The sequence below is a fragment of the Eisenbergiella tayi genome (genome assembly GCF_001881565.1).
In the GTDB taxonomy this organism is placed as follows: domain Bacteria; phylum Bacillota; class Clostridia; order Lachnospirales; family Lachnospiraceae; genus Eisenbergiella; species Eisenbergiella tayi.
On record NZ_MPDJ01000002.1, the window covers coordinates 322,260 to 420,577 of the forward strand.

Annotated in this window: 68 protein-coding genes, 1 tRNA gene and 5 CRISPR repeat arrays; of the genes, 13 read left to right on the forward strand and 56 right to left on the reverse strand. The window is 44.1% G+C overall.

Annotated features, from left to right (window positions below):
- Positions 1-68 precede the first annotated feature (68 nt).
- From BLA28_RS09995 to BLA28_RS10020, 6 genes are all read right to left on the reverse strand, one after another.
- Entirely contained in the window at positions 69-926 is an 858-nt protein-coding gene (locus BLA28_RS09995; RefSeq protein ID WP_169897228.1) for a hypothetical protein, read from the reverse strand.
- 439 nt (positions 927-1,365) lie between these two features.
- Positions 1,366-1,438: transfer RNA gene (locus BLA28_RS10000), tRNA-Thr, on the reverse strand.
- A 163-nt stretch (positions 1,439-1,601) separates the two neighbouring features.
- Positions 1,602-3,248, reverse strand: coding sequence for a glycosyltransferase family 39 protein (locus tag BLA28_RS10005; protein WP_141702996.1), 1,647 nt, complete (start codon positions 3,246-3,248; stop codon positions 1,602-1,604).
- A 218-nt stretch (positions 3,249-3,466) separates the two neighbouring features.
- Positions 3,467-5,326, reverse strand: a complete 1,860-nt coding sequence (locus BLA28_RS10010; RefSeq protein WP_044969195.1) for an ABC transporter ATP-binding protein — start codon at positions 5,324-5,326, stop codon at positions 3,467-3,469.
- Complete coding sequence (locus BLA28_RS10015; protein ID WP_069159333.1) at positions 5,323-7,059, reverse strand: ABC transporter ATP-binding protein; 1,737 nt, start codon at positions 7,057-7,059, stop codon at positions 5,323-5,325. The genes BLA28_RS10010 and BLA28_RS10015 overlap by 4 nt, the downstream gene beginning before the upstream one ends.
- Complete coding sequence (locus BLA28_RS10020; protein ID WP_025483397.1) at positions 7,056-7,520, reverse strand: MarR family winged helix-turn-helix transcriptional regulator; 465 nt, start codon at positions 7,518-7,520, stop codon at positions 7,056-7,058. Before BLA28_RS10020 ends, BLA28_RS10015 begins: the two co-directional genes overlap by 4 nt.
- A gap of 648 nt (positions 7,521-8,168) precedes the next feature.
- On the opposite strand from BLA28_RS10020, the gene BLA28_RS10025 reads away from it, so the two are divergent.
- Both BLA28_RS10025 and BLA28_RS10030 read left to right on the forward strand, forming a co-directional pair.
- Positions 8,169-10,685, forward strand: a complete 2,517-nt coding sequence (locus tag BLA28_RS10025; RefSeq protein ID WP_069159334.1) for a ribonucleoside-diphosphate reductase subunit alpha — start codon at positions 8,169-8,171, stop codon at positions 10,683-10,685.
- Between the two features lie 44 nt (positions 10,686-10,729).
- Positions 10,730-11,773, forward strand: coding sequence for a ribonucleotide-diphosphate reductase subunit beta (locus tag BLA28_RS10030; protein ID WP_069154125.1), 1,044 nt, complete (start codon positions 10,730-10,732; stop codon positions 11,771-11,773).
- Positions 11,774-11,849: 76 nt separating this feature from the next.
- On the opposite strand, the gene BLA28_RS10035 is transcribed toward BLA28_RS10030, so the two are convergent.
- From BLA28_RS10035 to BLA28_RS10055, 5 genes are read right to left on the reverse strand one after another with little or no spacing between them, the layout of a single operon-like run.
- Positions 11,850-13,955, reverse strand: a complete 2,106-nt coding sequence (locus tag BLA28_RS10035) for a beta-galactosidase (RefSeq protein WP_408607638.1) — start codon at positions 13,953-13,955, stop codon at positions 11,850-11,852.
- Between the two features lie 11 nt (positions 13,956-13,966).
- Positions 13,967-15,646 carry an extracellular solute-binding protein gene (locus BLA28_RS10040; RefSeq protein WP_069159336.1) on the reverse strand — a complete coding sequence of 560 codons (1,680 nt, stop codon included), beginning with the start codon at positions 15,644-15,646 and terminating at the stop codon, positions 13,967-13,969.
- Between the two features lie 30 nt (positions 15,647-15,676).
- A complete protein-coding gene (locus BLA28_RS10045) occupies positions 15,677-16,576 on the reverse strand; it encodes a carbohydrate ABC transporter permease (RefSeq protein WP_207647384.1) in 900 nt (299 codons plus the stop codon).
- Between the two features lie 13 nt (positions 16,577-16,589).
- Positions 16,590-17,549: an ABC transporter permease gene (locus BLA28_RS10050; RefSeq protein ID WP_069159337.1), complete on the reverse strand. Its 960-nt coding sequence runs from the start codon at positions 17,547-17,549 to the stop codon at positions 16,590-16,592.
- Entirely contained in the window at positions 17,540-17,770 is a 231-nt protein-coding gene (locus tag BLA28_RS10055) for a hypothetical protein (RefSeq protein ID WP_141702997.1), read from the reverse strand. The genes BLA28_RS10050 and BLA28_RS10055 overlap by 10 nt, the downstream gene beginning before the upstream one ends.
- Before the next feature lie 185 nt (positions 17,771-17,955).
- Here BLA28_RS10055 and BLA28_RS10060 point away from each other — a divergent pair, with 185 nt between their 5' ends.
- Complete coding sequence (locus BLA28_RS10060; RefSeq protein WP_009255631.1) at positions 17,956-18,288, forward strand: helix-turn-helix transcriptional regulator; 333 nt, start codon at positions 17,956-17,958, stop codon at positions 18,286-18,288.
- Between the two features lie 21 nt (positions 18,289-18,309).
- On the opposite strand, the gene BLA28_RS10065 is transcribed toward BLA28_RS10060, so the two are convergent.
- Positions 18,310-19,038 (reverse strand): metallophosphoesterase family protein, encoded by a 729-nt coding sequence (locus tag BLA28_RS10065; RefSeq protein ID WP_009255632.1) that lies wholly within the window; start codon positions 19,036-19,038, stop codon positions 18,310-18,312.
- Positions 19,039-19,079: 41 nt separating this feature from the next.
- The gene (locus BLA28_RS10070) at positions 19,080-20,018 is read right to left on the reverse strand and encodes a hypothetical protein (RefSeq protein ID WP_069159338.1); all 939 of its coding nucleotides are present in this window, start codon (positions 20,016-20,018) and stop codon (positions 19,080-19,082) included.
- A 258-nt stretch (positions 20,019-20,276) separates the two neighbouring features.
- On the opposite strand from BLA28_RS10070, the gene pdxS reads away from it, so the two are divergent.
- From pdxS to BLA28_RS10095, 5 genes are all read left to right on the forward strand, one after another.
- Positions 20,277-21,152 carry a pyridoxal 5'-phosphate synthase lyase subunit PdxS gene (gene pdxS / locus BLA28_RS10075; protein ID WP_069154119.1) on the forward strand — a complete coding sequence of 292 codons (876 nt, stop codon included), beginning with the start codon at positions 20,277-20,279 and terminating at the stop codon, positions 21,150-21,152.
- A 31-nt stretch (positions 21,153-21,183) separates the two neighbouring features.
- Complete coding sequence (gene pdxT, locus BLA28_RS10080; protein WP_069159339.1) at positions 21,184-21,813, forward strand: pyridoxal 5'-phosphate synthase glutaminase subunit PdxT; 630 nt, start codon at positions 21,184-21,186, stop codon at positions 21,811-21,813.
- A 32-nt stretch (positions 21,814-21,845) separates the two neighbouring features.
- Complete coding sequence (locus BLA28_RS10085) at positions 21,846-22,445, forward strand: ECF transporter S component (protein WP_069159340.1); 600 nt, start codon at positions 21,846-21,848, stop codon at positions 22,443-22,445.
- Between the two features lie 193 nt (positions 22,446-22,638).
- Entirely contained in the window at positions 22,639-23,592 is a 954-nt protein-coding gene (locus tag BLA28_RS10090; RefSeq protein ID WP_069159341.1) for a pyridoxamine kinase, read from the forward strand.
- Between the two features lie 95 nt (positions 23,593-23,687).
- A complete protein-coding gene (locus tag BLA28_RS10095) occupies positions 23,688-24,986 on the forward strand; it encodes a DUF4317 domain-containing protein (protein ID WP_069159342.1) in 1,299 nt (432 codons plus the stop codon).
- Here BLA28_RS10095 and BLA28_RS10100 read toward each other — a convergent pair.
- From BLA28_RS10100 to BLA28_RS10170, 15 genes are all read right to left on the reverse strand, one after another.
- Positions 24,971-25,684, reverse strand: coding sequence for a response regulator (locus BLA28_RS10100; RefSeq protein ID WP_009255639.1), 714 nt, complete (start codon positions 25,682-25,684; stop codon positions 24,971-24,973). The two genes, BLA28_RS10095 and BLA28_RS10100, sit on opposite strands and share 16 nt — an antisense overlap.
- 16 nt (positions 25,685-25,700) lie before the next feature.
- Positions 25,701-26,825 (reverse strand): sensor histidine kinase, encoded by a 1,125-nt coding sequence (locus BLA28_RS10105; protein WP_069159343.1) that lies wholly within the window; start codon positions 26,823-26,825, stop codon positions 25,701-25,703.
- A 213-nt stretch (positions 26,826-27,038) separates the two neighbouring features.
- On the reverse strand, positions 27,039-27,542 hold the full coding sequence (locus tag BLA28_RS10110) for a flavin reductase family protein (RefSeq protein ID WP_069159344.1): 504 nt from the start codon (positions 27,540-27,542) through the stop codon (positions 27,039-27,041).
- 22 nt (positions 27,543-27,564) lie between these two features.
- Positions 27,565-28,014, reverse strand: a complete 450-nt coding sequence (locus tag BLA28_RS34770; protein ID WP_044969222.1) for a PspC domain-containing protein — start codon at positions 28,012-28,014, stop codon at positions 27,565-27,567.
- 60 nt (positions 28,015-28,074) lie between these two features.
- Positions 28,075-29,007 (reverse strand): DUF4097 family beta strand repeat-containing protein, encoded by a 933-nt coding sequence (locus BLA28_RS10120; RefSeq protein WP_169897229.1) that lies wholly within the window; start codon positions 29,005-29,007, stop codon positions 28,075-28,077.
- A 16-nt stretch (positions 29,008-29,023) separates the two neighbouring features.
- Positions 29,024-30,388: an HAAS signaling domain-containing protein gene (locus BLA28_RS34530; RefSeq protein ID WP_069159346.1), complete on the reverse strand. Its 1,365-nt coding sequence runs from the start codon at positions 30,386-30,388 to the stop codon at positions 29,024-29,026.
- The gene (locus BLA28_RS10130; RefSeq protein WP_009255645.1) at positions 30,388-30,708 is read right to left on the reverse strand and encodes a PadR family transcriptional regulator; all 321 of its coding nucleotides are present in this window, start codon (positions 30,706-30,708) and stop codon (positions 30,388-30,390) included. The genes BLA28_RS34530 and BLA28_RS10130 overlap by 1 nt, the downstream gene beginning before the upstream one ends.
- 281 nt (positions 30,709-30,989) lie before the next feature.
- The gene (locus tag BLA28_RS34130) at positions 30,990-31,460 is read right to left on the reverse strand and encodes a hypothetical protein (RefSeq protein ID WP_242879962.1); all 471 of its coding nucleotides are present in this window, start codon (positions 31,458-31,460) and stop codon (positions 30,990-30,992) included.
- A gap of 230 nt (positions 31,461-31,690) precedes the next feature.
- On the reverse strand, positions 31,691-35,101 hold the full coding sequence (locus tag BLA28_RS10140; RefSeq protein ID WP_069159347.1) for a hypothetical protein: 3,411 nt from the start codon (positions 35,099-35,101) through the stop codon (positions 31,691-31,693).
- 53 nt (positions 35,102-35,154) lie between these two features.
- Complete coding sequence (locus BLA28_RS10145) at positions 35,155-35,364, reverse strand: hypothetical protein (RefSeq protein WP_081330219.1); 210 nt, start codon at positions 35,362-35,364, stop codon at positions 35,155-35,157.
- Positions 35,365-35,617: 253 nt separating this feature from the next.
- Positions 35,618-42,694 carry a Cna B-type domain-containing protein gene (locus BLA28_RS10150; RefSeq protein WP_169897230.1) on the reverse strand — a complete coding sequence of 2,359 codons (7,077 nt, stop codon included), beginning with the start codon at positions 42,692-42,694 and terminating at the stop codon, positions 35,618-35,620.
- Positions 42,695-43,198: 504 nt separating this feature from the next.
- On the reverse strand, positions 43,199-48,760 hold the full coding sequence (locus BLA28_RS10155) for an InlB B-repeat-containing protein (protein ID WP_071699088.1): 5,562 nt from the start codon (positions 48,758-48,760) through the stop codon (positions 43,199-43,201).
- Positions 48,736-50,883 (reverse strand): Ig-like domain-containing protein, encoded by a 2,148-nt coding sequence (locus BLA28_RS10160; protein WP_081365600.1) that lies wholly within the window; start codon positions 50,881-50,883, stop codon positions 48,736-48,738. The genes BLA28_RS10155 and BLA28_RS10160 overlap by 25 nt, the downstream gene beginning before the upstream one ends.
- Positions 50,858-51,058 (reverse strand): hypothetical protein, encoded by a 201-nt coding sequence (locus BLA28_RS10165; RefSeq protein WP_009255651.1) that lies wholly within the window; start codon positions 51,056-51,058, stop codon positions 50,858-50,860. The genes BLA28_RS10160 and BLA28_RS10165 overlap by 26 nt, the downstream gene beginning before the upstream one ends.
- Before the next feature lie 296 nt (positions 51,059-51,354).
- A complete protein-coding gene (locus BLA28_RS10170) occupies positions 51,355-52,605 on the reverse strand; it encodes an AfsR/SARP family transcriptional regulator (RefSeq protein WP_069159350.1) in 1,251 nt (416 codons plus the stop codon).
- Between the two features lie 274 nt (positions 52,606-52,879).
- On the opposite strand from BLA28_RS10170, the gene gloA2 reads away from it, so the two are divergent.
- Complete coding sequence (gene gloA2, locus BLA28_RS10175; protein WP_069154104.1) at positions 52,880-53,260, forward strand: SMU1112c/YaeR family gloxylase I-like metalloprotein; 381 nt, start codon at positions 52,880-52,882, stop codon at positions 53,258-53,260.
- 13 nt (positions 53,261-53,273) lie between these two features.
- On the opposite strand, the gene BLA28_RS10180 is transcribed toward gloA2, so the two are convergent.
- The 9 genes from BLA28_RS10180 to ilvD form a co-directional block, all read right to left on the reverse strand.
- Positions 53,274-53,975 carry a DUF5680 domain-containing protein gene (locus tag BLA28_RS10180; protein ID WP_069159351.1) on the reverse strand — a complete coding sequence of 234 codons (702 nt, stop codon included), beginning with the start codon at positions 53,973-53,975 and terminating at the stop codon, positions 53,274-53,276.
- Positions 53,976-54,106: 131 nt separating this feature from the next.
- Positions 54,107-54,409, reverse strand: a complete 303-nt coding sequence (locus BLA28_RS10185) for a hypothetical protein (protein ID WP_141702998.1) — start codon at positions 54,407-54,409, stop codon at positions 54,107-54,109.
- A complete protein-coding gene (locus BLA28_RS10190; protein ID WP_069159352.1) occupies positions 54,379-56,391 on the reverse strand; it encodes a beta-galactosidase in 2,013 nt (670 codons plus the stop codon). The genes BLA28_RS10185 and BLA28_RS10190 overlap by 31 nt, the downstream gene beginning before the upstream one ends.
- A 220-nt stretch (positions 56,392-56,611) precedes the next feature.
- Complete coding sequence (locus BLA28_RS10195) at positions 56,612-58,003, reverse strand: SAVED domain-containing protein (protein WP_069159429.1); 1,392 nt, start codon at positions 58,001-58,003, stop codon at positions 56,612-56,614.
- 249 nt (positions 58,004-58,252) lie between these two features.
- Positions 58,253-58,613: direct repeats of the CRISPR family, unit length 32 nt; unit sequence ATTTCAATCCACGAGGCTACGTAAGCCTCGAC.
- Positions 58,614-58,844: 231 nt separating this feature from the next.
- A CRISPR array of direct repeats spans positions 58,845-60,259; the repeat unit is 32 nt; unit sequence ATTTCAATCCACGAGGCTACGTAAGCCTCGAC.
- A 722-nt stretch (positions 60,260-60,981) separates the two neighbouring features.
- Positions 60,982-62,226, reverse strand: coding sequence for an ATP-binding protein (locus BLA28_RS10200; RefSeq protein ID WP_242880661.1), 1,245 nt, complete (start codon positions 62,224-62,226; stop codon positions 60,982-60,984).
- A gap of 146 nt (positions 62,227-62,372) precedes the next feature.
- On the reverse strand, positions 62,373-62,696 hold the full coding sequence (locus BLA28_RS10205; RefSeq protein ID WP_044971442.1) for a hypothetical protein: 324 nt from the start codon (positions 62,694-62,696) through the stop codon (positions 62,373-62,375).
- A gap of 339 nt (positions 62,697-63,035) precedes the next feature.
- Positions 63,036-64,316: a CRISPR direct-repeat array (repeat unit 32 nt; unit sequence ATTTCAATCCACGAGGCTACGTAAGCCTCGAC).
- A gap of 292 nt (positions 64,317-64,608) precedes the next feature.
- On the reverse strand, positions 64,609-65,304 hold the full coding sequence (locus BLA28_RS10210) for a FadR/GntR family transcriptional regulator (protein ID WP_071699090.1): 696 nt from the start codon (positions 65,302-65,304) through the stop codon (positions 64,609-64,611).
- A 24-nt stretch (positions 65,305-65,328) separates the two neighbouring features.
- The gene (locus tag BLA28_RS10215; RefSeq protein ID WP_081330221.1) at positions 65,329-66,225 is read right to left on the reverse strand and encodes a dihydrodipicolinate synthase family protein; all 897 of its coding nucleotides are present in this window, start codon (positions 66,223-66,225) and stop codon (positions 65,329-65,331) included.
- Positions 66,226-66,259: 34 nt separating this feature from the next.
- A complete protein-coding gene (ilvD, locus tag BLA28_RS10220; protein ID WP_069159354.1) occupies positions 66,260-67,975 on the reverse strand; it encodes a dihydroxy-acid dehydratase in 1,716 nt (571 codons plus the stop codon).
- Positions 67,976-68,160: 185 nt separating this feature from the next.
- Here ilvD and BLA28_RS10225 point away from each other — a divergent pair, with 185 nt between their 5' ends.
- Positions 68,161-68,634 carry a GNAT family N-acetyltransferase gene (locus tag BLA28_RS10225; protein WP_069159355.1) on the forward strand — a complete coding sequence of 158 codons (474 nt, stop codon included), beginning with the start codon at positions 68,161-68,163 and terminating at the stop codon, positions 68,632-68,634.
- A 174-nt stretch (positions 68,635-68,808) separates the two neighbouring features.
- On the opposite strand, the gene BLA28_RS10230 is transcribed toward BLA28_RS10225, so the two are convergent.
- From BLA28_RS10230 to BLA28_RS10290, 14 genes are all read right to left on the reverse strand, one after another.
- On the reverse strand, positions 68,809-69,558 hold the full coding sequence (locus tag BLA28_RS10230; RefSeq protein WP_069159356.1) for a hypothetical protein: 750 nt from the start codon (positions 69,556-69,558) through the stop codon (positions 68,809-68,811).
- A gap of 6 nt (positions 69,559-69,564) precedes the next feature.
- Positions 69,565-70,545 (reverse strand): hypothetical protein, encoded by a 981-nt coding sequence (locus BLA28_RS10235; RefSeq protein ID WP_069159357.1) that lies wholly within the window; start codon positions 70,543-70,545, stop codon positions 69,565-69,567.
- A gap of 24 nt (positions 70,546-70,569) precedes the next feature.
- The gene (locus BLA28_RS10240) at positions 70,570-71,256 is read right to left on the reverse strand and encodes an RAMP superfamily CRISPR-associated protein (RefSeq protein WP_069159358.1); all 687 of its coding nucleotides are present in this window, start codon (positions 71,254-71,256) and stop codon (positions 70,570-70,572) included.
- 20 nt (positions 71,257-71,276) lie between these two features.
- Positions 71,277-73,304 carry a Cas10/Cmr2 second palm domain-containing protein gene (locus BLA28_RS10245; RefSeq protein ID WP_069159359.1) on the reverse strand — a complete coding sequence of 676 codons (2,028 nt, stop codon included), beginning with the start codon at positions 73,302-73,304 and terminating at the stop codon, positions 71,277-71,279.
- Positions 73,297-74,214: a DUF6602 domain-containing protein gene (locus tag BLA28_RS10250; RefSeq protein ID WP_069159360.1), complete on the reverse strand. Its 918-nt coding sequence runs from the start codon at positions 74,212-74,214 to the stop codon at positions 73,297-73,299. Before BLA28_RS10250 ends, BLA28_RS10245 begins: the two co-directional genes overlap by 8 nt.
- Positions 74,215-74,250: 36 nt before the next feature.
- Positions 74,251-75,132: a CRISPR system precrRNA processing endoribonuclease RAMP protein Cas6 gene (gene cas6, locus BLA28_RS10255; protein ID WP_069159361.1), complete on the reverse strand. Its 882-nt coding sequence runs from the start codon at positions 75,130-75,132 to the stop codon at positions 74,251-74,253.
- A 215-nt stretch (positions 75,133-75,347) separates the two neighbouring features.
- Positions 75,348-76,503: a CRISPR direct-repeat array (repeat unit 32 nt; unit sequence ATTTCAATCCACGAAGCCGTATAGGCTTCGAC).
- Positions 76,504-78,033: 1,530 nt separating this feature from the next.
- The gene (locus tag BLA28_RS34775) at positions 78,034-78,237 is read right to left on the reverse strand and encodes a hypothetical protein (RefSeq protein ID WP_408607639.1); all 204 of its coding nucleotides are present in this window, start codon (positions 78,235-78,237) and stop codon (positions 78,034-78,036) included.
- 398 nt (positions 78,238-78,635) lie between these two features.
- Positions 78,636-78,926 (reverse strand): CRISPR-associated endonuclease Cas2, encoded by a 291-nt coding sequence (gene cas2 / locus BLA28_RS10260; protein ID WP_069154093.1) that lies wholly within the window; start codon positions 78,924-78,926, stop codon positions 78,636-78,638.
- Between the two features lie 9 nt (positions 78,927-78,935).
- Positions 78,936-79,967: a type I-C CRISPR-associated endonuclease Cas1c gene (gene cas1c, locus BLA28_RS10265; RefSeq protein WP_069159362.1), complete on the reverse strand. Its 1,032-nt coding sequence runs from the start codon at positions 79,965-79,967 to the stop codon at positions 78,936-78,938.
- Positions 79,964-80,629 carry a CRISPR-associated protein Cas4 gene (gene cas4, locus BLA28_RS10270; protein ID WP_069159431.1) on the reverse strand — a complete coding sequence of 222 codons (666 nt, stop codon included), beginning with the start codon at positions 80,627-80,629 and terminating at the stop codon, positions 79,964-79,966. Before cas4 ends, cas1c begins: the two co-directional genes overlap by 4 nt.
- Complete coding sequence (gene cas7c, locus BLA28_RS10275; protein ID WP_009255681.1) at positions 80,629-81,519, reverse strand: type I-C CRISPR-associated protein Cas7/Csd2; 891 nt, start codon at positions 81,517-81,519, stop codon at positions 80,629-80,631. Before cas7c ends, cas4 begins: the two co-directional genes overlap by 1 nt.
- Position 81,520: 1 nt before the next feature.
- Positions 81,521-83,299 (reverse strand): type I-C CRISPR-associated protein Cas8c/Csd1, encoded by a 1,779-nt coding sequence (gene cas8c, locus BLA28_RS10280; protein ID WP_069159363.1) that lies wholly within the window; start codon positions 83,297-83,299, stop codon positions 81,521-81,523.
- Positions 83,296-83,955 carry a type I-C CRISPR-associated protein Cas5c gene (gene cas5c, locus BLA28_RS10285; RefSeq protein ID WP_069159364.1) on the reverse strand — a complete coding sequence of 220 codons (660 nt, stop codon included), beginning with the start codon at positions 83,953-83,955 and terminating at the stop codon, positions 83,296-83,298. Before cas5c ends, cas8c begins: the two co-directional genes overlap by 4 nt.
- A gap of 36 nt (positions 83,956-83,991) precedes the next feature.
- Entirely contained in the window at positions 83,992-86,133 is a 2,142-nt protein-coding gene (locus tag BLA28_RS10290; protein WP_069159365.1) for a CRISPR-associated helicase/endonuclease Cas3, read from the reverse strand.
- A 235-nt stretch (positions 86,134-86,368) separates the two neighbouring features.
- Positions 86,369-87,394: direct repeats of the CRISPR family, unit length 32 nt; unit sequence ATTTCAATCCACGAAGCCGCAAAGGCTTCGAC.
- 531 nt (positions 87,395-87,925) lie between these two features.
- Between BLA28_RS10290 and BLA28_RS10295 the strand changes: the two genes are divergently transcribed.
- Entirely contained in the window at positions 87,926-90,337 is a 2,412-nt protein-coding gene (locus BLA28_RS10295) for an ATP-binding protein (protein ID WP_069159366.1), read from the forward strand.
- Between the two features lie 81 nt (positions 90,338-90,418).
- Here the strand turns inward: BLA28_RS10295 and BLA28_RS10300 are convergent, their stop codons facing one another.
- From BLA28_RS10300 to BLA28_RS10315, 4 genes are all read right to left on the reverse strand, one after another.
- Positions 90,419-92,854 (reverse strand): PAS domain-containing hybrid sensor histidine kinase/response regulator, encoded by a 2,436-nt coding sequence (locus tag BLA28_RS10300; protein ID WP_071699091.1) that lies wholly within the window; start codon positions 92,852-92,854, stop codon positions 90,419-90,421.
- A gap of 127 nt (positions 92,855-92,981) precedes the next feature.
- Positions 92,982-93,839 carry an AAA family ATPase gene (locus tag BLA28_RS10305; protein ID WP_044965061.1) on the reverse strand — a complete coding sequence of 286 codons (858 nt, stop codon included), beginning with the start codon at positions 93,837-93,839 and terminating at the stop codon, positions 92,982-92,984.
- Between the two features lie 158 nt (positions 93,840-93,997).
- On the reverse strand, positions 93,998-94,249 hold the full coding sequence (locus tag BLA28_RS10310; RefSeq protein WP_044965059.1) for a CD3324 family protein: 252 nt from the start codon (positions 94,247-94,249) through the stop codon (positions 93,998-94,000).
- The gene (locus BLA28_RS10315; protein ID WP_069159367.1) at positions 94,239-95,261 is read right to left on the reverse strand and encodes a hypothetical protein; all 1,023 of its coding nucleotides are present in this window, start codon (positions 95,259-95,261) and stop codon (positions 94,239-94,241) included. Before BLA28_RS10315 ends, BLA28_RS10310 begins: the two co-directional genes overlap by 11 nt.
- Before the next feature lie 192 nt (positions 95,262-95,453).
- Here BLA28_RS10315 and BLA28_RS10320 point away from each other — a divergent pair, with 192 nt between their 5' ends.
- Positions 95,454-96,644 (forward strand): MFS transporter, encoded by a 1,191-nt coding sequence (locus BLA28_RS10320; RefSeq protein WP_044965051.1) that lies wholly within the window; start codon positions 95,454-95,456, stop codon positions 96,642-96,644.
- Positions 96,645-96,707: 63 nt separating this feature from the next.
- Here BLA28_RS10320 and BLA28_RS10325 read toward each other — a convergent pair whose 3' ends face one another.
- A complete protein-coding gene (locus BLA28_RS10325; protein ID WP_069159368.1) occupies positions 96,708-97,463 on the reverse strand; it encodes an rRNA adenine N-6-methyltransferase family protein in 756 nt (251 codons plus the stop codon).
- Between the two features lie 220 nt (positions 97,464-97,683).
- On the opposite strand from BLA28_RS10325, the gene BLA28_RS10330 reads away from it, so the two are divergent.
- Positions 97,684-98,178, forward strand: a complete 495-nt coding sequence (locus tag BLA28_RS10330) for a GNAT family N-acetyltransferase (protein WP_069159369.1) — start codon at positions 97,684-97,686, stop codon at positions 98,176-98,178.
- Positions 98,179-98,318 lie beyond the last annotated feature (140 nt).

Here is a 98,318-nt window from a genome sequence, read left to right on the forward strand (position 1 = left end):
GAGATAAAGAACCCCCTTTTCAATCTGTCCACTTTGGAGGGGACATCCCTTCTTCATAGTGTCCATTTTCAAGGAACCCTTCTTCTTAATGTGTCCACATCTATGGGTACATTATAGGACTCGCCTTCTGCTTTTCCTTCTACTTTTCCTTCTGCCTTTCCATCCGCTAATCCACGTTCCATTCCATCCTTAAGCAGCATTTCCCCAAGCTTCGTCATAGCAATCATCTCCTTTACCCTGTCCAATTCTTGTTCCTGCAAAAACTTATCCGCCAAAGCATATAGTACCGCCTGCATTTTTTCCAATTCCATTTCCGTTACGGAACTGGAGGCTTCCCGGAGGATATGCAGACTTTTAATAATGCGGTCCACAATCTCCAGCTTTCCTGACATGAGAGGGGTTAAAAGCAGCGGCACCAAATCTGCTTTATCCAGTGTTTTTCCCCGTTTTTGTTTTTCCTCCAGCAGTGCAATTACCCGATCCGCATCCTTGTTTTTCAGACGGATAACCTTCACCTGATAACTATTAATCCCTTCCGTCAGTTTACTTAAAAGCTGCTTTACTCCGGATGTACAGATTACATAAGTAACCACCGCAACGTTAAAGCTCCGGCTGGTAGCTGCTTCGTATTCCCGGAAGCGTCTCAGATCTTCCTTCGTAACAGAATCGCTTTCGAACTCCAAATGAATCCAGCTCCCGGACCCCGAAATATAATTGAAATCCTGATACATCTGCCTTGCCTGCAGTTTTACATTTTCAGTCGGCGCGATGTACTTTACCCTGCCGGGTATGCCAAGTATCGGCAGTAATTCATCCCCAAAGTACTGTGCTGCTGTTTTCAGCGCCAGATCCTCATGGTTCAGTCCCGTCCTTTCCTTTTGTTCCCGGTTCTGCCCCGCGGAATCTTTTTCTTTGCGTTTTTTCACATAGCCTCCTATTCCGTAAGCCATGTGTAAAATTCTATCTTCCACATAATTATAACTGATAATCCGACACCGGACAACCGCTTCTTACTCTTACATTCTTTACTTTTTATGCTTCACTGACGGGAAGCATCCCTATTAACAAAGCTTCTTTGAAATCATTGTCCGACATGGACAGAATAAATGAATGGATCTTTGAAGTGTTATTGTAATTTGGCTGCGGCAGATAGTCTTTTACACATATTTCCGGCCGCCGGTGTTTATTTATCATATCATATAATTGTTATTGATGACAACAAAAAAACAGTAATCCATATATATCCGGACAAACTAACCGTAAAAAATGTTAGTCAAATATTAGTCATCATAAAAAGTCATATATGACAATTCGTCTCTATTATCTTCGGACATGAAAAAAGCCCGTATATACGGGCTTCCTACAAGCTGCTGACGGGAATCGGACCCGTGACCTCCGCACTACCAATGCGACGCTCTACCGACTGAGCCACAGCAGCATTTTCCGGCGACTCTCGCTGTCACCGAAAGCTAGTATAGCATAGTAAAATCTGTTTTGTCAACAATAAAATTCATTTTTTTCACGAGTTTTCACGAGTCCAGGAATCTGCTGTTTTCCTTCAAATTCTTTTCCTACAGCAGCCCCCTATCTTACACCGCTGATTATTCCACTACCTGATAAGCAATATAAGCATCGTCTTCAAACACGACTTCCATATGCCCTTCTATCCACTCCCACGGGAAATTCTGCGTATTCATTTCATAAGGCCATACCAGTTCTTCCCCCTCCGGGCCGGTCTGTATCTTATCCATCAGCACATAATCCGGATGCTCATAATCCATAACCAGCTCCTTGCCTCTGCAGCGCAGAATATGGAAATACAGGTTCTGCCGTGCATATACGTCACCTGTCAGGACCGTATCCACTTCCTTTTCATCAAGCTGTTTAAGCGCGGCATAAATATGATTATCCCTGCTGTCATAGCCTGCATTATATTCAGGCAGCCTGCAGTATACAACGGCCAGAAGTATAGCCGCTGCGGCTGCGAGCAGTGAGCCGTAAGCCGCGGAGCCTGCCGGAAGGGAAAAGCTTTTTCTCTGTGCCAGTCTGTCTGCCGCAGGTTTAACAATGGCCCACAGCGCATACGGCATCAGCACAAACATCATGGACAGAACGCTTCCCATATATGTGAATACCCGCAGATAAGGAAACACACACTGTATGACGAGGAACACAGGAACCATTACCGTAAGCACAAATACGTACAGAGATAAAAAGAACATGCTTTTTTCTTTTCTCCGGCAGCTGATAATAATGAGCGCAAGCATCAGAAGCAATCCGAAAAGAATAAGAACAGGCAGGATATGGCTTCCGTTTGGATATACCTGATTGAGCACACGTCCCAGGTACAGGGTAAATTCATTATTGAAACGGCTTCTGTCAATACTCTGGATATTGGGATCCGAAAGCATTGCCCCCATCCCTCTGGAAAAAGCCGCAAACGGTGCGGTTTTCAATACCTGGAAATGGCTCATGCCATAAAAAGCACCGGTCTCCTCTTTCACAAGGAAATTGGAACCAATGGCCAGCCAGATAATCGTATAAAGTCCGAAAGTCACAATCGCTGCCGCCGCGGAAGCGATTACAAGCCGGAAAAGTTTTTTATATTCCCCGGTAAACAGCAGATACAATCCTCCTGCCATACACACAGGCACCACCCAGTACAGATTGCTGGGAATGGTATATAGTCCTCCCGTCAGGCAGACGGCAAAGCCGGCATAATACCAGAACCTCCTTTTCCCCTTCCCTTCTTCCGTTTTTTCCGGTATACAGATTTCGTACAGGCAGTTAACCGCCGCCAGAAGGAAAAAGCCAGAAAGAGCATATCCTCTACCCTGGGCGGCCTGCTGCACTACATTGTACATGGCGGCAAAAAGGGCGGTACCCGCCGCTGCCATCCGGGGAGAAATCCCTTTTTTCAGAATCCGGTACAGAAGCAGCAGACTTCCCATGGATGCAAGAAAGGAAACTCCGCGCAGCCCGATATACGGATTCCCCAGCTTATTCAGAACAGCCGACAATGCCGAATAAAACACATGATTATTGGGCAGCGGCCAATGTATCATGGAATATATCATGCCTCTGTCAATAAAGTTTTCATAGGTATACAGTTCATCATACCAGGGCGGGAGGGAAAACATACGCCATATATAATAAATTCCCATTCCCAGAAACAGGCACCAGAACAGGCCGTGATCCCGTATCAGCGCCGCTGCATCCTTCTTTTTTTCTATTGCTGTATTTTTCACAGTATTTATTCCCACTTCGTTATCCTTTTTCTTATTTTACCCTTATTCGCAAAAAAACTGCCGAAACAACGGAGGCCGCTCTCTGCGGATCCCTCTTATATTCATTCAAAAATCCGGCGGCCGTCTTACTGCCTCAGACGGCGCCGGATCTCAATATCCTTAATGGCCGCGCCGGGCATTTCCTGCCGTACGGCGCAATTATATCATATCTTCTGTTATTAATCCAGTTCCCGCTTGCCGGTGTAAAGCTCATAATATCTGCCTTTCATGGCAAGGAGATCCTCATGGGTGCCTCTCTCGATGATTTCACCCTGCTCCAGCACCATAATGGCGTCGGCATCGCGGACGGTGGAAAGGCGATGGGCAATCACAAGGGTAGTACGTTCCGTCATCAGACGGTCCATTCCTTTTTCGATATGTTTTTCAGTCCTGGTATCCACAGAGCTGGTAGCTTCGTCCAAAATCAGGACAGGGGCCTTGGAAATGGCAGCCCTGGCAATATTGAGCAGCTGTCTCTGGCCCTGGCTCAGGTTCGCACCGTCCCCCTCTATCATGGTGTCATAGCCTTTATCCAGGCGCATGATAAAAGAATGGGCGCTCGCCGTCCTGGCGGCCTGCTCCACCTCCCCGTCGGTGGCATCCAGTCTTCCGTACCGGATATTTTCCCGGACTGTGCCGGTAAAGAGATGGGTGTCCTGAAGCACCATGGCGATATTGCGGCGCAGGTCATCTCTGGCAATATCCCGGATATTCACACCGTCTATGGTGATCTTTCCTTCATTAATGTCATAAAAACGGTTTATCAGATTGGTTATTGTGGTTTTGCCGGCCCCTGTGGAGCCCACAAAAGCGATTTTCTGTCCCGGTTTTGCGTACAGGGAAATGTGCTTTAAAATGATTTTGTCGGGATTATAGCCAAAGGTTACATCCTCCAGGCGTACATTTCCCCTGCAGTCAGTCAGCCGCACCGCGTCCGGGCCATCCTCCGGCTCAGGCTCTTCATCCATAATGGCAAACACACGCTCCGCTCCTGCCAGTGCGGAAAAAATGGTATTCATCTGCATGGAAAGCTCGTTAATAGGACGGCTGAACTGTCTGGAATAGTTCACGAATACGGTAAGCCCTCCGATATCAAAGCCTCTGAGCACACAGAGGATTCCGCCCACGCAGGCAGTGACAGAATAGCCCACCTGGCTCAGATTGCCGACTACGGGCCCCATAATTCCTCCGAAAAACTGGGCCATGATCTGCTTATCCCGCAGATCATAATTAAGATAGGAAAACTCCTCTTCCGCAATTTCCTCATGACAGAATACCTTCACCACCTTCTGTCCGCTCACAGTCTCTTCAATATATCCGTTCAGCGTCCCCAGCGCCGCCTGCTGGGCCTTATAAAATCTGCGGCTCCGCATGGTGACAAACCGGGCGGCCTGCATCATAACAGGAACCATAAGAACGGTAATCAGGGTCAGCCAGATATTGGTATATACCATCAGGCAGAAGGTTCCTATGACATTGATCACGCTGGAAATAATCTGAACCACGGTATTATTGAGCATTTCACCCACCGCATCCACATCGTTGGTAAAGCGGCTCATGATATCTCCGTGGTTATTGGTATCATAAAAACGCACCGGCAGCCTCTGGATTTTGGCAAAAAGCTCATTCCTTATTTTAAAAATAGCCTGCTGGGATATACCGATCATAATGCGGGCCTGGAGATACTGGGCCACAATGCCGAACAGATAAATACAGGCCATGATCAGCAGGGAACGGAGCAGCTTCTGTGCGCTGCCATCCACGGAGGTCAGTCCGTTTATAATAGGGCGCAGCATATAGGAGCCGGCAAGCATGGATACCGTATTGATGATAACACAGGCAAAAACCAGCACCAGCTTATATTTCTCCTCCTGTATGTAGGAAAGCAGCCTTTTCACTGTCTTCCCGGTGTTTTGGGGCTTTCCCCCGGGCATACGGCCTCTTCCGGGGCCGCCCGGCCCTTTTGCCGCCTTTGCCTGGTTCTGCTGGGCTGCATAGGAATATTTCCGGATCAGCGCTTCTTTTCTATCTTCCTTCATGACGCCCCCACCTGCCTTTCCATCTGGGAATAATAGATTTCCTGGTAGGCGCTGCAGTCTGCAAGCAGCTCCTGATGTCTTCCCAATCCCACAATTTTCCCTTCATCCATTACGACAATCTGATCCGCCTCCATAACGGAGGTGATCCTCTGCGCTATGATCAGTTTTGTAGTTTCCTTTAAGGTACCGGTAAAGCTTTCCCGGATTTTGGCTTCCGTAGCGGTATCCACGGCGCTGGTGCTGTCGTCCAGGATGAGTATCCGGGGCTTTTTCAGGAGCGCCCTTGCGATACAGAGACGCTGTTTCTGTCCGCCCGATACGTTGACTCCGCCCTGTCCCAGCTGGGTCTGCCAGCCGTCCGGGAAGGTCTGCAGGAAAGCGGCGGCCTGGGCGGCCTCTGAGGCCTTGATGACCTCTTCCTCTGAAGCGTCTTCATCTCCCCACATCAGGTTTTCTTCGATTGTCCCTGAAAAAAGCACATTTTTCTGAAGCACCATGCCGACGCCGTTTCTCAGGTTTTTCAGGGAATAATCCCTCACGTCCACACCATCCACCAGCACGCTTCCCTCGTCCGCATCATAAAGCCGGGGTATCATGGAAACAAGCGTCGTTTTTCCGCAGCCGGTGGAACCGATAATTCCCACCGTCTGTCCGGGCTCTATCGTCAGATTAATATCATCCAGCACTTTTTCCTGACTTTCCTTATAATACCGGAAGGAAACACCCCGGAATTCAATCCTGCCCTTTTGTACCAGGGCGTCTTTCTTTCCTGCCCGGTCATCCGTCAAATCAATCTCCGTATCCAGAACCTCATTGATACGTTTTGCACTGGCGATGGCACGGGAGCTCTGCAGCAGCACCATGGCCAGCATCATCAGTGACATGAGCACCTGCACGATATAAGTCGTGAAGGCGGTCAGGTTTCCTACGGGCATGTCACCCACCAGCACCTGTTTTCCGCCCATCCAGACAACAAGCAGTGTTGTGGCATTCATAAAAAAGGCCATGAGGGGCATCTGGAAAATGACCACCTTAAAGGCACGCAGGCTGGAATCCTTCAGATCCTCATTGGATCTGGAAAAACGCTCTTCTTCGTATTCCCCGCGGACAAAGGATTTGATAACACGTACGTTCTGCAGCGTTTCCTGAATGTTGGAATTTACTTTATCCAGCTTTTTCTGCATCATGGTAAACCGCGGGAAGGCCGTACGCATGATTATAGTGATGACTACGATCATAACCGGCATGATGACCAGAAATATCCTTGCCAGGCCCGCATTCATGGAAAAGGCCATAATAATAGCCCCTATCAGCATTCCCGGCGCCCTCAGCATCATCCGGAGAGCCATCATAATCAGGTTCTGCACCTGGGTGATGTCATTGGTAAGCCGGGTCACCAGCGAACCGGTGGAAAAGGTATCTATATTGGTAAAAGAAAATTTCTGTACCTTCTTAAAGCAGTCGTTACGCAGATCCGCTCCGAAGCTTATGGATGCCTTGGAAGCAAACCACGCCCCGCCGATGCCTCCTGCCATCATGATAAAAGCTATGATGATCATGGTAATCCCGGTTCCCACAATATAAGGGACATCCCGGTTGGCAGCCCCTATATTGATGATTTTTGCCATATAGGCCGGCAGGATCACCTCTCCCACCACCTCCGTTATCATAAGAATCGGCCCCAGGATAAATGCATACCAATAGGGCTTAATATACTTCAAATACCGCTTCATTTTCGCTCCTCCGCGTCCAGCCGGCTGTTCTGCTCCGCCATATTTTTATAAGCCTTTTCCATAAAATGAAAGAACTGCTCCACCTCTTCATCGGTAAATCCTTCAAAGAAGCATCGGTCCGTTTCCTGAAAAATCAGAATACTTTTATGGATAACCTCTTTTCCTTTTGCCGTAATGCTCACCTGATTAATCCGGTTATCATTCTCGTCGGCAAGCCTCGTGATATATCCTCCTTTTTCCAGTTTCTTCAGGGAAACGGCAATCGCCGCTGCCGAAACATCGAATTTCTCAGCCAGATCCACCTGGGAGCAGCTGGGATTTCTGTCCAGCTCCATTAAAAGTCTGTGCTGGGTGGGGAAAACTCCTGTGTTGGAGACTTTTCTGTCCAGGTAGCGTCTCAGCATTGTATCTGTCTTGCGGAATCTCATAATCGAATCATGTGCCAGCTGTTTTCTGTCCATCTTCCTAATAACTGCGCTGGGGCAGTTCCTCCTTAATGATCTTTTTAAGTTTTGTGAGAGCCTCTGTGCCATCCGGGTGCTGGTTCCATGCCTTTGCCTGCCCCCTCGGTCTACGTCCCTGAGCTTCCCGCCGCCGGCCCCGGCCATGCAGGGAATCCTGTAAGGGGCGTCATAAGCTCGCCGGTCCTTAGGCTGCGTCCTTTGCAGCCTTAGTACCGCTGCGAGCTTATCCGAGCGAAAGCGTCCCCTGCAAGGATCCCTGCATGGCCGGGGCCGGCGGCGGGAAGCTCAGGGACGTAGACCGAGGGGGCAGGCAAAGGCATGGAACCAGCACCCGGATGGCACAGAGGCTTGCGCGAAGTTTGAGTAACTCAGTTAAGTAGTTAATGCTTAAATAAGTTAATTGTTATCTAGTTAACTATTTTAATATTTTTTTGGGGGAAAGTCAAGTCGTAAGTAACTTTATCTGTCAGTATATACCAGTATAAGAATGGGGTATAAGTTGTGGAAGTCATCTTGTCACATAACTAGATATAGTATATAATGAATTCAATTCGGCAAAAATAATACTAGTTTTAGTAGTGTACATATCCGGGGACAGTGTATTTGCCAGATAACAATCTACGGGCCCGGAAAAAGGAGACAGACATGGATATCATGAAACGAAATGGCCGTCAGGAGGATTATGACGGGCAGAAAATTATCAGGGCTATGAGGAAGGCTTTTGAGAGTACGGGAAGTAATCCGGCGCCTTCGGTTATGGCTGATCTGCTTGTATCTGTTGAGGAAAAGCTGGCGGACAAAAATATTACGAATGTGGAAGGGATTCAGGATCAGGTAGAGCAGACTTTGATGGAGCAGGGCTTTTTTACGGAAGCTAAGAATTATATTCTTTATCGTCAGAAGCGTTCTCTTTTGAGGGATGCCAGGGTGTCTCTGGGGCAGGCGACTTCTGATCCTGAGCTGGAATCGGTGTTCCGGAAGATTCAGAAGGATTTTCCGGAGGAGGAGTATTCTCTTCTTCATCTTTCTGTTAAATATAATGCTTTCTGTAAACCGGAAATGAAGCCGGATGAGAAGCTGTCGGCCTTGATTAAGGCGGCGGTTGAGCTCACTACGCAGGAGGCTCCGCGGTGGGAGTTCATTGCGGCCAGGCTTTTAAATTATCAGGCGCACAAAAAGATCGCCCTGCGGATGGGGGAAGCGAGAATTACGGGTTTTTATGAAAAGCTCCGGTATCTTACGGATCTGGAGCTTTATGGGAGTTATATTCTAGAGCAGTACAGTCGGGAGGAAATCGAGGAGGCGGCATTGCTGTTGGATGATACGAGGGATGAACTGTTCACCTATGCGGGGCTTGATCTCCTCCTGAAACGGTATTGTATCCGTACCAAAAGCCATGTCCTCCTGGAAACGCCCCAGGAAATGTATCTGGGCATCGCCCTTCATCTGGCTATGAAGGAAAAGCAGAATCGTATGAACTGGGTGAAAAAATTCTATGACTGTTTAAGCCGCATGGAGGTCACGATGGCTACTCCCACTCTTTCCAATGCGCGCAAGCCCTATCATCAGCTCTCCAGCTGCTTTATCGATACGGTTCCCGACAGCCTTGACGGGATTTACCGCAGTGTGGATAATTTCGCCCAGGTGAGCAAATTCGGGGGCGGCATGGGGCTTTACTTCGGGAAGGTACGCGCCACGGGAAGCTCCATCCGCGGTTTCGAGGGTGCGGCAGGCGGCGTGATCCGGTGGATCAAGCTGGTGAATGATACCGCTGTTGCCGTGGATCAGCTGGGTATGCGGCAGGGTGCGGCTGCGGTTTATCTGGACGCCTGGCACCGGGATCTTCCGGAATTTCTTCAGCTGCGGACGAATAACGGGGATGACCGCATGAAGGCTCATGATATTTTTCCAGCGGTCTGCTATCCTGATCTGTTCTGGAAAATGGCAAAGGAGGATCTGAATCAGGACTGGCACCTGATGTGTCCTCATGAAATCCTTACCGTAAAGGGATATTCCCTGGAGGATTATTACGGGGAAGAATGGGAAAAGCGTTATCTGGAATGTCTTCGCGACTCCCGGATTTCCAAACGGACGGTCTCCCTGAAGGAAATTGTGCGGCTGATCCTCAAATCCGCAGTGGAAACCGGAACGCCCTTTACCTTCAACAGAGATGCGGTCAACAGGGCCAATCCCAACGGACACAGAGGAATCATCTACTGTTCCAACCTGTGTACGGAAATCGCCCAGAATATGTCTCCCATTGAAACGGTGAGTTCTGAAATCCGTACGGAAAACGGGGATACCGTGGTGGTGAATACCACACGTCCCGGGGATTTTGTGGTCTGCAATCTGGCGAGTCTTTCCCTGGGAAATATTCCTGTGGAAGATGACGCTTATCTGTCCGATGTGGTGGCAACGGCTGTCCGCGCCCTGGACAATGTCATCGACCTGAATTTCTACGCCCTTCCCTATGCCAAACTGACCAACCGCCGCTACCGCAGCATCGGTTTGGGAGTAAGCGGTTATCATCATATGCTCGCCAAACACCAGATCCCCTGGGAAAGCGAAAAGCATTTTTCCTTTGTGGACGATGTGTTTGAACGTATTAACCGCGCCGCTATTTCCGCCAGTTCCGATATCGCCGCAGAAAAGGGCAGTTATGAATATTTTGAAGGCAGCGACTGGCAGACCGGCGCCTATTTTGAAAAACGCAGCTATACCTCTCCGGTTTGGAAGGAGCTTCGGGAAAAGGTGGCATCCCAGGGAATGCGCAACGCCTATCTTCTGGCCGTGGCTCCCACCAGCAGCACCAGTATCCTTTCCGGTACTACCGCAGGGCTTGACCCCATTATGAAACGCTTTTTCCTGGAAGAGAAAAAAGGCTTTATGCTTCCCCGGGTAGCTCCGGAGCTTTCCATGAAAACCTACTGGTATTATAAAAACGCCCACCTCATCGATCAGAGCATGAGTATCCGTGCATGTGGGGTGCGTCAGCGCCATATCGATCAGGCGCAGAGCATGAATCTGTACATCACCAATGATTATACGCTCCGCCAGGTGCTCTCTTTGTATATTCTCGCCTGGGAATGCGGTGTCAAAACCATCTATTATATAAGAAGCAAATCCCTTGAGGTGGAGGAATGTGAAAGCTGCTCTTCCTGACCGCTTATGAAAAGGATAAAGGACGTAAGAAAGGATACAAGAAAATGAATGAACTGAAAAAGAAACCTCTTTTTAACCCGGAAGGGGATACGGATGTGCGCCTGCGCCGTATGATAAACGGAAATACGACGAATCTGAATGATTTCAATAATATGCGCTATCCATGGGTAAGCGACTGGTACCGTCAGGCCATGAACAATTTCTGGATCCCGGAGGAAATCAATCTCTCTGCGGATGTCAAGGACTATCCACGGCTTTTGCCGGCAGAGCGCACCGCTTATGATAAAATCTTAAGCTTCCTGGTTTTCCTGGATTCCATCCAGACTGCCAACCTGCCTCACATAGGGGAATACATCACTGCGAATGAGGTGAATCTGTGCCTGTCCATCCAGACCTTCCAGGAATGTGTGCACAGCCAGAGCTACAGCTATATGCTGGACTCCATCTGCAGCCCTACCGAGCGCAACGCCATCCTTTACCAGTGGAAGGATGACGAGCATCTGCTGCGCAGGAATACGTTCATCGGAAATTGCTACAATGAATTCCAGGAGCACAAGGATCCCACCACCCTGCTGAAGGTTATGATGGCTAATTTTATCCTGGAAGGCATTTATTTTTACAGCGGTTTCATGTTCTTCTATAATTTGAGCCGCAACGGGAAAATGCCCGGCTCCGCACAGGAAATCCGCTACATCAACCGGGATGAGAACACACATTTATGGCTGTTCCGCAATATTATCTTGGAGCTGCAGAAAGAAGAACCCCAGCTTTTCACCTCCGAAACCATAGCCGAACTGAAGGAAATGCTCATGGAGGGTGTGCGCCAGGAAATCGAATGGGGCCACTACTGCATCGGGAATAACATTCCCGGCCTTACCAGGGATATGGTGTCCGACTATATCCGTTATCTCGGCAACCTGCGCTGGACCAGCCTGGGCTATGAGCCCCTCTATCCGGAGCATACCGCGGAACCGGAAAGTATGGCCTGGGTGAGCCAGTATTCCAATGCGAATATGGTAAAAACAGACTTCTTTGAAGCGAAAAGCACCGCCTATGCCAAGAGTACGGCGCTGGTGGATGATCTGTAAAACGCTCTGCAAAAAACCGGTCGGTATCTGTCAGGGATTACTCCTCAGATACCGGCCGGTTCTTTGCCTTATTACATTAAAAAAACAGCTTATACTCCGCTTCTGCCGTCAGCCTGTGAATCCTGCACGCCCCTTCCTCAGGCAGATCCGGCCATTGCTCCAAATATACCGGCATATCTCTTTTCAGCCTGTGAACGGTTATATCCACGTTCTCCGGGAATCCAAATCTTTTCAATCCGATCTCCCAAATCTGCCCCGTATAAAAATGATCCCCTTCCTTCTTCCCGTCAATAAAAAGCTCCAGGCTTTCTCCCACATAATCCAGCTTCAGAAAAACATCCTCTGCCTCCGTTTCTTCTGCATAATCAAGTTCTATGCGGTAACGGCATTCTTCATCGCTGCTCTGTTTTTCTTCCTTTCGTAAATTGCAGGAAGGCGTATTCCGGGATATTCTCTGGGAATATCGTGTGAAAATCCCTTCGTTTCCTGTTTTTACAAATCCCTGGGGTACCGTGGGAAGCTCCGGATATACACGGATTTCCAGCTCTTCTGTTTCTCCCGTCCGGAATAATACCTTACAGGAACCGCCTTCCTCCACAATCGGATAGTTACATACCGCCAGATATTCTTCTGTTCCGAATTCCATCCTCCAGGCATGCCGTGCATCCTCCCTGCTTATATGAATAAGTTCCTTTTTCCCAAGATCTCCTTCTATTCTGAAATGAGGTTCCCTGTCACCGTAAAAGATATATCTCTCCCCGTCCGTCCTGTGAAGAATACACAGGGGAGAAGCGCTTGCACTTATCAATACCGCATGTTCTCCCACCGGAAGGTGAAAGGGATAGAAAAAATAATCTCCATTCCGGATGTCCTGCGCCTCATAGGAGATATCTCCGTCAGGAAGCCGGACATTCAGGATTACCCCCTGATGATCTGCCATCTGTTTTCTTCTCTGAAAATTATTTACAAACAGATAACCGCTGTTTCCTTTTCTCCTTACCGCACTGCGGAGGCGGACGGTATCATTGGGATCCTGAGGGCTGTCCTCCGGAATGAAGGTCTTCATTTCACAGAAGGCTTCCCCGAAATCATGGAGGAACATGGCATATAATTTAAGCTCCAGGCCGGTATCCGATATCTGTCCGTATTCCCTGATGGGTGCATTAAAATCATACGAATATTCCGGAAGATCGTTGGGATAGCCTGATTCTCTGGACTCCTGCAGCGTGCTCCTTTTCCCATGAGGATTGGTTCCTCCATGATACATATAGTAGCCAAGAAGATTGGCTCCGCACCCCAGCTTGGTCAGCGTCATGGCCCCGATATCCGCCGCTGCCGCCACCGGTCTTCTGTGCCTTGTCACCTGAATTCCGCCGCCCAGCTCCGCTGTGAGATATGGGAACTTATCCCACGGCCAGGTAAGACCTTCCCCCATTCCCAAGTCACTGCCTATATTCCGGTCGTTTCTTTCCTGTGTAAAAACATAATTCACACTCGGCTCCAGTTCCGTTATTCTCGGATCCCACGGCGCGTCGCAATAACCTCCAAGAACCGGAAGCATACCTCCTGTAACCGCTCCGCCCCAGCCGGTAGCCGTATAATAGGGTACATCAAATCCGGCACCGACAGCCAGCCGCTTCAGCCGGCGCATGTGGTCCTCTCCCTCTTCACCGGTAAGGCCGCCGCAATGTCCATACTCATTTTCAATCTGAACACCGATTACCGGTCCGCCGTCCTTATGGAGAAGCCCTTTTACTTCCATAAAAATTCTCTCGTAATAGCGTTTTACGCAGGATAAATAGCTTTCATCATTCGTACGGGGCACAAAATCCTTCTCAAGCAGCCAGTCCGGGAATCCGCCGTTACGAACTTCTCCATGGCACCATGGGCCGATTCTCAGAAAAACCAGCAATCCGCATTTTTTTGCCGTGTCTAAAAATTTATGAAGATCCCGGCAGCCCGAAAACAGGTATTCTCCTTCCTCTTCCTCATGATGGATCCAGATTACATACGCGGATACCACATCGACGCCGCAGGCCTTCATCTTATACAAAGACTCTTCCCAATAGCTGTCCGGATACCTGCTGTAATGGAATTCCCCCATTACAGGAAACCATGGCCTGCCATTTCTGGTCAGATATTCTGAGGTATAGGAAAACAATTCCGTATTTTTCAACCTCATCACCTCCCTGCCTATTTCTGTAGGGACGGCCAGGCAAATTCTATCCCTAATTTCTCTTTATTTTTATGGAATTTCTCATTCTGGGATTCATACAATTCTTCATAGCCCATGCTGTACATCTGCTCCACGGCCTGGCTGTACAGCTTCTCGCATTCCGCTTCATCCGATGCCATGATAATCTGAGGCTCCGCAGATTTCCAGTATTCATCAATGGCCGCCTTAATTGCCGCCAAATCCGTGCCTGCCATAGGGTTAATATCGGAAAAGCATTTGTCATCATACAGGCTGGCATCCTTATCACGCTCCATGTTTATCCGGTCTTTTTCCAGTTCATTTTCAACGTTAAGATTCTCGTACTTCTGGATGATCGTATAGTCCATGGCAAAACTCAGGTTCATATTATACTTATTATAAGCAGCATTGTAGTCTTCTTCGTACTCTTTTACCGCTTCTTCTTTCCGGATCGCCTTGCCGTCTACGATATCATAGCAGCCGCTCCCGTATTCCTCATCCAAAGCCGCTTCTTCCTGTGTGAGATAGGCAAACAGACTGATAATTCTGTCCGGATGCTCTGCACCGGCGGTTATCATGGTCGTTGTCCAGCCTGCCGCATTGATAGATGATAAATAATGCTGTTTGCCCGAATCACCGGTTTTAATGGTTCCGCAGTAAAGCATTTTCGCATTGGGATCACTGGAATAGAGCGCCGATCTTGGCTGTTTTACCGTCATCCAGCCCTGTGCCATAAATACCTGCCCGCTCGCCACTTTCTGATCCCGCTGTGTCTGATCCTGGGTAAATTCATCCGTGGTAATCAGCCCTTCCGTATACAGCTTGTTATAGAATTTCAGCGCCTCCAGGTATTCCGGCTGGAGCTTGATATCCAGGAGATTCCCCTGTTCGTCCTCCTGCTGTGCCCCGAACTGCTGTGCCATATTTACCGGATATACACCCGTTAACGGAATAACATCCATGCCGTCATACTGCAGCTTCTGGTCTTTTACCTTCTTCAGAGCCTGATAAAAGCCGTCCTTGGTATGCAGATCATCCATTGTCATGCCAATCTGCTCCAGCAGATCCGTGCGGACAAAATTGCTGTTGTGTGTGACCAGAAAGCCGCCGAATTCGTCACTGCATCTCTCCGGCCCATAATAAAAGCTTACCAGGGAATACCATTTTCCATCCTCATTTCTGTACCAGTCCTTCTGTGACTGGGGAACATTCAAATCCGGCGCATAGTTTTCCGCCAGATCCTCCAAATCCAGTACCAGACCCGCATTCTCCATCTGCAGCCTCTGGGACGCCACCGCATCAAAGGTTACCACATCCGGAAGCTCTCCCGATACAATCAGCGCATTCAGCTTATCCGCATCGCCTGTAATGATATTCACAGTGATTCCGGTTTCCGTCTGCAGCTTTTTGTCGGCAATATTATTCACCGGATCAAAAACCTTGCCATACCAGTCATAAGCCACAAACCAGTCTATGGTTACAGGGCTTGTGTCCTTTTTCCAGCTCGGGGTTTCTCCCGCTGCTTCCTCCTTCTGAGACTCCTCCGCCGCCTCTGTCTGAAGCGACTCGGACTGCGGGATATCTGCCGCCGTCTCTTCTCCCCTGCTTCCGCAGCCGGACAGCAGGCTTACACATACCGCCCCCGCAAGCAGGATACTGCTGATTCTTTTTCTTCTCATACGCAACCTCCCATAATTAAATGATTATAATTAACCCTTTACCGCTCCTATCGTCATACCCTTTACAAAATATTTCTGAAGGAACGGATAAACGGCAACTACCGGCAATGCAGTGACCGCCATTGCGGCCAGTTTCACGGACTGGGCAGTAATTTTGGCGGCGGCGTCCGGGACTACCCTGGCCGCCGTGGCTCCCATTCCGGCGGCAACGGACGGATCCGTAATCACCTTTTTCAAATACAGCTGTATCGTCTGCAGCGATGCATCCGCCGTATACATCATGGAATCAAAATAGCTGTTCCAGTGCCCGACAATCGTAAAAAGAGAAATGGCGGCTATAACCGGCTTGCTCAGCGGCAGGATTATCTGCAGGAAAATACGGTATTCCCCCGCCCCGTCCATCTTGGCGGACTCATTCAGCGCCTCGGGCAGTTCTCTCATAAAGGACTGGATAATTATCATATTCCACACATTAAATAAGGAAGGAATGATGTATACCCAAAACGTGTTGTAAAGATGGAGCCCTCTGATCAGCAGGAAATAGGGAATCAGCCCACCTCCGAAAAACATGGTAAACATAATGAACGGTATATACACCTTTTTGAATTTCAGGTTCGGCCTGCACAGACCGTAAGATACCAGGCATGTAAACAGCACGCTTGTCACGGTTCCAACCGCACATTTTGCTATGGTTACGGCAAAGGAATTCAATATACTTTTGTCCCGGAATACGGCTTTGAAATTATCCAGAGTCCATACCCGGGGCCACAGATATACGCCGCCCCGCATATAATCCTTTCCTTCATTAAATGCGCCCACCACAATAAACCACAGGGGATAAGCCATTATCAGAATAAAAAGAATCATGATCAGCACATCTATCACATCAAACGGTTTTATTTTACCGGCCTTTCTTATTTCCTCCATCATTTCCTCCCCCTTCCTAAAAAAGTCCTTTTCCTGTTATTTTGTTGGAGCATTTATTCGCAGACCATAACAGGACAACTGCAATTATGGATTTAAACAGCCCGACCGCTGTGGCGTAGGAATACCTCTGCTGTGTCATTCCTATTTTGTATACATAAGTGTCTATCGTTTCGCTGGCGCTGATGTTCAGGGAATTCTGAAGAATCAGCACCTGTTCAAAGCCGGTATTGAGAATATTGCTGATTTGAAAAATCAGCATGATTACGATAGTTCCCATAATGGCCGGCACCGTAATATATATGATTTTCTGAAACCGGTTCGCTCCGTCTATGTATGCGGCCTCATACATATCCTGGTCAACCGAAGTGATGGCAGATATGTAAAGAATCGATCCGTAACCAATACTCTTAATAATGGAAATAACCGTGAATATCATATAAAATTTATTCGGATCCGCCATCAGATTCATGTTTCCTTCAGCCAGCCGGAATAAATTCAGCCCCTTATTTACAATGCCCCCGGATGCCAGCAATTCCAGCATGATTCCTCCGAAAATGACCCAGGACAGAAAGTGGGGAAGATAAGATACGGTCTGCGCCAGTTTACGGAACCGTCTCCCCCTGAGCTCTGTGATCAGGATCGCCAGAATAACCGGCGCCGGAAAACCTATGACAAGTCCCAGCAGATTTATCATTATCGTGTTCTTCAGCACCAGAGGAAGCTTAGGATCTGTCAGAAACTGGCTAAAATATTTCAATCCCACAAAATCTCCGCCGATGAACCCCGACATAATGTTAAAATCCTTAAAAGCGATGCTGATTCCATACATGGGTAAATAGCTGAATATAAACAGGAAAATCAGTCCCGGCCATACCATCGACTGTATCTCCAGCTGTCCCTTTAATTTTTCCCGGCTCATTCTGCCGGATCTTTTCCACTTTGTCTTCCGATCCTTTTTTACTGTTGTCACTGCCATTCATACCCCCTGTTTCTGTCATCTTCCGTAATCTTTTTTCCCTGACTGCCGCTGTCCAATAATCCCATAAGCTCGTTCTGCTTTACCTCCAGAGCCCGGCAGATACAAAGCAGTTCGCTTCCGCTGAGTGCCTCTCTCCATACAAAGACCATCAGCAGCCTCCGGTATGCAATTCCTGTCAGCTGTGCTAATGAAGCGCAGCTGATATCCTTTTTACTCATGATATCTTCTAAGAATTGTATAATTCTTTTGTTCATAATTCATACCCTCAGATTGAATTATTCGTTTACCTCATCATTATATGGTTGATTTATTCGTTTTGTCAATATATTTTGTTTGAATTTTTCAATTTACAAATTGACTTGTTTAAAACCATCCTGTATTATGCAGTTGTGAGGTGACAAGTATGGCAAATAAAAAATTTGGTGATACTCTTCGTACTTTACGGAAAGTAAAAGGATATACCCAGCAGCAAGCTGCCGATTTACTGGGACTGAAGAACAAAAGCACACTTGGTTCCTGGGAGGTTGGGAAATCAGAGCCGGACGGTTATACGCTGCTCAAGCTCTGTCAGATTTATGATGTGCAGGATATTTACACCGCCTTCGGAGAAATTTCTCCATGTAAACGCTCCTCCGACAGCATAATGGAGCACTATCTTTTACTGACGGATGAATACAAAAAAGTCATTGAATCGCTGATTATACAGCTGTTGGAAATACAGGAAAAATCAAGATAAAAAAAAGGCCAGTGATATATATCACTGGCCACCTTTCCGTATATGACTGCCCGCTGCGTATTTTATCGTATCATTTGCTTCCATTTTATCCACAATTCCCGCCGCATTGACTCCCGGATGAGTCACTCGGATGCGGCATACCTGTTCCACGAAATTCTCCGGCAGCCTCCATTTCTCCGCCATCATCCGAATACTTTCCCCTCTGTCCATCCCTTTCATGATTCTTTTGACCGCCACGCCTCTCTCCAGAGTGTATATCTCCTCCAGATTGGTGTTTTTCCTGTCAGGCGCGCTCTCTTCCGCCAGCGGCAGATCAATCCGCTCCACCTCATAGCTGCCGTTATGGAGTTCCAGGACCGCCATGGTAATCGGAAGGCTGAACCGCCGTTTTCCGCAGCTTCCCGGATTAAGCCACAGGGTATTTCCCTCCTTCTGACAATCATAATTATGGGTATGGCCATATATGATCACATCCGCCTCTCTTCTTACCTCCGGGATTTCCCTCTTATTATGAATCATATAAAAAGAGACACCCTCCAGTTCAAACCAGAGTGTTTCCGGCAGGCCGGAAGCCCATTCCCCATCGTTGTTCCCCCGGACAAGATATAAAGGCTTCTTTTTTTCCAGCTGTTCCGCCAGCTTTTGTGTATTTACATCCCCTGCATGAATGATAACATCACAGGATTCCATAATGTCTGTCACTTCCTGCCGAAGCAGATCATGGGTATCTGAAATAACTGCCGCACGCATTTTTATCCTCCCTTTCCCTCCGGAATCGCTTCCGGCCCTAATCAAAAACTGCCTTTTGCCATTTCAAATTCTTCCAGAATACTCCTGCCTATATCCCCGTAATACTCCTGTGTCGGGCCAATATAAAGCCCGTTTGTGCTGCAGAAAGCTCCCCTTGCCTCCTGCCATTCATTTTCCCCTTCCATAGAAATTGCAATACATTCCCCCTTCTCAAAATAAAGGGTTCTGGCCTGCACAGCGTTAGTCGGCTTATCAACCGCATAGATCAATTCCCCGCTTTCCGGGCTGAAGTAAAAATCATAATGGATGCCTTCCCCATGCAGCAGCTTGTCCTTCTGCGCCAGTACCTGCTCCACATAGTCCCTGTTATGGAGCGCCGAGCAGCTCACATTTGCAAGGATTAGAAAACCTCCGTCCTTTTCCTTCAGGCTAATCTCCCAAAGCCCGTCCCCATTCCCTGTGTTATAGAGGATTTTCACTATATCCGCCGTTCTTGTCCCCGACACGCATTCCGCCATAACCAGATTGGTATCACCCACATTCAGATAATAAGCCTGGTATTCCGGCAGATAATCCAAACGGATTTTCCTCTGCACCTGATCCAGGGTAATGCCGAATTTTCCGGTGAGATATTCGTTCATCCTTTCCACCGGAAATTTTACCGAATCAAGAGTTTCCTCCCAGCCGAGCTTTCTGATTTCCTCCTCAGACACCGGTTCCCCCAAATCAAACCGGCTGTAAAAAATCTCGGAAACGCTGATCTGTTCCGGTTCCTCATAGCAGCAGGTCAGACAGTTCCTGTTATCGGCGCTGTTCAAAAGCTCCTGAAAGTCCTGCAGCTCTTCCGGAGTGAGCGAAACCTCTTCCGCCGTCTTATCCATACAGGAACTTAGGGCAAATACCGCACAAATAAGCAATACCGCAGCCAACATCCTGCCCGGTCCCTGCATCCTTTTTACACCCTCTTTCATACTCTCCATTTTCCGTAATTTCCTCCCTGATATTTTTTATATTACCTTTTTTCGGCCATGAAAACAATGTGCAGAAGCGTATTTTAAAAAAATCTTAATTGTTTTTGTGACAAAATTTACTTTCACAAAAGTGGCATGGTTAAAAATATATAAAATGGTACTTTTTATCATGCCACTTTTATGTATAATAGGATGCAGACACAAACCCATAAATGGATTACGTTTCGCGAGCGTTCCTGTAAACTGTATGTAAAAGAGGTAATCATTATGGATAATAACAGATATGAATTGAATAAGGAACTCGCTCAGATGCTGAAGGGCGGCGTCATCATGGACGTTACCACACCGGAACAGGCCCGTATTGCCCAGGAGGCAGGTGCCTGCGCGGTCATGGCCCTGGAACGGATCCCGGCAGATATACGGGCCGCCGGCGGCGTTTCCCGCATGAGCGATCCGGGAATGATACGCGGCATTCAGGAAGCCGTAACCATACCTGTCATGGCCAAATGCCGCATCGGTCATTTCATGGAAGCCCGTATTTTGGAGGCCATTGAAATCGATTATATCGACGAAAGCGAAGTCCTTTCCCCCGCAGATGATGTATATCATATTGATAAAACAGGCTTCCGGGTTCCTTTTGTCTGCGGTGCAAGGGATTTGGGCGAGGCGCTCCGGCGCATCGCGGAAGGCGCCTCCATGATCCGGACTAAGGGTGAACCCGGCACCGGCGACATCGTACAGGCGGTGCGCCACATGCGGAAAATGAACAGTGAAATCGCCAGGATTGTGTCCCTCCGTCCGGACGAATTGTTTGAAGCAGCCAAAGAGCTTCAGGTTCCTGTTTCCCTTCTCCGTTATGTCCATGAACATAAAAGGCTGCCTGTCGTCAATTTTGCGGCCGGAGGCATCGCCACACCGGCGGACGCGGCGCTTATGATGCAGCTTGGCGCAGAGGGTGTTTTTGTGGGATCCGGCATTTTCAAATCCGGAAATCCGGCAAAACGTGCCGCCGCCATTGTAAAAGCCGTTACCAATTATCAGGATCCTGCTCTTCTCGCCAGCCTCTCGGAGAATCTGGGGGAGGCCATGGTAGGCATCAATGAATCGGAAATCGCCCTTTTGATGGCGGAAAGGGGAAAATAGACGCCTCTGACCGGCTCTATGGAAATCTGCTATGAGAATTGGTATCCTTGCCCTTCAGGGGGCATTTACAGAACATAAAATAATGCTGGAGGGTCTGGGCGCAGAATGTTTTGAGATCCGGCAGCTGAAGGATTTATATTCCGGGCCGGTTAACGGCCTCGTCTTTCCGGGCGGCGAAAGCACCGTCATGGATAAGCTGCTCCGGGAATCCGGTTTGTTTTCCCCTCTCCGGGGAATGCTGGAGAAGGGAATCCCGGTCCTTGCCACCTGTGCCGGTCTGATTCTTCTGGCAGAAAAGAAGGAGGACGGCACGCCGCCCTGTTTTGGCACCCTTCCCGTAACCGTCCGCAGGAATGCCTACGGGCGGCAGCTGGGAAGCTTTCAGGAAACCGCTCCTTTTGAAGGAATCGGGGATTTTCCCATGACATTTATCCGCGCTCCTCTGATTGTTTCGGCCGCCGGACAGGTAAAGGTATTGGCAGTCACCCGCCGTTATGAAATGACGCAGGGCATATCCCAAGAATTTCCCGCTGCCGTACGCTGGCAAAATCAGCTGGCCATGTCCTTTCATCCTGAATTAAGCGGCGATCCGTCTGTCCATGCTTATTTTCTGAATATGGTTCAACATGCAGCCTCCCTTTCCGAGGGAAGGCCCGCTTAAATATAAAAGCTTTTTATGAGGAGGAAACTGAAATGAGAAATGAAAAAGTCCAAAAACTGGTAATGACCGGCGTATTCGCAGCATTGTCCTATGTGGTATTCACCTTCCTGCAGATCAAAATAACGCTGCCCGGAGGGGACGCCACATCCATCCACCTGGGAAACGCGGTCTGCGTTCTGGGCGCTCTGATACTGGGCGGACTCTATGGAGGTGTCGGAGGCGCGCTCGGCATGACTATCGGAGATATCTTTGACCCCATTTATGTGATCTATGCGCCCAAAACGTTTATATTGAAGCTGTGCATCGGGCTGATTACCGGGCTCATCGCCCACAAATGCGGCAAAATCACCCATATCAGCGACAAAAAGAAAATTTTCCAGTGGACGCTTTTAGCCGCCATCGGCGGCCTGGCCTTCAATATGGTTGCAGACCCGCTGGTAGGCTATTTCTATAAGCTGGTTATACTCGGAAAGCCTGCAGCAGATATTACGCTCGCATGGAATATCGCTTCCACCTCCATCAACGCGGTTTTATCCACCATCGTTTCCGTTGCAGTCTACATGGCTCTCCGTCCCGCCCTGCAGAAGGCCGGACTCTTCTTCCGGCTCGGGACTGCCCCTTCGGGGAAATGATCTGCTTTGCTTCGTAACAATAGGTCATAAAAATACAGAAAACATTGTAAAAAAACAGCGACATTCCGCTAGCCGGAGTGCCGTTGTTTTTGTTATAATAAACTGGTTCGGATATCTTTTTCCGGCCGGAAGCATTCTGCCGGGCATGAAAGATTTCCGCACCCTATTATATTAAGAAAAGGAAGCGCATTCCATGACCGAACAAATGATGCCGGACAGGCCCTCAAGGCCATTCCGGATTCCGAAAAAGATTGCCATGATCAACGATATCGCGGGCTATGGCCGGTGTTCCACCACCGTATCCCTTCCCATTATCAGCGCCATGCAGGTGCAGGTGTGCCCCGTACCCACCTCCATTTTCTCCAACCACACCGGCTTTCCCGTACATTTTATGCATGACTGCACCGATATTCTGCCGGAATACCTGGAAAAATGGCGGGAACTGGAACTGACCTTCGACGGCATCTACTGCGGCTTTCTGGGAAGTGTGACACAGATCGGCATTGTTAAGGACTTTCTGGCCTCTCAGACCGGAAATGCCGGACATTCCCGGATATCTGCCGACGGGAACAGGCCGATCGTTATCCTGGATCCGGTGATGGGCGATCACGGCAGGGCTTACCGCACCATCACTCCGCAGCATTGTGAAGAAATGAAAGAGCTGCTCACCATGGCGGACATCATCACCCCCAACATCACGGAGGCCTGCCTTCTCACCGGCGCTGCATACCGGGAATCCGGATGGACTGCCGAAGAGCTGAAGGAGCTTACGGAGAAGCTCCACTCCATGGGGCCGGACAAAATCGTGATAACAGGCATGCAGGACGGCGATGATTTTGTGAATTTCATTTCTGTAAAAAAGGGACCTGAAGAGCTTCCTGATTGCAGCAACAGCTCTTGCCGCGACTGCTTCAACGGTTATTGCTGCGGCTGCTGCCGTATGCACATCGCCGGGGAATCCCGTCCGGGGACAGGGGATATCTTTGCTTCTGTCATCGCAGCGGATGCTGTCAACGGCGTTGATTTTTTCCAATCCGTGGAAAAGGCCGCAGGCTTTGTCCGCATATGCACCCAGGCCTCTTCGGAGCTGGACATTCCCCGGGAACAGGGGGTCTGCTTTGAAAATTTCCTGTACATGCTCGTCTGACCGCGGTTCTTCCGACTGCCCCGGCAGCGGTTCCTTATTAAAAAAACGTCCTGCGTTTAACGCAGTGAAACAAAATATAGAAAAGAGGTAACACCATGAATAAAAAAGAAGTTCTGGAAATCCGCAAGCAATATACTCATGAAAAATGCTCCATCACCCGCATCTGCGGCTGCTATGTGGACGGAGAAAAGAATATTAAAACCCAGCTGAAGGAAGCTTTTCTTTCCCTCCCGGAAGAAGAAACCTTCAAATATTTTAACCTGTTCAAGCAAACCCTTTCCGGTACTCTCGGCAAGAACCTGCTGAATCTGGAGTTCCCTCTGGATGCGGAAAATCCCGGCGGCCCCCAGGAATTCCTCCTGAAGCTGCGTGACAGCAAACTGCAGGACGACGCGCTGCTTGAAGAATTTTACCAGAAAATCATCGAGAACTATTATTTCCCGGAGAATTATTACATAATCCTCATACATGTGGCTTACGATATTCCCGGCAAGTCCCTGGACGGTTCGGAAATGTTCGATGCTTCTGAGGATGTCTATGAATACCTGCTCTGCAGCCTCTGCCCGGTCAAGCTGTCGAAGCCGGGCCTCTTTTACAACGCGGAAACCAACAATATTGAAAACCGGATCCGCGACTGGGTGGTGGAGCCTCCGGTAAAGGGCTTCCTCTTCCCGGCCTTCAACGACAGGAATACCGATATCCATTCCATGCTTTATTTTTCAAAAATGGCGGAGGAATTGCAGCCTGAGTTCATCGAGTCCATGTTCGGCTGCTTCCTTCCCCTCACTGCCGACAGCCAGAAGGAAACCTTCAATTACCTGATTTCCGATACTCTTGGGGATGACTGCGATTATGAAGTGGTGAAAAATATCCACGAACACCTTACGGAACTGGTGGAAGAGACAAAGGATTCCCCGGATCCTCTGGTATTGACCAAGCCGGATGTGAAGCGCCTGTTTGAACTGAGCGGCGTTCCTGAAGAAAAGCTGGAAACCTTTGACCAGACCTTTGAAGCGGCTGCCGGGGAAAAAGCGTCCCTTCTTGCCACAAACATTGCAGGCGGCAAAAAATTCAATATTGAAACGCCTGATGTTGTCATCAAGGTCAATCCTGAAAGAACGGATCTGATCGAAACAAGGATCATTGACGGTAAGGAATGCCTGGTCATCACCGTGAATGACCATATTGAGGTAAACGGCGTAAATGTCCGTACAATCGCCCCTTCCCATGAAGAAGAACCGGACACCGATGACGGCGCCGGTTCCACAGCTTCTTATGAAGAGACAGCAGCGGATGCCGCGTCAAACGGGCCGTCCTCATACACGGAGGAAGAAGCGATTCCCGCTTCCGCCCCTGCTGCCGCCCCGGAGGACGACGGTTACTCATTTTCCTGATTTTCATCCTCTGCCATCCGGTAGCCCACACCGATTTCCGTCAGTATGAACTGAGGCTCCGCAGGATTCTTTTCCAGCTTCCTGCGTATGTTCGCCATATTTACACGGAGGATGCGGTTGTTATCATCCGCATAAGGCCCCCATACATGGGAAATCAGGGAATCATAGGTGATAACCCTGCCGGAATTCCTCGCAAGATAGGATACAATTTTAAATTCCACCTGGGTCAGATGTACACTCTCCCCGTCAACAGTCACAAGGCGCTTGTCAAAATCAATGACAAGCCCTTTTGCTTTATATGGCTTATCAAACGCAGCTCCTCCGGGGCGGCTGCCGTGGCGCATGGCCGTGCGGATTCTCGCCAGCAGTTCATTGGATCCAAAGGGCTTGGTAATGTAATCATCCGCTCCCAAATCCAGGGCCATCACTTTTTCCTTTTCCTGGGTTCTGGCAGATATGACTATAATGGGGATGGAGGAATAAGAACGCACCTGCCGGATCACTTCCATGCCGTCGATATCAGGCAGCCCCAGATCCAGTAAAATCAGCTCCGGACACTGGGATGCAGTCAGGGAAATCCCGTCTCTGCCGAGCGCTGTGGTGATCGCTTTATAGCCCTGCGCTTTGAGAGTTGTTGCAATAAAATCACAGATATTTTTTTCATCCTCAATAATGAGTATCGTTACCTTTGCCTGCATGTTTGTATTTCCTCCGCTATTGTTCCTCATCCTCACTGCTTCTTGGCAGCGTAAATGAAAATTGTGCTCCATGTCCATGATTGCATGCACGGATGCTTCCTCCGTGCGCAGTTATTATCGTCTTACAGATGGAGAGGCCGATCCCCATTCCTTTATGCCCGTCCGAACTGCTGTTTTCCGTCTGTCCGGTTCCGTCAAAAATTGTTGTCAGCTTCTCCTCCGGAATCCCCACTCCCTGATCCGTCACCAGAAAAGTCACTTCATCCCTTCCTATTTCTGCCCGGCATTCCACAGGCTCTGTGCTTCCCGCATGAAATATCGCGTTTTCCATCAAGTTGATCAGCACCTGCTCTATCAGCGTGGCATCCATGGGTATCATCACAAATTCTTCCGGCAGAAGAACCTTGATCTGCGCATCCGGAATCCTCTTTTTCAATCGGAAGACAGCTTCCGCCATCACCTCCTCCACAGGTTCCAGGGATTTGTTGACACTGGCCGAATCGTCACGGATCCGGGTAACGGTGAGGAGGTTTTCCACCATATTTAAAAGCCAGTTGGCATCCTCTCTGATATGTCTGACCATGGTTCTCTTTTCGTCCGTATCCAGCCTGGCCTCATTCTCCAGATAGGAACTGCTGGCGCCGATAATTCCGGTTAAGGGTGTTCGCAGGTCATGGGATACTGCTCTGAGCAGATTGGCCCGCATCTTCTCCTTTTCCGCTTCCGCCAGCTTCTTTTCCCGATCCGCAAGAATCCGGGACTGCCGCTTCATGTGAGAAGCCGAGGCGCTGGTCAGCACCGATACCACCAGCATGCATATAAATGTCACCGGATAACCTTCCAGAATGAAATTGATCTGCCCATAAGGATATGTGAAAAGGAAATTTACACATACAACGCTTATCATGGCTGCCGCAATTCCGGGCAGGTATCCGCTGGTCAGCCTGGATATAAAAAGCAGCGCCAGGGTATAGAACATAATTACATTGATGTTGCTTGCAGATATCCGGTAATATACCAGAGCCACTATGGTAGCGGTAAGAAGAATTCCCAGGGTAATCAGTACATCCTTCCAGGTGAATTTATATATTTCATCCGTAATTTCCCCTTTCAGCTTCTGCCATCCTCCGTCTTTTTTCATGCATCGTCCCTTTCCGTCCGTATCCCATATTTTCTCATTTCCCCATAATTATACGTTCCGCAATACCCCCTGTCAACGATGGGGAATCATCCGGTTCCGTTATTTCCGAAGCCGCCGCCCCGCTGCGGATCCCGGCAGGCTTAAAAAGCAGAAAACCGGGGCGTCCAGTCAATGGACCGCTCCCGGTTTTCTGCTTTTATTTATCATTTATTATCAGCTCTGTACCAGAATTTTTTCAATTTCCACCACATACATGATATGGAAATCCTTTTCCTCAAAGAACTGGTCCACCAGGCCTTTGTCCAAAAAGCTTTCCTCTGTCATAGGCTGCTCATAGAGCTTCCGGCAGATAAGGGCCATACGGCTTTCCTTAAATACCGGCGCGCTGTTCACCATTTCCACATGCAGGCCGCTTGCAGCGATTTTATCCTCATCCCGTCCGGAAACAGTTCCCATATAATTCAACATCTTACGGCTGCTGTCATCGAAAAAGCTAAGGGAAAGCTTTTCATTCTTATCAATGAATTCCTTGGTATATCGCTGAGGCCTTACAAAAACAAAAGCCACTCTTTTCCCCCACAGGATACCAAGTCCTCCCCAGCTGGCTGTCATGGCATTTACCCTGCCTTCCTCCTCCGCCGCCACCAGCATCCAGTCCTCGTTGATTAAACGGAATACATTATCGGTCATTTCTTCGGGTTTGATTTTGTCCCACATGCTTTTTTCCTCCTGTCTGTCTTTACCTCTCCGGCATAATCACTGCCACGATAAAGTATGCAATAACTCCCAGGAAACCTGCTCCCAGAAAGATACTCGCGGCTACCCATATAATTCTGATTATGGTCGGATCCCAGTTAAAATATTCTGCGATACCGGCACATACGCCGCAAACCATCCTGTTGGTGGCCGATCTTTTCAGGCGTCTTCCGGTCTGACGGCCGCTGTCGCTGTAACCGCCGTAGCTTCCATTGCCGTATCCGCCGCCATAGCTGTTGCCGTAACCGCCGTTTTCCTGGCCCGCACCGCCGTAGCTGTTGTTGAAACCGCCATTCTGCCAGTCATTTCCCTGATAAGTTCCATTATTGTTATTGGAGTTATAATTCCCTCCATTATTATACTGTCCGGAATTCTGTGTATTATCACTCTGTGATTCCTGGGTATTATTTTCATTGTTCATATATTCGTCCATCTTATCCTCGCTTTCTGCCTTTACAAGGCCAGCACCTATTTTTATTATCGGCTATTCGCCCTAATTTGTAAAGTAAATTTGTATACTTCCCATGGAACATGTTAAATCAAAATCGCTGTCCGCATCATAATTCATCGTACGTTCCGACGCCATCCCGGCAAAATCATTTTCACCGATGGACATACTGCCCATTGATGTTTCCAGCTGATAGTTATGGTCGCTTTCTTTTCCGCTCAGAGACATATATACGGTACCCATGCCGCAGTCCCCGGTCATATCCCCGGTTATGGTCCCGTCATAATCCATGCTTCCCATTCCAATACTGAAATACATATCATCAACGGTCATCTCGTTGAAATATATCTGTCCCATGCCCAAATTAATATTGGCTTCATCTGCCTTTACATCTGTAACATTCAGGCTTCCGGCTCCCACATCACAATTGAGCACCTCCGCATTAAAACCGGAAAGATCCGCTTCCCCCGCTCCAAGCCCCAAATATACATTCAAGAAAGAGATATCGGAAGGCAGATAAAGGTAAACCCTTGTTGCAGAATCTTTGAAATTGGATTTATTCCGGTTATCCAGCACTCTGATATACAGAATCCCGTCTTCCACATAATACTGCGCCTTTTTTACCTTCTCACCTTCCAGATGGATATCTCCATCCGATGATTCCGAAACATAAAAACCTGCGCCGCCTAAATCCAGATCAAGCCCTACGATGGAATCCCTCTGCGCTGCGTAAGGAATTGTTGTACTGAAATCTTTTCCCTGTATCGGATAATTGCTGTTAAATCCCACGCTGTCTTCTTCCGATACATTCCAGTTATTATAGTTATATCCGGTAAAAGGAATGTTCAGTTCATTATTATAATACATTTCGTCAACCTGATACCTGCCGCCCGCCGCTTTTCCTGCGAGACTGAGTACCGCGCCCAGCAGCACCATTGCCAGTGCGGCCAGAAGAGTTATTTTTAAAAATTTATTCATTTTCTTTCCTCCATTTTTATGCCGCATTTCTTCTGGTAAAAGGCCATCTGCAGGCTCTCACGAATGCTGTGCAGACTACCGGGACCACTTTAGCCGCCACCCAAATCATACCAGCCGTCATTGCAAGACCGATTCCCGTACATATAAGTCCGCCGCCCAACAGGTAAATTGCTCCTGCAGGGAAAAGGAACAGCTTGGTAAACGCTTCTATTACAAGAACCACTCCAACTGCCAGGACGATAAACCCGGCTACCACAAGAGAAGCAACTACTGCGATGATTGCCACTGCAATACTGAAAATCACTGCCAGCACTGCAATTCCTATCGGGACGATAATCGGCAGGGCAAAAATACATAAAAGAACAAACAATATGATTTCACCGGCCGTACGTCTCTTTTTAGGAGGTCTGTTATAGGTATCGTAGGAATAACCATATTGGTTCTGGTACTGATACTGATTGGGTCCCTGGCCCTGATACTGGTTATAGGTATTCTGATACTGATTGCGGTAAGGCCCCTGATTATTATTAGTATAAGGGCTTCCCTGATATGGCTGGCCCTGCTGATAACCCTGATTGGGATTTCCCTGGTACTGGCCGCCCGGGTTTCCCTGGTACCCGGCTCCCCGATTGGGATTTCCCTGATACTGGTTACCCTGGCTGGGATTTCCCTGGTACTGAGTACCCTGACCGGGATTTCCCTGGTACTGGCTTCCCTGGCCGGGATTCCCCTGATACTGGTTACCCTGATTGGAATTTCCCTGATACTGAGTACCCTGACCAGGATTCCCCTGGTATTGGCTGCTCTGACCAGGATTCCCCTGATACTGGGTGTTCTGATACTGATTCTCCTGGTAACGGCCGTTTTGCTGCCGGCCTGCTGTTTCCTGTCCCTGCTCCCGGAAAGTATCCTGTCCCTGCTCCTGGGAAGCGTCTACCCGGGCTCCTGAAGCCTCCTGCTCTCTGTTCTCTGTCTCCATTGTATCAGAGGCGTTATTTTCTTCAGTTTTCTCCTCTTCAAATGCCTTTGCAAAGGTATCTTCTGAGAAATCATCACCCAACTGCAGGACGATTCTGTCACTGTTATTCCCGGAGGCCTCTGATTCTTCCGCAGCTTCCGGAACTGCCGGGGCTTCCTCTTCCATATTCATATGATAGCCGCCCTCGGTGAATTCTCCTGTTTCAATACCATCCCTTAAGCCTTCTTTAATATTGGCGGCTACCTGTGCGGGCGAACCCAGAGAACCGATTGACTCTTCTTCATTTTCTATACCGGCGTCATCAAGGTAATCATTGTAATATTGTAATGCTTCTTCCCGTTCTGCCTGTGAAATGTCCGAAAGGAGCATTTCCAACTGCTTCATAAATTCCTGCCTGTTCATTATTTAATACCTCCCTCGAACATTCCCGTTATTTTTGCGGAATACTTATTCCATTCTTCTTCGTATAACGTAAGCTGTGCCATTCCTTTTTCCGTTACCTTGTAATAGCGGCGGTTCCTGCCCGCGCATTCCATGTCGTAAACGGCAAGGCAGTCATCCTTTTGCAACCGTCTCAGCACCGGATACAGCGTGGACTCGGATAACTCAATTACCTGCCTTACTTCCTGGGTTATTTTATATCCGTAGGTCCCTTCCGGTTCCTTTGAGACAACAGCAAGCACAATCGCATCCAAAAGTGCCGCTCCTGTATTAAAAACCATATTCTGCACTCCCTTCTAATGGGGCTTTCATACTATACATTGTATAATATTGTTCTTTAGGTATACTATATGATATATAATATTTTTAGTCAAGGAATAATCAGGGAAGAATCGTTGAAAAATAGTGGATAAAAAGCGAAAGAAATTCTTAAGAAAGCTCCCACTAAAGAAAAGGAGAACCCCGCCAAAATTAACCGGCAGAAGTTCTCCCTCTTTTTACTGTTCCTGTTTTATTTCAGTTCTCCGAAGAGAAATATTTTCTTCTTAAATTTACAGATACCTTAATTCTCCGTACCATCCTTTAATTCACTGCCCTCTATGGCACTGTCAATAAGCTTTAACAGCTCCAGTGCACTGCGGAAATGCTTTGTAACACCTTTCTCCGTCCAGGATATGGATCCCTGCCATGTAGCGTTTTGCCTGCTGGTCACACGGACAATAAAGGAAGCCTTGCGTCCCACCTGATTTTTTATATCCTGTTCATCCTTCACCGCTTCTGCCTCCTTGTCTGTTTCTGTTTGTACCTTTTTGGGTTTCAGCGTTCTGTCACGGGTCGATGCCTGCGGGAAATTAAGCCTGTCATATAACGCCTCCATTTCAGCCAATAGCTGAAGCTGGTTGGTGAAAAGCACAGGGGTTTCCGAATAACAATGGTACATCCGTCCTTCTATCAGTTCCTCTTTTATCTCGTCAATGCAGACACAGATGACATTTTTCGGTAAAAAGCCCTTCTTCAATGACGTTTGCTGCATATAGCACCTCCCTCTCATCGTTAATTTGAGTATAACGGACATAGCGTAACGTCAAGCGTTACATTTCGCAAAAAAATGTTAATATTTCAAATATTTTGTTGAATATTCTGAACAGGACAGTTTCTGTCAGCGCGGCTGACTGCATTATATATAGAAGAACTCCCACCAGTAAAACCGACAGGAGTTCCCTTATATCTGACAGACTATGGTTTTGTACTCAAGAAGGAGATTTATTCCTCTTCTTTTTTACGTCTCTTATTATATACGGTAAATCCCAGTGTCAGCACGGCGCCCATCATCAGCAGTGACCAGCCTGCTATCGGTGCGGTATCTCCGGTTCCGGGTCCCTTGCTTTCTCCAAGGACACTTACCTCCGGCGCAAATGCTTCACCAAGGACGCCCATTTCAGGTCCTTCAGGAGCAAACGCTTCCCCAAGGACACCTGCTGTGGCTGCAGGCGCTGCACCGGGAGCCGGCGCATCAGGTTCGGGGCCGGGGCCAGGGCCGGGATCCGGGGTGGGAGTCGGTGCAGGATCAACCGGTGTTGTTGTGCTTTCATACAAAGCTGTAAATGTCATATCCTCTGCAACCTGATATTCTGCATCAGGCAATGCCTGAGACCAGCCGGTATGCCGGTAATCTGTATCCGCTGTTACTGTGGGTACTGTAATTTCGGACCATTCCGTGCCCTTCAGAACCTTCCAGCTTGTTTGGCCATCCAGACTTCCGTATTCTCCGGGAAGGAAGGTTACTGTCGCCCAAGCATCTTCATCTTCTGCATACTGCGCAACATAACTCTGATTGCTGTTGATCTTATCCGTACTCTCCGGCAGTTCAGGATTCCAGCCATCAGCCGCATATCCGGCATCGGGCTTGATTACGGGTACTTCTATTTCGGACCATAACGTTCCCTTCAGGACTTTCTGACTCAGTATACCTTCAAGCCTTCCGTGTGATCCCGGAAGGAATGTTACTGTTACCCATGCATCATCATCTTCCACATAGTAAACTTTGATTACTGCGCCATCAGAAACTGCGACTTTTCCATTAACCGCTTCCGGATCAACCTTGCTGTATTTATAGCCCGTTAACTTCTTCGCAATCTCTGCATCTGTGGGTATCTGAATATCACTTAACGCCACATTATTTACACTGACCTTCGCTGTTTTTTGCTCGCTTCCCACCAATGTATTTTCCGCATAATAGGAAACCGTATAATTAAATGTCTTTAAATCAAAGTAATACTTAATTTCCTCTGCCTTTTTTTTATCATTCGAGGCAAATGCAATAACCTTTGACTTTTGGCTGTTGTAGACATATCCCGGATACGCATCCTTATCCGTACATAACTTAATTGCATTTTTCTCAGCAAGCGCACTGACTGTATAAGATACTGTTTCATCCAATTTATAGCTTCCGTTTTCCTGTTCAAAGTAATACTTCACCTGTAAATTGGCATAATTACTGTCTTCTGCATCTGCCCACACTGCCTTAAATACAAACTCATTCTGGGCATTCGCATATTTTATCGTACCTGTACTGATTGTGAAACGATCATATTGCCTGTACTCTTTGCTGGTTCCTGCCAGTTCCCAGTGATCAAATACTTTTCCTTCTTTCTCCGGCACTCTGTTTGTAATAGCAATTACGTTATTTTCGCCGCTGAATGCAGTATAAGTATCTGAATCTGTAATATTGCCGGTTCCGCCGTTCAAATCATATTTTACAGAATAACCGGCCTTTTCAATACTTAAGAATATCTGTTTATTTGTTTCGGATGAATAGCCTACTTTAAATCTGTAATTGTATGTTACTCCATCTCTGTAATAAGTACCTTTTTCAATGGAAATTCCATTCATGCCTGTTCCGGTTAATTTTATTTTGTTTCCGTCATAGCCGGGTAAGATATTAAAATAGAATTCATTTCCATCTTTATCTGCTTTGTAAACAGTATTAATTGTGCCGGTTACCCATTTACTGGTATAACCCTCATATCCATAGAGCTGATTATTCGCTATACCGACTAATTGCTTTATAATAATTTCCGGACGCTTATTACTTTTAAAATTACCGCTGTTAATAACGATATCTTCATATGCATTGGTAATTGTAATAGCATAGGTATATTTATTAAAATCAACTGTCCTGCTGCCGGTATTGATTTTTTCTGAAACAACATTAGTTAATTCGATCTTCACCTGGGTCCCGCTGGGTAAGGTTGTTGTCGCCTGCGCTCCCTTTGTATAGCTGGTGGGAACATTGACAAAGGTTCCATTAATCTGTAATTGATTTAAGAGCCAGTCTGTCCAGGTACCTTCTCCATCCTGATGGCCGCTGTCACTTACCAGTGTTAATTTTAAGGTTTCACCATTTCCAAAAGAGGAGCCGGAATTAGGGCTTGTAATATTTCCCTGTCTTATTTCATTGTTGGAATAAGTTAATTTATAGCTGTTAACCTTCTTAAATGTAACTGTTACTTCCTGATCCTGGTCTGCCTTCTGCACCGTATAATCCCATTTATAGTCAGTAACTTTTATTCCATTTATTATTGTTCCATTTACTTTCACATTATCGATTACATAACCACGGTTAAATTCCACCCGGAAAGTCAGATCACTGTCCTTCTTGATTTTCTCAGGGCCGGTTACGCTTCCGCCGTCCGAACCCGGTGTATCGTTAACTTTCGTTATATAAGTTACATTCAGGTTAGATAAATCTGATTCATAAAACAAAACAATCTCTCTGCCGTTTTCCAGTATTGTTCCCGCATCGGATTCCCCTACACTGTAATATACGATATCTTCATATACACCGACGTACTGAATGGTATCCTGATCTACTTTTGCTTCAACAAAAGTATAGCCTGCAAAAGAAGGGGCATTCTCTTTGATTTCCCCTACCGGAAGAAGAAATGATCCGTCATTATCATCCGCTCCGGAAATTCTTACTGTCACTGATTCCTCAGGATTAGCCCGGAGAATATTTCTCATGAGCAAACGCTGTGCGGCCTGCTCCGTCTCAACAGAAACAGTGGTATCCCCCTGAATATTTTTCAGGATATAAGAGCCGTCTGAGGATTCCAGATCAGCGCCGTCAGCTGTTACGCTTTTTAAGCGATACCCCTTTCCAGTCTCAACCTGAAAGGACAGATCGCTGTCTTTTTCTGCTTCCGCACTGGCAACAGCTTCTCCATTTACTTTAATAACTGCTTCACCGCTGACGTCAAATGAAACCATAAAAGTATCTTTCTTTTCATTTTCCGAAGTCTCAGTAACGTCCTCTGTAACGGTCTCTTCCGTTTCCAGTTCATCTTCGGTGGATACTGCAGTGATTTCGCTCTCTGTCTCCGTATTCTCCCCGCCAGCTTCCGTGATTTCTTCCGACTCGTCCGTCTCCGACGTCTGTGTTCCTTCCGGAACCTCTGAGCTTTCCTCATTTTCCGAAGAGTCTGATGAAGCTGCTGATGTCACTTCTTCTGTCTTATCCTCGTTTGCATCTGATGCCGGTTCGCTTGATATTTCGGCTGCTGATTCTACTTCTGCGGCAGTAACAGTCATCCTGTCATTTCCCAACGTAGTGGCAGCCAGAACAAAAACCAGCAGAAATGCCCAAAGTCTTTGTAACGATTTTGCCTTTTTCATTCCTCTTTCTCCTCTCTTTTCTTTAAACAACACTTAACCAAACCCCTGTTTTCCTAACTGTCATTTACTGCTTCCTCTTCATCATCTTCCAAAGCACTGGCGATAAGCTTCAAGAGCTCCAGAGCGCTTCGAAAATGTTTTGTAATTCCTCTCTCCGTCCAGGATATGGATCCCTGCCATGTGGCATATTGTCTGCTGGTTATCCGGAGAATGAAGGAAGCCTTACGTCCAACCTGATTATTGATATCCTGTTCATCCCGCACCTCTTCTGCCTCCTTATCTGCCCCTGTTTGGATTATTTGGTTCCGTATACTGATTTCCTTCACCATTAATTTGAGTATAACAGTCCAGGTGTTACATAAAGTGTTACATATCAGGAATTAGTGTAACTATTTTTTAACTTTTTTGGGTCAAACAGGAATTTTTTATGGGAAAACACCTTTTAAAATAATTTTTTCCCATGCAATACCAAAAAGACCGCCCGGATTTCTCCGGACGATCTTTTTGACTAAGGAATTATTCCTCTTCTTTTTTACGTTTCTTTGCAGTAATTCCCAATGTCAGAATGGCTCCCATTATAAGGAATGACCATCCTGCTATCGGTGAGCTGTCTCCGGTTCCGGATCCCTTGCTTTCACCGAGAACCCCTACTTCAGGAGGCAGCGCTTCTCCAAGGACTCCTACTTCAGGCTGTACAGGGGCAAATGCTTCTCCCAGTACTGCTGTTGCCGCCGCAGCAGGTTCACCTCCTGCAGGCTCATCCGGTATTGGTGCTGCCGCCGGTGTATGGCTGTTGGTAATCGTAAAGCCATCAATAACAGTACTGTAACCAACTACATCCGCTTCGTTAACCGAATATTCGATCTCCTTTCCGGCAGTATTATATTTCTCCAAATCAGTAAATTCATATGTCCACAAATTTTCAGCTGTTATCGTTGCCTCTGTTACAGCTTTACCATCTGCGAGTAAACTGACCAATATACTTCCCGGACGAATATTATCCTGGTTATCTGCATCCTCCCAAATCTTTGTAACTAAAATATTCACAGGATCTTCTTCAGGATTCTTACCGGTATATCTGTTCACCACTTCAAATCCATTTTCCGCATCCCCATCAATATGACTTTCATAGCCATTAATACTGTCTTCCTCAACCTCATAAATAATGGGAGTTCCATTTTCCATAAACCGGGGAAGATCCTTAAATTCAAACGACCATCCCGTACTTTCATCAATGACAGCCTGATCCATTTCTTCCGAATCAGCCAAAAGCCTTATGGTAATACTCTCCGGCAATTCACCTCCGTCATAATCAAGCCATGTCTTGGTTCCCTGTACGGTGATCTGTGTTAAATCAGATTCAATCACTGTGTTGGTAAAAATCCGTCCGTCCTGGCTGACTTCCTGTTCATAACCTTCCGTAATCACTTCCTCCACTGTATAGGCTATTTCCTTTCCGTCATCCGTATACCTTTTCAACTTTTCAAAACTATAACTCCAGACATTTCCGTCTTTTTCCCATACAGGGGTTATATTTTCCTGCTTTGCGCCATCCGCATACAGATTAAGAACCAAATCATCCGGCCTGGTATTTCCTGCATTGCTGTAATCTACCCAGATCTTTGTTCCATTTACCGTCGTGAGCGTCTTTGCATCATCAATCAGCTTATTAACCAGATCATTGCTTTCTCCGGAATCTGTCCTTACATATCCATCCGGTACGCTTTCCATTACCGTATATACAATCTCTTTTCCTTCTGAAGTATATATAGGTAAATCAGTAAAACGATAATTCCATTTATTTCCGTCCGTATTGCTCCAGACAGGGGTTTTCTCTACAGGTGTTCCGTCCGCAAGAAGTATTAAGCTGAATTCCTCTGCCGATGGCCTGGTTCCTTCGACATTACTGTAATCTTCCCATGTCTTGGTTCCTTCGACTGATTTCAGAGTTCTCTCATCGTCATTTACCGTATTTTCGAAATTATTATCAGCCTTACCAGTCTGTGAATAATCCTGGAGTTTTTCCTCCTCTACTGTATAAACTATGAGTACCCCGTCATCCGTATATTTCTGCAGATCATTGTAACGATAATTCCATACATTCCCGTCTGTATTGCTCCAGACAGGTACGGCATCAACTATTTCCGTTCCATCCGCAAACAAATGCAGTGTCAGCGTCTGAGGCCTTGTTCCTCCGGCATTGCTGTAATCCACCCAGGTTTTGGTTCCGCTTACCGTGGTCTGTGTTGCAATTCCATCCTTTACCTTATTTTCAAACGAATTTTCCACATTCTTCGTCTGTGTATAGTTTTCAGGCACCGTTTCCTCGACACGATAAGTTATCGGCTTTCCATCCTCTGTGAACTTCTTCAGTCCGGTATAGCTGTAACTCCATACATTCCCCTCTTTTGTCCAAACGGGGGCTGCATCCATTACTTCCATATCATCCGCATATAAATGCAGCTCCAGATTCTCAGGCCTTGTCTTTCCGGCATTGCTGTAATCCACCCAGGTTTTGGTTCCTTTTACCGTAATCTGTGTCGCAGCTCCATCCTTTACTTTATTTTCAAACGAATTTTCAACCTTCTTCGTCTGTGTATAATTTTCAGGCACCGTTTCCTCAACACGATAGGTTATCGGCTTTCCATCCTCCGTGAACTTCTTCAGTCCGGTATAGCTGTAACTCCATACATTCCCCTCTTTCGTCCAAACGGGGGTTGCATCCATTACTTCCATATCATCCGCATATAAATGCAGTTCCAGATTTTCAGGCCTTGTCCCTCCGGCATTGCTGTAATCCACCCAGGTTTTGGTTCCGCTTACCGTGGTCTGCGTCGCAGTTCCTTCCTTTACCGTATTTTCAAACGAATTTTCAGCATTCTTCGTCTGCGTATAATTTTCAGGCACCGTTTCCTCAACACGATAAACTATCTCGCTTCCGTTTTCCGTATACTTCTTCAGCCTGCTATAGCTGTAGCTCCATACATTCCCTTCCTTCGTCCAAACAGGGACTGCATCCATTACTTCTGTATCATTGGCATACAAATGCAGTTCCAGATTCTCAGGTCTTGTAATTCCTGCATTGCTGTAATCCACCCAGGTCTTTGTCCCGCTTACCTCAGTCCAGGTTTTCTCTCCGTCTATCAACGTATTTACAAACATTCCCCCTTCATTCACAGTCTGGGTATAATTCGACGGAACTTCCTCTTCCACTTCATACAGGATCACTTTTCCTTCATCCGAATATTTCTTCAGACCGGTATAACTATAGCTCCATACATTTCCGTCTTTTGTCCAGTCCGGAGTTATATTTTCCAGCTTTTCACCATCCGCATACAGGTTCAGGATCAAATCATCCGGCCTGCTCTTCGTTACATTGCTGTAATCCTCCCAAACCTTTGTCCCGTTTACCGTGGTAAGCGTCCTTGAATCATCAGTCAGCTTATTAACCAAATCTCTGCTGTCCCGGGAATCGGTTCTTACATATCCATCCGGTATGGTTTCTGTTACCGTATATTTGATCTCCTGTCCATCGGATGTATATATCGGCAGATTATCATAACGGTAATTCCATTTATTCCCGTTAGTATTGCTCCAGACAGGCGCTTTGTCAACGGGCGAACCATCTGCAAGAAGGATTAAATTAAATTCTTTTGCCGTTGGCCTGGTTTTTTCCGCATTGCTGTAATCTTCCCATGTCTTGGTTCCTTCTACCGATGTCCGGGTTCTCTCATCATCCTTTACGGTGTTTACGAAGTTATTCCCATCTTTTCCAGTCTGTGAATAATCCGGAAGCTTTTCCTCCACTACGGAATAGTTTATGAGCACCCCTTCATCCGTATATTTCTGCAGATCATTGTAGCTATAGCTCCACACATTCCCATCCGTATTGCTCCAGACAGGTACGGCGTCAGTCAATTCCTTTCCATCCGCAAACAAATGCAGAGTCAGTGTCTGAGGTCTTGTTCCTCCGGCATTGCTGTAATCCACCCAGGTCTTGGTTCCGCTAAGTCCGGTCGTCCCTGTAAGTGTATTTATCACATCATAATTTTCTGTTCTTGAACGATATCCCTCTGCTTCTGCTTCTTTAATTTTATATTCAATTTCCGCGCCGTCTTTATTTTTAGGCAGTCCTGAAAATGTCCATGACCATCCATCTTCGGCAGTTACTTCTTTAGAATAAACATTCCCATCAGAGCCCTGAAGAATAATTGTGATACTATCCGGCCTGGTGCCATATGCATTATTATTATCTAACCAGGTTTTCCCGCCTTCAATTGTAATTTCATCAGGCGTATGAGTATTAGTCAGTATGAAGCCGTCATTCACAAAAGCATATTTTGTGGAATATCCTTCTACGTCTTCCTCTTTCACCGAATATTCAATACGTTTTCCATTTTCATACTCCGGCAGATCAGGAAAACGTCCGTTCCAGTTATTCCCTGAATTAAGCGTTATTGTTTTTGCCGGAATATAGGGATTTCCATTCTTAAGCAGTTCCACTGTTACACTTTCAGGCCTGATTCCATCCTGATTATCTGCATCCGCCCATTTCTTGGCAACAGGAATCGTAATATTCCCTTTTCCGACTAACGTATTAGTAATAATATTTCCATCCTGGGAACTTTCGTAATTCTCCGGCACATTCGTTTCTTTTACTGTATAGGAGATTTCCTTGCCCGATGTATCATACTTGTTTACATCTTTAAAAGTATACATCCAGTCATTATCTTTGGTTAATACAGCGTTATTATTGGTAGCCTTGCCATTAGCTGTTAAGTTGACGGTAATACTATCCGGCCGGAGGCCTACCGCATTATCATCGTCAACCCATAGCTTGGTCACCTCTACATCTACAGGAGCATCACCGGGATTTTTCCCCGTATAGGTATTTGTGATATTAAATTTATTCTTCTCATCTACAGACGATACATATCCGTCAGGTACTACTTCCTCTACCGTATATATATACTGACCTCCGCCAGGCCTGTTTTGAGGCAGATTGGCAAAGTTATAAGAAGTTCCTCCGTTTGTAATCGTTGTAGTCCGGTATAACTTTCCATCCCGATACAGGTTGATCGTAACCGTGGGATAGTCTGTCGTTCCTTTCGGCACATTCCAGGTCTTTCTGCCGTTTATATCAATTCTTTTCAAATCAAAATAATAATTGATATCTATCTTATCGTTATCATTATTCGATGCAAAACCAACAACGTTTGAACGTTGGTCGTTATATAAATAGTCAGGATATCTGTCCTTATCTGTGCACAGTTTAATTGCCGCCTTTTCTGCAAGCGCGCTTACTGAATATGAATAATCTACTATGTAGCCGCCTTCTTCCTTTTCGAGGAGGTAATTTATCTTTACATTGGCATAGCTGCTTTTTCCTATGTCTGCCCAGACAGCTTTGAATACAAACTCATTCTTATTATTTGCATATCTTACCGTAGAAGCATTTATTGTAAAACGAGAATACTGCCTGTAAACACCACTGTTATCACCTGCTAATTCCCAATGATCAAAAATCTTCCCGTCCAGTGTCGGCACTTTATATGTTACAGCAACAATATTATTTTCACCTTCAAATGCTGTGTAAGTATCATCATCTGCAATTTCACCGGTTCCGCCGTTTAAATCATACCTAACCGTATATTTTGCTTTCTCTGCGCTCAAAAATATCTGTTTATTTGTTTCTGATGACCAATTTACCTTAAACATATACTTATACGTTTTATTATCTTTCGTATAAGAACCTTCTTTAATCTCAATCCCGTCCATGCCGGTTCCGCTTAATTTTATATCTTTTCCGTCATATCCCGGCTTAACATTAAAGTAAAACTCATTTCCGCCGCTGTTGGCAGCCTTATAAACATCATTTATAGTACCGTTTTTAAACAGGTTTCCATTGGCATCCAGGCCATAAAGCCGGTCGCCCTTTATTCCCTCTAACTGCTTGATAATGATTTCCGGTCTTTTATTGCTTTTAAAATTACCGCTGCTTATATCTATATCTTCATACACATCGCTGATTGTAATTGTATAGGTATATTTATTAAAATTTTGACTTCTCCCGCTGCCGGTACTAATTCTTTCCGAATCAATTTTGGTCAGTTTTACATTCACCTTGGTACCGCTGGGTAAAATTGTTGTTGCTTCTGCGTTCGTCTCATACGAAGAAGGCACATTAATAAATACGCCATTGACCTGCAGGTTATTCAAGAGCCAATCCGTCCAGGTTCCTTCACCATCCTGATGCCCGCTGTCGCTTACCAACGTCAGGACTAATGGCTTTTCACCGGTAAAAGTTGAATTATTTCCCGGAGATGTAATATTACCCTGCATTATTTTACTATTATTATAAGTCAGCTTATAACTAGTTATTTTCTTAAACGTTACTATAACATTCTGCGTTTTCGTAACATTCTGTATCGTATAATCCCATTTATTATCAGCGACTTTGGTTCCTGTTAATGGCATACCGCCATTTATTTTCACATTGTCAATCTCATAACCACGGTTAACTTCAACCCGGAAAGTCAGCGCACTGTTCCTTTTCACACTCACCGGCCCCGTTACTGTTCCGCCGGCCGCGCTCTGTGCATTTCCCACCTGGGTTGTATAAGTCACTTCTACCTTCAGCGAATCCGATTCATAGTACAATACAATCTCTTTATTATCCTCTAAAATCGTCCCCGCATCCGTTTCTCCCGCACTGTAATAAACATAATTCTCATAAACCCCTGCAAACTGGATAACATCATCATCTACTCTTGCTTCAACAAAAGAATATCCGTCAAAAACAGGAGCATGCTCTTTAATTTCCCCTACCGGAATATTGACTGTCCCATTATTTCCATCCGCTCCGGATACTCTTACTTTCACGGTTTCCTCTGTGTTTGCAAGAAGGATATCACGCATAAGCATGCGCAGCTTATTCCGCTCGGTACTGACAGAAACTGTCATATCATCCTGAACATTTTCCAGCTGATACGTACCGGCTGAAGTCCCCAGCTCACTGCCATCCGCCGTTACTTTCTTTATCCGGTAACCATCGGAAGCCTCCACATGAAATTCTACATTTGTACCAGCTTCGATATCTTCTGCGAAAGAAACACTTTCTCCATTCACCTTGACGACAGCCCCGTCACCAACCTCAAAGGAAACCGTAAAGGAATCTTTTTCCTCCTCTTCAGAAGTCACTTCCGTTGAAGTCTCAGTAACTGTCTCTGTTTCAATCTCTTCTGTTTCTGTCCCCTCTTCGGAAGTCACAGCGGCGGGTTCACTCTCTGTACCGCTTTTTGTACTTTCCTCATTATCTTCGGAGGCTGTTTCCGGCTTATCCGCCTTTCCCTCTTCAGATTTCTGCGTTCCTTCCGGGACTTCTGCCTTTTCATCACTGTCGGATGAAGCTGCAGAGGTCTCTTCCACTGTCTTTTTTTCATTTGCATCGGATGCCGAAGCACTCGACACTTCGGTCGCTGATTCTACTTCCGCGGCATTAACAGTCACGCTGTCATTTCCTAACGTAGTAGCAACCAGAACAAAAACCAGCAAAAATGCCCAGAATCTTTGTAATGACTTTGCCCTTTTCATTCCACTTTCCCCTCTCTTTTTTACAATGCTTGTTAAAATTGTCCTCACCATCTTTTCCTTCTTCACCATCTGACCTGCGGACAATGAATGAAGCTTTATGCCTGCTCTGTATGTTTATATTCTGTTCTTCCCGCTCTTTTCTGCCTCCTTGTCTTCTCATATCTGCATATTGGGTTTCAGCCTGCTGTTACGGGAGAACCTCTGCGGAAACATGAATCCAGCCTGTTAATATCGAATTCATAAATCAAATCTCCCCCATTAATAACTCAAGTATAATGATCAGGGTGTTACATCAAGTGTTACAAACCTAAATTAAGGATACTATTTTCCCTTTTTAAGTAAAATTTATAGATGACAGCAGCTTTCCCCTCCGCTTTCGCATATACCAAACGTCAATCCCGTAACGGCAGTAAGCCGTTTGACATATGCAAAGATTCGGCTGCTAAAAATGCGCACATAAAAAGACCGCCCGGATTTCTCCGAACGGCCTTTTTATGTATGGACTTATTTCTCTTCTTTTTTACGTTTCTTTGCTGTAATTCCCAATGTCAGAATGGCTCCCATTATAAGGAATGACCATCCGGCTATCGGTGCGGTATCTCCGGTTCCGGGTCCCTTGCTTTCGCCGAGAACTCCTACTTCAGGAGGTAACGCTTCTCCGAGGACTCCTACTTCAGGCTGTACAGGGGCTAATGCTTCTCCCAGTACGGCTGTTGTTGCTGTAGGTGTGCCAGGTGTCGGGTCGGGTGTCGGTCCGGGGCCGGGTTCAGGTTCGGGGCCAGGTGTAACAGTATCTACCGCAAAGTGTGCGGTATAAGTTGCTGCCACATTTAAGCCATTCACTTTTGCAGGTACGTAAGTTGCATCTGTACTTACTATATCACCATTATTATTGGTCCAGTTTACAAAATGATAACCTGTTACTGCCGTAGCCGCAGAGCCCTGTGCTTCTCCCTTCACTGCCAGCAATGTTTCATCAGTTCTGCTGACACTTCCACTTCCATCAGCTACATAATTAATAGTGATTTCATTTTCAGTATATATTACCTTGAGCACATCACCATTTTCTACTTTTTCAGGAATATCCTCTGATGGTATCAGAGACTTCAGCATATCCAAAACTCTTCGTTCTGCCTTCACCAGTTCCACTCTGTCATAGCTGTATCCGGGATATTCTTTCTGCTCAATGTCCTCTACATCCAAGGTATCCGGATCGTTTACCCAAACATCCTTACTTACCTCATATGTATCTCTCGCATCTGTTTCTCCTTCTACCCAATACTCCACTCCATAGGAAATAGTCTTTGTTATAGTCATGTCTTCCTCAAAGTGTGCTGTATAGGTATCAGCTACATTCAGATTATCTACCTTCTCGGGTATAAAATGAAGTTCTTCACTTACAATATCTCCCTTGCTGTTAGTCCAATTTGTCAGTTTATAACCATAGTCCGGTTTAGCTGTGGAACCTTCTGCAATACCTGTAGCAGGTGCAAGACTTTCGTTGTCAGGATCCACGACGCCATTTCCATCAGCAAGATAAATTATTGAAATATTTTCATTTTCCTCAAAGTTTGCATAATAGGTTGCCGCTACATTCAGTCCGCCTACTTTGACAGGTGTGAAGGATACATCTGTACCTAACACATTATCATCCGCATCTGTCCAGTTTTTAAAGGTATATCCAGCTGCTGCTGTCGCTGTCGAACCTTCAGCAATTCCCGTTGCCGGTGCAATTGTCTCGTCTGTAGGATTTACGTCTCCTCCAATACGTGCTACATAATTGATTGTTACTTCTGCATTCTCTACGAAGTTCGCATAATAGGTCGCTGCTACATTCAGTCCGTCTACCTTAGCTGGTACAAAGGTTGCATCTGTACCTACTTCCTTATCATTCTCATCTGTCCAGTTTACAAAAGTATATCCGGCGACTGCTGTCGCTGTCGATCCTTCTGCTACACCTGATGCAGGTGCCAGCGTTTCTTCTGTAGGAATTACCTTACCTCCGACACGCGCCACATATTTAATTGTTACTTCTTTGTTCTCTTCGAAGTTAGCATAATACGTTGCTGCTACATTCAGTCCGTTTACCTTAGCCGGTACAAAGACTGGATTTGTACTTATTTCATTATTATACTGATCCGTCCAGTTTTTAAAGGTATATCCGGCGGCTGCTGTCGCTGTCGATCCTTTTGCTACACCTGATGCAGGTGCCAGCGTTTCTTCTGTAGGAATTACCTTTCCTCCGATACGCGCCACATATTTAATTGTTACTTCTTTGTTCTCTTTGAAGTTTGCATAATAGGTTGCCGCCACATTCAGTCCGTCTACCTTAGCTGGTACAAAGGTTGCATTTGTACTTACTTCCTTATCATTCTCATCTGTCCAGTTTACGAAGGTATATCCGGCTGCCGCTGTCGCCGTGGAACCTGTTGCTGTACCTGTTGCAGGGAGAAGATTTTCTGATCTCTTGTCTACACTTCCTCCGGTACGCGCTTCATAATTAATTGTTACTGCTTCATTCTCATTAAAATTTGCATAATAGGTTGCGCCTTCATAAGCTCCATCCACTTTTTCAGGTATAAATTCAGGTGCCGTCCCCACTTCGTTGCCCTCTGAATCGGTCCAGTTCACAAACCTATATCCAGGTGACGCCGTTGCCTTCGAACCCTCTGCCGTTCCGGTTGCAGGAGACAGTGTCTCACTTCCCTTACTTACCACACCGCCTTCATTGGCAATATAATTGATTGTTATCTTATTATTTTCCTCAAAATATGCTGTATAAGTATCTGCTACATTTAAACCGTTTACTTTTTTAGGAACAAATTCGGCTTCCGAACTAACTACAGTACCTCCTGCGTTTTTCCAGTTTACAAAATGATAACCCTTCGCTGCCTCAGCCGTGGAACCTGCCGCCTTACCGCTAACCGTTTTTATTGTTTCACTGCTATTGGTAACACTTCCATTATCATCAGCCGTATAATTGATTGTGACACTATTTTCTGTATAAAGTACCTTCAGTACATCACCATTTCCCACTGTTTCAGGTAAATCTTTTGAAGGTATCAGTGCCTTTAACATATCAAGCAGGCCTTTGCTTGCCCTTACATGTTCCACTTTACTATAACTGTATCCGGGATATTCCTTTTGTTCAATGTCCTCCACATTCAGAGTATCATCATCATAAACCCATACGTCCTGGCTTACCTTATATGAATCTCTGGCTGTGCTTTCTCCCTCAAGCCAATACTCTACACTATAGGATATTGTTTTGGTTATAGTTGTATCTTTTACAAAATGTGCAGTATAGGTTTCCGCTACATTCAGGCCATTAACTTTCTCCGGTATGAATTGAAGGTCTTTACCTACCTCTTCACCTTTGCTGTTGGTCCAGTTTTCCAGCTTATAACCATAGTTCGGTGTTGCAAGAGACCCCTTGGCTACTCCTGTTGCAGGTGCCAGGCCTTCACTTCCAGGTTCTACTGTTCCTTCTCCATCAGCAACATAAGTAATAGTAATATCTGCATTTTGTTTGAAGTGTGCCTCATAAGTTGCCGCAACATTTAATCCGTCTACTTTTTCAGGAGTAAATGATGCATTTGTACCTACTATATCACCCTTTTCATTTGTCCATTTTTCAAAGGTATATCCATTGGCAGCTATCGCTGTTGAGCCTTGTGCTGTTCCGTTGACAGGAGCTATTGTTTCTGACCCGAGTGATACACTTCCGCCTGTAAGTGCAACATAATTGATTGTTATATCATCATTTTCTACGAAGTTTGCCGTATAAGTTGCAGGAACATTAACCCCATTTACCTTTTGAGGTACAAATTTAAGCGTGGTACTTACAGTATTGCCATCTTTATCTGTCCAGTCTACAAAATGATATCCGGCAGAGGCCGTTGCTATTGATCCTTGCGAAGTTCCGGTTGCAGGTGCTAAACTTTCACTTGTCCGTGAGACGCTTCCGCCTTCAGTTGCCTGATATTTAATTGTAATATTTTCATTTTCTGCAAAAACTGCATAATATGTCGCAGCTACGTTAACCCCGTCTACCTTTTGAGGCACAAAATTCAATTGGGTACTTACCGTATTCTCTTTTTCATCTATCCATTTCTCAAAATGATATCCGGCAGAGGCCGTTGCCAAAGATCCCTGTGCGGTTTCGGTAACAGGCAGTAAAGTTTCATATGGCCGTGAGACACTTCCGCCAGTCTTTGCTTCATAATTAATTGTAACTTTTTCATTTTCCACATAATATACTTCGATCAGTTTATTATTGGAGGTTATTTTTGTAGGAAGTTCAGGTACTATTTTATCCTCATGATAACCATTCGGACATTTATCAATGACAGAAGTTATTTCCATTCCATTGACAACTGTGTCACTTTCTGTCCAGGCAGACTGGAATATATCGCCTAAATAGTAGTGAACCTGATAAGTTACTTTCTGCTTTTCATATTCGAAAACTATATTATTTTTAGTAGAATCTATATATATTTCCTTATAGACACTAGGGTTCTGTCCCTCCGCTAATGTATAACCTCCAATCTCCGGAGCGGAAACCCAAATGGCTGCTTTTTTAGTAGTATGATTAGTAGGACCGTAAATAACTTCTTTTGTATCTTTGTCAATACCCGTAACTGTATATTTACGTTCAACAGCATTTGTATAATAGAATGTTATGATGTTTCCACTTTGGGAAAGTACCAATGATTGACTTGCTTCTACTGGAACATATCCTTTTTCTTCCAAATCAATGGCCCATTCTGTTACTGTCTTACCAATCCTTTGATTTGATACTAACTTTTGCTCGTTTAATATCGTATCCGTCCCCTGTTCCAAATAATTCACTACATAAGATGTATAATTTTTAGGAGACCAATGAGCGTACAGCGTAAAACCATCTTTTACCGGCGAACCAAAGTCATACTTTGTACCACCATCAGCTTGTGTATACCATCCCAGGAAATTATATCCCTCTCTCACTGGACTTTCAGGTTCATCAACAGTATTTCTGTACTCAACCTTTACGGTTACTTTGTTTCCCTCTTTATAATTCTCATCAAAAATAACCGAATATGTTTTTACTTTCCATCCTGCATATACTGTCATATTATTTGCAGGCATGATATCTCTTCCCCACTGCACACTACTCTTTGCTCCCGGATCATAGTACCATCCGGTAAAATCATATCCCTCTCGTACAGGAGTCCCATTGGGAGCTGTAATAGCAGCTTCATATTTATAGGTCTTGGAACCAGGTGCATTACTGCCACCATTTGCAGAAAACTCAATCGTATAAGAATTCCTTGTATAATACAAGTAATTATTTGTTGACAAACTTCCTCCTACCTTCCGAGGAACATTTCTACTATCATTAGGATTAAATGTAAATCCAGTAATCGGATATCTATCCTGCTCTGTTAATTCCCAATAACTTTGACTAGATGTAAAAGAATCCAAATGATGCTCTAAATAGGAACTGCCTGATACAGGTTCCACCATATAGTGAATATTAAATTTATTTCTTCCTGTTGAACTTTTTTCAAAACTCATTTCCTGTGCAGGCATAACCTGCATGCCCGCATAATACTTACCATCTCCACCATAAAAATTTTTCCATAAACTTTCACGAGGCCACTTATCATTAATCCATGCCCCATAAAGTTCTGTAATAGTATAAAGCGGATTTCGATCTTTAGCATCTTCAAAAAATTTTAAAGTAAATGTTTTTCTATTATAATATACATTAACTACCGTAGAACCATCCACTTCAATTGTTTTCCCTGTATCCATTTCAGAATACGTAAATCCAGTCTTATCCAGTTTGATTTTTGACAATTCTGATGAACTTATATCTGGAATATCAGATGAATTTACTACTCTTCCCACATTTCCATTTTTGGTTTGGCTATAAAGAAAATCATAATTATTTCCAGTCGGTTTCTGTATCCAATACATAATCTTGTAATTGGCAGTTGCACTCGTATCAATCTTCCAAGATGCTGTAACAAGCATATTTTCTATTAATGAGAAGTTCGTTACCTTATTTCCTTTATTATCCATCCATCAAAAAGATATCCATCCTTTGTTGGTGTTTGTTCCATGCTTAAGGAAATCTGGGTTTCAAAAGGAGCTTCAATTGCTGTCACATAGCTGCCTCCTGCCGAATCGAAGCGGACTGTATAATTCAATCTCGTATACTCAATAACTATAACCGTATTTTTACCAATTGAAGTATTTTCAACAACCCCTGCTTCAAACCCTTTTACATTTTTGGCCTGTGCATCAGTTTCTGTTCCATACATCCCTTGCTTTATTTCATTTTCAATTTCAAAATCCCCATCTAATTTCTGAAATTTGTGTTGCACTGTATATGTAGTTTCTGTAGGATTATAATTTACATTAACAGTCAGGTCTTTATCCGACATTGTACCTTGTACAACTGTCAAATCAGCTTGGTATCCCTCTATCACAGGAGATGTTCTTTTATACGCACTTCCTTCTCTTACATCTACATAATAAGTATCTGCAGCTTTACGTCCAGCCATCATTCCTGCATTTTCACTGTATACATAATTAATTGTAAGAGTGTGTATAGGTTTAACGGAAGAAGGATCTAAAACCATTATATCCTTATGTGCCTCATATCCATCCACCTTAACTGTTATATTTACCGTACCTTCTGCAACTCCAGTAACGATACCGCCCTCGTCCACGGTTGCTATATTGTTATTATCACTAGACCAAATAATCTCTTTTGCCTCAGCATCATTCGGCTCAAATACTGCTTTTAATGTAATGGTCTTTCCTATATTAACAATATCAGGACCTTCTATTTTTAGGCTTTCAACAGATACAGAAGGAGCATTAACTTTTACATCCACGGAATCTGTAAAATCACCGTCCACTGTTTTCACAGTGACTGTTGTATTCCCTGCTGCCAAAGCATCAACCTTGCCATCTTCATCAACAGTTGCAACCTCTTCATTTGAAGAACTCCAGATTACAGATTGATTAGATGCGTTTTCAGGACTGATAGTATATTTAAAGGTATATGAATCACCAACTGTCAATTCGCCAATTTCAGGATTTGTAATTGATATTCCGGTAACTTCTACTGGTTTATTTTTAATTTGGATTTCAATACTGTCTGTCTTCGTGGCATGGCTTACTATAAATCTCCCATAGGTATATTCAACACTAACTTTTACATTCACTATCCCAGCAGCCTTTGTATGAAGTACTCCCGTACTGCTGTCAATTGTAGCAAATTCGCTTCCGTTTACAATCTCCCAAGATTCAGAGTCTACATCCTCTTCATCTATATTTGTTCTACTATATGTAAGAGTTAAATCAGTACCGGCATAAACATCTCCCTCTACCGGATTAATTGTTACTTTTCCATTGCGCGTAGATGCATATAATGCAACATTGGCTGCTGCCGGCTCTGCAATAATATCTACAGTAACATTCTCTTCAATATTATTTAATGTATATACACCATCTGTTTCTGTAAGGACATTGCCGTCCGCCTTCACTTCCTTAATGTGATATCCCTTAGACTCATCAGCTTCTACTGAAAACTGTAAGTCTTTTCCTTTTTCCACTTCAGCATTGGTAACGGCTTCTCCGTCTACCTTGACTGTAGCTTCTCCGGATATATTGAAGTTGACTGCATAAGTCACTTTATTGTTTTCTGTGATTTCCTCCGTATCTGTCACGGACTCTTCCGTTTCCAGCTTATCTTCGTCAGATACAGTAGTGGTTTTACTCTCAGTCTCTGTACTTTCTATGCTGGTATCTGTAGAACTTTCTATGCTGGTATCTGTAGAATCTTCTGACGGATCCACAGTTCCCTCGTCAGTAGTCTGCGTTCCTTCCGGGACTTCCGACTTTTCCTCATTTTCCAAAGAATCTGATGAAGGTGCAGGTGTCTCTTCTCCTGTCTTATCCTCAATTGTGTTTGATTCCGGTTCACCCGCTTCTTCCGTTACCGATTGTACTTCCGCGGCATTAACAGTCATACTGTCATGTCCCAACGTAGTGGCAACCAGAACAAAAACAAGCAAGAACGCCCAAAATCTTTGTAATGACTTTGCCTTTTTCATTCTTCTTTCTCCTCTCTTTTTAAACAACTCTGAACTAAAACCCCTGAATTTCCTAACTGCTTTTACCTTCTTCTTCATCCAAAGCGCTGTCGATAAGCTTTATCAATTCCAAGGCGCTCCGGAAATGCTTTGTAACTCCCCTCTCCGTCCAGGATATGGAGCCCTGCCATGTGGCATTCTGTCTGCTGGTTACCCGGACAATAAAGGAAGCTTTGTGTCCTACCAGATTTTTACTATCCTGCTCATCCCGCACTGCTTCGCCTCCTTGTCTGCTCCTGTTTGAAAAATTGTTTCAGTATACTGTCCCGGGTTACTGCATGAGGAAATTTAAAATTATTAACGGATACGTCTAACTTTATAATTCATATCTCCCTCATCATTAACTTGAGTATAACTATCACCACGTAACACCAACCGTTACATTTTTTGAAATAATGTTACAATTTCAAATTTTTTTTATTGCACAAAAAAAAAGACAGAACAAACGCCCGGATTATTCCAGGCGTTCATTCTGTCTCAATATTTCTTATTATTTATTTTATTTCCATATCAGTCCCAAAGGGAATTCGTCTTGGTAAAAGTTATATTCTCTTTCGGCAGGCTGTCTTCAGCTGCGGGCTGCACCTTGTATTCTATAGCGGCACGGGCCTTCAGGCCAAAGCTGAGGAAGCGTCCGTCAATCCTGTGCTGAATGATCACACAGTCTTCCAAACGAAGTCCATTTAGCAGCATCAGGTACTGATTCATTCCATAACGTGTATAAAAATCACCCTTCCTCAGGGAAGTTCCTATGGCCAGTTTCAGCTTTTCCATGTATTTTTCCAGCTTTACCTCATCGGTAAGGGGGCGCCCTTCCCGATCTACCATGGTACACAGCATAAGATAGGCGGACTGCCCGTTACGTTCCAGCATTCGGCATACTATATGATAGCAGTCGGTAAAACCGGGATAGGTGCAGAAATAAGCTCCGGACTGGAATTTTTCTTCCTGAAGCCCCTGTTTGATATCAGTCATAACCACCGCATGATACTGAACCTTGTCGCTCATGGCATGGAATCTTTCCACCATTTCCTCCGACGGAGTAAGGCCCAGTTCTTCAAAATAGAAGGTAGTTGCTTTTTCATACACTTCCATTGCTTCCTTGAAACGTCCCAATGACATAAGACAGTCAATCTGAAGAAGATAAAACTCCTCATAGGGATAATAACGGCAGGCCTGCTCACTCAATTCCAGAAGTTCCTCATGCCTGTCCTGCTTCAGCAGAATAATCTCCGCTTCCTTCAGACATTCAAAATATTTTTTCTGGTAATCCGCACAGGCTATCGCCACCCATTCTTCCCCGCCAAGCTCCGGCAGGAAATCACCTTGATATACACGGCAGGCCTTCATGAGATAAGAAAGTTTGGATTCCTCATCCGTTTCCATTTCTGCCTGCTCATATGCATTTACAAAAACTTCCGTATCCAGTTCTACCGGCACCTCATTCCGATCCCAGAAATAATTGCCCAGCTTAATCCGGATACAATCTGCATCCTTGAAAGCTTCTGTTTTTTTAAGATATTTGCGCAGGCGATGAGCATTAACCCGCAAAGTCACTGCCGGATCCTCCAGCACATCATTCCCATACAGCCTGTCTATCAGCTGCTTTCTGGGAATACCTGCATTCCCGGCAGCCAACACACTGATCAAAAGCTGGATCATCTTCGTCGTATTAGCATATTCCAATGGAATGGGTTCCTTCCCCTGGGAAAGACTAAAACCACCTAACATATTCACATTAATAATTTTTTTGTCTTCCATTATCCCTCTTCATTTCTATTTGTAAGCTGCTTGAGCATAATAGTTACATCCATCATAAGTTTAGTATAAAAATATTATCCTTTTTTGTCAACGAAAAGCACCATGATAAAAATAATATTCTTTTTAACTAATCCTGAACCATCTGATTTCATGAACGTTTTCTGAAATAAAACATAAAAACTCTTTTCTGCGCTCCGGTCAGGCATTTTGCTGCTGACTTTTATGGTCAACGGCAGTATAATAAAAAATAACGATTGTACATAAGGAGGGTTTTATGAAATTTGACACCATACATCACGTGGCATTGATATGTTCTGATTATAAAGCTTCCCGGCACTTCTACGTGGATTTGCTGGGTTTTGAAATCATCAGGGAAAATTACCGGGAAAACCGGGGAGATTATAAGCTTGATTTAAAGCTGGGGGATTGTGAACTGGAGCTTTTTGCCATCCCGGGCAGCCCGGCACGCCCCAGCTATCCTGAAGCCTGCGGTTTAAGGCATCTGGCCTTCCGGGTCGGCTGCATCGAAGATACGATCCGGGAGCTTCAGGAGCTTGGTATCGAAACGGAACCTGTGCGAATTGACGAGTTCACTCAGAAAAAGATGACTTTTTTCAAGGATCCGGACGGGCTTCCTCTGGAACTGCATGAATAAGGGAATGGCGGGGCTATGCCAACGCCCCGCCATGGAATTCACATTCATAGACCTTTTGGTTTCTGTAATAGATCTCTTCCCTTCCCTGAAACCACTGCATGTTTCCCTGCTGTGAACAGTGGTAAACATATTCCCCTTTCCGGTAGAGCTCCGGCCCGCGGAAGGGGGCTTCTTTTTGCACATGGGAAAGAGCCTCTTTTAAGAACCGGGAGTTAAAGCCGTCCGCCAGAATACGTCCGGCATAATTCATTGACCAGATCGGTATTCTTTTATCCTGCTGCTTTTCCCAGACCGCTTCTTCTCCTGAAAAGGCTGTACCTCCCAGATAGGTATCCAGATATAGAAAATCTTCATCCTCATAAATGAAATCATGGGAAAGGGGCCGGCAGGGCTGTTTTTCTTCCGTACCGTTTCCTGCATAGCTGTTCTTTTTAGCGCTGAGAAGAAATTCCGCCAGCTTTTGAGAGGACAACGGAAAAGCAGGGAGCGTTCCTGCAGTCTCCGTACATTCATTTCCATATATCAGGGCATCCACTGTTACTCCAAAAATATCAGCAAGCAATGTAAGATTGAGGATATCCGGATAGTTTGCTCCCTTTTCCCATTTTGCCACGGCCTGGCGGGAAACCTGAAGCTTTTCAGCCAGATCCTCCTGGGAAAGGTTATGGGCTTTACGGTATTTTTGCAGGTTGAAAGAAAAATGGATTGCAGTCATGGCAGCCTCCTGTATGGTGTTTTTCTTACTATTATACCCGCACTTTTTTCCATATGCCACCAACAGAGGCTTGTCAGACTGACAACCACAGGTTCCGTGCCGGTCCGCATTTTCTTCTGCTCCGTTTTCATCTAATTCCTGTCGAAGGTAATTTTGCTGATGAGGTGTCTTGCTTTATCCGCGTCCTTCTTTTTGACCAGTACTTCATATTCTTTGGAGGAATCCGGCTTTATGCCAAAACTTCCTGTCACTGCCCGGGACGCTCCCAGGCCTGTGCCGCCGGAAAGGTCACGGACCTTCGTCGTATACCAGATATGATTGGAGGCCAGGACGTCCCTCACCCTGGTAAAGTTAGACAGGGAAAAACCCGAAAAAATACGCTCCTTAAACAATCCCATCTGTATCACCCTTCTTCCATGATCAGCAGATTCCATGGCTGAACCTGCAGTCTTTCCCCCTTATCCACTTCCCTGCCGGAAAACAATTCGCGTCCTTTATGGCCGCTGCCGCATTCCTGAAGTTCCCTTGAATAATTCAGGTAATAAGTAACACGGTTTCCACTGCAGTTCCTGCCTTCTCTTATAATCAGGGGAAAATGAATTTCCTGTTTCCAGGTCCACCAGCCTTTTTCCTGCCATATTTCTGTAAGCAGAGCTTTCAGATAGGCAGGCGAGGTCATACAGCCCATATAAATACAGAGGCCTTTGCCGAATTCTTTTCTGGTGACCGCCGCATAGGCTTTCCATGCATAATGGTCATATCCGGAAATCACCTGAGCGTCCCCATTTTCCAGAAGCTCCATAAACAGCCGGGCCTTTCTCTCTTCTTCCGAAATTTGGTATGAATCCCCCATCAATCCCACATTGACAGGCGCTGTGAACTGGTTATAGGTAATACCGAAGCATTCCTTCAGCAGATGAGGCTGGACATCCGGCCAAACCTTTACATGTTCATCGGTAAAAGCTGTTTTAAAGGTAGCCAGTACACAGCCGCCCCGGGCCGCATAATCCTTAATCCGCTGCAGGCATTCTTCCGGAGCGGAGTAAAGGGCTGGCACAAACAGCATATCGTACCGATCCAGCTCCTTTTCATCTGTACTCACAAAATCACATTCGATGTTCATTTCATACAGAGCATCATAAATCCATCTTACCACGTCATTATAATTGACTGTGTTCCCGCCGTCTGCCGGGAAGGGGAACCATTTCAGGGCTGAAAGGGCTTCATTGCTTACCATGATGGCTGTTTTATTCTCTTTTTTCAGATGAACCAGGCTGGGGCTGAGTTCACGGAACTGCCGGCCAATGCAGCAGGCTTCACGATAAACTGCATTTTCTTCCAGGTCATGGCTGAGAAGGCCTTTCCAGTATGTTTCGCAGGCGTTGTGAATGGAATGCCAGTGCCAGTACATAACGGAATCCGCACCGCTGGCCAGATGGCTGAAAGCCTGCAGCCGCAGCTGGCCTTCATAGGGCGTCCATTCGGGAAAGCCCTGGGCTTCTGTTTCTATCAGTAAATAGTTATCTTTTTTCAGGGAACGGATAAGGTCGCCGCCGAAAGCAATTTCTTTACCTGTCAGCAAATCCTGTGTGGGATGGTAAATATCACAGCCGGCTATGGTTACCGCTTCGGCTGCTTTGAAATGATCCACATCGGGCTGTACTCCATGGGAATACCCTTTCCATTCAAAATCAAAATTATGAGTGATAAACTGGTCTTCCCTTTTATATTCTCCTACGATCTCCGCCTGTCTTTTCAGGAAATCCGTAACAAGCTGTCTCTGGAATTTTTCAAACTCACAGCCAAGGCTTCCGTTAATCGTACCGGTTACGCTGGGGAATTCTTCCCAGGAATTGATGCGGTTGCTCCAGTAAGCAAGGCCGAAGTCATGATTGAAGCGTTCCAGGTTTCCGTCATATTTTTTACGGATGTATCTGACAAACATCTGCTGTACATTTTCACTGCTGGTACCGAAATGCTTGGTTTCGTTATCCAGCTGAAAACCGATGACACAGCGGTATCCCTTAACCGCCTCCATCAGTCTGCGTATGATCCGCTCCGCGAAGAATCGATAGGCAGGATGGGTGATATCCATGATCTGCCTGGCACCGTAAGGCCTTCTGCCGCTTCGATCCGTGACCATGACCTCCGGGTAAGCTTTTGCCATCCAGGCCGGTATGGCGTAGGTAGGGGTTCCCACAATAACGTAAAGGCCTTCTTTTTCACAGGCATCCAGAACTTTGGTTACATGGGAAAAATCGAAAACACCCTCCTCCGGTTCTTCCGTACTCCATGTGGATTCCGCGATCCTGATGACGTTGATTCCAGCCTTTTTCATCATACTGATGTCTTTGTCCAGCCTTTCATAAGGCATGTATTCATCGTAATATGCTGCTCCGTATAGCAATTGATCCATGGCTCATCCTCCTGTTTTATCTGATAGTTCTATCATATAAAGGTTCGGCGGGATCCGCAAGACGGATTTATGTGGACAGGTGTCCATGTTTTTTTTAAGGGAAATTTCAATGGTTCATTTTCCACATGCATATGCAGTCTGTAATGTAAATAGCTTAAATGGTCACGCAGTACGTAACCATTTGAAAATTTATGATAACAATACAGCCCTAAATAATTCTTTAGTCTGTAAAGTCTATTGACGGTGAATATGAGCAGGATTTTCGTTGTTCAAAATCGTATTCATATAAAATACATCTACCAAAACCCATTGAATTTTGCCCTAAGAAAAACATGAATGCATTGGGAGCAGAAGCAAAAATATGCAGTACTGCCTGCCGCTCTTTAGTAGTTCTTTGCGATATGGCATTATAAACTGCATTAGCAAGAATTGCTGCATGATTTCCATCCACTGTTGAAAAATTTGTAGTACCGCCTTCACTTGGAGTACAATTAATAATACGCCCAATTGTCAGATTGTTCTCTTTAATAAAATCAATCACATCTTTGTGAATATTGCGAGTAACATTTAGAATTAATGCAGTGTCATATTGATTTTCACTAAACGTTTCATATAATATATCCCAATTACAATAATTTCTTTTAGATGATAGGTTTACATCCCACAATTCAATCCCCTTCGTTGCTGTTTTTTGCATTGGAAAGATGTTGATACCCATTTTACTATTGAATATTCTTCCTGCTGCAAAAGCTATGGATGTATGGGTATCTAAATATATTTGATAGGCCTGTTTTTTACTTGTAGTCTCGAATAAAAATTCTTTCAGTTTTTCATAAACATCATTATTCCAATTATATTCATCCTTAATTTTGCGGTCATCAAACATGTCAGTTAATGACAAGCAACACTCTGTCTCTTCCTCAATGGCTCCGCTTTCACAGATAAAGCTTTTTACCCCAATAGATATTCTTTCAGGTGTATAGCTATCAGCGACAAGAGTAATGCGTTTTTGCAGCTCTTCATCAAATTCTTTTCTATCAATACCCTTACCATGTGTTGACGAAATCATTTGATCATTTACGGTTGCCGATGCAATAAGGTCGATCTGGTCAAATGTCAGTACATTTTTGCTGTACGAAACATAGCGAAGCAAAGATGCGACAACAATCGTATGCAATATATTTACATCATATGGAAGACGTGAAAACGATATTTCTTTATCTTTAATAATATTTATATCAAACCCTATTAATGCTTTTTCCGCTTTAGCATCTAATTCTCCCTGGTAAAATTTGTCTATAGAATTAATAAATGTAATTGCATTATCATCACACTGACCAATTAAAAAAAGTTCAAATTTGGCCGAACCTACATCGTCACGAATAAGATCACTTAGCCATGTTTGTATTGAACTTTTGCTAAAAGTATTAATTGTTGATTTCACCTGAATACTTTTAATAATTCTGCCATTTTCTTCTAATGCAATATCAACTTTATCATCATTCGACTTTAATTCTATATAAATTTTATCCCAATTTTTCTGACACAACGCTTCAAGAACGGAAGCAAATGCCTGATATAAAAAACCTCTTGATGCTTCTTTTCCTCCCAAAATTCCAACCTCTTTTATCTTTATATGGAATAGTACACCTTCTGCTGCGCTTAGCAAGAGAATTATGAACTGGCTCAACATGGCCTTTTGATGTACTCTTTCCTACAGATTGTGAAATATACTTCTTATATATTTGGCTATGGTCATTTCTTTTCTCAACATATATTCAATATTTCAATCCATATTTTCATCTGTCTTTCCATCTAATATTATATTGTATATAAGTTCGATATATCATTTGATATCCATATTCCAATCCACGAGGCTGCATAAGCCTCGACTCATTGCAGTTGCAAAGTATTATGTGGATAAATGATTTCAATCCACGAGGCTACATAAGCCTCGACGCAGGCGCCGTGCATCATACGGCAAGTCTTTTTATTTCAATCCACGAGGCTACATAAGCCTCGACTCCTGCAGTTCTGCATCTGACAGTCCACGGATCTATTTCAATCCACGAGGCTACGTAAGCCTTGACGAAATCAAAGATGCTTAGAAAATCCTCATGGTCATTTCAATCCACGAGGCTACATAAGCCTCGACAAAAGTTGTACAAGTAGATGGAGTGAATATTAAAATTTCAATCCACGAGGCTACGTAAGCCTCGACTACGCGTAATCTGGATTGTTTTGTAAGTATCATTATTTCAATCCACGAAGCCGCAAAGGCTTCGACAGCGGGTAATTATTATGTGTATCGTGCATCTGCTATTTCAATCCACGAAGCCGTATAGGCTTCGACTGTTGAGGTAAGTAAATGGCATACACCTAAAACATTTCAATCCACGAAACCGTATAGGCTTCGACGATATAAAAACAGCTACAACCGGTATTGACGAACTATTTCAATCCACGAAGCCGCATAGGCTTCGACCTTGATTTTGAACATTTAATACATACGTATGATAATTTCAATCCACGAAACTGCATAGGCTTCGACGCGAGAGACGAACTCATTAAAGCAGGGTTGATAATTCAATCCACGAAGCTACGTAAGCCTCGACATCTATCTGCTCCTGCAGGTCCTCTATTTTCAGAAATTTCAATCCACGAGGCTACGTAAGCCTCGACTGTCATGTTGGCAAAACTTACAATGACGGTCGTATTTCAATCCACGAGGCTGCGTAAGCCTCGACGTTCTCAGCCAGGAGAAGGACGATGCAGTAAAGGCTATTTCAATCCACGAGGCTGCGTAAGCCTCGACAAGTACAAATCTTTTTTCACTTGATGGATTTGAGATTTCAATCCACGAGGCTGCGTAAGCCTCGACCAGACGAACAATTCAATGATATGTCTGCAAACCAATTTCAATCCACGAGGCTGCGTAAGCCTCGACAGAGCAGCTGCCTGCAGGGTTTTATGTGGATGGATTTCAATCCACGAGGCTGCGTAAGCCTCGACGGCGATGCAAAATACCACTTTACACATTCCGTGCATTTCAATCCACGAGGCTACGTAAGCCTCGACAGAATTCAATTTTACAGTCACGGTACAAGGAGAAATTTCAATCCACGAGGCTACGTAAGCCTCGACCTTCTGGAGCACCGTGTATCATGCTGTATATAGAATTTCAATCCACGAGGCTACGTAAGCCTCGACGCTTCACAGATATCCACAAAATAATTGTCATTATATTTCAATCCACGAGGCTACGTAAGCCTCGACCGGTGTTAAATTCTTAAAGTTATACTTTCCCTTTATTTCAATCCACGAGGCTACGTAAGCCTCGACATCCAAAAGCTCCCACTATGTATCAAGTTAATAATTTCAATCCACGAGGCTACGTAAGCCTCGACCCAATACGATTAACAATTATTACACCACAAATGATTTCAATCCACGAGGCTACGTAAGCCTCGACGCCATGGAGCTTACGACAGCCCCGATATCCCAAGATTTCAATCCACGAGGCTACGTAAGCCTCGACAAGCAACTGGATTAAAGGACTCTCCAAACCTACGATTTCAATCCACGAGGCTACGTAAGCCTCGACCGTACAGAAAACCTATGATATGGTGATTACTGGTATTTCAATCCACGAGGCTACGTAAGCCTCGACGGCAATAAGGGAGGCAATTTTATGACAAGAAAAATTTCAATCCACGAGGCTACGTAAGCCTCGACGCTGATAACCAGTTCCGCCAACATTCCACACCGCATTTCAATCCACGAGGCTACGTAAGCCTCGACAAAACTGATTCGGAGAAGTTGACCGACATCGACAAATTTCAATCCACGAGGCTACGTAAGCCTCGACAGCAAAAACATTCAAAAAAACATAAAGATTTAGACTACAAATATAACTTTTACACAAATATTTCTAAATACCTTTATATGATAAACCATCAAAACATTTATGTCCATAATATTTAAGCACTTTTTTGGTGCGAATCCCCCGGTAATTTCATGTGCACTATACATTCGCACCTTGCTTATCTCTCTCTTAAAACTGTAAACTGCTTTTGCTTTTACTATATAAAACAAATAACACTGATTTTTCTACTCACATATTACATAATAAATGATACAAATAATACTTTTTACTTAGTATTACTGAATAACCACATAGATAAATCAAGAAAATGATCCCCAGTATACTAAAAAATATCTATATCGTGTATGTTTGTCCTAAACATATAAAATTAATCTCCATATTTATCAAACAAATAATTACATTTATTTTTAGTTCTGTTTTTAAGGGTAATAAGCAATCAAATATTCGTTTGTATCTATCAGATATAACGCTAATGAAATATTACAGTCTTAATGAATTAAATATTTCCAGTTTCCTATACATAAACTCAAGGTCTGATGAGTATTCCACCTTATGCCAAAACAGTCATTCCTCTATACACCTTATTTGCTTTACAGGATATTTTTCTTTAGCACCACTATCGCCTTAACACAATTCCTTTTATCCCACAAAATACCTTCATCATATCAGTCAGCAAAGAGAGTTCTTAAGATCTACACATCAATCTATTTCTCGTTGATTTTCCAGTATCCCTTACGATCTGAACCAATTCTTATTATTTTTCCACTTTCACGCAATCTTTTTACTATACGACTTATTTTTCTCATGCTAAAAGAAGAAAGTATACTTAATTCTTTTGCTGTGATATTCGGTTGTTCCATTAACATTTTTAACACCAATTTTTCATCGCCATTTTCATTGCCATTTTCATCGCCATTAAAACTCTTTCCATTATTCATCACTTTATCAAACGGAAATACAGCCTTGATAAAATGCTCTGAAATCTGAAATATGCTTTTATCATATGCTTTCAATATTCGACTCATGCCAGAGCCCAACTGTTCTACAAATCCTAGATCTTTAAATACACGCATAAGTTCTCGATTTCTTGGCATACTGGAACAACTGAAAAAATCTTCTTCACTTTGACCAGGTATTAAACCACCATAAGAAGTCATGACAATTCGATTATTAAATATCTCAAAAACCGGCGGTATTTCATGGGTAAAATCATTGTGGACGATACAATTTACGATTGCCTCTCGCATTGCCACTGGTTCAACAAGATTTTTTTCAATTCTTTTAGTACTGGTCACTTTCGCATAGGTTACATTTTCTATTTTCAACTTTTCCAGTACACTGTAAGTTGCTTTGATTAGTGAACAATAACCATATTCTTCATTTTCAATTAAATCCACTTTATCTGAACCTGCATACTTGGCAACTTTTATAGAAACACCGTTTTCATCCGCAAGTAGATAAGCAATATAATTAAATTTTCCATCCGGTGTTAAGAGTTCCAAACTATTAGCAAATTGCTTATTCAATTCTAATCCACGTTCCTGATAGTATATTTTCAGTTGTGCAAACTTTAAATCCTGCCGTGGTGAGGATATATTACGAAGTGTCGTATGGATACGTCTTGCATACAGATCATCAATCATTGCAGTGGTCATTGGCTGACTTGAAGTTCCAATTCTTGTATAGCATCCACTTGGTGACATTCCTTTTGCTTTAATATAATATGGCTTTTCCAGACCACTGGATATTATTATTTTAATAACAGTCATATTCTCCACGGCCTCTGTTACAATATCAAATAACCCCAGCGTAGAGGGTAAAATATTGTTTTTAATACGATCCGCAATTTTTAATTGCGTCGTATCCAAGTCTACTATACCAGTTGGATGCCCATCATTATCCAAACCGATATACAAAATACCACCCTCTTGATTATTCAAAAATGCCACTATTTCTTTTCCAATTTGTCATTCAATTCGCTTTTGAACTCAATTCGATTGCTTTCCCGCACCACAACACCTCCCTTAAATTATAACATATTCAATCTTCGTAAATTAATTACATATGTATTCTACCAATAATAAAAATAAAATTACTAATAACTAAGCCTTTGCTGTATAAATTCAACATATTCTCTTAATTCATCAGAAAATTCTTCTAAGTCATCAAAGGTAATTACTCTCTCATTGATAAGTCGAACCAGATCAAATACCATGTCCTTTTTTCTTAATTCTATACTTACCCCAGGAGATACCTTATCCTGTTTGATACGCTTTTCCATTCTCCAGAATTTTGTAGATGCAGGTTCGTCACCATTCAGATAATCGACATATTCTTTTATTAGCTTTTCCATATAAGCTTCCTGCCAACCTGCTATCTTTTCCCTATATAGTAACCAATCTTTTTTTGAAGGTTCCATAACTCATCCCTTTTCTATACTTTTCCTACAATTGTTTGATCTTCCCATATTTTATAACATGGCTCATATAATACTTTAAATAACTCAGATATTTACACAAATAATTTATGCACACTTTTTAGTTTAAATCAAAATACTTATTTTTTCATACTATAAATTACCTTAAAATGCTTCAACACAACTGTTATTACCTCCACAATATCTTCTGTTGGAAGCTTTCTCGGATGTTACAATTTTTTCATAGCATTGTGACAACATAAGCAGCGTTGTTCCTCCAAACTCAACACGATGTTATATAAACTTTGACATACAATAAATAATGTCTGTACCAGTCATGCAATTTTAATTTACAAGGCTATGTAAGCCTCGATGACAATACGATGAAAAAAGAAAAATTATTAAGAAAATTTCAATTCACGAGGCTGCGTAAGCCTCAACTGTTCAAACTCAGGAGTCACAATAAAATCAGAAGATTTCAATCCACAAGGCTACATAAGCCTCGATTGGATAAGGCTGCCGCCCAGATGAAGGATGATGTATTTCAATCCACGAGGCTACGTAAGCCTCGACTACTCCACCTTTTCTTTTGGTACTATCGGAAGAATTTCAATCCACGAGGCTACGTAAGCCTCGACGATAGGAATGGTTTATCTGATGCTTGTGATACAATTTCAATCCACGAGGCTACATAAGCCTCGACTATTACTGATTGGGTCAATGAACAGAAAATGGATATTTCAATCCACGAGGCTACATAAGCCTCGACTTCAATGTCTTTAATAATATATTTTGCAGCAGAGATTTCAATCCACGAGGCTACATAAGCCTCGACTTCTTCCTCTTTCTTCAATCTATAATTGTTAAATTTCAATCCACGAGGCTACATAAGCCTCGACCCAACTGTAGGGCTCGCTTTAATCCCTGTGTTTATTTCAATCCACGAGACTACATAAGCCTCGACTAGTGCGGTCCGCGTATCAGAGCTAACTGCATTATTTCAATCCACGAGGCTACATAAGCCTCGACCACCGCTTGGCACCGCTGGCGCTTAATTTCGCATATTTCAATCCACGAGGCTACATAAGCCTCGACAAATATTGGCCTGTTAGATTAGCTGCATTTTTACATTTCAATCCACGAGGCTACATAAGCCTCGACCCTGCATTTCCCCGAGTTCATGCAATTCTTTAAATTTCAATCCACGAGGCTACATAAGCCTCGACGTAATAGCGTATCTGGCAATGGTACAGACAGCGCATTTCAATCCACGAGGCTACATAAGCCTCGACGGTGTATGTATGCACAGTGCCACGGAGGCCTATCTATTTCAATCCACGAGGCTACATAAGCCTCGACGGGAACCCTGAAACTTTTTACATGCCTTCATGCGATTTCAATCCACGAGGCTACATAAGCCTCGACAGACTGTTCTTTGGCTTTATCATAAATACGGCAATTTCAATCCACGAGGCTACATAAGCCTCGACGTGCCACATGTTCATCCCACCATACCACTATGGCAATTTCAATCCACGAGGCTACATAAGCCTCGACAATTGTCATTGATAACATCATTCAGGAGTATCTGATTTCAATCCACGAGGCTACATAAGCCTCGACAGCAAAAACATTCAAAAAAACATAACCATTTAACCCCCAAATATAACTTTTACACAAATATATCATCACATATTTTTATAATAAGCCTTCAAAACATTTATGTCCATAATATTTAAGCACTTTTTTGGTGCGAATCCCCCGGTATTTTCATGTGCACTATACATTCGCACCTTACTTATGACCCTCTTAAAATTATAAACTCCACTCTTATTTTATCATCTAAAAACAAATATCACTAATTTTTTTTACTCAATATAACGTTTACTTAATAAAATAAGTCCATACAGCATTCTCAATCCCTAAAATCATTAAAAAAGCTCTCATACAACTCTTTCATATGCTCATCCATTATTTTTTCAGCCGCTTCATCATCCTTCCTCTCAAAAGCGTCCACAATCCGTCCATGATAATACAAACCGGCCCGGTTTCCTCTCGCCTGTACCACTTTTTCAAAGGAACACTTCATCACTTCATTCATAATATCATAAATCCGCATGATAATAGAATTGCCGGCTATCCGGGCCATTTTGATATGAAACAGGTAATCGAAGCGCGCAAACTCGGGAAGATAATCCTTTGTCGCTTCCATCTTTTTAAAGAAGTACTCTAATTCTTTCACATCTTCTTCAGAAGCTCTGCGGCAGGCTTCTCCGCAGACCGGGCCTTCTATCATTCTGCGCAGCTGAAGGATTTCTTCCATACCATTATCATTGAGATATGCCGCAGGTATTAAAGGGCTCATTACGGAAGCGGCATCCGAGCTCCTCACAAAGGAGCCCTCTCCGAATCGTGTTTCCAGCAATTCCAGAGCAGATAATTTCTGCAGGGCATTGCGCACCGTTACCCGGCTGACGCCGAACTGCCGGGCCAGTTCATTTTCAGATGGAATCTTTTCACCGGGCTTCCACTCTCCCTCCAGAATCTGCTCCTTCATCTGTACAAAAACCTGATCACTTATGCTGTCCCTGCTTATTTTCTGAATTGCCATGTATTCCTCTTTCTTTCGTCTCTCCTACAGAATTTCCGTTTTCTTTAAAATACGCCGGATATGCTCTTTTTCTTCCTCACCTGCTTTAGGGAAGGGTTTGGAAGAACAGGCGCAGTCTATAATTCCCTTGATAGCCATTGCTTCTTTTATATAAGGAATAAACGGGGTGCCCACCTGATATATTTCCATGAGCCGGTCAATTTTCTTTTGAAGAACGCTGACCTGTTCCAGATCCTCACGGGCGAATGCCTCCGTCCAGGAATGGCATAATCCGGGAACCAGATTGGACAGGCCCGCTATGCAGCCGTCTCCGCCGGCCATTATATTATGGGCAAAATTATCATCGAAACCGGAGTATATTTCAAATTCCGGGAATTCTCCTTTTACCAGCTTGATCAGTTCCCTGGTATGATCCATGCCGGCCTGGGTATCCTTATAGCCGACTATATTTTTATATTTTCTCACCAGGCGCAGCGTAATTTCCGGCGTGAGGTCATAGCCGGTGCGATCCGGAAAATTATAGAGATAAATGGGCTGATCTGAAAGGGCTTCCGCCAGCATTCCAAAGTAGCTTTCCAGGCTTTTTTCTCCAAGCGGGAAATAGTAAGGGGGCAGAATAATCACGGCATCCGCCCCTTCCTGCTTTGCAAAACGGGAAAGCTCGATGATTTCATCAACTATCATACTGGTGGTTCCGACGATCAGCTGTGTTCTGTGATTAATCTTATGTACGGCATAGCGGATCAGCTCTTTTTTCTGAGACATGGTCAGGGCAAAAAATTCTCCAATGCTTCCCATGAGCAGGATTCCGTCCACTCCGCCCTGAATCAGGTGTTCGTATACCTTTCCACAGCCTTCCATATCCGGATTTCCTTCTTTGTCCATAACCGTAACTACCGGTGTTATATATTTTGCTTTCATTATGTATTCCTCCATCTTTCTTTTTATTGCCGGCTTAATAGCCTGCGCCTTTCATTGCTGATTCCGCATGCTCCGTGTATCTTTTTAATACGCCTGTAAAAGCTCTTTTTTTCAGCGGCTTTTCCAGCTTTCTCTTTTCCAGGACTGCCTGGATACTGTCCGCACCCATTTCCATGCCGTCAATCCCCACAATATCTATGGTCTTTTTTTCGATATCATAGGAAATCAAATCACCGGTATCCACATAGGCAATAGGTCCCCCGCACGCGGCTTCCGGGGACACATGACCGATTGCCGCTCCTCTGGTGGCTCCTGAAAATCTTCCGTCGGTAATCAGGGAGACCTTTCCGTTCAGCGTATGGTCACAGCAGATGGCCTCCGTTGTCATGAGCATTTCAGGCATTCCGCTTCCCCTCGGCCCTTCATAACGGATTATCACAACCTCGCCCGGAAGGATTTTTCCTTCCACCACGGCGGCATGGGCATCCTCTTCACAATCAAAAACAACAGCCTTTCCCACATGGGAACGCATGCTTTTTTCACAGGCGGAATATTTCACCACCGCCCCTTCGGGCGCAAGATTCCCTTTCAAAACAGCGATAGAACCTACCTCTTCCGTAGTTTCCGCAGGAGTGATCACATCCTCCGGAACCAGATGGTAATTGTGCAGGTACCCTTCTCCCCGCTCAAAAAAATGATCCTTCTTTATCGCTTCCAGATTTTCTCCCAACGTTTTTCCGGTTACTGTCATCACATCCAGATCCAGATACTTTTCCAGAAGCAGCTGTACTTTCGGAATGCCTCCTGCAAACCAGAAGGACTCGGTGAGATGCTGGCCGCTGGGATTTATGTTTCCTATATGAGGAATATATGAATTGATTTCATTAAAAATCGCGGGATCCAGTTCCATGCCGAGTTCTGCGGCAATGGCCGGCAGATGGAGCAGGGCGTTGGTGGAGCCTCCTATGGCGCTGTGAATTACAATGGCATTGCGAAAGGCGGCAGGTGTAAGGATTTGGGACGGGCGGATATTTTTTGCCGCAAGCTCCATAATTTTACGCCCGGCTTTCCTCGCCATGGCCAGAATATCCCGCATGGTCGCAGGCGCCAGCGCGCTTCCCGGAAGGGCGAGTCCCAGCGCTTCCGCCATACACTGCATGGTGCTCGCTGTTCCCATAAAGGTGCATGCTCCCTGGGACGGGCAGCCTGTCAGTTTATAATCACGGATTTCATCCGGCGTAATTTCGTTGTTTCTTTTTTGTCTCAGGGATATGTCACCCGCCACCAGAGAGGTGGTCTGTCCCGGCCCAGGCCTCATGCTGCCGCCGGGAATAAAAATAGCCGGAATATCCACTCTGGCCGCAGCTTTCAAATGAGCCGGTATGGACTTATCACAGGAGGAGGAAAGAATCATTCCGTCCCACGGCACAAAACCGGCATGCATTTCTATCATATCACAGATGACTTCCCTGGATGCCAGCACCAGATTCATCCCGTCATGTCCCTGCGCGCATCCGTCACAAATATCCGTCACATGAAACCTGGCGGGATGCCCTCCTTTTTCATATATGCCGTATACTGCCTGCTCTCCCAGCTGGTTCAGGTGGATGCTCCCCGGATGGCTGTCGCCATAGGCATCCTCTACCAAAATCTGCGGTTTGCCGATGTCCTCTTCATCCCATCCGCTCCCCAATTGCAGGGCATCAAACTGTGCCCATGTACAGCGTTCCTTTTCACTGCGTATTCCCATCTCATACCTCCGCGCATTCATCTGTATACCTGTATTACAGGTATGTATATAATTAACGTAAACCTGATGAAACCGTATGTCAAGAAAAATAGAAAAAAGCGTATGTATTCCTTGTCAGATGAAGGAAAATCAGGTACCATTGTTTAGAAAGAAACCTTTTATTATTATGTAGTGTGGGAGGCGTTATGAAAGATATCATTATTGTTGATAATAAACTGCAGCCGGAGGATTTCATCCGTTTGCGGCTGGAAGCCGGCTTTATGGAAACGCCGATGGAACAGGCTGAAAAAGCTCTGTCCAACGGCCTTTTTACCGCATCTGCAATGTGCGGTGACAAAATCGTGGGAATGGGGCGGCTTATCGGAGACGGCTCTATGTATTGGTATATCCAGGATGTGGCCGTCATGCCTGCATATCAGGGCCGGGGAATCGGCAAAGCCATCGTGACAAGGCTTATCAGCTATGCCGAAGCAAACAGCCTGCCCGGCAGCAAGGCCTCCATCGGGCTTATTGCCGCCAAAGGGAAAGAACCCTTTTATGAAAAAATGGGATTTACAAAGCATCCTCACGATATAAGCGGAGCCGGAATGACAAGGAAATTTATTGCCCCGGGCAACGAGCCAAAGCCAAACGGGCTTGGCCTTGGCAACGGCCGCTAGTGCTCCATCCAGCCAGAAACGAAACTGACAGTGCTGAATATTTTGTCAGTCTGCAAGGCGGAGGAGGGAGGCGATGCGGTGGCATCGTTGACCGACGACAACGCGGCAGATGGCAAAATAGGCAGTACTGTCAGTTTCGTTTCTGGCTGGATGGAGCACTAGGGTCTGTCCTATTTATTTTAATACTATTTCTGCAAGGCCATAGGGCAGATCCTTTTCCGGATCAATAAATACCCCGCTGTTTGTCACCGCAGAAGGGTCTTTTATTTCCATGGAATGAAGCAGTCCCTTATAACCTCCCAGCAAAATAATATGATCGTTTTCCAAATAAGGGGATAAGTTCTCAATAATTGTATGTAATTTCTTCGTCAGTTCTTCCTTATATTCCCTTTTTGCAAGTTCGTTGAGATATTCCAACATTTGTCCTATTTTGATTTTGGCTGACTTATTGGCAGCGGTTATAAGTGCATTCGCCGAATCCCTGTCAGGAAGAATCAATTGACCCTGCAGCGGACTGTCCGCCCTGACCATTTCTACTCCGACATTGTCAAAAAACGGCGCGAAGCATGCCTGGGTGTTTTCCTCAAGATACTGAACCTTGTAAATATTCCGTAAAACAATATAGTTGCCGGGAATCAGAATATCATCTGACATCAATCCGCCTTCCACAGAAGTTCCGCGGCACAGCGCACCTTTTACCGAAGAACCCGGCAGATAATACGCCGCACCTTCAGGATTGTAAGCAGTGTATATCCCATACTGGTAAAAAGGATAGATTACTTTTAATCTGTTTTTCGCTAAATATTCAGAATCCTCCACCTTTTCCAAAGAGAATTCATCTAAATCCCTGTAAAAGGCCAAAGCAGATCGCGGTGATACAATTAAACCGGAACAGGTCGTTAATTGATAAGCTATTGTTTCCATAATGAATTATACCTGCCTCTCACTCAAATAGATTGGATACAGAAATGCATTTCCAAAAACGATATCCCTGTTTTGGCGGAAGGGGGATTCGATTGATTTTCCCGCATGTCCCACTCCTTCACGGACCACTATTATACTGCCCTGCTCAATAAAGCTTATGTAATATTTAGGCGCATCCTTCCTCCAGCCCCCCGTCATTTCAAAAGGCCGTCTTTGCGATGTGAATAATTTGATGGAAGAAGCCTTAAAATCTATGCTGTCAGGCAGCAGCATTCCCGTATTCAGGTAAAATGCCGCTTCTGCCCCTGAGCCTTTCTGTTCTGCTATTTCCATGAATTGAAAAAGATTTAATCCCTGCGAAGCTCTTTTTCCTAGTATTATCATCTTTTGATCCGCCGCCGCGTCCTCTGTCATTCCCAGAAAATCAGAGCACAAACTGCTGTCATCCACTTGAAGGAAATAACAATAGGTATCTACAGGGCGATAATGCTCTCTGCCTTTTTTGTCCTGACTAACCTCCGAAAGTACCACTGTAGGCACTGAATAAAGGCGTGTATCCAATTCCGGGATATCATAGCAGACACTGTCAATTGATGCACGCAGCTGCTGCAGATCCAGCTGGGTCACATAAGGGAAAAGAAACTCACTGTTCTCCGGCTCAGCCAAAACATGTTCTAACTCCTGGCTCTTAATATAGCTCCTTATTTTTATAGCAGCATGCTTTTTTTTCAATTCTTCAGCCAGATTGTTCTTTTTGGAAATATGATCCATCAAGTAATCCTTAGGTGCAGGCAGATAACCTTCCGGCATAATATTGGACAAAGCCAGGTGTATTTCCTTATTTCTTACAGCGCTGGCCAAATCAGCTGCTCTCTCATCTCCATACTTTTCTGCAAACATATACATCAATGCACCAAACAGCTTTTGGGAATCCGGCACCTGTGTTATGGGGCCGGTCAATTTAAGGATAACTTTATAATTCCTCATGCATCTGCTCTCCATTTTTATCCATCATAAAATTTCCACTCTGCCGTATCCGCGGCTTTTGGAATTACCAAGCCGATAAATACCTTCGTTAAATTTCTTCAGATTATAAATCAAATATTCCTTACAAAGCTCTCCGGCCTGATCGTCCAATTTTTCCATTTTGTATAACCTTATTTCTCCCTCAAATACAATTCCGCTTCGGGCAGTCTGATAAGTCCGGGGCCTCGATTCAGGAGCATTACCACGGGTATCGATTGTATTCTTCATATCAATGGAAAAACAGGTCTTTTTATCACGGAATTCACTGCATAATAATAAATCGCCAAAAAGCAGTTTAGGGGTATTATTAAAGCCTTTGATACCAAACAGATACTCGGGAGACACCTCATTAGCAGCTTCCAAATATCGTTCTTCAATCCTTTTAAGAGCTTCTTTATCATCAATAATCGTTTGAATTTCCGGCCAGTTTTTCTCCTTTTCATTAATCAGATATTTCGTAAACAATCTGTTGATTTCATCAGCCATCGCACTGTCATCCTCGCGTATAACAGCCCGCAGGGCTCCTTTTAGCGAAGAAGCGGGAATGCAGGGAAAGCCTTCCTGGTCAGTGGCTGTCTGTTGGTCTATTCCGCCGATTTTAAAGGGTACCGGAGCTCCTCCGATAAACAGATTGGAAAGTGTTTTCATTTTTATGGTAATCGAATTTTCCATTTAGCTATACCTGCCTTTATCTAAAACAATTTGTTAGTTTTATACTGAATTTCTATTTCTTTATACTCATAAAGCAGCATAAGGGAATCCACAAAATCCTCATTCCATAATCCGGTCTGGTTTGCCGCCCTGCAAAATTTTTCTTTATCAAAATATCTGTAGCAAGGCGCCTTCCCCTTCTCCATTCTCTGCTTATTCTGTTCCTGGATTTTAATTTTTGTTTCCAAATCCGATGGGTTGTGCAGTTCAATCATCTTTGCCGCCTTTTCAACAGAAATCTTTCCGGTATCGCGCAGCTTAATAAACATACTCTTTTCGATTTTAAGCCGCTGAAGGCACTGCCTTTTTTCCCACTTTTTCTTCTTTTCTATTTCATAAGACACTTTATCAACAAAAATTTCTCTCAGGCGGTTATTTTCCTTCAGCGCAACATTGTACAGGTAATCGAGCGGCTTGCTTGTCAAATACTTACGGGCATTCTTCAACTCGTCCTTTTGAAATGCGGCCTTTTCTTTTATTTCAGAATTACCCGCTATCTGAAAACGACTGTCGGAAAATAAAAGCATTAACCGTAAATAAGTTTCCAAACGCTGTTTTGTGTCTGTGTTAACTACGATTTCTGCGCCCCGTTCCTTCAGCTGCAATAACTGCTGAATAATTCCCCCATTTAAAAGCAGCTCCCATTTCTGCAGATCCTTATCCGAAGCATCGCTAAACTGAGGTAAAAGATGATATAAAACACTGTTCATATATTCAATATCATTTTTCTGCACAGTTTCATCAGTAAGCCTTTCCAGCAAAGTATAGTAAAATCCCGAGGTTCCTAATAATTTATGATATCCGTTCTCCTCCGCTCTTAAGTAATTCAAACGATTTACATCTGTCAGGAAAAAATTCCATATGGGGATAGATTGTAAATCACTTTTAATCGCCCTTCTTTTTTTACAGTTCGGGCAATTAAACCGGTAGCCTTTATGCGTGCATGCCAATTGCTTCTTATATATTTTAAGTCCGGGATAATCGATATCAAGATAGGTCATACCATAAATTGATATCTTCATTCTCATAAATTTTTTAAGAGATCCTGACCATGCTTTCTTTGCATTTTTCAACTGCCGTTCCACCATATCCATATAGTAACGGACTGGCTCTCTGTTAAACGTAATTTCTGCGCCGATGCTCATGGTTAACCTTTTTTCAGGGAACACCTTTTCCAGTCTATCATTGATATTTTTCAGGATATTACGGCATATCTGGATTCCATTCATCAGGTTTGCAGCCGTGACGGCAAAAAAGATATCATCACCTGCCATATAGAACGGAAAAACCCAGCCGGAACGGGTTGAATCACATTCCTTTACCCCTTTATGCAATCCATTTAAGGAAACTTCCTCATTTAAAATTCTGCTTACCCGGGAATAGTCGTCATAGCTTTTGATGCTTTTAAACATGTCACCCATACCATCGAGATCGGCCTTTATGACAGTTATCCGGAAATGATTGGGATTATCTGTTTCTTCTGCAGAATACAATGCGTTGATATTTTCTGCAAACAGTGGATATTCCATTTTTTCAAATTTACTTTTCTCTTCCTTTACAGTACAGTACGAAAAGAGTATCTCTCTGTTTCTTTCAATCCATTCATTAAGGCTGTCTGATTGTTTAAGGCGGTTCTTTGCCTCCAGAATGGCTTCTATTTCAGTAAGATTACCATACGGGAAAGAAACACATCTCAGCATTTTCTGTCCCTGTGAACTATAGTAAAAATGTAAAAACAGTTTATTCAGCCTGTCACCGATTTCCTCTGCTGACAATCCGCATTCAAAAATGTATACGCCGGAGCAGGACAGTAATTCTTCCGTTTCTGATTTGGGAAATACTTCCTGTACGGTTTGATAAAAGCCTATGGATATTTCCATGGAGGCATTCATAATATTCTGTAACGTAGCCTCTTCCGCCTGCTTTTCCTGTGTCTGTGCATGAATTACTTCTGTCAAAAATGTCTGCACCTTATCAATGGAAAGTGCTACAATCCGTCTGTCACTCATGATTTTCCGCTCCTTCTGCGATATCTCCAAACATCTTAGCATATGCTATATGTGGAAAGGGTATTGGATTATTGATTAACATAAGCAATTGGTTGAATTGAAAATTAAAAGATAAAAGAGAAATGTTTTTTTCTTCGTTCTTCACCTGATAATCTGTCAATTTTACCTCACCGAGTATTGAACCATCATCTATTTGTATCTTTTCTTTTACACTTTCACCCTGTTCTTTTTTCTGCTCATATCCTACATGGTTCAATGCAAGATACCAATCTTTCAGTAATTCTTTCTGAGGATCAAACTCTATCTTTATCCCGCTTTTTTCCGATGGCGCTCTGACAATGATGTCAAACTGTTTTTCTCCGTTTTCCAATACATTATTCGTAATTCTTTCCGATAAACAACACAAAATTCGCAAAGGACGTGTTTGCGTTTGAGTGGCATTCCGTTCTTTTTCACCTACAATAATTCTTCCATTAATTCTGGTATATGATTTCTTTGAAGTTTTTAATGCTGCTATACTTTCCGCCCAGTTTTTTAAGATTTTCTCATTTAAAGATTGGCTTTTACACTCAACTACCACAGCAACCGCTTCAATAGGGATAAACTTAAGCCTTCCATAACGAAATATGTACGGTGTATACGTCTCATCGAATATCGCCAAATCTACCTCATTGGACACTCTTCCTTCTGAATCAATTATAAAAACCGATTTTTCAATAACGAATTTTTTAGGAATAATCTGTTCAAACATTCCCTTCCAGACATCTTCCCGAAATCCTCCGATTGTTGTACCATGGCTGGTTGTAAAATATAATTGTTTTACCAGCGTTTCCTCGGTTAAGATGTAATTATTTATTATATTCTTAACTGTTTTACTATCAGCAAAATCGAATTTTCTTATTTCTTCCATACTCTTCTCCCCCTCGTAACCTGTGGATCTACAAAGTCAAATAAATTCCATTTTTGTCCGCCCCATTCCAAAGGTTGTATTCCTTCCGAAATGTACAATCTGGGCAGCATACAGCCAGGGAACAAAAGGCGTTAAGTCCCCCTCAAACCATATATCTCCCACCAGGCCGCTAAAGTCCATTTTTTTACCCAAACGATTGGAATATCTCTCCATGTTTAATATTTCTGTTTTTTGTCTGATAACGGAAACGTCTCCAGAAAGTTCAAGAATACGGCCTATTTCCAACTGATCGCACCACCCGCCATAGCGTTCCGTAATCATTTCTATTCGGCGGGCAATATTACGTATAATTGTTGTAAAGTCCAGTTCTTCAAGCAGATTTCCGTTGCGGCGTATGCGCAGGGGCGTGAGCATTTGAATATGTAACTGCGAGACATCCGGCAGGCAATGGTAAGGCAACGCAGCACTTCTGATTGCTATTTCATAGAAATGGGCTTTTTCCCAAATTATTCGTTGATCTAAACTGTGTGTAATTTTCTTTAATTCGAACTTATATCTTGAAGCACCCAATCCAAGCTTTCTAATTTGCTGTATTGCATTCACTAATTGTCGGGCATATTGTACTCCTTCTCCCAGAAGAAGTATTTTGAAGTTTAGCTCTTCTTTTTCAAAATATATTTTCTTCTTTGTATCAGGAGGAATGAGCACATACGGATTAATTATATCTTGCATATTACTGCTCATTTTGCCGTTGTGATATAGATAATTGTAGGCATTCTTATCCTGAAATAATGCCTGTCCAATCACACCGCGAAGGGTAGAACCCAAAAATGGAGGTAATTCGGCCTTTTCCAGGGATACCAAAGTTATACTTATTGGCAGGTAATTCAGGAAGAAAGAATCTTCATTCTTTCCCATTTTTTCACCTCATTTTGTAAGAGAATGTATATATTATAAATCGTTCTTTATTTTACTATAGATAATAATTGCCAAATGCCATAAAGGCGAAAATGTGTTGTCTATTGGATGTATTCTTTTATTTCTTAGATACATAAAACGACAGCTTACTATTGGATAAGTTTTAACTATGAATAATATGCAATTTACATCAATGCAAGGTGCGACTTCTTACAATTTCAATCCACGAAGCCGTATAGGCTTCGACTCTTATCCTCGATTCTGGTACACTGGCAGATAGTGATTTCAATCCACGAAGCCATATAGGCTTCGACGTACACATTTCATTTTTACTCCTTTTCATTTTCAATTTCAATCCACGAAGCCGTATAGGCTTCGACAGAGTGGCAAAAATATGCGGATCCAGAGTGGCAAATTTCAATCCACGAAGCCGTATAGGCTTCGACTCTGGTCTCCAGAAAATACTCATTTACTGATATCATTTCAATCCACGAAGCCGTATAGGCTTCGACATCCCCCAGCTTCCGGATTGATATGTCTCCACCATATTTCAATCCACGAAGCCGTATAGGCTTCGACAAATTACATCCGTTATACAGAGACTATTTTCACATATTTCAATCCACGAAGCCGTATAGGCTTCGACGTAACCGATATTTTGGGGAGGTTTTAGTATATGGATTTCAATCCACGAAGCCGTATAGGCTTCGACTCTGACGACAACTCAAAAGGATAATCTTGAAAAATTTCAATCCACGAAGCCGTATAGGCTTCGACGTTTCGTAAATGGATCCGGAGCCGTCGCCCATCTTATTTCAATCCACGAAGCCGTATAGGCTTCGACAATATATACCATAACCGCATTGACAATCAGCAAAATTTCAATCCACGAAGCCGTATAGGCTTCGACTAGGGTATCGTTTGAAAAATCCAAATCTGGATATATTTCAATCCACGAAGCCGTATAGGCTTCGACCCAGTTATATTTATATGGATCTTTCTACCAGGAATTTCAATCCACGAAGCCGTATAGGCTTCGACGTTCTTCATCCTCCTGAATTGGCTTTGAGATTGTCTATTTCAATCCACGAAGCCGTATAGGCTTCGACATAGTTCCCGTGCCGTGTATTAATGACAAGACACATTTCAATCCACGAAGCCGTATAGGCTTCGACCGGCACGCAGAATGCCACGGTCTTTCTCTTGTGATTTCAATCCACGAAGCCGTATAGGCTTCGACTATGCGCCATATGGCGGAAGAAACCATTCATGTATTTCAATCCACGAAGCCGTATAGGCTTCGACGGATAGCCGAGATTATTACGCCCGGAATCTGGTGATTTCAATCCACGAAGCCGTATAGGCTTCGACAGCAAAAATATCCAAAAAACAATCTCATAACACAAACTTAATTATATACTTATTATATTTTCCACCTCATAATATCTTTATATAAATTATTTTCAATCTCTTCCCCATTAAAACAACTCTTTTTCAGGTGCGAATCTCTCGGTAATTTCATGTGCACTTCCTATTCGCACTAACAATAACTCTGTTCGCAAATTTCATAATTAAACAAGTACTTTTACTCAATAAAACTCTAATCATGCTAACAATAAACTATTATATGACTATAAAATTTATTGTTCTTATTCCTTATGCTATAACAACAAAACAGTAATGTAAAGTTTTATTCTATGAATCAAAGTATAGCATAAATAATTTAAAATGATAAGTAACTTTCTTCACTAATCCGCAAATTACCCAAAGTTCATTTATACATTCATGGAGATCCTATTCGTAAGAATTTATTTTACTTTATCATTAAAAATATTACTTCAAAATGTAATTCATATTTATATATCAAGCCTCCTTCATTCAGTAAATCTCCATCTACTTCCACCTAAAACCTTTTATAATATCTACATCCTGCCATAATAACTTATCCATGAAAATTATGATTAATAATGGTAATCTTTCTAATATATTTTCTATCCGTGACAAAACAAGACAGACTGGTAACGTCATTTGCTTAAGTATTCATAATATATTTATCGTGTTCCCTATCTCAAATCATACTCTTCTCTATGAATTCCCCATCGTATTGCCTACAAAAAATGTTATGGCAATATACTTATGAGATTTACATAAATACCCTAATCGCAATAATATATTTCCTCTCAAAACACCACCTGCAAGGTGGTGACCGAGAACAGCATAGTAAGACAATTGCTCTTGTGATTTCAATCCACACCACCCGCAAGGTGGTGACCTTTTTATTCCCGCCTCTGTTTGTAAAATCAGGAAATTTCAATCCACACCACCCGCAAGGTGGTGACTATGATACTTTAGAGCAAGTAGACAATATGACGATTTCAATCCACACCACCCGCAAGGTGGTGACTCCTTAATAGCTGTCCATTTTTCGGCGAAAAACAATTTCAATCCACACCACCCGCAAGGTGGTGACGAAACAAGTACCCCTTCTGCATCCACTTATGGCATTTCAATCCACACCACCCGCAAGGTGGTGACGATTAATTCTCCAACCCGGACACCCGTAGAAAATAAATTTCAATCCACACCACCCGCAAGGTGGTGACATGAAAGCGGGCAGACTCAGCTTTTAACACAGTTTATTTCAATCCACACCACCCGCAAGGTGGTGACGCTTTTCTTATCTGTTCATATAATCCTATATTAATTTCAATCCACACCACCCGCAAGGTGGTGACTCAATTTTCAGATTTTGCACTGTACCGGAAAGATTTCAATCCACACCACCCGCAAGGTGGTGACTAGCGATCGTGTCGATACCGATATTGTTCATACTATTTCAATCCACACCACCCGCAAGGTGGTGACATATCTGCAAACCATTTAGCTATTTTCCCCAGGATTTCAATCCACACCACCCGCAAGGTGGTGACCAGGTACGATATGCACAATGTTATTGAGTATGGCCATTTCAATCCACACCACCCGCAAGGTGGTGACACCATTTGCCAGTGTCTTAAATTCGCAAGAAGGCATTTCAATCCACACCACCCGCAAGGTGGTGACTAGGTCCACTCTTTCCCAAAAACTGTATATCTGTGATTTCAATCCACACCACCCGCAAGGTGGTGACTGGTATCATCTATCCCCTTACTGCTACAAAAATCCATTTCAATCCACACCACCCGCAAGGTGGTGACGTATTACCGTTGTAAAAGCTCCTAGAATAACTTGGTATTTCAATCCACACCACCCGCAAGGTGGTGACTAGTAAAGGTATACACGGTTCCGGGATATTCCAAGATTTCAATCCACACCACCCGCAAGGTGGTGACAGCAATTTTGCACAAAAACCACTCTTAATTCCTATTCATCTTCACCAACAATCCACACCCAATTCACTTTACATCTTACATTCTTCCACATCAAAAAGCAACCCCAAGCAATATCTCATCAAAATTCCGGTACGAATCCCCCGGGGATTTCATGTGCGCTTCAGGTTCGCACTAAAAAATCAGAGGCTCTTTCACATTAATCCCCTTATTCACTCCAACATGTTCAACCCGTGCCTTATTCTGATTCCCCAAATAATAAAATCTGAGACTATCCACATTTTCATCAATCAATTCCGTTAATGCAGCTTTCAGCATTAAACACTGTCCGGGATCCAGAACACACTCGAATACAGAATTCTGTACTCTTGTTCCATAATTCACACATTGCTTTGCTACTTTTCTTAACCGGGACTTACCCGCGGCAGTTTCCGTATTCACATCATAAGTAATTAATACCAGCATGACAGCCTCCTATTTCCAGAAAAAAGGTGGATATTCATCAAGATCACCTCTCAGATATCTTGCAAGCAGCATAGCCTGTACAAAGGGAATCATACCCCATTCTACTTTTTCCCCCAGAAAAGGATGCGTAATTACCTCTTTCTTTTTGTTTTGCCATTCTGTCAGCAGATCTTTTCTGGAACTGTCGCTTAACAGCACCGCTCCATCCTCTTTTTTAGTAAAATCCTTTGCTGTAACCATCTTTTTGTTAATAAGGGTTAAAACAAAACGATCTGCCAGCACCGGCCTGAGTTCTTCAATTAAATCCAAAGCTAACGATACTCTTCCCGGCCTGTCCGTATGCATAAAACCTACATACGGGTCCAGGCCTACTGTTTCCAATGCAGACGCAACCATATTCGTAAGCAAGGTATAAACAAAGGAAAGCATGGCATTAACATTATCGAGAGGAGGCCTTTTATTTCTGCCGGAAAACACGAAATCCTTTTTCTGCTGCAGAATCAGCTCATTAAAAACTCCGAAGTACACACTGGCCGCTTCCCCTTCAAAACCTCTCAGCTGTGCCGCATCACCGCACACTTCTATATTATTTAATGATCTCTGCAAAAAATCCGATGCCTGCTTTACTTTGTCCACATCTATCTGCATACTGTGATCCCGAACCGCACGTTCCAGAACCCAACGGGAATTATAAACCTTGCCAAGTATGCAGTTTCTTGCTATCCCCAGGGCTGTTCCTGCATCCGCCGAAACCTCGTACTGCTTTTTCCTCAATAGAACATTTCCCCGGACGCCGCCTGTCATCCTTGCCAGGAATTTACCCTGAGGGCTGAGAAAGCATAGGGAAATATTCCTGCTTGCACAGCCGCCCATCAGAGAAGGACTGGCTCCTCTGTAACCAAAGGAAACAATCGCTTCCAGGTTATGCAGCGGAATCCGCCCTATCTCCTGATCGTTATCAAGGATTACCACATTTTCTCCATCCAGTGAAAGATAACTGTCAGGAGAAGTGATATATAAGGTATTTAAAAGTTTCTTCATTGGCAATCCTCCGTTATTGCGGCATGAATATACTCTTTCACATTCGGCGTTTTTCCCAGTTTAGGCAGGCAAATGTCTTTAAGTGAACAGGCATTGCAGCTTTTAGACCATTTTACTTTTGGTGTATATCTTTTATCATAGAGCTGATGCATCTGGCAGAAGCAGTCTTTTACTTTTTCCTTAAGCTCATCTGTGAAAAGAATATTTTCCCTGCGTCTGGTCTCACCATAAAATATGGCACCTTCCTTTACTTCGGCGGAGAACATTTCTTCCAGGCACAGTGCTTGTGCTGTCAGCTGCAGGATATCGGCATTGCCGGCTTTTGGGCTGCCTTTTTTATATTCCACCGGATATACCTGATATAAACCGCGATGCCCGTGAAGAGATATTCCATCCGGCACCTTTCTGAACTCCACAATATCACATTCACCACTGACTCCCATACTCCGGGAAACCACCGGCATCGCTCTGCTTATAATTATATCTTTCCGCTTTTCGTTAAAATAAGGATTATGAGCATTCTTATGAAGCAGTTCCCCTGCTGTTGTATGCTCATTTTCTGCCCATTGCTGCTCAATATGTATCAGCGCCCATTGTCTTTGGCAAAAAACAAAGTGCTGGATCCCTGACAGCATCAGGTAATCTTCTTCTTTTATTTCCATCATATTTTTCTCGATATCTCCACCGAATCCGGAACCAGCTCTTCATGTATGGCAACAGAATAATCTTTATACTGCCTCGGATAAATCACATCCTCATTTTTCTTGACCTCAACCGCATCAAACAGTTTATATGCGGGGCAGTCCCCCAACTCTTTACTGTGTTTGAAAACAATTAATTCCCTCACAGCCATCTTTCCTCTGGCCGCCGAATGATCAATTTCAAACATATTAATAATGGATTCCCAAAGCAGTTCCAAATCCTCTTCTGAAAATCCGGTTACTTTGCGGGCAAGGTTGGCAGAAATATATCCTTCTGCACGATAGAGGGCATATGGCACAATATTTTTTCTACCCATTTCCGTGCTTTTATTTTCAGCATCTTTTTCCGTGGTAATTGCCACACGGGTAATCGTTACTTCCTGGCTTATGATCGGATCAATACTCCGGGCAAATCCCAGCTGTACCGGACCGCGTACCTGTCCGCAGTTTAACGCGGCTTTTACAAATGTAGTCATAACTGCGCCAAAGGTTCTGATATCATAGAAATTTTCGCACATGAAATCACGGATTTTTCTGTCCACATCGGGATCTTTTTTCTTCAGCTCCTTAATATCCTTTTCATTCGTATTCAGATATTCATAGGCCGTATTATCGCTGCGGTTTAACGGCACATCTTCCTTAATATAAATTTTATAGCCTTCGCTGTCTTCCTTTACTGTCTCCACATAATTTCGGATCTTCCTTTTCAGGCAGACATCCGTTACAATTCCATAGCCGCTTTCCGGATCAATTCTGGGCAGGTTGCCGGCATCCGGATCCCCGTTGGGATTTCCATTCTCCACATCAAATAATATGACAAATTCATACCTGTTTTTTATTGCTTCTCCCATGTTACTGCTCCTCCTTATCCTTTTTTTCGTATCTTTTTTGTGTCTGGTGATAGTAGCCCAGAATAAACATTCCCTGCTCATCCAGCGTCAGTCTCCTCGGATAAGCTGCATTCATATCTTCCGATGCTGTTATTTTATCCTGAAGATCACCCAATAATGTCTCATAATCATTTTTCTTTTTCCTGTTATTCAACTTTCTGATATGGCTGTTTTTAAGTTTAAGCAATACGGGAAAAATAGAAGCGGGTGTGGCACAGGCAGAATTGAAATATCTGTCCTTAATCGTAGCATTGATATCCGGATTGGCATCCTTCTGAATCGCTTCCAGCACCGCAAACATTCTTCCCAGGGTGTAGGCGGTATTTTTACTGTCCTCGTTAAGGGCCATGGTGATCTCCTCCTTATCACAAGTCGTATTTCTCAGAAGAAAGGCCTTGATAATCGCGGCTCTTCCCCGTGTTATTTTATAAATTCCAATGCTGCTGTCATCCTGTTCCGAACGGATTCTCCCCATAACGGACTGGAATAAAGAATCCGGATATCTGTCTCCTGAAATAATCGCCCGATAAACAGCGCCTGCCATATTGGGAACCGGCTTTTTATCCCTTGACTTTTTATTTACCGTTTCCATCAGCATACGCCAGACTCCTAAATATTTGATTCCGTCCGTCTGAGGCCGGATTATGTCCATCCTGTCATAATGCGCCTTCAGATTCTTCAGAATATTTCCAAAACTGTCCTGATAAAAGAAGCGTACAGCTATTCTTGCGGCATTCGGAGCCAGTCCTAAAATATAAAATTTCTGAGACAGGGATAAATTTTCCGCAACACCGGATATATTAACTGCCTTTCCTGATTCCAGGTTTTTAAAAACACCATCCACAATTTCACAATTATCCATCGTCGGTTCCGACATACTCAAAAAGATATCCTGATAGGCTTCTTCTCCATCCTCAGACCAATAAACTATGGTAGTATCACCTATCATAGAAACATGCCGCCTGTCCGCCAGCAGATGATTCAGTGCGGTAGTATAAGCATAAACCGCATAATTTCCCACCGGAGCGTTATAACTCTGCTCCTTCCCATAAGATTCAAATGCAGGTGCATTAAAGGATACCAGAGCCGCGCCGCTGGACTGTGCTCCCTGTACACCTTTAATATTTCCATGGATCCGGGCGATTTCTGTCTTTTTCCCGGTCACCAGACAGGTACCGGTTATTCCTTCCTCTAAATTCTGACGGTAATTCTCCCATGCCTCCACCACCGCTGTATCTGTATGTACATACTCATCTTCTACCCAGAAAACCAGGTTAGCACCGGCGGTAATCTCATCCAGAACTTCTGAAACCAAACAATTCTCTTCCGCCTTATCCGGATCCCAGCTTTCAAAATAATGCTTAACCGCCTCAGCCGCAGGACAATCTGTTTCCCGCAGTATTTCCAAATGTTTCTCCTTTGCACATAGAAAACATTCTCTGGAGCGTTCCGGTTTTCCTTTATTATCAATTCCCAGAAAATAACTGGAATTATCGCATAAAAAATTAGCGGTTACTCCGGAAGAACGGGTGATCATCTGAGGAACTTTAAGTTTCTGCGGTTCCCAGACCGTTTTCTTTCCCTTCGGAACCTCGTTTTTTAAGGAAATAATCCGTTTTAAATCTCCATTCGGGGACAGCTCCAGCGCAAAGGATACCCGTGCAATGCACCAGCCCGGCCGGGTAATTTCACCTTTTTGCTCCAGCGCCTCATAGTACTGCACCAGTGACTGCAGGATCATCGAACCACCTCACAATCCCTCACATCCAAAACTCCGTTTTTCAATTTAGCCCTGAAAAACATGGGCTGTATATCGTCCGGATTGGAGTAATCAAAATCATACAGCATATATCCCAAATCCTTCACCTCTCCCGGATAGGCCGTATCAATCTCATCCTCATCGAACAGAGCAAAATTAGCGGGGAACTCCCTGCATCCAAAATAAGGCATGTGATAGCACTCCCCCTTCCTCAGCCGACGCATGATAATATCCTTGAATTTTCCCGGATTATCTCCGGCAGCGGCACGCTCTGTCATTTCAAAATGAGCCTCTATCACATATTCAACCTCTCTCAGCAGAATTGCCGCTCTTTGCACAATCTCCTCCTTGCTGCTGATGTAAAGTGGCTTTTCGCCTCCGTTCATAACTGTCAGGACATTACTTGCAAGAACCTTGCTTTTCACCTCGTTTCTGCGGACACTTGTAAAACGGATCGGCTTTCTGACATAGATTTTATCAACCTCCCAGCGCATTCCCGGATGCCAGTATATTGCTTCCAGAATCCCTCTGGCTGCTGAAGGTGTCATCACATCGTAGCTGCACCGCTCTACCTTCATTTCCGGACGTGAAAAGAGTGCCAGTTCTCCCCACACCCGCACTTTTACTCCATGGCTCATGTATTTCCTCCTCCCTTTATCACGGTCAACTGTATTTCAGAATATGACTGCATCTCCTCTTTCCACCTTTATCTGCAGTCCCATTTCTTCCGTATACTGTTCCTTATTTCTCAGTATAAAAAAGCCAAGTTCCAGAGCTTCCAATCTCCCTGCCCCGTTCAATTTTTCAAAATCCTCTTCATACACATTTACACAATATTGCCCTATGTCTCTGATAAGCTGACGGGAGCATTCCCCTCTTCTGAGCCGCTCCACCAGAATTTCCGCTTCCGGATCCCGGTCTATCAAAATTGTCCTGGTATTATTTTCAATCAGCCTGAACTGTTCGGCTACTGCAGCAAAAGGAAACAGGAACGATTTTCCACCCGCTTCCATTTGTTCTATAATTTTTTTGGAATCCAGGCTCTCTCCCCTGAAATGATACAGACGATTAAAGTAATCTGCAATTGCTTCCAAAGAAGCAATATCTTCCTGTTTCTCCGCAACCTGCTGTGCCACAGAAACCGGAAGCCTTAATGACTGAGGAATATGAAGCTCTTCTGCATTTTCCAGAGTAAAAATGGTTGTCACACAGTCTTCTTTCGCTCTCTTTCCCTCTCTGTTGCATCTTCCTGCTGCCTGTATCATAGAATCCACTCCGGCCATTTCCCGAAATACGGTCGGAAAATCAAAGTCCACTCCGGCTTCTACAAGGCTTGTAGCTATAAGTCTGCAGGGAAGTCCCATTTTCAGTCTGTTTCTAATCTCAGCCAATACCTTTTTACGATGCCTGGGATACATAAATGTCGACAGATGATATGTCCCCTCCGTCTCCTTTATTTCATTAAATATCTGCTGAACTTTTTTTCTGCTGTTAAGAATACAAAGTACCTGTATTTGTTCTTTTAACTGATTTACCAGAAATTCTTCTGTTATTTCTCCTGCATTTCTGAAAACCGTCCGTCTGAAAAAAGCATATTGCTCCTGTATTTCAGGGCATATCTCCATCGCTTCCAGCTGGGGAGGGAAAAAAGATTGCAGGGAGGGCTGAGTTGCAGTACAAAGCACGGCCGTACTGTGATAATTGTATACCAGCTCACTGATTGCCTGAACGCATGGTTTTAAATAATTTACGGGCAGCATCTGCGCCTCGTCAAAAATAATTACACTGTTTGTTATATTATGCAGCTTCCTGCATTTGGAGGTTTTATTGGAAAATAAAGATTCAAAGAACTGGACATTTGTAGTTACCACGACAGGACAATCCCAGTTTTCAGAAGCGAGCTGTATTTTATTCAGTTTGTCCGGTTCCTCATACACTACATTGCAATGATCCTCAAGAACGTTGTTTTCCCCCAGGATATCTTTAAACACCTGTGCATTTTGTTCGATAATGCTCGTGTATGGAATTACGTAAATAACTCTGTCCAGATGATGTTCTGCCGCATGCTGAAGAGCAAAGGCAAGAGAGGATATTGTTTTTCCCCCGCCGGTAGGAACAGTGAGCCGGAAAATACCCTGCTTCTCTTTTCCTTTTTCCAGACAAGCTTTAAGTATCTGTGTCCTTCTTCCATTTACGGTGGATATATCGCCATGATCAAGCCATGGCTCTACGTGATGAAACAAACGGTCGAATAATGTTTCTATGGAATCGAAAACTCCTCTTTTGATTGTTCCGTCAGTCATAAATTTTTCTGTATCCAGATAATCCGCATCCACAAGACAGGAGAATAAAATGCGAATAAAAAAAGACAGACTAAATCCGCCTTTTCCAAGCTGTTTGAGTGGAGGCGGAGGAAATACAGGAATCTTAACTTCCTTTCGGAATTCCTGATAATCATCAGTTTGTTTCCGCATTCTGCCCATTAATGTGGCTTCGCCTCCCACGTCGGCCGCACTTCCTCCATCTAAAAGTCCGGTATGATGCCCTGATATACAATATGCGCAGACATAATTATGTCTTTGATATAATTCCCTGGCACCTGCAGTGGCATGGTCCGTCAGCTTTCCCCCATGAATACGCTTCTGAAAACTATCGGAATATTTGCCGATATCATGCATCATGCCGCAGCCATATCCCCAAGCTTCAGATCCAAATGCAGAGGCAAATTCACCTGCTAATTCAGCAGTCCCCTCCAGATGCTCAAGAATACTTTGTTCACGAAGCTTATCTTCACTGATATGAGCTAAGAACATAATGTTCCTCCAAAAGTGTGGTGTTTTTTGTTTATTTTACCTTGCTAATTATAGCATGAAATATATTTTTTGTTTATAATTACTATTTTTATGTAGATGTTGGAAATATTTTTTGATACTTGACACGGTAAAGGCTTCGAGCAGTATGTGAACTCTATGGATATTAATCTAATTCAATCCATGAAGTTGCATCCGATTCGACAAAGACCGCCTGGCCCCCGATGCCTTGATCATGTTTATTTCAATCCACGAAGCCGCATAGGCCTCGACAGATGACAATGATTACGGAACCTGTATGGTAGATATTTCAATCCACGAAGCCGCATAGGCTTCGACTCAAAACCTTTTTATATTTTTCCATCGTTTGCTGGATTTCAATCCACGAAGCCGCATAGGCTTCGACACCTGGCGTGATGTTATAAAAGCCATGGATTATAAATTTCAATCCACGAAGCCGCAAAGGCTTCGACAATTGCCGGCGGGTAGGATATATTATGCCGGGAGATTTCAATCCACGAAGCCGCAAAGGCTTCGACAAGACAAGGAGGTGAAAACATGAACGACGATGAAGTATTTCAATCCACGAAGCCGCAAAGGCTTCGACTTCTTCATGGTTTCCATGCCTCCTTCATGCGCCATTTCAATCCACGAAGCCGCAAAGGCTTCGACCGGTATCGTATTTATGTGGTGGGGCGTTCGTAAGGATTTCAATCCACGAAGCCGCAAAGGCTTCGACCATTGTCCATTTTGCCGTGTCAAATGAGGAAGAAATTTCAATCCACGAAGCCGCAAAGGCTTCGACGGCGTTGGCCCAAATACAAGGATCAATATATACATTTCAATCCACGAAGCCGCAAAGGCTTCGACAATTCCCGCATTATCGCTTGGTAAAGGATATTAACATTTCAATCCACGAAGCCGCAAAGGCTTCGACGTATTGCCTGGTAGAGGCCATGGGGAGCCTGGATATTTCAATCCACGAAGCCGCAAAGGCTTCGACATAAGCACTGGTGCCTGATAGAGAATGAGTATGATTTCAATCCACGAAGCCGCAAAGGCTTCGACGGCCTTATGCTGTCCGGAAGATTAAGGGTTACAAATTTCAATCCACGAAGCCGCAAAGGCTTCGACAATAATATCACAGTGGAGTAAAGCTGGCTTTTACCTATTTCAATCCACGAAGCCGCAAAGGCTTCGACTCAATTTTGAAAGTCACACTCTTTTGTACAGCAATTTCAATCCACGAAGCCGCAAAGGCTTCGACAGCAAAAACATCCAAAAAACAATCTCATTTTTAAAAACAATCTATACACATATTATAATATCCCCACTCACAATAACCACATTTTAATCATTTTCTATCTTTTCACCATTAAATCCACCATTTTTCAGGTGCGAATCTCCCGGGATTTTCATGTACACTTCCTATTCGCACCAAATAACTCAATTCTCAAATATCACAATTGACCAACTATTTTCTCAAATCCTCCATTCATATCATCAAAAAACTTACCTTCCAAAAGCCTAATACCATAAATAAAAGTATATCACATATTTTTCAAAATGATAAGAAACTTTCTTCTCCATTTCGTAAATTACTCAAATTTCAATTTTTATTCTCAACACTATCCAGTAACCCCTTCCCCCTCATTCCCCTCAACTCTTCCCAAGAATTATCTTCCTATTTCATACACGCAAGTGTATAATTACCATAGATAAATAAATTAAAAATAACTGTTCTGCAAAATAAAATCAATCATATCATCATACACACAAACTGAATGGGGTACAAATTATGTCTGCTGATAATCTGTCCAACCTGCTGAATGCACTGACAGAAACCAGTGTTTACGTTATTGAAGAAACCAGCCACAAGCTCTTATATTTTAACCAGCGCTGCCAGAATACCAGCCGCGGCAAAGCGGTCCTGGGAACGGAATGTCATAAGGTCTGGCCCGAAGTCTGCTCAAATTGCCCTCTGGACGGAATGGGGACAAACTCTTCCAATCATATTGTCTGTTATGATCCGCTTTTGGAAACCACGGTGGATGTTACTGCCAACCGGATTCTCTGGGATGGCCATATTCCGGCGGTAGTTGTCACTGCGACTCCGCACCGTCTGAATTTTGAAGAAGAGCAGGGTCTGCAAAAAGTTGAGAGGATGTATGCTCAAAGCCTTGTAACAGTATTCGGTGAGTGTGTTATAGCCAATCTGACTGCTGATACGTATGTAAACTGCCAGAAGGATATGATGTGGACTGATATTCCGGAGCGGGGAAAATTTGCAGCGGAAAACCAGAGATATGCTCTCCGGACTCTGCATCCGGATGATCTGGATACCTTCAATAAATATTTCTCACGGAATGCCCTGCTGTACTATTTTGGAAAGGGGAAAAAACAAATCACACGGAAGCTGCGCCGCATAAGCAATGACGGCAGCTACCATATGGTGGAGTTCACTGCCGCCAAAATCGACCCTCTCGGAGATGAAGAATACTGGTGCGTTCTGGTATTCCGGGATGTCCAGGAAGAATATATCCTGGAACAGCAGAAAAATGTGGAGATCAGCCAGTTAGCCACAGCCGCCAAAATCGCATATCAGATGCTGCTTTCGGTCAATCTGACCAAAAATACCTTTCATATGCTGGAATATAACCGCTATCCGATTAAAAATCCGGGAGCACAGGGCTGTTTCGATACGCTCATTGAAACCGAGCTTACCACCGTACATCCGGATTACCAGGAAGAATTTATACGGAAATATTCCAGACAATCTATGATTGATGCCTTTTCCAGAGGCGAGCGTATTATAAGCATGGAGGTTCCCCATCTCGGAGAAGACGGCATTTACCATTGGAATTTCACACAGGCGGTTCAGGTTGTGAGTCCCTATACTGATGATCTGATTGAAATCACCTTATCCAGAAACATTGATGAGGATCGCCGGGTACAGGAGGAAACTCTTGAAAAAGAGCGCCGTTCCAAGCTTCTTCTGGAGGACGCCCTGCAAAAGGCGGAAAAGGCCAACCAGGCAAAAAGTGATTTTCTTTCAAAGATGAGCCATGATATCCGTACTCCCATGAATGCCGTTATCGGTATGACTCAATTAGCCCAGCTTCATCTGAAGGATGAAGATAAACTGAAGGATTACCTGCAGAAAATCACGATTTCCGGCACACATCTGCTTAACCTTATTAACGAAGTCCTGGACGTCAGCAAAATTGAAAGCGGTATGCTTGAATTGGATGAACGTGAATTTAACCTGAATGATTTGGTTCGGGATGTGGCAGAAATGATTCATCTTTCTGTTGAAAACAGACGGCAGAAATTTTCCCTTATTATTGACGACAGTCTTCATGCCCAGGTTCTGGGAGACAAGCAGCGGCTGGAGCAGATACTGGTCAACATTCTGGACAACGCTTCCAAGTATACCGGCGAAGAAGGAAACATTTCCTTTTCCCTGGAAGAGCTGAAAAAGAATGAGCAGCATGTAGGCACCTATCGTTTCACGGTAGAGGATACGGGTATAGGAATGAAACCGGAATATATTTCCCATATTTTTGAACCCTTCAGCCGTGCTGATGACAGCCGTACCAGCAAAATAACCGGAACCGGCCTTGGAATGACCATTGTAAAAAATCTTATCTCTATGATGAATGGCGATCTTCAGGTAGAAAGTGAATATGGAAAGGGTTCCCGTTTTGTCATCACCATCTGTCTTACGAAATGCGGGACACCTGCCGTATCCCCGCCTGAAAAACATCCCACGGAAGAAAACTTCCCCACACTGCGGGCTCTTCTGGTCGAAGACAATGAACTGAACAGGCAGATAGCTACGGAAATGCTGGAAATTCTTCATGTCCGGGTAGAAACCGCAGAAAACGGACGGGAAGCTGTGAACGCTGTTTTATCCCATCCGCCTCTCTATTATGATATTATTTTTATGGATATTCAGATGCCCATATTAAATGGCTATGATGCTGCCAGGGAAATCCGGGCCTCCGGAAAGGAAAGGATAGATGAACTGCCAATCATAGCTATGACAGCCGATGCGTTTGCCGAAGACGTCAAGCATGCAGGACTTTCAGGAATGAACGGCCATCTGGCCAAACCCATTTCCATTGAACGCTTAAGGGAAGCTCTCTCCAATTGTCTTTCGTGGAAATTGCACAATCAGGGGAGTTCTCCTTCCTGTGATGAATTTTAAGGAAAAAACGATACCTGATTATAAATATAAGTAAAACCAAGAAGGTAAATGACCATACATCCACAGTCATTTACCTTCTTTTCAAATCCATTTTTGCAAAACCTCCAGCAGGCGGTTTATTTCCAGAGGCTTCGCCACGTGGTCGTTCATCCCGACACTGCGTGCCTTAGCCACATCTGCCGCAAAAGCATCCGCCGTAAGGGCAATAATGGGTATCTCCTGCGCATCCTTTCTGTTCATTGCCCGAATTTCAGAAGCAGCATCATAACCGTTTAAAACCGGCATCTGAATATCCATCAATATTGCTATGTAATCCCCCGGTGCCGATGCTTCAAAGACTTCCTTCGCCTTCTTCCCATCTTCCACGGCTGTTACTTCCATTCCCTGCATTTCAAGCAGCTCCACCGCAATTTCACGGTTAATCTCGTTATCTTCCGCTAAAAGAATCCGTCCGCCGCATAACTTACTATTCTCAGCCCTCTTTACCGGTTCTTTTTTATCCCTTTCACTCACAGACAGCACTGACAGCTCCACGGGTTCAGTGTTTCCGGCCTCCTCCCCCATGCACACCTCCAGAGGTATGGAAACCGTAAATTTACTTCCTTTTCCCAGTTCACTTTCCACAGTAATTGTCCCATTCATCATACGGACAATATTTTCGGTGATAGCCATTCCGAGGCCAGTCCCCTGAACCTTACTGATACGGGGATCTTCAGCCCTTGAAAAAGGTTCAAAGACAGATGGGATAAATTCGCGGGAAATTCCAATGCCGTTATCCGCACAGATAAATTCATACTGGCTTTTCCCAAAAACAGAGGAATTCAGTTCATTGACCCTCAGTTCAATAATTCCGTCCGCCTGCGTATATTTTATGGCATTCGACAATATATTCATCAGAATCTGCCTGAGACGTTCGCCGTCCGCCTTCACTTTTTCATGACGGATCTGTGCGATACTGAGCTTAAAATGCTGCTGTTTTTCTGTCATAAGCGGCTGGCACATATCCAGCACGTTCTGTATCAGTTCCGGCAGGCTGAGCAGCTGCGGCATCAGGGCAATCTTGCCGCTTTCGATTCTCGACATATCCAGGACCTCATTGATCAGGCCGAGAAGATGTCTGCTTGAAGTATCTATTTTATCCAGACAGTCTTTTATTTTTTCCGGAGAGTTGATATTCGCCTGTGCGATAGCGGACATTCCCATAATGGCATTCATAGGCGTACGGATGTCATGAGACATGGATGACAGAAAATTGGTTTTGGCAGAGCTCGCCACCCGCGCGGCCTGATAGGCTTCTTCCAGCGCCTTACGCTGCCTCGCCTTCTCTTCCCTTTCCTCTGTCACATCGATACCCACACTGTAAAATGATTCGATACCATCCCAGCTGTCTTCACTGCCCACATAGCTCAGCGTAACCATCAAAATCTTTATTTTTCCGGCGCGGGTAACAATACGGGCTTCTATAACGGCATCCTTTCCCGTCTCTTTCGCCCCTCTCATCACCTGCAGCGCGCGGGGAATATCTTCCGGATACACATAGGCCATCTGAGAATGAAGCTCCTCTTTAAACTGCTGCTCCGTGTAGCCTATAATATCAAGGAAATCCCCGCCAAACCAAAGAATTGTCCCCATATCCCGCGCATCCACCCTCACCAGCCCGCCGGGAACAGAACGCAGAATAGCTTCCCGATCCAGTTCCTTTTTGGCAAGCTTAAATTCCAGGCTGTAGTTGTCATGGGACATTTCAAGACGGGCCTTACGCCCTTCCCAGTCAACAATACGATCCTTAATCATGTATGTCCGCTTTAAAAACGGGTTATGGAACTCCCATTCATAGAATTCGTCCTCACTCAGATATTTATTGGTACAAAAAGGACACGGCGAAGTCCTCCCCTGTATGATCTCATAGCATTTATGTCCCAGCACTTCATCTAACGTAAGCCCCAGCGTATCGCAGGAAGTCTTGTTTACAAATAAAAGTTCATAGGTTTCCATATCCGCAACATAAACATTGTCCATGTACTCATCCAAAACCCATTTGAAATACTGGGCCCGTTTCTTCCAGCAGCGGCATTCCTCCTGCCTGGTCATGCTTCCTGTACTGTTATCCGTATAAACCGCATGACATATCCAATAGCCATCCCCGTTTTTTTCCGTCAGTGTCAACGAAATATTGACCCACGAAAAACCGCCGCTTTTCCGCGGCATACGAACATTCAGCGCCGTATCCGCCCCGCCATTTTCCGCAGAATATACCAGCCTGTCCCTTATAGCTTCCCAATCCTCCGGGTACTCCCGGTAGTATCCTCGCATCGTTTGGAAACAAGTCTGAAACTCTTTTTTCGAATAACCCGTTTTCTCATAAAAAGAATTACTGGCTTCCAGAACAGTCAAATCATCATCAAGCAAAAAACATATGGCTGATATCTTCAGAACATTCAGAATAGAGCCATACCTGCCGCTTTCCTGCTCTTTTTCCAATGGAACTGCCAGTTGTTCCGTATTTCGATTGTCCATATCCATTCTCCTTAATTGAGATAAACTTCACCAGCCAGCGCTTCCATGCTCATATTATATCTGAACAGCATAGTATACGCAACTCTTTCCGATTCCGGTTGATTTATTCCTAAAAGGCTGCCTTCCCTCAATAAAACTCACCTTCATGCTTTTTAAAGAAATCATAATAAGCACGTACATTCCCAAGCTGTGTCCATCGTTTCACATCCACAGGCTCCTCATCCATATCATAAATCTTTGCATTACGGATGGACAAAAGGAAAGGCGAATGTGTAGCAATAAGGAACTGACATCCGTAAAAGCGCGCGGAATCCTCCAGAAACCGTACCAGCTCCTGCTGCTTTTCCGGCGACAGGCTGTTTTCCGGTTCATCCAGCAGGTAAAGCCCGTTTTCCTTTATTTTCTCAGAAAAATAAAGAAAGGCGCTTTCTCCATTGGAATGTTCCCTCACATTTCCCATCAATTGTTTCCGCACATAACGGGACTGGGTCTTGCTTCGCGTCATGTTAACCTTTTTCAGCTGCTCATAATCCTCCAGCGAATTCATCCGGAAGCTGGAATATTTCGTTTCCAGATAATCTTCAAAAAGTTCTTCCCTTTTCCGATCGATCCCGTCGTTGATATTGCGCAGATTCAGAATGAAATCAAAGACATCATCACTGGTGATAATCCTGCTGTCATCAGTGAGCGGCTGTTCCAGCTCACAGGAACACATATCTGTATAATCTTCAAAGAAATTGGTACGGTTATATCGGGTGTCCCTGTGAAGCTTCAGTTTTTCCGCAATCACATTCAGTACGGTTGTCTTTCCCGATCCATTTCCCCCATACAAAATCGTGACAGGCTCAAAGTCCAGCATGGATAACTGGTGCCTGGAAAGAATTTGAAAGGGGTAATAGGTATCATAGCAGGTTCTTTTCTGGGACAGAAGAAAATCATATTCCCTTTCCACATGCGGGAACGAAAAATGCGACAGATAGATCATAGCTCATTACTCCTGACATAATTACGACATTTATTTTGCTATAAATAAATATTTTCATGAAAACGAAACCCTTCAGACTGTGTAAACTTATCTTACATCAGTTTGAAGGGTTTCTCAATCTCTCAATTTCATAAAGCCTTTTTCGAAAGGACAAAACCTTATACAATTTTATGGATAGCCTCAACGGACAGACCATAGTTCAGCGCCAATTCTTCAGCCGTACATCCCTCCCGGTACTTTTCCCGGATTTCTTCATTCCGCTGTTTATAATATGTCCGGGCGCCGGAAACCTCTCCCCATGATTTTTTCGTATCTGCACTGGGGACATAGAGGACACCGCCTGAAATATATTGCTGCAGTTCCCGCAGTAATTTATCCGGGAGAATATCCTGTGCATTTTTATACTTCATTTAAAAACTCCTCATAATTCCGATATTCCCGTATTTTCCCGCCGCCTTCCGTAATTATTTTCCGCATTTCCTGTTCCAGGCTGTCTGCATACCCGGCAAATTCCTCAAGCCGTGAAATATCAAACTCTTTCATGAGTTCCATCTTAGGGATTCCGAAATCGTAACAGACACGATTCAATTCTTCCTGCAGCATGATCCCCCACATATAAGCCTTTGTGCTGTCTCCCGCTTTGCAGTAACAGCGGATTCTGAGCCATGTGTAGGACAGCTCACAATACCAGTCTGCCAAATCCTGAAAATTCTTTTCCTGCGGCTGAAGGGCTTCCGGCCTCTCTAAAAAGTCCTGTACCAAATGAATCAGTTCATAACATTGTTTCTTCTGGGTTTCTTCTTCTTTTTCCCGTATCACCGCCAGATACCCCGGGGCAAATTGCTCCGGCACATGTTCCATCCGGGAAAGTTCCTCCAGCTGCTCCGCCTGGGCTTCTTTGAAATACCGGCAATTGGAAAAAGCGATTGCCTGGGCGGTATAATCCAGAACGTAACCCGCCCCAAGCTTCACATCACTGCCTTTGGAAAACAGCATATTCAGATAAATCTGTTTTGCCTGCTCCAATGCCTGCAGGGCATGTGCCCGCATCAAAACCGGATTGGAAAGATTCTCCGCCTGGCGTTTCTTTAAATTTTCAAACCGCTCTCTGTCCTCAGGCGTTCTCGCATAGAGTACCTGCGAATCCGCCAGGCAGGAGATATTATACTCATTCAAATCGGCGAATTGCTCCATCCGCTCCCATTCAATTCCCCAGAGATCTATTCCGACGCCATCTAAAATAAATGTGCGGGCGAACCGGCGGCCTTTGTCTGTAATTGGGATAAAATAACTTACTGAGGGAGTTCCCTTTTCTGATTCCAGGCGAAGGGTATTGTGGGAAACTACCAGTGCGATGTCATCCTTATATTCCTCTTCCACCTTTTCCAGTACCCATTTTGTAATTAATTCTTTATTATTCATTCTGGTTTTTCTCTCCTTCTTGTTCTTCGGTTAACCTTAGGTTCATTATAGCAACAGAAGGACGGATGAAAAAGGTTGTAAATGTTTTATACTGTTTTTTCCCGTCATTTAATTATCTCGCCTTGCACATATCGAACATATGTGCTAATATAATCTGAACAAGTGTTCGATCTGTGAAGGGGGAAATTGAATATGAAGGAGCATAAAGCCAACCGGGAATTTATAGGCTTTACCCTTATATCCGGATTGATTTCATTCGGATATAATGTAGTTATGACCGTTATTCCGCTCAGGATGGTGGATCACGGGCTCAGCTACAGCAAGATAGGAAGTGCCATGTCTGCTGTTGCAATAGGCCTAATGGTCATTAAACTGTTGATTGGGCATCTTTCCGATATGCTCGGAACCAAAAATTTTATCCTCACTGCTCTCGCCGGGCTTGGGATCGTATGTGTTCTTCTGGCTAAAGCCGACAGGCTATTGACCTTTACCGTATTAATGGCTGCACTGGGTATCTTCCGGGGGATATTCCTTGCGGTAAGCGGTTCCTATGTAATGGAAATGGCAAACAGCGGAGAATATGGGAAAATATACGGAGCCGTACAGGGGATATCCTCCCTGCTGGCCAGTGTAGGCGGAATGATATCCGGTCTGCTGTATCAATTCAAAGAAGGGGAATATGCTCTTTACATATGCAGTTTTCTGCTGATAGCATCTACTCTCTGGGCCGCCATAGGTCTGAAGAATAACCAATGTATGCATGGGGAAAGGCTTCCCATATTGCAGATCTTCAAATCCATTAATAAAAGAATACTGATTTTCTGTGTATTGGTTTTTATCCAGTCCTTCGTAGCAGGGCCCATGTGGAGTTTTATCATACCCATGTACTGCTACAATATACTACTTTTTTCTCCAGCTAAATTAGGAATACTTATGTCTATGGATGAACTGATAGGCGCACCCACTTATATGCTGGCAGGCCGTGTGGTAGACAAAGTAAATGTAGTGAAATTCAATATTCTTTTCCTTCTGATCACTGCATTAGGCGGACTGTTTCTCATAAAATCCCCTACGCCCACTATATTTATGGTTGTATTCCTTATATGCAGTGTATCTATATCCTGTACCTTTGTGGGTATTCCCAAAGAAAGAATCGGCTTTATCCGAAAGGAACAAAAAGGATTTGAGCTTGCGCTCATATCTGTCTGCGGAAGCCTGGGTGATTCTCTTGGGAATAATGTGCTGGGCAGAGTTGCAGAGAAATACACCATTGATCAGTGTATGTATATCTTCTCTGCATCCTATATAGTTATGGCACTTTTGGTTGCCTTGCCTCTTTTATTTCCCCATTTCCGTTTTGCATCAGGGAAACAGGAACAATAAAAGGGCTGCACTCGCATGCGGCCCCATTTTAATGCCTCTGCAGGATAGTTCATTTTTATATAATCAGGGCTTTCGGGTCAGATATAATGCAATTGTGTCATCCAGAATGATTCTGTTTCCCGCATGGATAACTGCTTCTCTGACTCCATTGTTGAAATTCGACCTATATGGCTCCTGTAATGTAATATGCTCCACCTGCGTGCCGGACAGATATTCCACATATTCATCTGCATTATATATTCTGGTCTTTTTCCAGTCCCGGTAATTCAAATCAACAAATCCGTAGTTAACAACATTATCGTAATTCAAGCTGCATGTGTATCTTGTTTCCACATGAAAATGTTCATCATATACCTTTTGTATTTCATCGTATAATGAGCCATTCGATGTCTTTTCATCCGTATAGGTCATAAACATGGCTAACGCTCCGCCATTCTTCAGAAGATTAAAAACCTTGGGGAAGCCTATCTCTTCCGGTATCCACTGGATCGTAGCCGCAGAAAAGACCAAATCAAAATTGCGTTCACCGAAATCATGAGTTTCAAAGTCATCATTTACGATATGGAAATTTTCATAGGTACCGAACTTCTTTTTTGTAAAGTCCACAAAATGCTCGCCCAGTTCGATTGCCAGATAATCGCAGCCCGTCTTTAAGAACGGTTCCGTAGCCTGCCCCGTTCCGGGTCCGATTTCAAGCACCGATTTACCCGGGCCGATATTGGCATATTCGATGATATCCCTGAAAAGTTCGTCGCAATAGCGCGGCCTCCACTTATCAAACTGGTCCGGTATCCTGTCAAACGTTTTTCTGAAATCCATTGCTTTCGCCCTCCCTGATTTTATTTAATACATTTATAAAGTGTGGTCTTTGACCATTCCCTTTCTATAAAAACAGCTGATAATTCTGCGAATTATTTATATCATACTATAGATCATGTTAAAAATATATACATTTGTTTTATGTATGAAAAAGTAATATAGCCATATATTTTTAAACATGATATAATTTGAGCAATCTAACATAGGAGTCGATTCCAATATGAATGTAGAATACAGAAAAGCAACCCCCGAAGATCTTGAACAGATATGGGATATGAATATCGCTGATAACAACGGCAATGAGCGCTGGCGTATGTGGAAGGATACATATATTTCCTATAATCAAAACGGCGATGCATATACCTTTGTCATCCTCTGTGATGGCAGACCGGTCGGTGAGGGAACCCTTATTTTTTCACCTGAATGCGGGGCTGTCGGCGGAAGAACTGAGCTTGCTGACAATAAAACCACGGCAAACGTAAATGCACTTCGCATCCGTAAGGAATACGAAGGAAGGGGATATATATCAGCCCTTGTGCATATGATGGAAAGCTATGCTGCCCAAAATGGCTATAAGTACCTCACTATAGGCGTGGAGGCTCGTGAAACAAGAAATCTGGCCATATATCTGCATTGGGGATATGATAAATTTGTTATGTCTGAAATTCTGGAAGAGCAGCTGGTTCTGTATTATCGAAAAGCTTTGAATAAATAAGACACTTACGGGAAAAAGCCGGCCGGGTGTGTCAAATAAACTGTGTATCACTTGCAGATTATTCGACACACCTCTTTTTTGAATAGGTATCAGCATTACTGACAATACTGCATGTAAGTGGAATAAATTGGTAAATAAAT

What these genes read in the sequence shown, in the direction of transcription:
- BLA28_RS10010 (WP_044969195.1), bottom strand. Translation starts at nt 5,326, where the DNA reads ATGAAGGAAGATAGAAAAGAAGCGCTGATCCGGAAATATTCCTATGCA.
- BLA28_RS10015 (WP_069159333.1), bottom strand. Translation starts at nt 7,059, where the DNA reads ATGAAGCGGTATTTGAAGTATATTAAGCCCTATTGGTATGCATTTATC.
- BLA28_RS10020 (WP_025483397.1), bottom strand. Translation starts at nt 7,520, where the DNA reads ATGGACAGAAAACAGCTGGCACATGATTCGATTATGAGATTCCGCAAG.
- BLA28_RS10025 (WP_069159334.1), top strand. Translation starts at nt 8,169, where the DNA reads ATGGATATCATGAAACGAAATGGCCGTCAGGAGGATTATGACGGGCAG.
- BLA28_RS10030 (WP_069154125.1), top strand. Translation starts at nt 10,730, where the DNA reads ATGAATGAACTGAAAAAGAAACCTCTTTTTAACCCGGAAGGGGATACG.
- BLA28_RS10035 (WP_408607638.1), bottom strand. Translation starts at nt 13,955, where the DNA reads ATGAGGTTGAAAAATACGGAATTGTTTTCCTATACCTCAGAATATCTG.
- BLA28_RS10040 (WP_069159336.1), bottom strand. Translation starts at nt 15,646, where the DNA reads ATGAGAAGAAAAAGAATCAGCAGTATCCTGCTTGCGGGGGCGGTATGT.
- BLA28_RS10045 (WP_207647384.1), bottom strand. Translation starts at nt 16,576, where the DNA reads ATGATGGAGGAAATAAGAAAGGCCGGTAAAATAAAACCGTTTGATGTG.
- BLA28_RS10050 (WP_069159337.1), bottom strand. Translation starts at nt 17,549, where the DNA reads ATGGCAGTGACAACAGTAAAAAAGGATCGGAAGACAAAGTGGAAAAGA.
- BLA28_RS10055 (WP_141702997.1), bottom strand. Translation starts at nt 17,770, where the DNA reads ATGAGTAAAAAGGATATCAGCTGCGCTTCATTAGCACAGCTGACAGGA.
- BLA28_RS10060 (WP_009255631.1), top strand. Translation starts at nt 17,956, where the DNA reads ATGGCAAATAAAAAATTTGGTGATACTCTTCGTACTTTACGGAAAGTA.
- BLA28_RS10065 (WP_009255632.1), bottom strand. Translation starts at nt 19,038, where the DNA reads ATGCGTGCGGCAGTTATTTCAGATACCCATGATCTGCTTCGGCAGGAA.
- BLA28_RS10070 (WP_069159338.1), bottom strand. Translation starts at nt 20,018, where the DNA reads ATGGAGAGTATGAAAGAGGGTGTAAAAAGGATGCAGGGACCGGGCAGG.
- pdxS (WP_069154119.1), top strand. Translation starts at nt 20,277, where the DNA reads ATGGATAATAACAGATATGAATTGAATAAGGAACTCGCTCAGATGCTG.
- pdxT (WP_069159339.1), top strand. Translation starts at nt 21,184, where the DNA reads ATGAGAATTGGTATCCTTGCCCTTCAGGGGGCATTTACAGAACATAAA.
- BLA28_RS10085 (WP_069159340.1), top strand. Translation starts at nt 21,846, where the DNA reads ATGAGAAATGAAAAAGTCCAAAAACTGGTAATGACCGGCGTATTCGCA.
- BLA28_RS10090 (WP_069159341.1), top strand. Translation starts at nt 22,639, where the DNA reads ATGACCGAACAAATGATGCCGGACAGGCCCTCAAGGCCATTCCGGATT.
- BLA28_RS10095 (WP_069159342.1), top strand. Translation starts at nt 23,688, where the DNA reads ATGAATAAAAAAGAAGTTCTGGAAATCCGCAAGCAATATACTCATGAA.
- BLA28_RS10100 (WP_009255639.1), bottom strand. Translation starts at nt 25,684, where the DNA reads ATGCAGGCAAAGGTAACGATACTCATTATTGAGGATGAAAAAAATATC.
- BLA28_RS10105 (WP_069159343.1), bottom strand. Translation starts at nt 26,825, where the DNA reads ATGAAAAAAGACGGAGGATGGCAGAAGCTGAAAGGGGAAATTACGGAT.
- BLA28_RS10110 (WP_069159344.1), bottom strand. Translation starts at nt 27,542, where the DNA reads ATGTGGGACAAAATCAAACCCGAAGAAATGACCGATAATGTATTCCGT.
- BLA28_RS34770 (WP_044969222.1), bottom strand. Translation starts at nt 28,014, where the DNA reads ATGGACGAATATATGAACAATGAAAATAATACCCAGGAATCACAGAGT.
- BLA28_RS10120 (WP_169897229.1), bottom strand. Translation starts at nt 29,007, where the DNA reads ATGAATAAATTTTTAAAAATAACTCTTCTGGCCGCACTGGCAATGGTG.
- BLA28_RS34530 (WP_069159346.1), bottom strand. Translation starts at nt 30,388, where the DNA reads ATGAACAGGCAGGAATTTATGAAGCAGTTGGAAATGCTCCTTTCGGAC.
- BLA28_RS10130 (WP_009255645.1), bottom strand. Translation starts at nt 30,708, where the DNA reads ATGGTTTTTAATACAGGAGCGGCACTTTTGGATGCGATTGTGCTTGCT.
- BLA28_RS34130 (WP_242879962.1), bottom strand. Translation starts at nt 31,460, where the DNA reads ATGCAGCAAACGTCATTGAAGAAGGGCTTTTTACCGAAAAATGTCATC.
- BLA28_RS10140 (WP_069159347.1), bottom strand. Translation starts at nt 35,101, where the DNA reads ATGAAAAAGGCAAAATCGTTACAAAGACTTTGGGCATTTCTGCTGGTT.
- BLA28_RS10150 (WP_169897230.1), bottom strand. Translation starts at nt 42,694, where the DNA reads ATGAAAAGGGCAAAGTCATTACAAAGATTCTGGGCATTTTTGCTGGTT.
- BLA28_RS10155 (WP_071699088.1), bottom strand. Translation starts at nt 48,760, where the DNA reads ATGGATAATAAAGGAAATAAGGTAACGAACTTCTCATTAATAGAAAAT.
- BLA28_RS10160 (WP_081365600.1), bottom strand. Translation starts at nt 50,883, where the DNA reads ATGAAGAAGAAGGTAAAAGCAGTTAGGAAATTCAGGGGTTTTAGTTCA.
- BLA28_RS10170 (WP_069159350.1), bottom strand. Translation starts at nt 52,605, where the DNA reads ATGGAAGACAAAAAAATTATTAATGTGAATATGTTAGGTGGTTTTAGT.
- gloA2 (WP_069154104.1), top strand. Translation starts at nt 52,880, where the DNA reads ATGAAATTTGACACCATACATCACGTGGCATTGATATGTTCTGATTAT.
- BLA28_RS10180 (WP_069159351.1), bottom strand. Translation starts at nt 53,975, where the DNA reads ATGACTGCAATCCATTTTTCTTTCAACCTGCAAAAATACCGTAAAGCC.
- BLA28_RS10185 (WP_141702998.1), bottom strand. Translation starts at nt 54,409, where the DNA reads ATGGAATCTGCTGATCATGGAAGAAGGGTGATACAGATGGGATTGTTT.
- BLA28_RS10190 (WP_069159352.1), bottom strand. Translation starts at nt 56,391, where the DNA reads ATGGATCAATTGCTATACGGAGCAGCATATTACGATGAATACATGCCT.
- BLA28_RS10205 (WP_044971442.1), bottom strand. Translation starts at nt 62,696, where the DNA reads ATGGAACCTTCAAAAAAAGATTGGTTACTATATAGGGAAAAGATAGCA.
- BLA28_RS10210 (WP_071699090.1), bottom strand. Translation starts at nt 65,304, where the DNA reads ATGGCAATTCAGAAAATAAGCAGGGACAGCATAAGTGATCAGGTTTTT.
- BLA28_RS10215 (WP_081330221.1), bottom strand. Translation starts at nt 66,225, where the DNA reads ATGAAAGCAAAATATATAACACCGGTAGTTACGGTTATGGACAAAGAA.
- ilvD (WP_069159354.1), bottom strand. Translation starts at nt 67,975, where the DNA reads ATGGGAATACGCAGTGAAAAGGAACGCTGTACATGGGCACAGTTTGAT.
- BLA28_RS10225 (WP_069159355.1), top strand. Translation starts at nt 68,161, where the DNA reads ATGAAAGATATCATTATTGTTGATAATAAACTGCAGCCGGAGGATTTC.
- BLA28_RS10230 (WP_069159356.1), bottom strand. Translation starts at nt 69,558, where the DNA reads ATGGAAACAATAGCTTATCAATTAACGACCTGTTCCGGTTTAATTGTA.
- BLA28_RS10235 (WP_069159357.1), bottom strand. Translation starts at nt 70,545, where the DNA reads ATGAGGAATTATAAAGTTATCCTTAAATTGACCGGCCCCATAACACAG.
- BLA28_RS10240 (WP_069159358.1), bottom strand. Translation starts at nt 71,256, where the DNA reads ATGGAAAATTCGATTACCATAAAAATGAAAACACTTTCCAATCTGTTT.
- BLA28_RS10245 (WP_069159359.1), bottom strand. Translation starts at nt 73,304, where the DNA reads ATGAGTGACAGACGGATTGTAGCACTTTCCATTGATAAGGTGCAGACA.
- BLA28_RS10250 (WP_069159360.1), bottom strand. Translation starts at nt 74,214, where the DNA reads ATGGAAGAAATAAGAAAATTCGATTTTGCTGATAGTAAAACAGTTAAG.
- cas6 (WP_069159361.1), bottom strand. Translation starts at nt 75,132, where the DNA reads ATGGGAAAGAATGAAGATTCTTTCTTCCTGAATTACCTGCCAATAAGT.
- cas2 (WP_069154093.1), bottom strand. Translation starts at nt 78,926, where the DNA reads ATGCTGGTATTAATTACTTATGATGTGAATACGGAAACTGCCGCGGGT.
- cas1c (WP_069159362.1), bottom strand. Translation starts at nt 79,967, where the DNA reads ATGAAGAAACTTTTAAATACCTTATATATCACTTCTCCTGACAGTTAT.
- cas4 (WP_069159431.1), bottom strand. Translation starts at nt 80,629, where the DNA reads ATGGAAATAAAAGAAGAAGATTACCTGATGCTGTCAGGGATCCAGCAC.
- cas7c (WP_009255681.1), bottom strand. Translation starts at nt 81,519, where the DNA reads ATGGGAGAAGCAATAAAAAACAGGTATGAATTTGTCATATTATTTGAT.
- cas8c (WP_069159363.1), bottom strand. Translation starts at nt 83,299, where the DNA reads ATGATCCTGCAGTCACTGGTGCAGTACTATGAGGCGCTGGAGCAAAAA.
- cas5c (WP_069159364.1), bottom strand. Translation starts at nt 83,955, where the DNA reads ATGAGCCATGGAGTAAAAGTGCGGGTGTGGGGAGAACTGGCACTCTTT.
- BLA28_RS10295 (WP_069159366.1), top strand. Translation starts at nt 87,926, where the DNA reads ATGTCTGCTGATAATCTGTCCAACCTGCTGAATGCACTGACAGAAACC.
- BLA28_RS10300 (WP_071699091.1), bottom strand. Translation starts at nt 92,854, where the DNA reads ATGGACAATCGAAATACGGAACAACTGGCAGTTCCATTGGAAAAAGAG.
- BLA28_RS10305 (WP_044965061.1), bottom strand. Translation starts at nt 93,839, where the DNA reads ATGATCTATCTGTCGCATTTTTCGTTCCCGCATGTGGAAAGGGAATAT.
- BLA28_RS10310 (WP_044965059.1), bottom strand. Translation starts at nt 94,249, where the DNA reads ATGAAGTATAAAAATGCACAGGATATTCTCCCGGATAAATTACTGCGG.
- BLA28_RS10315 (WP_069159367.1), bottom strand. Translation starts at nt 95,261, where the DNA reads ATGAATAATAAAGAATTAATTACAAAATGGGTACTGGAAAAGGTGGAA.
- BLA28_RS10320 (WP_044965051.1), top strand. Translation starts at nt 95,454, where the DNA reads ATGAAGGAGCATAAAGCCAACCGGGAATTTATAGGCTTTACCCTTATA.
- BLA28_RS10325 (WP_069159368.1), bottom strand. Translation starts at nt 97,463, where the DNA reads ATGGATTTCAGAAAAACGTTTGACAGGATACCGGACCAGTTTGATAAG.
- BLA28_RS10330 (WP_069159369.1), top strand. Translation starts at nt 97,684, where the DNA reads ATGAATGTAGAATACAGAAAAGCAACCCCCGAAGATCTTGAACAGATA.